The sequence below is a fragment of the Sphingomonas lacunae genome, assembly GCF_012979535.1.
GTDB classification, from domain to species: Bacteria; Pseudomonadota; Alphaproteobacteria; order Sphingomonadales; family Sphingomonadaceae; genus Sphingopyxis; species Sphingopyxis lacunae.
Map to the genome: position 1 here is coordinate 633912 of NZ_CP053015.1, position 113275 is coordinate 747186.

The 113275-nt window shown below is 62.2% G+C and carries 109 protein-coding genes and 3 tRNA genes (2 of these 112 only partly in view); 54 read left to right on the forward strand and 58 right to left on the reverse strand.

Annotation, left to right across the window (positions count from 1 at the left end; genetic code table 11):
- Both nhaA and GV829_RS02890 read left to right on the forward strand, forming a co-directional pair.
- Window positions 1-791, forward strand: partial view of a Na+/H+ antiporter NhaA gene (gene nhaA, locus GV829_RS02885; protein WP_425505458.1) — the 3' portion only. 454 nt of this gene lie to the left of the window's left edge; the window shows 791 of its 1245 coding nt (coding positions 455-1245); the start codon falls outside the window, past its left edge; its stop codon occupies window positions 789-791.
- Window positions 788-2182, forward strand: coding sequence for a hypothetical protein (locus tag GV829_RS02890; RefSeq protein ID WP_169943744.1), 1395 nt, complete (start codon window positions 788-790; stop codon window positions 2180-2182). Before nhaA ends, GV829_RS02890 begins: the two co-directional genes overlap by 4 nt.
- 125 nt (window positions 2183-2307) lie before the next feature.
- Here the strand turns inward: GV829_RS02890 and GV829_RS02895 are convergent, their stop codons facing one another.
- The 4 genes from GV829_RS02895 to GV829_RS02910 form a co-directional block, all read right to left on the reverse strand.
- The gene (locus GV829_RS02895; RefSeq protein ID WP_169943745.1) at window positions 2308-3240 is read right to left on the reverse strand and encodes an electron transfer flavoprotein subunit alpha/FixB family protein; all 933 of its coding nucleotides are present in this window, start codon (window positions 3238-3240) and stop codon (window positions 2308-2310) included.
- A gap of 1 nt (window position 3241) precedes the next feature.
- Window positions 3242-3994, reverse strand: a complete 753-nt coding sequence (locus GV829_RS02900) for an electron transfer flavoprotein subunit beta/FixA family protein (RefSeq protein WP_169943746.1) — start codon at window positions 3992-3994, stop codon at window positions 3242-3244.
- A gap of 100 nt (window positions 3995-4094) precedes the next feature.
- Window positions 4095-5294, reverse strand: a complete 1200-nt coding sequence (sucC, locus tag GV829_RS02905; protein WP_169943747.1) for an ADP-forming succinate--CoA ligase subunit beta — start codon at window positions 5292-5294, stop codon at window positions 4095-4097.
- A 112-nt stretch (window positions 5295-5406) separates the two neighbouring features.
- A complete protein-coding gene (locus GV829_RS02910; protein WP_425505434.1) occupies window positions 5407-5769 on the reverse strand; it encodes a hypothetical protein in 363 nt (120 codons plus the stop codon).
- 64 nt (window positions 5770-5833) lie between these two features.
- Here GV829_RS02910 and GV829_RS02915 point away from each other — a divergent pair, with 64 nt between their 5' ends.
- Entirely contained in the window at window positions 5834-6997 is a 1164-nt protein-coding gene (locus tag GV829_RS02915; RefSeq protein WP_246202990.1) for a sigma-54 interaction domain-containing protein, read from the forward strand.
- Window positions 6998-7156: 159 nt separating this feature from the next.
- On the opposite strand, the gene GV829_RS02920 is transcribed toward GV829_RS02915, so the two are convergent.
- Together GV829_RS02920 and GV829_RS02925 are read right to left on the reverse strand one after the other, a co-directional pair.
- Entirely contained in the window at window positions 7157-10294 is a 3138-nt protein-coding gene (locus tag GV829_RS02920) for a VIT domain-containing protein (RefSeq protein ID WP_169943748.1), read from the reverse strand.
- A gap of 150 nt (window positions 10295-10444) precedes the next feature.
- Complete coding sequence (locus tag GV829_RS02925) at window positions 10445-12100, reverse strand: alkaline phosphatase family protein (protein WP_169947877.1); 1656 nt, start codon at window positions 12098-12100, stop codon at window positions 10445-10447.
- A 137-nt stretch (window positions 12101-12237) separates the two neighbouring features.
- On the opposite strand from GV829_RS02925, the gene GV829_RS02930 reads away from it, so the two are divergent.
- The 6 genes from GV829_RS02930 (at window position 12238) to GV829_RS02955 (ending at window position 17645) form a co-directional block, all read left to right on the forward strand.
- Window positions 12238-14436: a protein-disulfide reductase DsbD family protein gene (locus GV829_RS02930; RefSeq protein WP_343042851.1), complete on the forward strand. Its 2199-nt coding sequence runs from the start codon at window positions 12238-12240 to the stop codon at window positions 14434-14436.
- The gene (locus GV829_RS02935; RefSeq protein ID WP_169943749.1) at window positions 14436-15215 is read left to right on the forward strand and encodes a TlyA family RNA methyltransferase; all 780 of its coding nucleotides are present in this window, start codon (window positions 14436-14438) and stop codon (window positions 15213-15215) included. Before GV829_RS02930 ends, GV829_RS02935 begins: the two co-directional genes overlap by 1 nt.
- Window positions 15212-15781, forward strand: a complete 570-nt coding sequence (locus GV829_RS02940; protein WP_169943750.1) for a TspO/MBR family protein — start codon at window positions 15212-15214, stop codon at window positions 15779-15781. The genes GV829_RS02935 and GV829_RS02940 overlap by 4 nt, the downstream gene beginning before the upstream one ends.
- 132 nt (window positions 15782-15913) lie before the next feature.
- Window positions 15914-16204 (forward strand): accessory factor UbiK family protein, encoded by a 291-nt coding sequence (locus tag GV829_RS02945; protein ID WP_169943751.1) that lies wholly within the window; start codon window positions 15914-15916, stop codon window positions 16202-16204.
- Between the two features lie 86 nt (window positions 16205-16290).
- On the forward strand, window positions 16291-16794 hold the full coding sequence (locus GV829_RS02950) for a type III secretion system chaperone family protein (RefSeq protein WP_169943752.1): 504 nt from the start codon (window positions 16291-16293) through the stop codon (window positions 16792-16794).
- Window positions 16795-16814: 20 nt separating this feature from the next.
- Window positions 16815-17645 (forward strand): pyrroline-5-carboxylate reductase family protein, encoded by an 831-nt coding sequence (locus tag GV829_RS02955; protein ID WP_246202991.1) that lies wholly within the window; start codon window positions 16815-16817, stop codon window positions 17643-17645.
- 35 nt (window positions 17646-17680) lie between these two features.
- Here the strand turns inward: GV829_RS02955 and GV829_RS02960 are convergent, their stop codons facing one another.
- On the reverse strand, window positions 17681-18205 hold the full coding sequence (locus GV829_RS02960; RefSeq protein ID WP_169943753.1) for a MarR family winged helix-turn-helix transcriptional regulator: 525 nt from the start codon (window positions 18203-18205) through the stop codon (window positions 17681-17683).
- 170 nt (window positions 18206-18375) lie between these two features.
- Between GV829_RS02960 and GV829_RS02965 the strand changes: the two genes are divergently transcribed.
- Together GV829_RS02965 and GV829_RS02970 are read left to right on the forward strand one after the other, a co-directional pair.
- Window positions 18376-19476 (forward strand): branched-chain amino acid aminotransferase, encoded by a 1101-nt coding sequence (locus tag GV829_RS02965; RefSeq protein ID WP_169943754.1) that lies wholly within the window; start codon window positions 18376-18378, stop codon window positions 19474-19476.
- 78 nt (window positions 19477-19554) lie between these two features.
- Window positions 19555-19629, forward strand: a tRNA-Gln gene (locus GV829_RS02970).
- A 460-nt stretch (window positions 19630-20089) separates the two neighbouring features.
- Here the strand turns inward: GV829_RS02970 and GV829_RS02975 are convergent.
- Genes GV829_RS02975 through GV829_RS02985 form a run of 3 tightly spaced genes read right to left on the reverse strand, consistent with a single transcriptional unit; the run spans window position 20090 to window position 24298 of the window.
- A complete protein-coding gene (locus GV829_RS02975; RefSeq protein WP_169943755.1) occupies window positions 20090-21655 on the reverse strand; it encodes a DHA2 family efflux MFS transporter permease subunit in 1566 nt (521 codons plus the stop codon).
- Window positions 21656-21666: 11 nt separating this feature from the next.
- Window positions 21667-22812: an HlyD family secretion protein gene (locus GV829_RS02980; RefSeq protein WP_169943756.1), complete on the reverse strand. Its 1146-nt coding sequence runs from the start codon at window positions 22810-22812 to the stop codon at window positions 21667-21669.
- Window positions 22805-24298 carry an efflux transporter outer membrane subunit gene (locus tag GV829_RS02985; RefSeq protein WP_169943757.1) on the reverse strand — a complete coding sequence of 498 codons (1494 nt, stop codon included), beginning with the start codon at window positions 24296-24298 and terminating at the stop codon, window positions 22805-22807. Before GV829_RS02985 ends, GV829_RS02980 begins: the two co-directional genes overlap by 8 nt.
- Before the next feature lie 65 nt (window positions 24299-24363).
- Here GV829_RS02985 and GV829_RS02990 point away from each other — a divergent pair, with 65 nt between their 5' ends.
- Genes GV829_RS02990 through GV829_RS03000 form a run of 3 tightly spaced genes read left to right on the forward strand, consistent with a single transcriptional unit; the run spans window position 24364 to window position 27004 of the window.
- A complete protein-coding gene (locus GV829_RS02990) occupies window positions 24364-24996 on the forward strand; it encodes a TetR/AcrR family transcriptional regulator (protein ID WP_169943758.1) in 633 nt (210 codons plus the stop codon).
- Between the two features lie 50 nt (window positions 24997-25046).
- Window positions 25047-26510: a helicase HerA domain-containing protein gene (locus GV829_RS02995; RefSeq protein ID WP_169943759.1), complete on the forward strand. Its 1464-nt coding sequence runs from the start codon at window positions 25047-25049 to the stop codon at window positions 26508-26510.
- A 14-nt stretch (window positions 26511-26524) separates the two neighbouring features.
- Window positions 26525-27004 (forward strand): PaaI family thioesterase, encoded by a 480-nt coding sequence (locus GV829_RS03000; RefSeq protein WP_169943760.1) that lies wholly within the window; start codon window positions 26525-26527, stop codon window positions 27002-27004.
- Between the two features lie 2 nt (window positions 27005-27006).
- On the opposite strand, the gene GV829_RS03005 is transcribed toward GV829_RS03000, so the two are convergent.
- The 5 genes from GV829_RS03005 to fghA all read right to left on the reverse strand — a co-directional run bounded on the left by GV829_RS03005 (window position 27007) and on the right by fghA (window position 33005).
- Window positions 27007-28305, reverse strand: coding sequence for a sugar MFS transporter (locus GV829_RS03005; RefSeq protein ID WP_425505435.1), 1299 nt, complete (start codon window positions 28303-28305; stop codon window positions 27007-27009).
- 180 nt (window positions 28306-28485) lie between these two features.
- On the reverse strand, window positions 28486-29214 hold the full coding sequence (locus GV829_RS03010; protein WP_169943761.1) for a TorF family putative porin: 729 nt from the start codon (window positions 29212-29214) through the stop codon (window positions 28486-28488).
- 149 nt (window positions 29215-29363) lie between these two features.
- Window positions 29364-30884, reverse strand: coding sequence for an aldehyde dehydrogenase (gene adh / locus GV829_RS03015; RefSeq protein ID WP_169943762.1), 1521 nt, complete (start codon window positions 30882-30884; stop codon window positions 29364-29366).
- A gap of 153 nt (window positions 30885-31037) precedes the next feature.
- A complete protein-coding gene (locus GV829_RS03020) occupies window positions 31038-32003 on the reverse strand; it encodes a GAF domain-containing protein (RefSeq protein WP_169943763.1) in 966 nt (321 codons plus the stop codon).
- 162 nt (window positions 32004-32165) lie between these two features.
- A complete protein-coding gene (fghA, locus tag GV829_RS03025; protein WP_169943764.1) occupies window positions 32166-33005 on the reverse strand; it encodes an S-formylglutathione hydrolase in 840 nt (279 codons plus the stop codon).
- A 131-nt stretch (window positions 33006-33136) separates the two neighbouring features.
- Between fghA and GV829_RS03030 the strand changes: the two genes are divergently transcribed.
- The 4 genes from GV829_RS03030 (at window position 33137) to GV829_RS03045 (ending at window position 36950) form a co-directional block, all read left to right on the forward strand.
- Window positions 33137-34693: an acetyl-CoA acetyltransferase gene (locus GV829_RS03030; protein ID WP_169943765.1), complete on the forward strand. Its 1557-nt coding sequence runs from the start codon at window positions 33137-33139 to the stop codon at window positions 34691-34693.
- A 15-nt stretch (window positions 34694-34708) separates the two neighbouring features.
- Window positions 34709-35878, forward strand: coding sequence for a CaiB/BaiF CoA transferase family protein (locus tag GV829_RS03035; protein WP_169943766.1), 1170 nt, complete (start codon window positions 34709-34711; stop codon window positions 35876-35878).
- A 162-nt stretch (window positions 35879-36040) separates the two neighbouring features.
- The gene (locus GV829_RS03040; protein WP_212612146.1) at window positions 36041-36508 is read left to right on the forward strand and encodes a hypothetical protein; all 468 of its coding nucleotides are present in this window, start codon (window positions 36041-36043) and stop codon (window positions 36506-36508) included.
- A 130-nt stretch (window positions 36509-36638) separates the two neighbouring features.
- The gene (locus tag GV829_RS03045; protein ID WP_169943767.1) at window positions 36639-36950 is read left to right on the forward strand and encodes a hypothetical protein; all 312 of its coding nucleotides are present in this window, start codon (window positions 36639-36641) and stop codon (window positions 36948-36950) included.
- Between the two features lie 13 nt (window positions 36951-36963).
- Here GV829_RS03045 and GV829_RS03050 read toward each other — a convergent pair whose 3' ends face one another.
- Both GV829_RS03050 and GV829_RS03055 read right to left on the reverse strand, forming a co-directional pair.
- On the reverse strand, window positions 36964-38163 hold the full coding sequence (locus GV829_RS03050) for an acyl-CoA dehydrogenase family protein (protein WP_169943768.1): 1200 nt from the start codon (window positions 38161-38163) through the stop codon (window positions 36964-36966).
- Between the two features lie 30 nt (window positions 38164-38193).
- Window positions 38194-39384, reverse strand: coding sequence for an acetyl-CoA C-acetyltransferase (locus tag GV829_RS03055; protein ID WP_169943769.1), 1191 nt, complete (start codon window positions 39382-39384; stop codon window positions 38194-38196).
- 180 nt (window positions 39385-39564) lie between these two features.
- Between GV829_RS03055 and GV829_RS03060 the strand changes: the two genes are divergently transcribed.
- Together GV829_RS03060 and GV829_RS03065 are read left to right on the forward strand one after the other, a co-directional pair.
- Window positions 39565-41034, forward strand: a complete 1470-nt coding sequence (locus GV829_RS03060) for an ABC transporter substrate-binding protein (protein WP_169943770.1) — start codon at window positions 39565-39567, stop codon at window positions 41032-41034.
- A 100-nt stretch (window positions 41035-41134) separates the two neighbouring features.
- Window positions 41135-41557 carry a DUF4112 domain-containing protein gene (locus tag GV829_RS03065; protein WP_169947887.1) on the forward strand — a complete coding sequence of 141 codons (423 nt, stop codon included), beginning with the start codon at window positions 41135-41137 and terminating at the stop codon, window positions 41555-41557.
- A 51-nt stretch (window positions 41558-41608) separates the two neighbouring features.
- Here the strand turns inward: GV829_RS03065 and GV829_RS03070 are convergent.
- A tRNA-Tyr gene (locus tag GV829_RS03070) sits at window positions 41609-41695 on the reverse strand.
- A 126-nt stretch (window positions 41696-41821) separates the two neighbouring features.
- On the opposite strand from GV829_RS03070, the gene GV829_RS03075 reads away from it, so the two are divergent.
- Window positions 41822-42586: a TrmH family RNA methyltransferase gene (locus tag GV829_RS03075; protein WP_169943771.1), complete on the forward strand. Its 765-nt coding sequence runs from the start codon at window positions 41822-41824 to the stop codon at window positions 42584-42586.
- A 6-nt stretch (window positions 42587-42592) separates the two neighbouring features.
- On the opposite strand, the gene GV829_RS03080 is transcribed toward GV829_RS03075, so the two are convergent.
- Entirely contained in the window at window positions 42593-42910 is a 318-nt protein-coding gene (locus GV829_RS03080; protein WP_169943772.1) for a 2Fe-2S iron-sulfur cluster-binding protein, read from the reverse strand.
- Between the two features lie 130 nt (window positions 42911-43040).
- Here GV829_RS03080 and GV829_RS03085 point away from each other — a divergent pair, with 130 nt between their 5' ends.
- Both GV829_RS03085 and GV829_RS03090 read left to right on the forward strand, forming a co-directional pair.
- Entirely contained in the window at window positions 43041-43658 is a 618-nt protein-coding gene (locus GV829_RS03085) for a DNA-3-methyladenine glycosylase family protein (protein WP_169943773.1), read from the forward strand.
- A 92-nt stretch (window positions 43659-43750) separates the two neighbouring features.
- The gene (locus GV829_RS03090) at window positions 43751-44563 is read left to right on the forward strand and encodes an SDR family oxidoreductase (RefSeq protein ID WP_169943774.1); all 813 of its coding nucleotides are present in this window, start codon (window positions 43751-43753) and stop codon (window positions 44561-44563) included.
- A 16-nt stretch (window positions 44564-44579) separates the two neighbouring features.
- On the opposite strand, the gene GV829_RS03095 is transcribed toward GV829_RS03090, so the two are convergent.
- Window positions 44580-44870: a 4a-hydroxytetrahydrobiopterin dehydratase gene (locus tag GV829_RS03095; protein WP_169943775.1), complete on the reverse strand. Its 291-nt coding sequence runs from the start codon at window positions 44868-44870 to the stop codon at window positions 44580-44582.
- A 23-nt stretch (window positions 44871-44893) separates the two neighbouring features.
- Between GV829_RS03095 and ccmA the strand changes: the two genes are divergently transcribed.
- Window positions 44894-45601, forward strand: coding sequence for a heme ABC exporter ATP-binding protein CcmA (ccmA, locus tag GV829_RS03100; RefSeq protein ID WP_246202993.1), 708 nt, complete (start codon window positions 44894-44896; stop codon window positions 45599-45601).
- Window positions 45598-46248, forward strand: a complete 651-nt coding sequence (locus GV829_RS03105; RefSeq protein WP_169943776.1) for a heme exporter protein CcmB — start codon at window positions 45598-45600, stop codon at window positions 46246-46248. The genes ccmA and GV829_RS03105 overlap by 4 nt, the downstream gene beginning before the upstream one ends.
- Here the strand turns inward: GV829_RS03105 and GV829_RS03110 are convergent.
- The 10 genes from GV829_RS03110 to coxB all read right to left on the reverse strand — a co-directional run bounded on the left by GV829_RS03110 (window position 46245) and on the right by coxB (window position 55115).
- Window positions 46245-47120, reverse strand: a complete 876-nt coding sequence (locus tag GV829_RS03110) for a class I SAM-dependent methyltransferase (RefSeq protein WP_246202995.1) — start codon at window positions 47118-47120, stop codon at window positions 46245-46247. The genes GV829_RS03105 and GV829_RS03110 overlap by 4 nt on opposite strands.
- Window positions 47117-48511 (reverse strand): threonine synthase, encoded by a 1395-nt coding sequence (thrC, locus tag GV829_RS03115; RefSeq protein ID WP_169943777.1) that lies wholly within the window; start codon window positions 48509-48511, stop codon window positions 47117-47119. Before thrC ends, GV829_RS03110 begins: the two co-directional genes overlap by 4 nt.
- An 80-nt stretch (window positions 48512-48591) precedes the next feature.
- Window positions 48592-49290: an SURF1 family protein gene (locus GV829_RS03120; protein ID WP_169943778.1), complete on the reverse strand. Its 699-nt coding sequence runs from the start codon at window positions 49288-49290 to the stop codon at window positions 48592-48594.
- Window positions 49291-49299: 9 nt separating this feature from the next.
- Window positions 49300-49716 (reverse strand): DUF983 domain-containing protein, encoded by a 417-nt coding sequence (locus GV829_RS03125; RefSeq protein ID WP_169943779.1) that lies wholly within the window; start codon window positions 49714-49716, stop codon window positions 49300-49302.
- Between the two features lie 8 nt (window positions 49717-49724).
- Entirely contained in the window at window positions 49725-50588 is an 864-nt protein-coding gene (locus tag GV829_RS03130) for a cytochrome c oxidase subunit 3 (protein ID WP_169943780.1), read from the reverse strand.
- A gap of 80 nt (window positions 50589-50668) precedes the next feature.
- Complete coding sequence (locus GV829_RS03135) at window positions 50669-51235, reverse strand: cytochrome c oxidase assembly protein (RefSeq protein ID WP_169943781.1); 567 nt, start codon at window positions 51233-51235, stop codon at window positions 50669-50671.
- Window positions 51235-51378: a hypothetical protein gene (locus GV829_RS03140; protein ID WP_169943782.1), complete on the reverse strand. Its 144-nt coding sequence runs from the start codon at window positions 51376-51378 to the stop codon at window positions 51235-51237. Before GV829_RS03140 ends, GV829_RS03135 begins: the two co-directional genes overlap by 1 nt.
- The gene (locus GV829_RS03145) at window positions 51375-52277 is read right to left on the reverse strand and encodes a heme o synthase (RefSeq protein ID WP_246202998.1); all 903 of its coding nucleotides are present in this window, start codon (window positions 52275-52277) and stop codon (window positions 51375-51377) included. The genes GV829_RS03140 and GV829_RS03145 overlap by 4 nt, the downstream gene beginning before the upstream one ends.
- Before the next feature lie 91 nt (window positions 52278-52368).
- On the reverse strand, window positions 52369-54024 hold the full coding sequence (gene ctaD, locus GV829_RS03150; RefSeq protein WP_169943784.1) for a cytochrome c oxidase subunit I: 1656 nt from the start codon (window positions 54022-54024) through the stop codon (window positions 52369-52371).
- Between the two features lie 17 nt (window positions 54025-54041).
- Window positions 54042-55115 carry a cytochrome c oxidase subunit II gene (gene coxB, locus GV829_RS03155; RefSeq protein WP_169943785.1) on the reverse strand — a complete coding sequence of 358 codons (1074 nt, stop codon included), beginning with the start codon at window positions 55113-55115 and terminating at the stop codon, window positions 54042-54044.
- Between the two features lie 189 nt (window positions 55116-55304).
- On the opposite strand from coxB, the gene pyrE reads away from it, so the two are divergent.
- From pyrE to GV829_RS03180, 5 genes are read left to right on the forward strand one after another with little or no spacing between them, the layout of a single operon-like run.
- Complete coding sequence (pyrE, locus tag GV829_RS03160) at window positions 55305-55889, forward strand: orotate phosphoribosyltransferase (protein WP_169943786.1); 585 nt, start codon at window positions 55305-55307, stop codon at window positions 55887-55889.
- Between the two features lie 8 nt (window positions 55890-55897).
- On the forward strand, window positions 55898-56629 hold the full coding sequence (locus GV829_RS03165; protein ID WP_169947893.1) for a pyridoxine 5'-phosphate synthase: 732 nt from the start codon (window positions 55898-55900) through the stop codon (window positions 56627-56629).
- A gap of 10 nt (window positions 56630-56639) precedes the next feature.
- Window positions 56640-57047: a holo-ACP synthase gene (gene acpS, locus GV829_RS03170; protein WP_169943787.1), complete on the forward strand. Its 408-nt coding sequence runs from the start codon at window positions 56640-56642 to the stop codon at window positions 57045-57047.
- Window positions 57048-57084: 37 nt separating this feature from the next.
- Window positions 57085-57984 carry a signal peptidase I gene (lepB, locus tag GV829_RS03175; protein ID WP_169943788.1) on the forward strand — a complete coding sequence of 300 codons (900 nt, stop codon included), beginning with the start codon at window positions 57085-57087 and terminating at the stop codon, window positions 57982-57984.
- Between the two features lie 26 nt (window positions 57985-58010).
- Entirely contained in the window at window positions 58011-59096 is a 1086-nt protein-coding gene (locus GV829_RS03180) for an AI-2E family transporter (RefSeq protein WP_169943789.1), read from the forward strand.
- A gap of 77 nt (window positions 59097-59173) precedes the next feature.
- Here the strand turns inward: GV829_RS03180 and GV829_RS03185 are convergent, their stop codons facing one another.
- The 5 genes from GV829_RS03185 to GV829_RS03205 form a co-directional block, all read right to left on the reverse strand.
- Window positions 59174-59695 carry an FKBP-type peptidyl-prolyl cis-trans isomerase gene (locus GV829_RS03185; protein ID WP_169943790.1) on the reverse strand — a complete coding sequence of 174 codons (522 nt, stop codon included), beginning with the start codon at window positions 59693-59695 and terminating at the stop codon, window positions 59174-59176.
- A 79-nt stretch (window positions 59696-59774) separates the two neighbouring features.
- On the reverse strand, window positions 59775-60557 hold the full coding sequence (locus GV829_RS03190; protein ID WP_169943791.1) for an FKBP-type peptidyl-prolyl cis-trans isomerase: 783 nt from the start codon (window positions 60555-60557) through the stop codon (window positions 59775-59777).
- Between the two features lie 121 nt (window positions 60558-60678).
- Window positions 60679-60885, reverse strand: coding sequence for a 30S ribosomal protein S21 (gene rpsU, locus GV829_RS03195; protein WP_169943792.1), 207 nt, complete (start codon window positions 60883-60885; stop codon window positions 60679-60681).
- 229 nt (window positions 60886-61114) lie between these two features.
- Window positions 61115-61199: transfer RNA gene (locus GV829_RS03200), tRNA-Leu, on the reverse strand.
- Between the two features lie 48 nt (window positions 61200-61247).
- The gene (locus tag GV829_RS03205; RefSeq protein ID WP_169943793.1) at window positions 61248-62717 is read right to left on the reverse strand and encodes a coniferyl aldehyde dehydrogenase; all 1470 of its coding nucleotides are present in this window, start codon (window positions 62715-62717) and stop codon (window positions 61248-61250) included.
- A 219-nt stretch (window positions 62718-62936) separates the two neighbouring features.
- On the opposite strand from GV829_RS03205, the gene edd reads away from it, so the two are divergent.
- The 4 genes from edd to GV829_RS03225 all read left to right on the forward strand — a co-directional run bounded on the left by edd (window position 62937) and on the right by GV829_RS03225 (window position 67922).
- Window positions 62937-64781: a phosphogluconate dehydratase gene (gene edd, locus GV829_RS03210; protein ID WP_169943794.1), complete on the forward strand. Its 1845-nt coding sequence runs from the start codon at window positions 62937-62939 to the stop codon at window positions 64779-64781.
- Window positions 64782-64830: 49 nt separating this feature from the next.
- On the forward strand, window positions 64831-65181 hold the full coding sequence (locus tag GV829_RS03215) for a hypothetical protein (protein WP_169943795.1): 351 nt from the start codon (window positions 64831-64833) through the stop codon (window positions 65179-65181).
- Window positions 65182-65279: 98 nt separating this feature from the next.
- Complete coding sequence (locus GV829_RS03220; RefSeq protein WP_169943796.1) at window positions 65280-66473, forward strand: thiolase family protein; 1194 nt, start codon at window positions 65280-65282, stop codon at window positions 66471-66473.
- Window positions 66474-66740: 267 nt separating this feature from the next.
- Window positions 66741-67922 carry a mechanosensitive ion channel gene (locus GV829_RS03225; protein WP_169943797.1) on the forward strand — a complete coding sequence of 394 codons (1182 nt, stop codon included), beginning with the start codon at window positions 66741-66743 and terminating at the stop codon, window positions 67920-67922.
- Between the two features lie 229 nt (window positions 67923-68151).
- On the opposite strand, the gene GV829_RS03230 is transcribed toward GV829_RS03225, so the two are convergent.
- Window positions 68152-68673 (reverse strand): SH3 domain-containing protein, encoded by a 522-nt coding sequence (locus GV829_RS03230; RefSeq protein WP_246202999.1) that lies wholly within the window; start codon window positions 68671-68673, stop codon window positions 68152-68154.
- Between the two features lie 125 nt (window positions 68674-68798).
- On the opposite strand from GV829_RS03230, the gene GV829_RS03235 reads away from it, so the two are divergent.
- Both GV829_RS03235 and GV829_RS03240 read left to right on the forward strand, forming a co-directional pair.
- Window positions 68799-69800 carry a 2-hydroxyacid dehydrogenase gene (locus GV829_RS03235; RefSeq protein ID WP_169943798.1) on the forward strand — a complete coding sequence of 334 codons (1002 nt, stop codon included), beginning with the start codon at window positions 68799-68801 and terminating at the stop codon, window positions 69798-69800.
- 135 nt (window positions 69801-69935) lie between these two features.
- Complete coding sequence (locus tag GV829_RS03240) at window positions 69936-71198, forward strand: hypothetical protein (protein ID WP_281356168.1); 1263 nt, start codon at window positions 69936-69938, stop codon at window positions 71196-71198.
- 8 nt (window positions 71199-71206) lie between these two features.
- On the opposite strand, the gene GV829_RS03245 is transcribed toward GV829_RS03240, so the two are convergent.
- The 3 genes from GV829_RS03245 to GV829_RS03255 form a co-directional block, all read right to left on the reverse strand.
- Window positions 71207-72604: an NAD(P)H-dependent flavin oxidoreductase gene (locus GV829_RS03245; RefSeq protein WP_169947897.1), complete on the reverse strand. Its 1398-nt coding sequence runs from the start codon at window positions 72602-72604 to the stop codon at window positions 71207-71209.
- Between the two features lie 77 nt (window positions 72605-72681).
- Window positions 72682-73752: a glycosyltransferase gene (locus tag GV829_RS03250; protein WP_246203139.1), complete on the reverse strand. Its 1071-nt coding sequence runs from the start codon at window positions 73750-73752 to the stop codon at window positions 72682-72684.
- 80 nt (window positions 73753-73832) lie between these two features.
- Entirely contained in the window at window positions 73833-74759 is a 927-nt protein-coding gene (locus GV829_RS03255; protein WP_169943801.1) for an alpha/beta fold hydrolase, read from the reverse strand.
- A 20-nt stretch (window positions 74760-74779) separates the two neighbouring features.
- Between GV829_RS03255 and GV829_RS03260 the strand changes: the two genes are divergently transcribed.
- The 8 genes from GV829_RS03260 to GV829_RS03295 all read left to right on the forward strand — a co-directional run bounded on the left by GV829_RS03260 (window position 74780) and on the right by GV829_RS03295 (window position 82664).
- Window positions 74780-76180 carry a protein adenylyltransferase SelO family protein gene (locus GV829_RS03260; protein ID WP_169943802.1) on the forward strand — a complete coding sequence of 467 codons (1401 nt, stop codon included), beginning with the start codon at window positions 74780-74782 and terminating at the stop codon, window positions 76178-76180.
- Between the two features lie 176 nt (window positions 76181-76356).
- The gene (gene astD, locus GV829_RS03265) at window positions 76357-77772 is read left to right on the forward strand and encodes a succinylglutamate-semialdehyde dehydrogenase (RefSeq protein WP_169943803.1); all 1416 of its coding nucleotides are present in this window, start codon (window positions 76357-76359) and stop codon (window positions 77770-77772) included.
- A 250-nt stretch (window positions 77773-78022) separates the two neighbouring features.
- Window positions 78023-78823 (forward strand): uroporphyrinogen-III C-methyltransferase, encoded by an 801-nt coding sequence (gene cobA, locus GV829_RS03270; RefSeq protein ID WP_425505436.1) that lies wholly within the window; start codon window positions 78023-78025, stop codon window positions 78821-78823.
- A complete protein-coding gene (locus GV829_RS03275) occupies window positions 78820-79116 on the forward strand; it encodes a DUF2849 domain-containing protein (RefSeq protein ID WP_169943805.1) in 297 nt (98 codons plus the stop codon). Before cobA ends, GV829_RS03275 begins: the two co-directional genes overlap by 4 nt.
- Before the next feature lie 2 nt (window positions 79117-79118).
- Window positions 79119-80750 carry a nitrite/sulfite reductase gene (locus GV829_RS03280; RefSeq protein WP_169947899.1) on the forward strand — a complete coding sequence of 544 codons (1632 nt, stop codon included), beginning with the start codon at window positions 79119-79121 and terminating at the stop codon, window positions 80748-80750.
- Window positions 80743-81177, forward strand: a complete 435-nt coding sequence (locus GV829_RS03285) for a DUF934 domain-containing protein (protein ID WP_169943806.1) — start codon at window positions 80743-80745, stop codon at window positions 81175-81177. Before GV829_RS03280 ends, GV829_RS03285 begins: the two co-directional genes overlap by 8 nt.
- The gene (locus GV829_RS03290) at window positions 81170-81982 is read left to right on the forward strand and encodes a phosphoadenylyl-sulfate reductase (protein ID WP_169943807.1); all 813 of its coding nucleotides are present in this window, start codon (window positions 81170-81172) and stop codon (window positions 81980-81982) included. Before GV829_RS03285 ends, GV829_RS03290 begins: the two co-directional genes overlap by 8 nt.
- Window positions 81983-82082: 100 nt before the next feature.
- On the forward strand, window positions 82083-82664 hold the full coding sequence (locus GV829_RS03295) for a peroxiredoxin (RefSeq protein WP_425505437.1): 582 nt from the start codon (window positions 82083-82085) through the stop codon (window positions 82662-82664).
- A 117-nt stretch (window positions 82665-82781) separates the two neighbouring features.
- Here the strand turns inward: GV829_RS03295 and GV829_RS03300 are convergent, their stop codons facing one another.
- From GV829_RS03300 to GV829_RS03355, 12 genes are all read right to left on the reverse strand, one after another.
- On the reverse strand, window positions 82782-83675 hold the full coding sequence (locus GV829_RS03300) for an HNH endonuclease (protein WP_169943808.1): 894 nt from the start codon (window positions 83673-83675) through the stop codon (window positions 82782-82784).
- A 32-nt stretch (window positions 83676-83707) separates the two neighbouring features.
- Window positions 83708-85525 (reverse strand): translation elongation factor 4, encoded by a 1818-nt coding sequence (gene lepA, locus GV829_RS03305; RefSeq protein WP_169943809.1) that lies wholly within the window; start codon window positions 85523-85525, stop codon window positions 83708-83710.
- A 10-nt stretch (window positions 85526-85535) separates the two neighbouring features.
- The gene (locus GV829_RS03310) at window positions 85536-86072 is read right to left on the reverse strand and encodes an AAA family ATPase (RefSeq protein WP_169943810.1); all 537 of its coding nucleotides are present in this window, start codon (window positions 86070-86072) and stop codon (window positions 85536-85538) included.
- Window positions 86069-86710 (reverse strand): nicotinamide riboside transporter PnuC, encoded by a 642-nt coding sequence (gene pnuC, locus GV829_RS03315; protein WP_246203001.1) that lies wholly within the window; start codon window positions 86708-86710, stop codon window positions 86069-86071. Before pnuC ends, GV829_RS03310 begins: the two co-directional genes overlap by 4 nt.
- 90 nt (window positions 86711-86800) lie before the next feature.
- Window positions 86801-87787: a phytoene/squalene synthase family protein gene (locus GV829_RS03320; protein ID WP_169943811.1), complete on the reverse strand. Its 987-nt coding sequence runs from the start codon at window positions 87785-87787 to the stop codon at window positions 86801-86803.
- On the reverse strand, window positions 87784-88365 hold the full coding sequence (locus tag GV829_RS03325; RefSeq protein ID WP_169943812.1) for an LOG family protein: 582 nt from the start codon (window positions 88363-88365) through the stop codon (window positions 87784-87786). The genes GV829_RS03320 and GV829_RS03325 overlap by 4 nt, the downstream gene beginning before the upstream one ends.
- A gap of 103 nt (window positions 88366-88468) precedes the next feature.
- Window positions 88469-89953, reverse strand: a complete 1485-nt coding sequence (locus GV829_RS03330) for a phytoene desaturase (protein WP_169943813.1) — start codon at window positions 89951-89953, stop codon at window positions 88469-88471.
- On the reverse strand, window positions 89950-91137 hold the full coding sequence (gene crtY, locus GV829_RS03335; RefSeq protein ID WP_169943814.1) for a lycopene beta-cyclase CrtY: 1188 nt from the start codon (window positions 91135-91137) through the stop codon (window positions 89950-89952). The genes GV829_RS03330 and crtY overlap by 4 nt, the downstream gene beginning before the upstream one ends.
- 25 nt (window positions 91138-91162) lie before the next feature.
- The gene (locus GV829_RS03340) at window positions 91163-95293 is read right to left on the reverse strand and encodes a translocation/assembly module TamB domain-containing protein (RefSeq protein ID WP_169943815.1); all 4131 of its coding nucleotides are present in this window, start codon (window positions 95291-95293) and stop codon (window positions 91163-91165) included.
- Between the two features lie 20 nt (window positions 95294-95313).
- A complete protein-coding gene (locus tag GV829_RS03345; RefSeq protein WP_169943816.1) occupies window positions 95314-97497 on the reverse strand; it encodes an autotransporter assembly complex protein TamA in 2184 nt (727 codons plus the stop codon).
- Window positions 97498-97691: 194 nt separating this feature from the next.
- Entirely contained in the window at window positions 97692-98222 is a 531-nt protein-coding gene (locus tag GV829_RS03350) for a DUF1465 family protein (RefSeq protein ID WP_169943817.1), read from the reverse strand.
- A 183-nt stretch (window positions 98223-98405) separates the two neighbouring features.
- The gene (locus GV829_RS03355; protein WP_169947905.1) at window positions 98406-98603 is read right to left on the reverse strand and encodes a YdcH family protein; all 198 of its coding nucleotides are present in this window, start codon (window positions 98601-98603) and stop codon (window positions 98406-98408) included.
- Window positions 98604-98865: 262 nt separating this feature from the next.
- Here GV829_RS03355 and GV829_RS03360 point away from each other — a divergent pair, with 262 nt between their 5' ends.
- Window positions 98866-99039 (forward strand): YdcH family protein, encoded by a 174-nt coding sequence (locus tag GV829_RS03360; RefSeq protein WP_169943818.1) that lies wholly within the window; start codon window positions 98866-98868, stop codon window positions 99037-99039.
- Entirely contained in the window at window positions 99026-99172 is a 147-nt protein-coding gene (locus tag GV829_RS03365) for a hypothetical protein (protein ID WP_169943819.1), read from the forward strand. Before GV829_RS03360 ends, GV829_RS03365 begins: the two co-directional genes overlap by 14 nt.
- Before the next feature lie 20 nt (window positions 99173-99192).
- Here the strand turns inward: GV829_RS03365 and GV829_RS03370 are convergent, their stop codons facing one another.
- The 3 genes from GV829_RS03370 to GV829_RS14250 form a co-directional block, all read right to left on the reverse strand.
- The gene (locus GV829_RS03370; RefSeq protein ID WP_169943820.1) at window positions 99193-99591 is read right to left on the reverse strand and encodes a PilZ domain-containing protein; all 399 of its coding nucleotides are present in this window, start codon (window positions 99589-99591) and stop codon (window positions 99193-99195) included.
- A 166-nt stretch (window positions 99592-99757) separates the two neighbouring features.
- On the reverse strand, window positions 99758-100123 hold the full coding sequence (gene dksA, locus GV829_RS03375) for an RNA polymerase-binding protein DksA (RefSeq protein WP_246203140.1): 366 nt from the start codon (window positions 100121-100123) through the stop codon (window positions 99758-99760).
- An 867-nt stretch (window positions 100124-100990) separates the two neighbouring features.
- Window positions 100991-102139 (reverse strand): hypothetical protein, encoded by a 1149-nt coding sequence (locus tag GV829_RS14250; RefSeq protein WP_212612147.1) that lies wholly within the window; start codon window positions 102137-102139, stop codon window positions 100991-100993.
- 171 nt (window positions 102140-102310) lie between these two features.
- On the opposite strand from GV829_RS14250, the gene serS reads away from it, so the two are divergent.
- The 6 genes from serS to GV829_RS03410 are packed head-to-tail and all read left to right on the forward strand — an operon-like array spanning window position 102311 to window position 108441.
- Window positions 102311-103585 (forward strand): serine--tRNA ligase, encoded by a 1275-nt coding sequence (serS, locus tag GV829_RS03385; RefSeq protein ID WP_169943822.1) that lies wholly within the window; start codon window positions 102311-102313, stop codon window positions 103583-103585.
- A 16-nt stretch (window positions 103586-103601) separates the two neighbouring features.
- A complete protein-coding gene (gene surE / locus GV829_RS03390) occupies window positions 103602-104375 on the forward strand; it encodes a 5'/3'-nucleotidase SurE (protein ID WP_169943823.1) in 774 nt (257 codons plus the stop codon).
- 60 nt (window positions 104376-104435) lie between these two features.
- Window positions 104436-105599 carry a M23 family metallopeptidase gene (locus GV829_RS03395; RefSeq protein WP_169943824.1) on the forward strand — a complete coding sequence of 388 codons (1164 nt, stop codon included), beginning with the start codon at window positions 104436-104438 and terminating at the stop codon, window positions 105597-105599.
- A 44-nt stretch (window positions 105600-105643) separates the two neighbouring features.
- Window positions 105644-106684, forward strand: coding sequence for a potassium channel family protein (locus GV829_RS03400; RefSeq protein ID WP_169943825.1), 1041 nt, complete (start codon window positions 105644-105646; stop codon window positions 106682-106684).
- 36 nt (window positions 106685-106720) lie between these two features.
- Window positions 106721-108115, forward strand: a complete 1395-nt coding sequence (rimO, locus tag GV829_RS03405; RefSeq protein WP_169943826.1) for a 30S ribosomal protein S12 methylthiotransferase RimO — start codon at window positions 106721-106723, stop codon at window positions 108113-108115.
- A 56-nt stretch (window positions 108116-108171) separates the two neighbouring features.
- Window positions 108172-108441, forward strand: a complete 270-nt coding sequence (locus tag GV829_RS03410; RefSeq protein WP_169943827.1) for a hypothetical protein — start codon at window positions 108172-108174, stop codon at window positions 108439-108441.
- Window positions 108442-108469: 28 nt separating this feature from the next.
- Here GV829_RS03410 and GV829_RS03415 read toward each other — a convergent pair whose 3' ends face one another.
- A complete protein-coding gene (locus GV829_RS03415) occupies window positions 108470-109363 on the reverse strand; it encodes a LysR family transcriptional regulator (RefSeq protein ID WP_169943828.1) in 894 nt (297 codons plus the stop codon).
- 99 nt (window positions 109364-109462) lie between these two features.
- Between GV829_RS03415 and GV829_RS03420 the strand changes: the two genes are divergently transcribed.
- Window positions 109463-110422 (forward strand): sterol desaturase family protein, encoded by a 960-nt coding sequence (locus GV829_RS03420; RefSeq protein WP_169943829.1) that lies wholly within the window; start codon window positions 109463-109465, stop codon window positions 110420-110422.
- Window positions 110423-110601: 179 nt separating this feature from the next.
- Window positions 110602-111021 carry a hypothetical protein gene (locus GV829_RS03425; RefSeq protein ID WP_169943830.1) on the forward strand — a complete coding sequence of 140 codons (420 nt, stop codon included), beginning with the start codon at window positions 110602-110604 and terminating at the stop codon, window positions 111019-111021.
- Window positions 111022-111063: 42 nt separating this feature from the next.
- Here the strand turns inward: GV829_RS03425 and GV829_RS03430 are convergent, their stop codons facing one another.
- The 3 genes in view from GV829_RS03430 to GV829_RS03440 are tightly spaced (at most 42 nt apart) and all read right to left on the reverse strand, a layout consistent with a single transcriptional unit that may run on beyond the window.
- Window positions 111064-111729: a glutathione S-transferase family protein gene (locus GV829_RS03430; RefSeq protein WP_169943831.1), complete on the reverse strand. Its 666-nt coding sequence runs from the start codon at window positions 111727-111729 to the stop codon at window positions 111064-111066.
- 12 nt (window positions 111730-111741) lie between these two features.
- Window positions 111742-112503 carry a sulfite exporter TauE/SafE family protein gene (locus GV829_RS03435; protein ID WP_169943832.1) on the reverse strand — a complete coding sequence of 254 codons (762 nt, stop codon included), beginning with the start codon at window positions 112501-112503 and terminating at the stop codon, window positions 111742-111744.
- A 42-nt stretch (window positions 112504-112545) separates the two neighbouring features.
- A protein-coding gene (locus GV829_RS03440; protein ID WP_169943833.1) for a S1C family serine protease crosses the window boundary here: on the reverse strand, window positions 112546-113275 show its 3' portion. It continues 347 nt past the right edge of the window; 730 of the gene's 1077 nt are visible here — the last part of the coding sequence; its start codon lies beyond the right edge, outside the window; it ends in the stop codon at window positions 112546-112548.

Here is a 113275-nt window from a genome sequence, read left to right on the forward strand (position 1 = left end):
TGGTCACGGTTGCGATCGTTGACGATATGGGCGCCGTTGCGATCATCGCGCTTTTCTATACCAAGGGCCTGAACCTCGCGGCACTGGCGGCGGCGGCACTGGTGCTGGCGGTCATGTTCGGGCTTAATCGGGCAGGGGTGCGGCAGTTGTGGCCCTATCTGATCGCAGCCGTCCTGCTATGGTATGCGGTCCTGCTTTCCGGGGTCCATGCAACCATCGCAGGGGTACTGGCAGCGTTTACGATACCGATCATCGTGACGCCGGGAGCACCGGATTCCGCAGACAGTCCGCTGCACCGGCTGGAGCACGCGCTTGCCGGACCGGTCGCATTTTTCATCGTACCGCTGTTCGGATTTGCCAACGCCGGCGTCAACCTATCGGGTATCAGCCTGTCGGACATGCTGGCGCCGATGCCGCTGGGGATCGCCATGGGCCTGTTCCTTGGCAAACAGTTAGGCATTTCGGCGGCGGTTTGGGTCGCGGTAAAGAGCGGCTTTGCCGCCAAGCCGCGCGGTGCAACCTGGTTGCAAATATACGGTGTCGCCCTGCTCTGTGGCATCGGCTTTACCATGAGCCTGTTCATTGGCGGTCTGGCCTTTTCCGACCCGCACCTGGTTGATGAGGCCAAGTTGGGCACCTTGTCCGGTTCGGTGCTGGCTGCTGTCTGTGGTTATCTGGTTCTGAAATTCGCTCCTCTGCATCCCGATCATCAGCGCGAGGAGCAAGAGGTGTCAGAGGAAATCGCGCGAGACGGCGACGTCTCCGACTGGTCAGACGAGGCCGGGCGATGATCCGCCGGCTTGTCTCGACAGCTGCCGCGGCATTGTTGCTGGGCGGTTGCACTCAGTCAGCCGCGCCTGTTGTTACACCAGCATCATTTGACACGCCTTCGCAGTGGCCGACCACAGAACAAGCGATTGCCAGCCTGACCAACGCCTATCTGCGCCTGACACTGGAAGCCGGGACGCATGAGGCGGAGTATGTGGATGCCTATTATGGGCCGCCGGAGCTTCGCGAAAGGGCAGTTGCTCGGCCCCGCAGCCGAGCCGCCCTGGAGGGTGAGGCACGGGCGATGGTTTTGGTGATCGACAATCTCTTGCAGCAACCAGACCTTGCAGCCCGTTCCCCGGAGCCAGACTATAGTGATCGCCGGCGATTGCTGGCACTGCGCGGGATGCTGGTGGCCGCCGAAACCCGGCTGAAGATGATTGGCGGCGAACGCTTCCGCTTTGCGGATGAGGCGCGGGGTCAATTTGGCGTCGAGGTAACCACCCGGCCGCTGTCCGACTTTGACGCGATATTGGCACGGCTGGACACGTTAATCCCCGGCGACGGACCGCTTGCGGCGCGCGTTGATGCATTCAACGAACGCTATGTCATCCCGGCTGACCGGCTGCGTCCGGTATTTGATGCGGCGATTGCAGAATGCCGACGCCGGACGATGGCGCATATGACGCTGCCCGAGGGGGAGAGCTTCACCATGGCCTTTGTCACCGACAAGCCATGGTCGGGCTATAACTATTATCTCGGCAATTATCAGAGCCGCATCGAGATCAACACCGACCTGCCGATCCGCATCAGCCGCGCTGTCGATCTGGGCTGTCACGAAGGCTATCCCGGCCACCATGTGCTCAACCTCATGGTCGAAAGCCGGATGGCGCGGGGCGGGGCGACGGCCAATGGCCGACCCGGTGCGCCTTGGATCGAGTATACGGTCAATCCGCTCTACAGCCCGACCAGCGTGCTGTCGGAAGGCAGCGCCAACTATGGCATCGACCTCGCCTTTCCGGGGCCGGAGCGATTGGCGTTTGAGCGCGATGTCCTCTACCCGCTGGCTGGCCTCGACCCGTCAACCGCCGAGGCTTTCTGGCGGGTGCAGCAGGCGACCGAGGCTCTGGGCGGGGCGCGGCTGACTATTGCCCGCATGTATCTGGATGGCGAGATAGACCGCGCACGGGCGGTCGAACTGACCCAGCGCTACCTGTTGCTGTCCCCGGCGCGGGCCGAACAATCTGTCGGTTTTACAGATCATTACCGCAGCTATGTGCTCAACTACGGCTGGGGCAAGGATCTGGTCCGGCAGTATATTGAGCGCGGCCAGCCCGACGATGCGACCCGTTGGCGGCGGATGGAGCATATTCTCTCCGAACCGACACTACCGACTGACTTGATGGCTCCCTGAGGCCATGTGACACGGTCGGAGCCGAATGCAGACCCATCATTCGGCCACTATCCCGCAACGAAAAGGCCGGACGTTCCATGGGGAACGCCCGGCCTTTTTGCGAGCCTGCCTGACGGCGCGAAGCGTCAGAGCTTGCCGGTCAGTTCGGGGACAAGGTTGAAGAGATCACCGACCAGACCAAGGTCTGCCACCTGGAAGATGGGGGCGTCTTCATCCTTGTTGATCGCAATGATCGTCTTGGAATCCTTCATGCCGGCAAGGTGCTGGATCGCGCCCGAGATGCCGACGGCGATATAGACTTCCGGCGCGACGATCTTGCCGGTCTGGCCGACCTGATAGTCGTTGGGGACATAGCCGGCATCGACCGCGGCGCGGCTGGCGCCGACGCCTGCGCCGAGCTTGTCGGCCAGCGGCACGATGACTTCCTCGAACTTTTCAGCCGAGCCCAGCGCACGACCGCCCGAGACGATGATCTTGGCCGAGGTGAGTTCCGGACGTTCGGACTTGGCGATCTCCTCGCCAACGAACTGGGTCACGCCGGTGTCGCCGGTGGAGGCGACGGCTTCCACCGTGCCGCTGCCACCTTCGCGCGCCGCCTTGTCAAAGGCCGTACCGCGCACGGTGACAACCAGCTTGGCGTCAGAGCTTTCGACAGTGGCGATGGCGTTGCCTGCGTAAATCGGGCGGGTGAAGGTCTTCGGGCCTTCAACCGAGAGGATTTCGCTGACCTGCATGACATCGAGCAGAGCGGCGACACGTGGCGCAATGTTCTTGCCAGATGTGGTGGCAGGCGCGACGAACGCATCATGGCTGTCCATCAGACCCGCAACCAACGGCGCAACATTTTCCGCCAAGCCGTTGGCGTAGGCAGCATCATCGGCAACATGCACCTTGCCGACGCCAGCGATCTTGGCCGCGGCATCAGCGACAGCACCCACACCCTGGCCAGCAACCAGCAGGTGGACTTCGCCCAACTTTGAGGCGGCAGTGATGGCGGAAAGGGTGGCGTCCTTGACGGCGGCGCCGTCATGTTCGACCCAAACGAGAGTCTTGGTCATGTCAGGCAACTCCCATCGCTTTGAGCTTTTCAACCAGCGTATCAACATCGGGCACCTTGATGCCGGCGCTGCGCTGAGCGGGCTCGGTAACCTTCAGGGTCTTGAGCCGCGGCGCCACATCCACGCCGAAATCAGCAGGCGATTTGGTCGCCAGCGGCTTTGACTTGGCCTTCATGATATTGGGCAGCGACGGATAGCGCGGCTCGTTGAGACGCAGATCGGTGGTGATGATGGCGGGCAGGCTGACGTTGACAGTCTGGAGACCGCCGTCGATTTCGCGCTTCACGGTCGCCTTGCCACCATCGACCGAAACCTCGTTGGCAAAGGTCGCCTGACCCCAGCCGGTGAGGGCACCGAGCATCTGGCCAGTCTGGTTGCTGTCATCGTCGATCGCCTGCTTGCCAAGGATGACAAGCTGCGGCGCTTCTTCGTCGGCAATCGCCTTCAAAAGCTTGGCAACCGCCAGCGGCTCAACTTCTACGCCATCGTCAACCTGGACGAGAATGGCGCGGTCAGCACCCATGGCGAGTGCAGTGCGGAGCGTTTCCTGCGCCTTGGCCGGGCCGATGCTGGCGACGACGATCTCTGTCGCAACGCCCTTTTCCTTGAGACGGATCGCTTCTTCGACAGCGATTTCATCAAAGGGGTTCATCGACATTTTGACATTGGCGAGATCAACGCCCGTGCCGTCCGACTTGACGCGGGGTTTGACGTTGTAATCGAGCACCCGCTTGACGGGGACGAGGATCTTCATGGGTACACTCCCTGATGATTCAATGGACCGCAACTAGTTGACGTTCACGTTAACGTCAAGTGCCACCCCTCCCCTGACAGTCAGGAGAAGGGCGGAAACATCAAGCAACCTTGCGGACTTCAGCCACGATCTTCTTCGCCGCGTCGCCAAGATCATTGGCCGGCACGATGGCGAGACCGCTCTCGGACAGGATCTTCTTGCCCTGCTCGACATTGGTTCCTTCGAGGCGGACGACCAGTGGCACCGACAGGTTCACTTCCTTGGCTGCGGCGACAATGCCGTCGGCAATGATGTCGCACTTCATGATCCCGCCAAAGATGTTGACGAGAATGCCCTTGACCGCCGGATCCTTGAGGATGATCTTGAACGCGGCCGTCACCTTTTCCTTCGAGGCGCCGCCACCGACGTCGAGGAAGTTGGCGGGGAATTCGCCGTTGAGCTTGATGATGTCCATCGTCGCCATGGCAAGACCGGCGCCATTGACCATGCAGCCGATGTTGCCATCAAGCTTGATGTAGGCGAGGTCATATTCGCTTGCCTCAACCTCCGCAGGGTCTTCTTCGGTCACATCGCGCAGCTCGGCGATATCCTTGTGGCGGAACATGGCGTTGCCGTCGAACGCCACCTTGGCGTCGAGGACGAGGATCTTGCCGTCCTTGGTCTGCACCAGCGGGTTGATTTCGCACATTTCCATGTCGGTCGCGATGAAGGCTTCATAGAGCTTCTTCACCGTGTCCTCGGCCTGGGCAGCGAGGTCACCCTCGAGCTTGAGCGCGGCCGATGCCTTCTTCGCATCAGCGTCGGTCAGGCCGGTGGCCGGATCGATGGTCAGCGTGGTGATCTTTTCCGGCGTGTCATGAGCGACAGTTTCAATGTCCATCCCGCCTTCGGTCGAAACGATCATCGCGACGCGGCTCGACTTGCGGTCAACCAGCAGCGACAGGTAAAATTCTTTTTCGATGTCGGCACCGTCGGTGATGTACAAGCGGTTGACCTGCTTGCCAGCTTCGCCAGTCTGGATCGTGACCAAAGTGTTGCCGAGCATGTCAGTGGCGTGGGCGCGCACTTCATCGAGACTGAAGGCCAGACGGACGCCGCCCTTGGCATCGGCAGGCAGTTCCTTGAACTTGCCCTTGCCGCGGCCACCGGCGTGGATCTGCGATTTCACGACATAGAGCGGCCCAGGCAGGCGCTTGGCGGCTTCCACCGCTTCCTCGACCGACAGGGCGGCATAGCCCGCAGGGATGGCGACGCCAAATTTCGCCAGCAGTTCCTTGGCCTGATATTCATGAATGTTCATCGTGCGCCTTCCCGGTCGAATGCAAAAGACATGAGTCGGCTGGCCCTAAAGCACATGCGGGGCCCATTGCAAAGACAGCGAATGTTTCAGTCGGCCAATGGACCCTGATGGTTCAGCCGCGCCGGTCGATCGCACAGATAGCGGCCGAGGAGGACATGACCGCCCAGATTTCCGGGTCACCCAGCGCATGGGCACGGTGGAGGAACTGGTCAACGGTCATCTGGCGCGGGTCTTCATCACGCAAATCCCCCAATCGTCCGATCCGGCGCAATTGGAGAAGCGATAGCCGATCAACCATGCGGGCGGCCATGCAACTGGCCATCGGGCGCGACAGACCTGCATTGAGGAGGCCATCGCGAACGCGCGTTTCCGGCGTCGCGCAGGCGGAAAGAGTGACCAGAAGGCCTGTAGTGCCCGCCAGTCCTATCCAGCGGGCGCAAGCGCGTTGCATCATCATCAATCCCGATATCCGCATCAGATCACACCATTATGAAGCGAGCGGCAAGCAACCGGCAACCATGATTCCCGAAAGTCAGGACATGACGACTGCTCCCGCCCCTGCCCTGTCACAGCCTGCCTATATGGCCGATGAACCGGACGATGCCGTGCGCCAGATGCTGGCTGGCAACAGCCCTGCCATCCGGCATGTCCGGGCGATGATCCGCATGGTGGCTCCATCGGATGCCAGTGTGCTCATCAGCGGCCCCACCGGCAGTGGCAAGGAAGTGGTGGCAAGGGCTATCCATGCAGGGAGCAACCGCGCCCATCGGCCCTTTATTGCAGTCAATTGTGGCGCCATTCCTTCCGAACTGATCGAGAGCGAGTTGTTTGGCCATGAGCGCGGCGCCTTCACCGGTGCGCATGACCGCCGGATTGGCCGGTTCGAGCAGGCGGCAGGCGGAACCTTATTGCTGGATGAAATTGGTGACATGCCGGTGGCTGCCCAAGTCAGGCTGTTACGCGTGCTCGAACACAAATGCTTCAGCCGCATCGGGGGGAGACAAGAGGTTCCATTCACCGGCCGGATCATTGCCGCAAGCCATTGCGACCTGCCCCGGCGCATCGAGGAAGGCAGTTTCCGCAGCGACCTGTGGTACCGGTTGGCGGTAGCAATCATCACCTTGCCATCACTTGATCAGCGGCGGGAAGACATTCCCGACCTGGTCGAGCAACTTTCCCGAGGCATTGATCGGCCCGCCCGGCTGAGTGATACCGCCCTGTCCATGCTGGCCCGACACGATTGGCCCGGCAATGTCCGCGAACTGCGCAGCGTTCTGGTCCGCGCCGCGCTGTTCCATCCACCGGGACTCGGCCCGGTGGATGTTCGCCACCTGCCTTCGTTGATCAGCCCGGCGGGCAGTGCGCCCGCTGCCGGGCCCCTGCTCAAGCCAGTCGAAGATGACGGCCTGTCAGGACTCATCGCCGCGCTGGAACGCAGGCAAATGTGCGATGCGCTCCGCCGCGCCAATGGCATTGTCGCTAACGCTGCCCGGATGACCGGCATCAACCGGACAACATTTATCGAAAAGATGCGGAGGCACGGACTGACCCGCGCAGAAGCAATCGAACCTGCCACCCACAATCGCCGTGACGAAGACAAGGAGAATACGCCCAACCAGATCAGCCCGAAAAGTCCTGAAATACTTCCTCTTTTGGCTGAACGCCGAGCGCGCGAAGCCCGTGTTCCGCCCGATCCCCATTGATGGCTGACACGGACGATGTTGGCACCGAGGGCGACCAATCTGGTCCCTGGTCGTCTGAAGCCGGCATCGTCAACAGGGCACACCCCCGGTCCATCATCCCCTTTTGATGTCACCGGGGGTGTTGCCATTCAACGCAAACCGGCAATCGACAGGGGAACCCTATCGGCGCCTCGCCGGCGACCGGCCTGGCACGGTAATGGTACCCACCAGTTGCCGCGATCCGCTGTCCTCGGTCCGCATTTCGAGATCCATCTGTTCTTCAGTCTGGTTGGGCCTACCAAAGTTGCGAACAATGCGGACGCTGAGGCCCGATGGCCCATTGGGGTTTGACCGGTCCGCCGCATAGGTATTGGCACGAATGGTATAGGTGCCAGGCGCGGCCTGGCGCAGCAGGAACTCCTCTGGCCCATAGCCATTGGTAACATCGGCGGTCAGCCGCCCGCCAGTGGCCGACAGCGCATGGTAATAGCCGACCTCCTCTCCGTTGGGCTGTGTCACCCAGAGATCAAGGTCAGTACGCGGCGTGTTCCATTCCATCACGATTCGGATATCGGTATCGAGCAGGGCCACAAGCCGCTGCGGGAGCGCATGCTCAGTGCCACCAAGCGCGCGATAACGGGCGACCGCTGCATTGGCGTCCATGAGCGCAGTCTGCACAAAACCGTGCGGTTGTTCGCGCCGAACGGTCAACACGGCATCGGCCAGCAGGGCGATGGCGCGGTGCAGATCGGCCTTGGCAGCATCGGTGCGACCGGCGGCCCGATGCGCTTCGGCGCGCTGCATCAGCAACACCGCCATGGTGCGCAGCGGCTGGGGACGCTCATTTTCCCGGTCGACCAGCTGTTCAAGCAGGGCCAGCGCGCGGTCCAAGTCGCCATAACGTTGAAGGCGTGCCGCAACAATCGAGAGCGTCTGATTGTCCCGCGTGGGCAGATCAAGCGCGGCTTCGGCCGCACGGCGCGCTTCGACCGCGCGCCCCTTGCGCCAATGCCATTCGGCCAGATCGAACCAGAAGATCGGCAGCACACCATTGGCGATCCGCTGCCTGTCCACTTCCGCCGCCCAGTCGGTACCGGCCGCATCGAAGGCAGCGATCCACGGCCGGCCGGGGTTCCAATCGGCGGTTTCAATCGCGGCGTCCTCACGAATGCCGGTGTTGGCGCCGGGGGTGGCCGAACCAGCCGCGCTGTCGGCGTCAGCAGACACTCCGGCCGCATCAACGGTCGTAATCGCCACAGGCGTATCTTGCGCCCGTCCCTCAACCCGGTGGCCCGTCACAACGATGTTTTCTGGGGTCGCCTCGTCGGGCATCGCCATGACTGGCGGTGGCGGAGCCATCGGCGGCGGCGGTGGCGGCGGCGGCGGTGGTGGAGGAGGCGGTGATGGCGGCGGGGGCGGTGCCGGGACCGATGACGGCACCGGCCCTGCATTCCGCCGTGGACGGCCACCGGCAGGTCGGCTGTCCTGTTCCTCTTCGGCCGTTCCTTCGGAGTTGCCCGTCAGCGGTTCGAACTTGGTCGCCCACCAGTCACGCACCTGCTGCCATTCGTTGGCAACCACTGTAATCCGATTCTGTTGCGCGGTTTCGCGGGCCTGATCCGCACTGGCGCGCAAGGCAAGGTACCGGTCGCGCAACGTTTTGGGGTAACTGTCAGGCGGCGGAATATTAGCCTCGACATAATCCGCCGGTGCCTCCAGCACGATGAAGGAGGCTAGCGGACTGGCCACCGAATAGCGCCGCGACAGGGCAACGAGGTCTGCTGTGCGCATGTCATTGCTTTGCGCGGCTATCCGGCGCGACGCCCAGAGTGCACCTGGGCCCGAGAAGGCTGGTGCACTGACGGAGGGCTGACTGTAACTGCGCACCACAGCTGTGCCACGCATCAGCCGCACATCTCCCGACCGGGGCATGGGACCAACCAGCCGGAATCGGCCTTCGCCAGCAGCGATCCGGACAGCCTCTATGGTCCGGCCTTCGCTATCCACCAGCCGGCCAATATCGCTGCCGCGCCGAGCCATAGCCGCCAGCGCCTGTTCCCGACTGCTGCTGCCCAGTTCGATGAGTGATCCCCCCGAACGGTCCGCCACTGACGCCAGCCAGCCCCGATCAACTTCGCGACCCGAAGCCAGAGCGATGGTGCGGCAAGGCAAGGCGAAATCAGCGCGGCCATCAATCGTCGCGCGGCCATCACTAACCAGAATGCAAAGGGCGCCCGGTTCAATAGTCAGGCCGCTCAACACCGAAAAGCTGGTCCCTCCACCATAGTGGATGCTGTCGAGCGCGGTGCCAAGTGCCCCCGCATCGCCGGGGCGCAATGTTTCTGCTCCACCGCTATCAAACAGGGTCAGGCCGGCGATGCGTGCGCCGGTTGCTTCGATGTGGGCCAGAAGCAGGGCCTTTTCACCGGACAGGTCATCGTCGACGCGACTGACCGAACGGTCCCAGATGATATGAACGGGTGGGGTGCCGCCCTGCCCCGGTCCGTCTGCAGGCAGATGATCCTCAAGGTCAAAGAACCGGTCACCGTTGGCGTGCGCCGAAACCAGTATCAACTCGCGCCGCGCTGGCAGGGGCAAGCGGAATTCGCCGCCGAGTCGAACATTCCAGGCCTCGACACTGAGCTGCCCGTCCTGCCACTGCCCTGAAACGCCTGACGGCAGCGAAGCCGCCGGTGGCGTGCCATCATCACTGGTGATGCGCATGGTGAGCCGCCCGACCGGTCCCGATGGCCGCATCGGCAGCACATACCCTGCCTGCGGATCAATCGGCGACGTCATGGTCAGTCGGATGGTCCGGCTGCCCCGCGCTGGAATCGGAAAAATGCGTGTTGAAAAGCGATCCGACCAACTGACTTCGGCCAGACCGGGGTCAATCTGCTGCACAACGCGGCGGGCATAGGCTTCGCGCGCCTGATCGCGTCCGGCAAGAACCCCGTCGACAAGATCCGGACCGACGTCGAGGGCGTAACCGGTGACAACCGAACCGGCGGGCATATCGAACAGGAAATCGCCCTCCAGCACGTCATGGCCGGCATTGCGAAACGTCGCGGTAATCCGCGTCTCCGCGATGCTGCCGCGCAACCTGACCTGAAGGTCGAGCACCTCGATCGCAAGATTCTGGCTGGCAGACGCGTCCGATCGCACCCCGCGGACATGGGCAGACAAGCGCAGAGTGGCTTGAGGATCTGCCTGTTGTTGCGGTGGCGGCGCGGGTCGGCGCTGAGCAAGTGCCGGCGAAGCGAGGAGGGGAACAAGCGCCGCCAATCCAGTCGTGAGCCATAGGTGACGATTGCGCATCCTTAATCTCCCCAGCCAGCTTCGCCCAGCCGCCTCATCCCGACAGTGCCAGAATTTCACTTTGCGCCTGTAGGAAAGATGAACGGCGAGCAGGCCGGAAAGTCGACCCCGCTGCCTCGGCACCATTCAACATGTTCGGGCAATGACCTATCAAGGCGCGGGACAATTGCTGCCTGCACCGGCGATAAGATCGAGACACCGACCGTCAATCTGGTCAGCAGGCAAACTGACCCCGACAAGACTGGCCATCGTCGGCAAGATATCGACCGTCATGACCGGATTAGGCTGCTCAAACGGGCGCAAGCCTGCTCGCCAGAAGAGCATTGGCACCCGCCGATCATAATCCCAGACCGAGCCATGCGTTGCCACATAGCCAAGGCCGGATTCAGGAATCGGGGTGACGCGTGCCTTGAGCACAACAACAAAATCGCCGGACCTTTCCGGGTCGTAGGATGCACGAAGCCTTTCTTCGACACTCCAAAGTTCAGGCGAACGGCGCGGCATGGGCATCCCGGCAAGCGTCCTTCCGTCAACAACTCGGTCTATCTGTGGATGGGCGCTGATGATTCGGATAGCCGCGTCGATAACCCGCTGACGCTGGGCCTGCGGCACGGACCTGCTGACATAGAAATCGCCAAAGGGCGCATCGGCGGCGAACAGGGGGCCGGCCATTGTCAGGCCCAGTTCCCGCTTCACCCGTTCACTGATCGCATCTGGCGCAAGATCCATCGACACACGAACCGCTTCAGGGGCCGCGTTGGTCTGATTGCGTTCAGGCAGGTCATGGCCGCCATGATCGGCGGTCAACACCACGGCATAGTCGATGCCCGTCGCATCCATGCGCGTGAAGAAATCACCAAGTTCCCGGTCAAGTGCCAGCATTTGCAGGCACATCTCGCTACCCTCGGTGCCGAAACTGTGCCCGACATAATCGGTCGCTGACAGGCCGACAATGAGCAGATCGGTTTGCGGACCTTCGCCTAGACGCCGCTGTTCGCGCAGCCGCGCCGCCGCCGCCAGCACAGCACCATCGGATTCAGGTGATGCCAAGAATCCACGGAAATTTCCCGCGACACGTTCAAACCGTCCAGTGCCAACCGTGCCGGTGGCTATAGGCACCGCCAGACTGCGGGAACCACAGGCGGCTGGCAGGTCGAGTGGTGCGCGGGCAGTCCCTATGGCGTTGACAATGGCCTGGCTGATTGCACTCACGGTCTCGGACGGCTGGGTGCCACGATAGCTGGCGAGGCCTTGCGGAGAGAGCCACCAGGTTTCATCCGCCTCACGCCCGCCCATCATGATGGCTGCCCGGTCCTTGCCGGCCACTGACACTACCTGAGTGCGCGGATCGGCGCGAGTCATCCAGTCACCGAGGGTCGGTACACGCAAATAGTGCAGCGAAGGCGCATAGCGGCCCGACGACGAGGATGTTCCGGCGACGGTCGGATCTTCGGAGCAATAGACACGCTTGTCATCGCGAGTCAGCGAAAGGTCAAACCAGTTGTTTGCTATGACACCTGTCCGTCCGGGGTGGCTGCCGGTAAGGATGGTTGAATGGCCCGGGCAGGTTTCAGTAGCAGCATGCGCCTGATAGCCCTGCGGAAAGACGATGCCATTGGCAAGGCGGGCAAGGCCGGCCGTGAACAGCGGTCGATACTGTGTGAACAGATCGGCGCTGAACTGATCAACCGAAATGGCAATGATCAATTTCGGGGGTGCCTGGCGCTCTGCGGTGCCGGGAGCGGTTACAGCGGCTGCCACGGGGACAGGGCCGGAGACTGGCGCCTGTTGCGCCAGAGCCGGCATGGCCAAAGCGGTCGAAGCAAAGAGGGCTGAGGCTGTAAGGAATGCGCGCACGATTGTCCTTCCGAATAAGAGGCTGCACCTGTTCATGCGCCATTGAAGCGCTATATCGCAAGCCAGCTTGTGAGACAGGAGCGTCTGTGCAGTTTTTTGGTGACAAGTCGATGATGCCATGGCGCTCTCTGGCCCAACTGATGCTCGCGCTGCTGCTCATGCCGACAGTAGCAGCGGCGCAGCCGTTGGCCCAGGGAATGGCCGGAGCCTCTGCGCCGCACATCCGCGCTGAATTCATTGCCGAAAGCGATCGTCCTGCACCCGGGCGGACAATTGATGTCGCCATCAGCATGATACCAGAACCAACCTGGCACGGCTATTGGCTGAACGGAGGTGATGCCGGCTTTGGTATGCAGGTCACATGGTCTCTGCCGCCAGGCGTTGCCATCGGGAAACTCGCCTATCCGACGCCCGAGACGCTGGTCATCGCCGGGCTGATGAACCATGTTTACGAGCGACCCTATGCGCTGATCGCGCCTTTGACGGTCGACCCCAATGTTGCCCCTGGCACGCGCCTGCCGATCCGCGGGGAGGCGAATTGGCTGGCCTGTACCGATCAGGTGTGCGTTCCCGAACGGGGCGCATTCACCCTGACACTGATAGCGGGTGATGGAGCGGTCTCGGCTGAACGTCAGGCCCAGTTCGACCTTTGGCGCGCTACCATACCCCAGCCCCTGAACGGGCCTGCGCGCTATGAGGTGGTCGATGGAAAGCTCCGGCTTTCGGTCCCGCTGCCCGGCAGCCTGCAGATCAGTGCCCCGCACCTGTTCATCGAGGAACCGCGCATCAACAAGCCCGGCGCGGCACAGGCGTTCAGCCGCAATGGCGACCATGTCATCATCGTCACCGAGGCTGGTCCTGACCTTGCGCCCGGCAGCGATTTCCACGGGCTGATCCGCATCGCTGACGGGCGCGGCCTGGCGTTCGTCGCCAAGGCAGGTGAGGTCGGCCCGGCAGGCGAACCGCTGGGTTCAGTCCCGGCAGCAGGCACGGGTCTGTGGCCACAATCGGCAGGAGATCGCGGGGCTTCCATTGATGCGGCGGCGACCGGCTTTTCGTTGACGCTGTTCGTCACCGCGCTGATCGGCTCGATTGTCGGCGGTCTCATCCTCAACATCATGCCCTGCGTCTTTCCGATCCTCAGCCTCAAGGCGCTGGCGCTCGCGCGCGCCGGCGGCGAGGAACGGCACGTCCGCCGAGAGGGATTTGCCTATACCGCAGGCGCGGTGCTGACCTGCATCATCCTTGGGACTATCCTGCTGCTACTGCGCGCCGGCGGAGAAGCGGCGGGCTGGGCATTCCAGTTGCAACGGCCCGAATCGGTCGTCCTGCTGACCGTGCTGATGGCCGCGATCACTGCCAATCTCGCCGGTCTGTTCAGCTTTGGCAGCTTGTCCTTCAACCTTGGTCGTGCCAGCCGGACCGATCATGTAGCCGAGGAAAATCCGACCAAGAATGCCTTTCTCACCGGAGCATTGGCTGCTTTTGTAGCCACGCCATGCAGCGGCCCCCTGCTCGGCGCAGCGCTTGGTGCCACGCTGGTCCTGCCAGGCTGGGCCTCGCTGCTGATCTTTGGCGGACTTGGCCTGGGTCTCGCCTTGCCTTTCCTCCTCTTGGCGCTGGTTCCCGGCTTGCGCACCCGCTTGCCCAAGCCGGGCCCATGGATGGAGACAATGCGCCGTTGGCTGGCGGTACCAATGGCATTGACCGCGCTGGCATTGGTCTGGCTGCTTGGACGCCAGGTTGGCCAAACCGGCTGGCTAGTCGGCGGGCTGGCCATCGGACTGACGCTGGCATCTGGCTGGTGGGCCGGGCGGATGCAGGCCAAAGGCACCATGGCCAGCCCCGCCTTTCTCGCCATGGCGGCCAGCATCGTGCCGCTCAGCCTGTTGCTGCCCTTGCCACCAACCACCGCTTCGGATGAGACCGCAACCGGAGTAATCGGTGGACAGTCGTGGAGTGAATCGCGACTTCAGCAGGCATTGGCCAGCAACAAACCGGTCTTCGTCTATTTCACTGCCGACTGGTGCGTCAGCTGCAAAGTCAATGAGGCCAGTTCGATCGAACGGGAAGAAACGACCGAAGCCTTCCGTGCAGCGGGCGTAACGGTGCTGAAAGCGGATTGGACCAATGCCGACCAGAGCATCACGCGCGAGTTGGCAAAACATGGCCGCAACAGTGTGCCACTTTACCTGTGGTACAGGCCTGGCCAGCCAAGCCCGGAAATCCTGCCGCAAATCCTTACGCCCGCAATGCTGGTCGATCGGGCAAGGGCTGTGAATTGATGCCCAAAATTCGTGCCGATCAGCTGATTGTCGAACGCGGTATCGCGGAGAGTCGGGCGCGGGCACAGGCGCTGATCATGGCAGGGCTGGCTTTTGTCGGTGACCGCAAAATCGACAAGGCGGGCCAGATGCTCGCTGATGATGCCGAGATCATCATGAAGGGTCGTGACCATCCCTGGGTCTCACGCGGCGGCATCAAGTTGGACCATGCGCTTGCCGAGCTGGGGTGGGACGTTACCGGTACAGTGGCGATGGATGTCGGCAGCTCAACTGGCGGCTTTACCGATGTATTGCTGACGCGTGGCGCCGCGCGGGTTTATGCCATCGACAGTGGCAGCAATCAGCTGGCGTGGAAGTTGCGGCAAGACGGCCGGGTCATCGTACATGAACAAACCAGCGCCCGGATCCTGACCGGCCAGCATGTGCCCGAACCAATCGACCTGATCGTTTGCGACGCCAGCTTCATCGCCTTGTCCAAAGTGCTGCCGGTGCCGTTGTCTTTTGCACGGCCAGGTGCCCGTCTGGTCGCGCTGGTCAAGCCGCAGTTTGAGGCGGAGCGCGGCGAGGTGGGCAAGAAAGGTGTCGTGCGCGACCCTGTTGTGCATCGACGGATCTGTGATGCGGCGCGTGACTGGATCATTTCGATGGGGTGGCACGTTGAGGCGATGCTGACCAGTCCGATCACCGGACCGGAAGGCAATGTGGAGTTTCTTCTTGCCGCAACACGGACAGGCGGTGATGAAGCGCCGATAGGGATCATTACGGAGTCGCGTGAATGAACGAGATAGCCTCGGCAGGCCAATTGCGCATGTCTTTGTTTCGCTGGATTTTGGTTTGCGTGCCATTGCTGGTCGTACTTGGAAGCCTGTCAGGCATCATTTCCAACAGTGGCTACAGCAATGCCTGGTTCACATCACTCGACCGCCCGGACATCGTTCCACCGGGCTGGGTGTTTGGTGCCGTTTGGACCACATTGTACATCATGATGGGCCTAGCGCTGGCAATGATCATCAACGCCCGGGGCGCGGCAGGCCGTGGGCGGGCATTGGCCCTGTTTGCGGCCCAGTTTCTTCTCAATCTCGCCTGGTCGCCACTGTTTTTCGGTGCCCATCAGGTGAGCCTCGCCTTTTGGCTGATCCTGGCCATCCTGGGCCTTACCATCGCCACTAGCTTTGCTTTTGCCGCTATTCGCAAGACAGCGGCGTGGCTGCTGGTGCCCTATATGGTGTGGCTCAGCTTCGCCTCGATCCTCAATTACAAGATTGATCAGCTCAATCCGGATGCGGAGAACAAGGTTCCGCCAGCAGCAAGTGCGACGATCAGTATCGAGCAAAGCGGCCGCTAAAGAGAGGGCTTGATCGAGAAGCCCTTGTGCCACCGGCCACGAGCGCCAATATCCGCTCCGGGCAGGACAATCGTTGGGTCTGGTGCCGGATCAAGGTCACCGGCATGCAGGCCGTCCGACGGAGTATGAAGTATGCAATCGCAGAACAAATTTTTCGACGATTTGTCGAAGGCGCTCAATGGGGCGGCGGGCACGCTGGCTGGGATGGCCAAGGAAGCCGGTGAGGCCGCGCGCGAGCGGGCAAGGGAATTCGTCGGGGAAATGGACTTTGTCAGCCGCGAGGAATTCGAAACACTGAAGGATATGCTGACCGAATCGCGCAATGAAGTGGCGTCACTCAAAGCTCGCATAGAGGCTCTTGAGGGCGGCTCGACCAAATCCACAACAAGCAAGGCACGGAAAAAGCCAGCCACAAAGGACTGATCGGCCAAGCCATTGCTGAACAGGCGGGCGGAACGGCAAGGGTATCCACGCTTGCGCTTTTGTCCGCCTGTCGCCATGGCTGATGCATGAGTTCTGATCATTTCGGAGACGAGGACGACGGCAGCGAGCCGATCGACACACTCGCCCGCTATTGCGAAGCCCATGGCTGGCCTCATGAACCTGTTGGCGAAGATGAAATCGTTACCCAGGTGCAGGGAAGCTGGACCAATTACGAATTGCGCGGCGTTTGGCGCGCAGAGGACCGGGTTTTGCAGTTGTTGCTGTTTCCCGAGATAAAGATTGTCGAAGATCGTCGGGGAGCGATGTTCGAGGCGCTGTCCCTGATCAATGAGCAATTGTGGATGGGGCATTTCGAGCATTGGTCAGCAAGCGGCATGATCCTTTATCGGCACGCCACATTGTTGAGCCAAGACGGTGGATTGCCTCTGGAAATGGCTGATACTCTGGTGCAGAGCGCCATTGACGAATGCGAACGGTTTTATCCGGTATTCCAGTTTGTTATGTGGGGCGGAAAGAGCCCGTCAGAGGCTATTGCAGCGGCTTTGATAGAGACGCGCGGCGAAGCCTGAGAGATTTTGACAGGAAAAGAATGATGACAGGCAAGGCTCTCGCCCGGTTGGATGGCGACATGCTGATCTATGGCTGTGGGACGATGGCTGGTGCCATGCTTTCGCGCTGGCTGGAGTGTGGTCTCAAACCTGATTTGGTGACAGCGATCCGCAAGAGCGGAGCTCCAGCAGCAGGCAATGTGACAACACTGTCCGACAGCAAAGGTCTGACCGCGCCTTCTCTCCTGATTCTCGGCGTCAAGCCACAGGGCTTTCCCGACGTCGCAGCAGATGTTTCACGCCTTGCCGGACCACACACGCTGGTCATTTCGATCATGGCAGGCGTCTCTTTAGAGGATTTGCGCCTGGCCCTGCCCGATGCAGGCCAGATCGTCCGGGCTATGCCAAATATGCCCGTGGCCAATGGTCGTGGTATCGTGGCGCTGATCAGCGAGCGTGATCAGGCCACGTTGAGCAAACAACTCAACAAGCTGATGGCCCCGCTCGGCCTGGTTGAGTGGATATCCACCGAGGCCAGCTTCAATCTCGTAACGGCACTGACCGGCTGTGGACCAGCATTTATCTACCGGATTGTTGGTGCGATGGCGGGCGCCGCTGTCCGTCTCGGCCTAGATCCCGATGCGGCAGACCGGATGGCGCGGGCGATGGTCGCCGGCGCGGCACTGACAATGCTGGACTCCGACGAAACACCAGCGGCCATGGCTGCTGCGGTGGCTAGTCCGGGAGGCATGACACAGGCGGGCCTGGATGTGCTGGACAGCGATGGCAGACTGGCTGCGCTGATGGCAGACACCCTCCGGGCCGCGCGAGAAAGAGGCAGGGAACTGGCCGCAAGTGCTCGGATGGACTGACTTGGATAGTCAGGGGCTGAGCCCCACGTCGATCATCATTTCTTACCGAGGCGCGTCATTTGCATACGGGCCTGGACCGGCACAAGGCCTTCCAGCACATGCCAGAATCCGGTCACGGCATCTTGGCCGGCGCCTGAGTAGGCACGACCCATCGCTTCACCGAGCGCCTGGTCTATACGTCCCGACAGGGCCTGCCCAGACGCCGTTGGACGCACTTCCCGGCGACGCTTGTCAACAGCCCCGGCGGTGACATCGACCAGTCCGCGCGCCACCAGATCACGCGCAACCCGGCTGAGGGCCTGCTTGCTGGTTCCGGTCAGATCAATGAGATCGCTCATTGTCAGGCCCGGCCAACGCACCACATGCCCCAACATCCGGCTATGGGCCCGACCGATACCCGCAGCGCGCAGCTCCGGGTCAATGGCGCGCAACAAGTGGGATTGGCCAAGCAGCAGAAGCGCCACACCTCGCTGAACCTCCGCGTGGCGCAGATAGAGAGGAGAGGCGGCTACCTTCAGGCGACTGATCGCATAATCGTCCTGAGGACCGGATTTAGTCATTGGTGCCATAGCTGTTGCACAACCATGAAGCGGCCAACCATGCAACCCTTGACGACTCAGCATGGCTGGCACCTCACGCTGTTGCGGAGGGGATTATGTTCAGCGTTGGTTGACCGCCTGCCAGCGGACCGGTAACCGGCTGCCACTTCCCGCGATGAGAGGTTCGCACGATGTCCGCTTTGTCCCCCAGCGCCCCGTTCACGTTCGAACCGAATGCGAACCCGGTGCCCGAGGCCGAACGGATGGCGCGTCTCAAAGACCCTGGTTTTGGCAAAACCTTTACCGACCATATGGTCATTGTCCGCTATAGCGAGGGCAAGGGCTGGCACGATGCCAAAGTAACAGCTCGCGGGCCGATCAGCCTCGACCCTGCCGCTGCGGTTCTCCATTATGCTCAGGAAATTTTTGAGGGGTTGAAGGCCTATCGCCTCTCGGACGGTGCGATGGCACTGTTCCGCCCACAAGCCAACGCCCGCAGATTCAATGCATCAGCCAACCGCATGGCCATGCCCGAGCTGCCCGAAGACATGTTCATCGAAAGCTGTCGCGCCTTGGTCAAGGCCGACGCGGACTGGTTCCCGGATATTGACGGCGGGTCGATCTATCTGCGGCCTTTCATGATCGCCAACGAAACATTCCTCGGCGTGAAGCCGAGCGGCGACTATCTCTACATCGTGATAGCAGCCGCGACCGGCAATTATTTCAAGAGCGGTGCGCCTGCCGTCAAGTTGCTGGTAGCCGAAGATGATACGCGCGCTGCGCCCGGAGGCACTGGCGCCGCCAAATGTGGCGGCAACTATGCCGCCAGTCTGCGTGCCCAATCACAGGCAATCGCCCGCGGATTTGACCAGGTAGTGTTCCTCGACGCGGCAGAGCGCCGTTACGTCGAGGAACTCGGGGGCATGAATCTGTTCTTTGTGTTTGACGACGGCAGTTTGCAGACGCCACCACTGGATGGCACCATTTTGCCCGGCATAACGCGCGACAGCCTGTTGACCCTCGCTCGCGAAGAAGGGTTGGCAGTTAGGGAGGAACGCTATGCCATCGATCAATGGCGCGCAGACGCGCAAAGCGGTCGACTTGTAGAAACCTTCGCCTGTGGCACCGCCGCCGTGGTGACTCCGGTCGCCAGCGTGACTGGCAAGGACTTCAGCTTCACCATCGGTTCGGGCGGGCCCGGACAAGCGACACAACGCCTGAAACAGCGGCTCGTCGATATCCAACGCGGCACGGCCGCAGATATTCACGGATGGGTGATGCGCCTCGATTGACTTTAGTGGGATCGCGGGCTGGAAAACCCCTTCCCATCCCGAAATGCGCGGCTATAAGGCCGCCTCTATCGCCCATGCTGGGGCGTCGCCAAGTGGTAAGGCACCGGTTTTTGGTACCGGCATTCGCAGGTTCGAATCCTGCCGCCCCAGCCATCGCTGTCTGCTGACAGCGTCACAGGGCCGCCAATGGCCGCATTTCCATTCATGAGCGTTGATCCGGAGCGCTTGCCAAGGCTCGTCAGATGCAACGCCAAGATCATCGCTGAACGGTGCAAACGATTACTCGCGAGATCCTTGTCTATGCTTAAAAATCTTAACTAAGTCGTTTTAATCCAATGGTTTTTATCTGTCATTCTGTTGCCTGACATGATAAAAAGAGGCGATGCGGTTCCTATCCAATCTGTGGCGATGGCTGTCCCGGCGCGAGACGCGCGATGACCGGGTGCGCCGGATATTGCAGGATACGCGTTCGCGCACAGAACAGGAGCAGCAGGACCTGAACCAGAAGTCAGCGAGGCGCGGGCCGATCAGGCGCATCTTCAAATAGAGGCCGCTGCAGCGGGTTCGCCTGCTGTATCCAGGGCCAGTCCTTGGGTGCTATCGGCCTGTCAGTTCAGTGACCCATGCCACCGCCGGGTGACAAGGCGCCAGTGGGCCGGGGAATGAGCCAGACAATGGCGGCGGCCAGCATGAACATGGCGGTCGTCACCATGAAGATATCTAGCATGGCAATCGTTGATGCTTGCGCCTCTGCGAGATTGCTCAGGGCGGTTCGTGCCTGTTCCGACGTCATGCCGCCAGCCTGCATCCCGGCTAGGGTCGCTTCCCCATCGCCTACCAGCGGCGCGAGACCGGTGCGCGAAGTGCTGGCAAAGTTGGCCCACAATGTCGTGGCCACCGCCGTTGCAATGGCACCGCTGACCGTGCGCATGAACGACATGATGCCTGCCGCGGCAGCAGTGCGTTCTGGCGTAACGTTGATGATGCCAAGTGTGGTCAGCCCGACGAAAAAGAAGGGCATGCCCAATCCCTGCAGCAACATTGGCCATACAAGGTCCCACATGGTGGAACCCGTATTCCAGTCGAGTCTGACAAGGGTCATCAACCCCATCCACACCATGCCGAGACAGATGGTCAACCGGGCATCCACACGATTAAGCAAGGCGGCGGCCACCGGCGCAACCATCACTGCCAGCACACCAAGCGCCGCAGTCGCCCAGCCGGCTTGGCTGGCGGTATAGCCAAGCACCGCCTGCAACCACAGGGGCACCAGAACGACCGACCCGAAAAAGGAGCCATAGCCAATCGATATGGCGATGATGGACACCGCCAGCGTCCTGTCCCTGAGCAACTGGAGATCCACGACAGGATCTTCGTCGAACCATTCCCAGATGATGAACGCAATGAAGGCGATTGCAGCGACAATGGCGAGGCTGACAATCATCGGCGAGCCGAACCAGTCATGTTCGCGGCCAGTATCCAGCATCAACTGGAATGCACCAACCCACAGTATGAGGAGAACAAGGCCCACCCGGTCGATGCGGCGCTGTTCGATGACGCTTTCAAAGGGCGACAGGTAGCGGAAGAAGACGACCAAGCAGCCGATCACCACGGGCACGTTGATAAAGAAGATCCATGGCCAGCTGAGCGTATCACTGATCGTGCCGCCGAGGATCGGCCCGACAATCGGCGCGAGGATTGTCGTCACTGCCCACAGACCCATCGCCATCGGGATCTTGTCCGGCGGAAAGATGCGGGTCAGCATCGCCTGGGTCAGCGGCATCAGCGGCCCACCGCTGAGCCCCTGGAGAATGCGGAACAGGATAAGCAGCTCGATCGTCCCGGCGATCCCGCACAGCAAGGAAAAAAGGCCGAAACCGGCAATCGAGATGATCAGCCAGCGCACCGTGCCAAACCGTGCCGCCAGCCAGCCGGACAAGGGCACTGTGATCGCCTCTGCCACCGCATAGCTGGTGATGACCCACGTCCCCTGTGTCGGGGAGACGGCTAGACCGCCGGCGATGTGCGGCACTGAGACATTCGCAATGGTGATATCGAGCACCACAACGAAATTGGTCAGAGCCAGCGCAAAGGCAGCAAGTGCCAGCCGCCAACCGGTCAGCACGGGAATCGGCGGTTCGGCATGGGCAGTTACGCGAGAGGCAGGCGTGGCGGCCATGACAGCGTTTGTCAGTCGCGGGTATCGATGGATACTTCCATCGACAGGCCGACGCGCAGCGGATGGGCCGCCAAATCCTGTGGATTGATGGCGATACGGACAGGTACCCGCTGCACCACCTTGACCCAGTTCCCGGTGGCATTCTGTGCCGGGATGATGGCAAAGGCCGCGCCGGTACCACCGCCAATGCCGACCACCTGTCCGCGATAGACAACATCTCCACCGTACAGATCAGAGACCAGTTCCACTGGCTGACCAATGCGGACGCTTCGCAACTGCACTTCCTTGAGATTGGCGTCGACATAAACATTGCCGACAGGAACGATGGTCATGATCGGCGTGCCGGGCGCCAGACGTTGCCCGATTTGCACCCGCCGCTGGGTGACAACACCGGTCACCGGTGCGCGGATGACAGTGCGTTCAAGCGCCAGTCGCGCCGCGTCTACACGGGCGCGGGCTGCAGCGACCGTCGGGTCGGTATCCATGTCTCCCTGACCGGTGATGACACGATTGACCGCCAATTGTCCCTGTGACGAAGCAGTTGTGGCTCTGGCCGCAGCGACAGTTGCGCGAGCACGATCCAGACTGGCGTCGGCGGCTGCCAGTCCTGAGCGGGCCTGAACCAGTTCCTCAGCCGAGACAGCACCACTGGCGGCAAGTGCCTGCCGGCGCTGAAGCGCATCAGCTGCTGCAGCGCGATACGCCATGGCGGCTGCAAGAGCAGCCTCTGCCTGTTGCACGGAGGCGTTCGATGCACCCACCTGCGCGCTCAGGGACGTGCCACTGGCAAGCGCCTGACGATATTGCTGACGGGCCTGGGCCAAGGCAGCTTCGGCAGCGGCCAGTTCGACACGAGCGTCAGCATCGTCCAAAATGACCAGCACGTCGCCGGCTTTGACCGACTGTGTATCGACCACTTTCACTTCCTTGACTGCCCCCGCAACGAGCGGCGTCACCTGCGCAAGATCGGCCGCGACATAGGCATTGCCGCTGTTAACGATGCCGCGTTGGGTTACGAACCACCAGCCTACGGTAACCGTCGCCACAGCCACCACAATGATCGCAAAGCGCCAGAGCAATTGGCGACGGCGGGCATGATTGGAGGAGGCCTTGTTTGCCACGTCGAGGGCTGCAGGAGACGGAGCTGTATCAGTCACGGGGAGGTTCCGTTTCGGGGGAGCTGTCAGCGGCAAAGCCGCCACCAAGCGCACGGATGAGGGCAATGTCGGCAGAAACCGACTGGCTTTCGAGAAGGGCAAGACTGCGGCTGGCGCTGATCAGTCCCTGATCGGCGACAAGCAATGGCAACTGGCCGGTTACGCCTTCGCGATAGCGCAGTTCGGCAATGCGGCGCGCTTCGCCAGCCGATGCGAGACCGGATCGGGCAGCAGCCAGCTGTTCGCCGATGGCGCGCTTGGTTACCAGCGCGTCCGCCACATCGCGCAACGCGTCGAGCAAGGCCTGGTCATAGTTGGCGACCGCTTGATCATAGCCGGCGCGGGCAGCGCGATAACGCCCCTCAGTTCCGTTCCGTGCGAAGATCGGGAGACGCAGGGCGGGACCGATGTTGCTGAAGAAAGAGGAACCGCGCAACAAATCGGACAGACCAATGGATTGCAGGCCGGCCACCGCTGTCAGGTTGATGCTGGGATAAAAATCCGCCCGGGCAACACCGATGCGATCGGCGGCCGCCTGTGCCCGCAGGCGCGCCGAGACGAGATCGGGTCGGCGGCCGACCAGATCGAGCGGCAGGTTGGCGGGGGCCGTGGCGGCGGTCTGGGCGTTCAGGCGGGGTGCCGTAATGGCGAGGCCGCGGTCCGGACCTGCGCCGAGCAGAGCGGCCAAGGCATGACGCAGCAACAGTTCATCCTGGCGCGCCGCCGCTAGCAAGGCTTCTGCCTCTGCCACGCGGCTATTGGCCATCGCGCTTGCACCGCGGTTATCGAGGCCGGCGGATACCCGGTCGGCTGTCAGGCGGGCAGTGGCCCGGGCGGTATCAAGCGACTGGCGCGAGGCATCGACCAGCGCCATCTGTCCGGCAAGGCGGGCGTAGGTGGCCGCAATAGACGTCGACAGGGCGAGACGCGCCTGCGCGGTATCGACACGGGCGGCGTCAGCCTCCCCACGCGCGGCGCGCAGGGCGGCGCGATTACGCCCCCATAGGTCGAGGTCATAGCCGAAACTGCCGGCTATCCGCCCGGTACTGCGCAGATTGCCGGGGATGAGGCCGGGCGGAAAGCCCTGATTCTGGCTCATCGACTGGCCACCGACGCTGGCATCCAGCACCAGGCCTGGGCCAGTGGCGGCTCCCGCTTGCATCGCCTGGGCATCGGCAGCGGCGAGGCGGGCGGCAGCAAGGTCAACCGTGGGACTGTTGGCGAGACCTTCGGCGATCAGCGCGTCGAGTTGCGAATCGCCCAAATGGGTCCACCACTCATCCGCGGGAAAAGTGCCGGGATCGGCCGCAAGGCTGACCGACGCAGCTGGTGTTGTAGCGTCGAGCGGCGCAAGCGGTGGTGCCATGTCGGGCATCGTCGCGCAGCCAGCGAGAAGGGGGGTGAGCGCAACCAGGCAGGCCAGCCTTTGGCGGGTCCTAGCCCGGTCACGCCGCACCACGGGGAGAAGCGTACTGGATAGTATCATTGGCGCGGGGATGCTCCTCCACACCGCCCTTGTCAAGAAAAATGATACCACCTAGTATCATCGCCATGAACAGTGCGACCGCCCGAGCTTCCAGTTCCAGACAAAGTGACGAACGCCGCCAACGCATTGTCACGGTGGCAACGCAGATGTTTATCGACCATGGCTTCGCCCGCACGTCCATGTCGCAGGTGGCGGCGATGGTCGGTGGATCCAAAACGACCCTGTGGTCCTATTTCCCGGACAAAAACGCTCTGTTCATGGCGGTCGCCGATGATCTCATCGAACGCTATTTCGGCCCTGTGGAGCGCTATCTGGCATTGGCCAGCGACCTAAGGAGCGACCTGCTGCATGTCGCCCGGTCCCTGCTGGGCGCCGCCATGTCGCCCGAGATTAGCGGGCTGATGCGTATCGCCACCGCTGAAGCAAGGCACTTTGAGGCCCTCGCCGACATGTTTGACACACGCGGCCTTGGCTATGGCTGGCAAGTTATCAGCAACTATCTGGAGCGAGCCAGGGCGGCGGGACAGATTGTCACCAGTTGTGATACGCAGATAGCCGCACGACAATTTGTCGGCCTGTGCCAGTCCAACTGGGTGCAAAGGGTGATGCTGACCGGCGCGCCACCGCCCCGGCCTGAGCTGCTGGAGGAAGATGCGCGATCGGCGGTTGACACCTTCCTTCTCGCCTTTGCCCGCTAAAGGCGCAAGGCCGGTTGCAAATCGCCGCCAGTGCCGCCAGAGCCGCCGTCGTGAGCGCGACCATCGAAATAGGCAGAGACGGCACTGGCGAGCCGGTGCTGGTCGACATGGAGGAATTGTTGGCGACCCGGTTGCTCGTGCAGGGCAATTCCGGTTCCGGCAAGTCGCACCTGCTGCGCCGCCTGTTGGAAGAAAGCGCGGCGCTGGTACAGCAGGTGGTGATCGACCCTGAGGGGGACTTTGCTTCACTCGCCGATGAGTTCGGCCATGTGGTGATCGAGGCAGGCGATTATGACGAGCGCGAAATCGGCCGGATCGGCAGCCGCATCCGACAGCATCGCGCTTCTGTGGTGCTCAATCTCGAATCGCTTGAGCTCGAGGCGCAGATGGGCTGTGCCGCAACCTTCCTCAACGCCCTGTTCGATGCGCCACGTGACCATTGGTATCCGGCGCTGGTGGTGGTCGATGAGGCGCAGATGTTTGCCCCCGCCGCCGCTGGCGACGTGGCCGATGCGGCGCGGCGGGTCAGTCTGGCGGCGATGACCAACCTGATGTGCCGGGGGCGCAAACGCGGGCTCGCCGGGATCATCGCGACCCAGCGATTGGCAAAGCTCGCGAAGAATGTCGCGGCGGAAGCGTCCAACTTCCTGATGGGGCGGACCTTCCTCGACATTGACATGGCGCGGGCCGCCGACCTGCTCGGCATGGAGCGGCGGCAGGCGGAGAGCATCCGCGATCTGGCGCGGGGACATTTCCTCGGGCTGGGACCGGCAATCTCCCGGCGGCCGGTCGCGGTCAAGATCGGACCGGTGCGGACCAGCACACGCGGCGGCACACATAGTCTGCTGCCCATGCCCGAGGTCGAGGCGGCCAATGTGCGAACCATGCTGTTCGCGGAACTGGAAGCTGAAGCGCCGCCGCTCCGCGCCGAGCCACGGCCGAGGGTGGTGCCGGCGGATGAGTTGATCCGCACGATCAGCGAACCTGTCGCTGCGTTGGCCAGTGCGCCCGATGCACCGCCACAGCCCGACGCGCGGGAGAGCGAGGCGATTATCCGGGCTGTGCTGGCCGACATGCTGGCCGACGACGATGTGATGGCCCAGCCGACAGCGGCGCAATATCAGGACTTCAGCGTGCGCTGCCGGATGCGGCGGATGACGCGGGCGCCGCTCGACCTTGCCGCTTTCCGTCGCCGCTTTGCCCTGGCGCAGGCGGGGGTCGAGGACCCAGAGGATGCGCAATGGGCGCCATTGCTGGCGATAGCCGCGCGGCTGCCCGAGGACATGCTTGCGCCGTTCATGCTGATCGGCAGGGCGGCGATGGATGGCCTGCCCTGCCCCGATGATGACGCGATCGGCCGCGCCTATGGGACCAGCTCAACCGGGCGGGTGCGGCGGCTGCTCGACTATATGGAAAAGCAGGGCGTGATAGTCGTGCGCACTGATTTTGGCGGGCGGCGTTCAGTCGTTGTACCCGATTTGGGCGTCATGGCAGGGCTCAGCGGCGAAGGATGAGGATGGAAGAGACAATGGCAGACCGCAATCCCCCCCTGGCAGGGTCGAATGAAGACGTCACCAGCGGCGGCTGGCTTGGCGAAGTGACCGAGGGTGAGTGGAAAGGCTGGTTGAAGTGGATGCCCGGCGACCCGTTTGAGGACCATGTCGGCCCCTTTTACGCGCGGCGCGACGAGCAAGGCATTGTGTGCGCATTCCGTCCGCAAGCGCATAATTGCAACGGTGGCGGCATGATACATGGCGGCACGCTGATGACCTTTGCTGACTATGCGCTGTTCATGATCCCGGCTCAGTCGGGTGAGATGGTCCATGGCGTTACGGTGACGATGAACAGCGAGTTTGTTGGCCCCGCCCGCGCCGGGGAGATGTTGACGGCGCGGGGGGACGTTGTGCGGGCAGGTAAAAGCCTGGTTTTCGTGCGCGGAACGATCAGCGGCGAAGAGGGCCCGGTGCTCGCCTTTTCAGGGACGATAAAGCGCATCAATCGCCGCTAGGATCAGTCCTGCGCCGGACGTCGAGCGTACCAGCCAAATGCCGCAATGAGCACATAGCAGAGCGCCGGCAGGGCCATGGCAATCGCGAGGCTACCGGAGACATCGGCGATAACGCCCGTGACCAGCGGCACCACCGCTCCACCAAAAATGGCGACGTTGATGATGCCAGATCCGTCAGCAGCACGCGGCCCCAGTTTTTCACAGGCAAGACTGAAGATCGTCGGGAACATGATGGCGTTCATAAGGCCAATTGCGAGCAGACTGTAACCCGATACGAAGCCCGTCGTGGTGGTCGACACAAGCAACAGGGTGGTCGCTCCAACAGCGACACAGGCGAGCAGCTTGCCGGGGCTGACCAGGCGCAGCAACAGAGAGCCGATGAATCGGCCGACCATGGCGCCTCCCCAATAGAGTCCGATCAGCTTGCCTGCCGCCTGTTCCGGCAAGGCCAGCACGTGCGGCTGCATGAGATAATTGACGATCAGCGAGCCGATGGCGACCTCTGCCCCAACGTAGAGGAAGATACACAGCGCGCCAAAGCTGAAGCGCGGGCGTTCGCGGAGCAAGGCAAAGCCGCCGGTCAGCGAACTTTGCTCGTGCTGCTCACCCGTGAGGCGATTGCGGAACAACCAGACGGCTGTCGCAACAACGGCCAGCGCAAAGGCGATACCAAGATAGCCCGATACAATCGCCTGGCTTTCCGCCGTCCGATAAGCGTCAAGTTCCGCACCGGACAACTGGTCAGCGGACATTGTGGCGAGACTGCCGAGGATGAGGATAGAGCCGACGATGGGAAATATGGTGGTGCCGAGCGAGTTGAAGGCCTGGGCAAAGGTCAGGCGGCTGTGCGCTGTCTGCGGCTTGCCAAGCAGCGAAATCAGCGGATTGGCAACAACCTGAACCAGCACGACGCCGCTCGCCAGAACGAAAAGGGCAAAGAGGAAGAGCGGATAGGTTGCCATTTGCGAGGCGGGAATGAACAGGAGGCAGCCAACCAGCATGGTCAGCAAGCCCGCCACCGCACCGCGCATGTAACCGATCCGCTTGACCAGCTGCGCGCCGGGAATGCCCATGACGAGATAGGCAGTGAAGAAGCAGAACTGCACCAGCATCGCCTGGGTATAGTTGAGCGTGAACAGTTCTTTGAGCTTGGGGATGATCACATCGTTGAGCGAGGTAATCCCGCCAAAGATGAAAAAGAGGGCAAAGACGAAAAGCTGAAGGCCAAGGACATTGCCCTGCTCCCCGGCCGGAAGATTGCCCGCCCCCCTACCGCCCGCGCCCATTGGTGCCATTGCCATCCTGCCTGTCCCCCGGCTTGCCTGCGGCTGGGCCGCATTTGTGTGTTGGACACAAGGCATGCCGCATAGATGCGCTACTGGCAAACCGACAACTTGCATTATACGTATGTGGATAGGGAACGGCCCCGCTCCGCAACAGCGGAACGGGGCCAGGCGACCCGGGGCTGTGGCCCGGCGGGATCAGAAGGCGATGCTGAAGGAGCCGACGAGGCGGGCGTCGCCCAGCGAGCCGAAGGCGTTTGTGCCTGTGTCGTGGTAGCGGACATCAACCTTGGCACCGGGCATGACCTCATAGGCGACTCCCAGATTCCAGGTGTCATAGTCGGCAAGACGGTCGATCTGCTGGCGGCCAAAGGCACCCGAGAGGGTCAGTTTCTCGGCCAGCGGTGCAGAGGCGGCGAGCTCGGCATAGGTCGCGGGATTTGACGAACCGAAATAATCGGGCGTGTGATAGACGGCGAGCGTCAGGCCGACCGGGCCGGCATTGGTCGACAACGCAGCCTTGGCCTCGATCGTGTCGATGTTCACCGGCGCATCGATATAGCCGTAACGAACAAATCCAATGTCGAGTTTGGCACCGCCGAGATCGGCCACATAGCCTCCCCAGATGTCATATTCCTGATCGATACCCAGGAAATCGACATTTTCGGTTCCGGCGCCAAGGTAGAAGCCGCCTGACGCTATGCTGACAGTGGCGAACACCGCCGGGTCGCTGTCTGTCTGGCTGACACCGCGCCACACATAGTCGGTGGCGGCAGACAGTCCAAAGCTGACGGTCGGGCCGGAACTGACACTGGTCTGCGCTTCTGCGGCCGGAGCCTGATTGTCATAGGAACTGGCTTCCTGTGCCAGTGCGACGGCGGGCAACAGGGCGGCGGCAAGTGCGACGGTGAAGGTGATGGCTTTCATGGCAAAGTCCCCCTTGCTCCAGCAAGGCCCCTGCCCTGCCGGTCAATGATTTCTGGAATTGGGAAGGTTGGTGGACGGCCCGGAGGCAGGACCGGGATGGGAGAGAGTTTGCCCCGCCCGCCGGGCCGTCCGCTGTGGTCAGCGGTGCGTCAGAAGAAGCCGAGCTTCTGTGGAGCGTAGCTGACCAGCATGTTTTTGGTCTGCTGATAATGGTCGAGCATCATCTTGTGGGTTTCACGCCCGATGCCCGACTGCTTGTACCCGCCGAATGCGGCGTGGGCCGGATAGGCATGGTAGCAGTTGGTCCACACACGGCCCGCCTGAATGGCGCGGCCAAAGCGGTAGCAGGTATTGGCATCGCGGCTCCAAAGCCCTGCGCCAAGACCGTAGGCGCTGTCATTGGCGATGGCGAGCGCTTCCTCCGGTGTCGAGAATGTGGTGGTCGAGACGACCGGGCCGAAGATTTCCTCCTGGAAGATGCGCATCTTGTTGTGGCCGCGAAAGACGGTCGGCTTGATGTAAAAGCCACCGGCTAGATCACCACCGAGGTCAGCAGCGCTGCCACCGGTCAGCACTTCGGCGCCTTCGTCACGACCGATCTGCAGGTAGCGCAGGATCTTTTGCTGTTGTTCCTCGCTGGCCTGCGCCCCGATCATCGTCGCGGGATCAAGCGGATTGCCCTGGACGATGGCTTCGACACGCTTGAGCGCGCGTTCCATGAAGCGGTCATAGATGCTTTCGTGGATCAAAGCGCGCGACGGGCAGGTGCAAACCTCACCCTGATTGAGGGCAAACATGACAAAGCCTTCGATCGCCTTGTCAAAGAAATCGTCATCCTGCGCGGCAACATCGGCGAAGAAGATGTTGGGGCTCTTGCCGCCAAGTTCGAGCGTCACCGGGATGAGGTTTTCGCTGGCATATTGCATGATCAACCGACCGGTCGAGGTTTCGCCGGTAAAGGCGATCTTGGCGATGCGCTTTGAGCTGGCGAGCGGCTTGCCGCATTCGAGGCCAAAGCCGTTGACGACATTGAGCACGCCCGGCGGGAGCAGATCGGCGATCAATTCCATCAGCACCATGATCGAGGCTGGCGTCTGCTCGGCGGGCTTCAGCACGATGCAGTTGCCGGCGGCGAGCGCGGGTGCGACTTTCCAAACCGCCATCAGGATGGGGAAGTTCCACGGGATGATCTGTCCAACAACGCCGAGCGGTTCGTGGAAGTGATAGGCCATGGTGTCATGGTCAATCTCTGCGATCGACCCTTCCTGGGCGCGGATGCAGCCAGCGAAATAGCGGAAATGATCGATGGCGAGCGGCATGTCGGCGGCCATCGTCTCGCGGATCGGCTTGCCATTGTCCCATGTCTCAGCGGTCGCGAGCAGGGCGAGGTTTTCCTCCATCACATCGGCGATGCGGTTGAGGATGACGGCGCGTTCGGCTGCGCTGGTGCGGCCCCAGGCATCCTTGGCGGCGTGAGCGGCATCGAGCGCCAGTTCGATGTCGGCTTCGTCCGAACGGGCGACGCGGCAGATAACCTGTCCATTGATCGGCGAGATATTGTCGAAATAGCGTCCGGCCCGCGGGGCAACCCATTTGCCGCCAATGAAATTGTCATAGCTCGCGGCAAAGGGCGAAACCATGCGGGTCGCTTCGGAAACTTGCATGTCCATGGCTCAATCCTCTCTCTAGTCCCGGAGCGGGCTGTGGCGCCCGTCCTTGCAGCCTGCCTGACATGGGTGCGGCAGGGCTAACAGGGGGGTGCCGAGGAAGGATGGGGAGAGGTGTATCGGTGGTGAGACAGGTTGGCGCTGGGCGCGTCGCAATCAGTTCATACCGCCCATGCCGGCGCGTTCCATGCGGCGATACATGGTTGCCCGGCCAATGCCCAGCAGGCGTGCGGCAGCGGCGACATTGCCGCCGGACCGGGCGAGGGCTTGCCGCAGGATGGCGCGCTCACCATCATTGAAGCCATTATTGCCATCAGTCCCCATGACGTCAGCAAGCGGACGCGGAGCGAAGTGCGAATCGGCGCCAAGCCGGAACTGGCGGCGAGCAGCGCGCGATGCACCGATCACCAGATCATCACGATCCACTGCGAGCAAGGCGGCGCCTGCACTCGGTTGGTTGCCGCCGGCATAAACAATGCGGGCATCGGCAAAGCGGCGGCAGAAGAAGTCCCGTTCGATGCTGCGCGCTGCATCCTGCACCAAAGTGGCGATCATCGTCGCCATCGCCTCGCCATGATCGGAGCGGGCGGTCGACACATCAAGCGCGGCAACGAGCCGTCCCTCGGGGTCAAAAATTGGCGCGTCCATACAGCTCACGCCGACATTGCGGCTGGCGAAATGATCGCCACGGAAAATGGTGACCGGTCGTGCCTCGACCAGACAGGTGCCAATACCATTTGTCCCTTCGTCGGATTCGCTCCACGACGCGCCAGGGGCGAGACCGATGGCGTCGAACATCTCCTTGTCGGCATCGAGCGCACGCGTTTCGAGAACGATGCCGCTGACATCCGAGATGATGACGCAGCAACCGGCTCCGCCGACGCTGCCAAACAGCCGGTCAAGCGAGGGGGTGGCGGCGGCGAGCAGTTCGCCATTGGCCTCCCGCAGGCGCGAGACAGCGCGATCATCCATTCGGTCGTTGCGGCTGGCAGCAGCAGGATCCAGCCCGTGATGCAGCGCGGAGCGGCACCAGCTCGCCGCAACGGCCGAGGTTGCCGCCGCCTGTGGCGACTGGACGGTGCTGAGCACCAGATCATTATGGTTATGCGCCTTGCCTACCATTGCGCCACTCTCCCGGTCCCGCTGCAGCGAGTATAGCTGTCCTTTGTGGCAACCATTACCCCCCGGCAGACGGAGCATCCTTGACCTTGCTCAACGAATTGCAAGCGCGGTGCGGCGGGCGGAGTGGTGCACCTGTCTCAAAAGTGAGACAGGTATGGGGCTTTACAATCGCTCGGCGTGCCAGCGGACGTGCTCGGCCATGAAGGTCGAGATGAAATAATAGCTATGGTCATAGCCGGGTTGCAGGCGGATGGTGGCGGGCTGGTTGGCCACTGTGCAGGCGTCCCGCAGCAGGTGGGTTTTGAGCTGGGCTTCGAGGAAACTGTCAGCCTCTCCCTGGTCGACCAGCAGATCGGGCAATCGGGCACCGTTGGCGATGAGGGCGCAGGCGTCATAGCTGGCCCATGCAGTTCGATCAGCGCCGAGGTAGCCGGTCAGCGCCTTTTCCCCCCAGGGGCAGTTGAACGGCGAGACAATCGGGGCAAAGGCGCTGACACTGCGGAACCGTTCCGGGTTGCGCAGCGCTATGGTCAGCGCGCCATGGCCGCCCATACTGTGGCCGGTGATGCCCTGACGCGCCATGTCGACCGGGAAATGCGCAGCGATCAGCGCGGGCAGTTCCAGCTCAATATAGGATCGCATGCGGTAGTGAGTGCTGAACGGTGCCTCGGTCGCGTCGACATAGAAGCCGGCACCGAGGCCGAAATCCCACGCCCCCTCCGCATCGTCGGGGACGGTTTCGCCGCGCGGGCTGGTGTCGGGCGCAATCAAGATGATGCCGTGTTCGGCGCAGGCGGAGCGATATTCGCCCTTTTCCATGACATTGGCATGGGTGCAGGTGAGGCCCGAGAGATACCACAAAACCGGGAGCTTCGCGCCCGGCGCATGATCAGGCACGAAGACAGCGAAAGTCATCTCTGTTCCCGTCGCGCTGCTGGCGTGGCGATAGACGCCCTGAGTGCCGCCGTGGCTGCGGTTGGTCGAGACGGTGTCTAGGCTCATCGGGCGGGTCCTGTCTGGCAAGGCTGGCGATGCGCGCCGCTATAGCAGCGATGCCCGACCTGTCACGATTCCCCATTGCCGCGAACCGCCCGCCTCCGCCAGATAGGGGGCAACGGAGGGAGAGAATGGGCATGAGCATGGATCCGCGAACACCGGTGATTGTCGGCGTGGGGCAGAAGACGGTGCATTGGAACCCGGCGACGGGTGATGCGGCACCGAGCCCGCAGTCGCTGCGCGCCGAGGCGGCGCAGCTGGCGCTGGCCGACAGTGGCGCGGGCGCGGCGCTGGGCGGCATCATCGACCGGGTGGTCGCGGTACGGACGATGCTCGACAGCGTGCCGGGTGCGCCGCAACCCTTTGGTCGCTGTGCCAACCCGCCGGGGACGGTGGTGGCCGACCTAGGCCTCGCCCCACGCGATTGCATCCACAGCAATGTAGGCGGTGACCAGCCGCAGGCGCTGGTCAATGAAAGCGCGGAGGCGATCCATGCCGGCGAAGTGCGCGCCGTGCTGCTGACCGGATCGGAAGCGACGGCGGCGATGAAGGCGGCATTGAAGGCCGGGCAGGCGCTCGATTGGAGCCACAGCGCAGGGGACGTGCAGGATGATCGGGGGCTGGGTGCTTCGCTGCTGTCACCCTATGATGTCGCCAACGGGCTCGGCGCGCCGACGCAGACCTATCCGGCGTTCGAGCAGGCGCTTAGGGTGCGGTGGGGCAACAGCCCGGCGCAACACCGAGCGCTCATGTCGCAGCTGTGGTCAGGCTTTTCGAGCGTGGCGGCGGCGAACCCGCATGCGCAATTCCCGGTCGAGCGGGATGTAGAATTTCTGTCGACCCCATCGAGGGAAAATTATCCGGTCGCCGATCCCTATCTCAAATGGGATGTGGCGCAGGATGCGGTCAACCAGGGCGCGGCAGTGGTGCTGACCAGCGTCGGCGAGGCGGACCGGCTGGGGATTTCGCCGGACAAGCGGGTGTTCCTGCACGGCCATGGCCATGTGAAGGACAAGGTGCCGAGCGAGCGGCCCGACCTCTCGCGGAGCCTCGCCACCGAACTGGTGCTGAGGCAGGCACTGGCGACGAGCGGTATGGCGGATGCGTCGCGGATAGGCCTCTATGACTTGTACAGCTGTTTCCCGGTCGCGGTGCTGCTGGCGGCGGAAGCGCTGGGACTCGACTGGCAGCGGGGCAGCAACCTGCCCGGCAGGGCGGCGGCACTGACGCTGACCGGCGGCCTCCCCTTCTTTGGCGGGGCGGGCAATAATTATTCGATGCACGGCATCGCCGAGATGGTCAGCCGGTTGCGCGGCGCGCCAGGAACGTACGGACTGGTCCTTGCCAATGGCGGATTCCTGTCGAAGGAAGCTGCGGGCGTTTATTCGACCGAGGCACCCGCGCAATGGCAGCCAGTCAGCAATGGGGCGATTCAGGCCGAGTGCGACGCGCAACAGGGGCCGCGCCTGCTGAGCGAAAGCGCCACCGCCACCATCGAAAGCTGGAGCGTGACCTGGGCCAAGGGCGAGCCGCAGCGCGGCTATGTCTTTGCCCGGACCGACGATGGCGCGCGCATCCTCGCCCGCACACGCAAGGATGAGGCAGGCAAGCTGCACGCGCTCGCCGACCCGGAGGCGGTCGGCAAGCGGGTGTCGATTGTCCATGAGGATGGCGTCAACCTGATCGCCTTTTGAGCGGAGACTGATGCGATGATCGAAGCGGGGGATGGCCAGCCGTTGTTGAGCGGGGTCAAGGTGATTGACCTGACCAGCGTCGTGTTCGGCCCCTATGCGACGCAGATATTGGCGGATATGGGCGCCGACGTGATCAAGGTCGAGCCACCGGCGGGAGACCAGTTCCGTCCAGGGACACGACCGGCGGTGACACCGGGGATGGGGTCAGGTTGGATGGCTGTCAATCGGGGCAAACGCTCCGTCGCGCTGGACCTGAAGTCCGCCGATGACCTGGCGGTGATGCAGCAACTGCTCGCCGAGGCAGACGTCTTTGTCGTCAATGTCCGCGGCAAGGCGATGGAGCGGCTGGGGCTCGATTATGCGGCGGTCAGCGCAATCAACCCGGCGATCATCTATGCCCATTGCGTCGGCTTTGGGCAGGACGGTCCCTATGCCGATTTACAGGCCTATGATGATGTCATTCAGGCGGCGAGCGGCACCACAACCCTGTTGCCGCGTGTCGATGGCGTGGCGAAGCCGCGTTACCTGCCCTCGCTGATCGCCGACAAGGTATCGGGCCTGCATGCCGCCTATGCGATACAGGCGGCGCTGATCCACAAGCTGAGGACCGGGCGTGGCCAGCATGTCGAAATCCCGATGTTCGAGGCGTTCACAAGCTTCATGATGCTGGAGCATCTCGGCGACCAGACCTTTGTCCCGCCGATTGGCCCGGCGGGCTATCCACGCCAGCTCGACCCGGACCGGCAGCCCTTTCGGGCGAGCGACGGCTGGTTGAGCATCGTGGCCTATACCAATGGTGCGTGGGACCGTATTTTTGCGGTGCTGGGGGAACCAGAATTCCTGAACGACGAGCGCTTTGCCGATGCCAAATTGCGGTTCTTTAACAGTGCTGCCCTCTATCAGCGCATGGCTGAACTGACGCCGCGCTACACCGTCGATGATCTGTTGGCACGATTGCAGGCTGTCGACATTCCGGCGCAAAAGGTCCGCGACCTCGATGAGGTGATTGCCGACGAGCATCTCAATGCCACAGGCTTTTTCCGCCAGCGCAGCCACCCCAGCGAAGGCGACTATATCGAAATGCGATCACCGGTGCGGTTCAGCGATGCCAACTTGCCAGCGGTCGCAATGCCGCCGCAGCTCGACCAGCACGGCGCAGACCTCCGCCAATGTGGCGGGAAATAGGCCGCGAGCACTGAACCGCTGATGAAGCAAAAGTTATATTCCGTTCAGGCGGAAATGATTGACGAAAAAGATAAAACAATTGACACACAGAGTCCCAATTACGGGAAAGGGGGGTGATGCCGGACAGCTCTGGCATGGGCCCGTTTAGTAAGGACAGTGACTGTGACCAGACTTTCCACCACCGCGGCGATGGCAGCCGCTGCATTTGCCTTCATCGCAGTGGCCAGCCCTGCTGCCGCTCAAAACGCCGGCCTGACGGCCAATTCGGGTGAAATCACACTTAATGCCGGCTTTACGCCCGACCCCTATCGCGTCAGTCTGGTGTCCGGTGGCAGCATCGACGGCGGTGCTTTGCCCGGCGCCTGTGTTGGCATGATCAGCGACGCCCCTGATTTCGAAGTGACCTATTCGGGCGGTTCATTGCCGTTGACCTTCCGCACACAGTCGAGCGGCGATACGACGCTCATCATCAATGGCCCGGACGGCAACTGGTATTGCGATGATGATAGCGGTGGCGGCGTCAATGCCCGCGTCACGTTCCGCAACGCCCGGGCTGGCACCTATGACATTTGGGTTGGTGCGATCGGTGGCAGTGCAGCCACGACGCTGTTGATCAGCGAGTTGCCGTAAATCCGAGGCTAAGCTGCCTGGAGCAGACCATTTATGGGCCGGGTGATCGACATGATTGCCCGGCCCTGTTCGTCGGTCTATAGCAGCTCTGTCACTCTTTGAAGCGTGACCGGACGGGCGGTCGAGACTCATGTGGTTCACTATCAAGCGTTTCATCAACAATAACGCTGAGTATCTTGCCGAAACCCTTCTTTTTCTGATTGCGGCCTATATCGCCACATTGCTTGTCCACAGGCTGTTTGTTGGCCCCTTTGGCAATGAGACAGAACGTCGCCATGGCGAGTTGACCGCCCATTATGAACTCCGTCTCGCCCGGCTGCTCGACGACCCCGCCTATCCCCGACGTCGCTTCTGGCGCAAAGTCAGAGCAGCATTCGTCTGGCTTATCTTTCTAGCAGGAGTCGTGCCGTGGATCGTCACTCGCCAACAGCTGATCTACTGACCAAAGGCTCTGTTCAGGCGGATTGTGCCGCCTTCCAATCGCGCCGGATTTTCTTGGCGAGGCTCCATTTGTGGACTTCGGTTGGACCATCATAGATGCGGAAAGCGCGCACTTCCCGGAAAACCTGCTCGACGATCGTAGTATCGGTAACGCCGGTTCCACCCATTACCTGAACGCAGCGGTCGGCAATCCGCATCAGCGCTTCCGAAACAGCCACCTTCGTAATCGAGCTTTCAACTGTCCCGAGCGATCCGGAGTCGAGCACCGAGGCACACCATTGGATCATCAGTTCAGCCTGCTTCAGGTCGATGAGGTTCTCCGCAAGCATGAAGCCGACCCCCTCATGGTCAATCAGATGCTTGCCGAATGCCATGCGGCGGTTGGCATAATCCGCAGCAATCTCGTGCGCTCGCTGGCAGCTGCCGTGCCAGCGCATGCAGTGGGACAGACGCGCCGGTGACAGCCGCACCTGCGCATATTTGAAGCCTTCGCCTGCCTCTCCCAGCATCTGGTCCGCGGGGACCCGCAGATTCTCGATCGTAACCGTTGCATGGCCGCCAGGCATCGAACTGTCGATGGTGTTGGGAACATGGTCAATCCGGATGGCTGGATCCGGCAGGTCGACGAGGAACATGCAGGCACCACCCGCCGCCGGGCCATCGGCAGCTTTTGCCATGACAATGCCGACCCTTGCCCCTTCGGCGCCTGTAATAAAGGCCTTGCGGCCATTGATGACCCAGTGGTTGCCGTCCAGCCGGCAAGTCGTCTGCATCATTGAGGGATCGCTGCCGGCGCCTCCTTCCAGCGCTGGCTCGGTCATGAAAAAGGCGGAGCGGACTCGTCCTTCGACCATCGGTGTCAGGAAACGCTGCTTAAGCTCGGGGCTGCCGACCTTGCCAAGCAGATACATATTGCCTTCATCAGGCGCCATGGTGTTGACCGCCAGCGGTCCAAGCGGTGACAGACCCGACTTTTGCAGGACAATAGCGGTTTCCTGCTGGGTCAAGTGGCCGCCATCGGGCAGAATATGCGGGGTGAGCACACCGGCTGCTCGCGCCTTATCGCGCATCTCCATGACCAGTTCGTCGAGCGGTGCGCCGTGATGGTCACGACGCGGATCGTTTTCGTAAGGTATCACCACCTTCCGGACAAAAGCCTCCACTGCAGCGGCGATCTGTTCGGTACGTTCAGGTCCGGCTCCATGCAGGCTCATTGTCGGCCTCCTTCCAGTTCAATCAACGGTTCAGACGCGTTCAAAAATCGCAGCGATGCCTTGGCCGCTGCCGACGCACATTGTTTCCAGGCCATAGCGACCATTGCGACGGACCAGTTCGCGGGTCAGAGTCGCCAGAATTCTGCCGCCGGTGGCACCGATCGGATGGCCGAGCGATATGCCGGAACCATTGACGTTGAGGCGGGAACGATCATCCCAGCCCCAACCTTTGAGTACTGCAAGCACTTGGGGAGCAAAGGCTTCGTTGAGCTCAACCAGATCAATATCGTCCCAACCAAGGCCGGTGCGGGCAAACAATCGCTCAACCGCCGGGACGGGGCCGATACCCATGCGCGATGGTTCGCAACCTGCGGCAGCCCAGCTGTGAAACCAGGCGATCGGCTCAAGGCCGAGTTCTGACAGCCTATCCTCTGCGACAACGAAACAGGCGGCGGCGGCGTCATTCTGTTGGCTGGCATTGCCGGCAGTCACCACCCCGCCTTCCAGTGGCTTGAGCGATCCGAGCGATTCCATGCTGGCATCGGCACGATAGCCTTCGTCATGGTCGACGACTACGTTCCCCTTCTTGCCCTTGATCGTGACCGGCACCAGTTCGTCGGCGAACTTGCCCTCGGCCCAGGCAGCGGCGGCTCGCTGGTGACTCATGACAGCATAGCCATCACTCTCTTCGCGCGTGATGCCATACTCCTTGGCCAGATTTTCCGCTGTCTCAATCATCCCGCTGATTCGGCCGAATCTCCATTCGGGTTGGGACATGAGCCGGCCACGCTGGAGTCTGTCGTGGAGCGTCACTGATCCGGCACGGGCCCCCTTGCGCACGTCGGTGCTGTAATATTCAACATTGGACATGCTCTCGACCCCGCCGGCGATGACGACATCAGCCACCCCGGTCTGGACCATCATCGCGGCATCAACAATCGCCTGAAGGCCAGAGCCACAGCGCCTATCAAGCGAATAACCGGGCACGCTGACCGGCAGACCCGCCTGCATCCCTACCCAGCGCCCCATGCACGGCGCCTCGCCATTGGCATAGCTTTGAGCAAAGACCACATCATCAATCCTTTCCGGGTCCAATCCGGTGCGTTCAAGCAATGCCCTTACCACTGTAGCGCCCAGTTCAGGTGCTGCGACTCCCGACAAGGCACCGAGAAACTTCCCGACCGGGGTTCGCAAGGGCGATACGATGGCTGCACGACGCATGGCGATCAATCCTCCAAAGGCTGCACTGGGCTTTGCAGTGTCACCGCGGGCTGCTGCTGACAAGCGTGGAGCGATCCGACTGGCAATTATGCCAAGGCAGACTTGCAAATCAGGCGCAGTGCGACGATTCAGATTGGCATGCCTGCGTTGCCGACATCATGGACCCGCCACTTGTTGCTGATGACTATGCCAGTGGCAGCAATCAGTCTGGTTGGTGGTTGCAGCCTCTTTGGTGAAAGCGGGCCGGTGCGCGTGGCGGCGATCGGGGCTCTCCACCGCAATCCAGAGCAAGCAGCGCCGCCTTTATCCCTTCCGGATCGCTTGTTGATGGAAGCAACCGCGCAAGGGCTGGTGAGCTTTGCCGCCGATGGTCAGATTGAGGCAGGGCTTGCCGAGCGCTGGACCGTGATCGATGATGGCCGTTCTTACATCTTTCGCCTTCGTGAAGCCCATTGGACCAACGGGCGACCCGTCAAAGCGGCTGATGTTGCCGCAATCCTCCGTCAAAAAATGGCTTCGCCTCGCCTTCGTTCACCGTTGCGCGGTGAATTTGCCGGGGTCCGGGCGATATTGGCGCGGACGACAAAGGTCATCGAAATCCAGCTCGATCGACCTCAACCCGCCTTGCTTGACTTGTTGGCGCAGCCAGACATGGCGCTGATGCGCAGCGGACGGGGCTGGGGGCCGTGGCGAGCGGAGTGGCAAGGCGGCACGGCAACACTGACGCCGGTGCCGCTGATGGCCATGGTGGATGGACAACAAACCGCTGAGCCAGATGAGGAGGCACGCCGTGAGATCCAGCTCTGGGGCAGCAACACAGTGCGAGCGGTCACGCAATTTGAAGCGGGCGATGTCGATACTGTACTCGGCGGTCGATTCGACGGTTGGCCAATGGTCAAAGCAGCCGGCGTGCAACGCGAAAGGGCGATGATCGACCCGGTCGATGGCCTGTTTGGCCTAGCAGTGGTCACGGATCGCGGGCTGCTAGCCGACAGGCTGGCGCGGGATGCCGTCGGCATGGCCATAGACAGGCAAAGGTTGATAGAGGCGCTCGACATCCCGGGCTGGCAACCGCGCATCACGCTGCGTCCCCAACGCTCGGGCAATTCGGCCATTGAGCCTATTTATCCTGCCTGGGTCGATTTGCCACGAGCAGAACGCCTGAACCGTGCAGGCACACTGATTGCGGATTGGCGTAGCCGGAACGGCAATCAGCCCGCACTTCTGAGGATCGCGCTGCCCGACGGCCCCGGGGCGCGCATCATGTTCTCATGGCTCAGAACTGACCTGGCAATGGTTGGGATAGAAACACGGCGCGTACCAATGGCAGCGGATGCCGATCTGCGGCTGATCGATGATCTCGCACCTAGCAGCGACGATGGATGGTATCTGCGCCGGGTGGGCTGCGGGCGCGGCTTGAGCTGTAGTGTGGACGCCCAGCGCCTGATCGACGCGATCGGCGAAGCCGAGGACCCGGCCGGGCGAGTGCAGGCGATACAGGCCGCCGAAGAGGCCGTCATGCGGCATGCTGGCTTCATTCCGCTGGCTGGCCCGGTTCGCTGGTCACTGCTTTCGGACCGGGCGCCCGGGTTGCGGGCAAATAATCGTGGACGCCACAGCTTGATTCGCCTCCGGCCATACCCAAATTGATCGGGCAAGGGTTGCACATGGTCCGTTCCTGTCCGCTTTGGTCAGCGGCACAGCCGGGCTTGATGGAGTGACTTGATTGAAGACAACTGCCCAGAACCAGATGGACCGGCTCGCCGCACATCTGAACATCGACACAAAGAACCCGGCTGCCATTCGTCAGCGTGTCGAGATGCTCGAAATGCTGCTCGAGCGTAGCCTTACCATTCCTGGCACGCGCTTCCCCATCGGCCTTGACGCTGTCGCCGGACTGATTCCGGTGGTGGGCGACTTCATCACCGCCGCGCTGGGTGGCTATCTGGTATGGGAAGGGCGCAATCTGGGCATGTCCCGTTGGCAATTGCTGCGTATGGCCAGCAATGTGGGGGTGGACGCGCTCATTGGCGCCATTCCTCTGGTTGGCGACGCAGCGGACTTTGTGTTTCGGTCAAACAGCCGCAATCTCAGGATCATCAAACGGCATCTCGACAAGCATCACCCGGCCACGCGGATCATCGACGCAACGGCCACCCATCGATCGCATTGAGCGAAACACCCGGAAGACATCCCAGGCCGATAGAAACCATTTGCGGAATAGTGGTGGACAGGGCTGGATTCGAACCAGCGTACGACAACGTCGGGCAGATTTACAGTCTGCTGCCTTTAACCACTCGGCCACCTGTCCCCATTGCTGCTCACCGGTCGAGCCGGGCGAGCGGGCAGCGCGGTTGAACTGCTACCCTCGGGAGGCGCGTCAATGGCGAAACGGCGCTTGCCTGTCAATCAGCCACGTGGAAAAAGCACCGCCATCATGCGTAGAACAGACAAATCAGGCCGCTCCGGCCCCAAGTCCGGCAACAAATATGTCCGGCTGTGGGGCCGTCACCCGATCATTGCAGCCCTCAACAACCCGGAACGGACGTTTCGCCACATCTGGGGGACTCGCGAGGCATTGGCGACAGTGGACCTGCCGCCAAGGGTAACTGTGACATCCGCAGGGACGTCCGACCTCGCCGGGATGGTGCCTCACGGCGCACCACATCAGGGGCTGGTTGCCGAAGTCGACCCACTGCCCGACCGCTTTCTTGACGAATTCCTGACGCCAGAATCCGATGACCGGCGCCCTATCCTTGTGCTTGATCAGGTCACGGACCCGCAGAACATAGGCGCGATACTTAGGTCTGCGGCCGCCTTCGATGCAGTAGCAATCGTCACACAAGATCGGCACAGCCCTCCCGAATCAGGCACCATCGCCCGCGCTGCATCCGGCGCGCTCGAAATCATGCCGTGGGTCAGGGTGGTCAATCTGGCTCGCGCGCTCGATGAACTGGCAAATGCCGGCTATTGGCGCATCGGATTGGCCGGCGAAGCAAGCGACACATTGGGACAGGCGTTGGGCAAAATCCGCCCAGCGCTGGTGCTTGGGGCCGAAGGGCCCGGGATGCGGCAGAATACCGGCATGCATTGCGACCAGCTGGCGCGACTGCCAATCAGTCCGCTGATGGAGAGCCTCAACGTCTCCAACGCCGCCGCCATCGCCCTTTATGCGGCGGCGGAGGCGCGGGCCAAGAGCTGAGACCGATCAGTCTTCCGGCGCGATGGTGATGCGCAGACCGTCGAGCGAATCGTTGAACGGCAGCTGGCACGACAGGCGCGAATTGGCTTCGCGGAACGACGAACTGTCGAGCAGATCATTCTCGTCTTCGCTGATCGCCGGCAGCTTGTCGGCAAAGGCGGGGTCGACGATGACATGGCAGGTGGCGCAGGAACAGCAACCGCCGCACAGGGCCAGCAGCTCGTCAAAGCCCGCGTCACGGATATTTTCCATGACCGACAGGTTGGTGTCGCCTTCGATCGCTTTTTCAGTGCCATCGCGAGTGACGACGATCAACTTGGCCATATTCTGTTTCCCTCCGCCAGATTTGCGCGCAAATAACGGGATGCCCCATGACTGCTCGTCTCGCCTATGCTGTGCCAGAGCAGACGAATCAAGCGCCAGCTTGCGCAAAGGTGACGAAGGATCAATTGGGATGGGCCTGACTGCGGAGCAGTTGCAAGCGTCGCTGGACGCCATTGCGGTACGAGACAGCGATATGGCGAGGGCACTGGCTGCGGCTGGATATCCGGAGCCACGCATTCGCGAGCGGGGCTATGCCACAATGCTGCGGACGATTGTCGGCCAACAGGTCAGCGCAAAGGCAGCAGCAGCCGTTTACGCACGGGTCGAAGCGCTGCTGGGGCCAGGATGCCCACCAGATGCGCTTGTGGCTGCCAACGAACAAGAACTGCGCACCTGCGGCCTATCACGGCAGAAGCAGGGATATGCGCGCAGTCTCGCCGAACTGACCTTAAGCGGCGAACTGGAGCTCGACTCCCTTCCCGAAGATGACGAAGAGGCCATTGCCTTACTCACCCGGATCAAGGGTATCGGACGTTGGTCTGCGGAAATTTACCTGCTGTTCGCCGAAGGCCGTCTCGACATATGGCCGGCCGGCGATCTGGCGGTGCAGATTGCCGTAGGCAAGATCAAGAAGATCGATGGCCGGCCAACCGAAAAGCTGGTCCGGGCGATAGCCGAACCGTGGCGGCCACATCGCGGTGCCGCTGCGATTTTCGCTTGGCATGCCTATCAGAGCGAGGTGATCTGAGACGCCCTTACCGACATGAGTGAAAGTAAGGCTTGATTCCAAAGGCACATTGCGTCGACATGTCGCGAACATCAGTTCAGGAAAAGATAATCATGAGCGAAAGCGCCTCCCATCAGCGCAAGGCCATCTTCATCAGCGGCGGCGGTTCCGGCATTGGCCGCGCAACGGCCCGCCTATTTGCCGGGCGCGGTTGGTTTGTCGGCATTGGAGACATTAATCAGGCAGGGATGGAGGAGACGGCCGCCCTGCTGCCGGCAGGCATGTGCTCGATCCACCGGCTTGACGTCCGCGAGCGAGAGCAATGGCAGCGCGCCCTCGGCGAATTCGCTGAAAAGAGCGGCGGGCGCATCGATGTACTGTTCAATAATGCGGGCGTGGGTCTGGGTGGCGTCTTCGATGCACTTTCTCCCGAAGACGCCGATTTTGTGATCGACGTGAATTTCCGTGGGGTCATGAACGGTATCTACGCCGGCTTGCCCTTGTTGCGAGCGACACCGGGCAGTTGTATTCTGAACACAGGGTCAGCGTCCGGATTCTATGGGACACCTGGCCTCAGTATTTATTCGGCAACCAAATTTGCTGTCCGGGCCATGACAGAGGCGCTTGAGGTTGAGTTTGCCGACGAAGGCATCAAGGTTCGCAGTCTGATGCCCGGATTTATCGACACACCATTGCTGCAGCGCGCAGTCCCCGGCTCCAACGAAACCAGTCGCGACCGGGTTGTTCAGGCCGGACTGGAATTCACGCCGGTTGAACAAGTAGCACAGGCAGCGTGGGATGCCGTACATGGTGACACCGTGCATACGCCGGTTGGCAAGACTGCCAAACGACTTGCCTTCGCGAGCCGGTGGATACCAGGGCGCCTTCGCAAGCAGTTGAAATCGCAGCGAACTCTGGGGGAATAGTCAATGACGGAAACCCTTATCCGACCATTGCATCAATCTGCGCTGCCAGAGCGGCATCGCGCGCCGACAAGCCATCGGCATCATGCGTCGTCAATGTGATGGTCACGCGGTTGTAGACGTTAAACCATTCCGGGTGATGATCGGCCTTTTCCGCCAAAATAGCCACACGGGACATGAAACCGAACGCTTCGGCAAAGTCGCCAAACACAAACTTCCGTGTAATGGCGGCACCGTCACGATCAAGTGACCAAAGCGGATGCGCGTCCAGAAGCGCCCGCTGCTCGGCTTCACCCAAACGTTCTACCATCTCGCTTCTCCCCTTTTGCGCCATTGCACCTGCCCACCGGACCGGTAGAAGCAGCCTATGCCGCAATGCGCCCGATCCTGCCACTCCCGGCCTGTTTCAGCGAACCATTTGCCATGACGCGCGAACTGATCCGTTTTGATGCCCTCGCCTGTCGCCGGAGCACGCGCTTGTTATGGCGGGGTGTCGGTGGCCAACTTGCTGCCGGCGAGGCGCTGCACGTCACCGGTGCCAATGGAATCGGCAAATCGAGCCTGATCCGTATATTGGCCGATCTTTTGCCGGCAGCCCATGGCACTGTCCGACGCGACGGGCGCATAGCCATGATTGACGAAGCCCACGCCCTCGACCGAGACATGACAGTTGGCCACGCTCTTGCCTTTTGGGCAAAGGTTGATGGCATGGGCCGGGACAAGGTCGCTGGTGCCCTTGCCAGCCTGCACATTGGCCATTTGGCCGACGTGCCGGTGCGGTTTCTTTCGACCGGACAGCGCAAACGCGCCGGTCTGGCCCGTCTGCTCGTCAGCAGTGCATCACTTTGGCTGCTTGATGAACCCGGCAACGGCCTCGATCGGGACGGGTTGGCTTTACTTGAACAATTGATGGCAAACCATCGGGCAAGCGGTGGCGCGGTCCTGCTTGCATCGCATCTTCCTCTGGCCGTCGATGGCGCCAAGACTCTTGATCTGTCGGCGCATCAACCTGTCGGCGAAGATATTTGGGGACCGGCATGACGCTTTTCCTGTCACTGATCGGGCGGGATCTGGCCAGGGAATGGCGCAGCGGCAATTGGTGGCTGCCTGTTTCCTTTTTTCTCTTGGTAGCGACGCTCTATCCCTTTGCCGTCGGTCCTGACGCGACATTGCTGCGGCGGACCGGAGGCGGCATATTGTGGGTGGCAGCATTGCTCGCTGCGCTGCTACCGGTCGAGCGCCTATTCGCGCCCGATCGTGACGCTGGCGTGCTTGACCAATTGGCTTTGCGCGGCGTCGCTGACGAAATGGTGGCGGCGGCAAAGCTGATTGCCCACAGCATCGGGTTTGGCATTCCCCTGCTGCTGGCTACGGTTCCGGGCGCTGTTTTGCTCGATATGGATGGTGCAACATGGGGAAGGCTATCGCTGGGCCTTGCCATCGGCACACCAGCGCTCGCCGGTTTGGGTGTGATGATCGCAGCCATCACGCTTGGTCAGAGAGGATCATCGGCACTGGGCGGGTTGCTGTTGTTGCCGCTGGCCATTCCCGTGCTCATTTTCGGGGCCGGTATGCTTGACCCGCTCGGGAACAGTGCCACCCTTTTCCTTGCCGCGGCGTCACTGTTGCTGGTGGCGATGACGCCCTTTGCCGCCGGTGCCGCGCTGAGAGGTGCACGCGAAGCCTAACGCGACCATCGTGCCCATATGGCGGTCGGCAATTCAAGGCCCCGGCTTTCCTCCCGAATAGCCAGCTCACCGGCTTCTATCGTGCCGCCGAGGTGACCAAGCGACTGGCTCAGCAGTTCACGGAGCGCCAGGGCAGACATGCGGACAGCATAGACAGTCAGAAACAGGCAACGGGAATCGGCATCGAGCAGTTGAGCGCAATTGGCGATCAAACCCGGAAGGTCCTCTTCGAGACGCCATGTCTCACCATCCGGGCCCCGCCCGAACTTCGGCGGATCAAGAAGGATAGCGTCATAGCGACGGCCGCGCCGGACTTCGCGGGCCACGAATTTGCTGCAATCGTCAACGAGCCAACGAATGGGTGCGTCCGCAAGGCGGGATAGCGCCGCATTTTCCCTAGCCTGGGCAACAGACTTCTTGGAGGCATCAACATGAACGACGTTTGCACCGGTTGCAGCCATAGCCAGACTTCCCACCCCGGTGTAACCGAACAGGTTCAGAAACTGCGGCTGCTCAAGCCCGTGCACCCGTTGACGAATCCAGCCCCATACGGGTGCCATATCCGGGAAAAAGCCGAGATGGCGAAAAGGCGTACATTGTGCGTTGAAGCGGATACCTTCCCAATCAAGTTCCCAACCTTCACGAGGCACGGGACGGGCAAAGACCCACCTGCCACCCCCGTCCTCATCGGAGGCTGGAACAAATTCGCCATCAGCATCCCAATCATCAAGCGCTGAATCCCACATTGCCTGCGGTTCGGGCCGGATGAAACGCCAAGGGCCGTAGCGTTCAAACTTGCGGCCGTGGCCACTGTCAATCAGGCCAAAGCTGCGCCACGGTTCGCCGGTCAGGGTAACGAGCGGCTTGCTCACCGGCACGAATTCGCCAGCACGAAGTCCCGGACCGCCGCATAATCACCGGGCAAGCTGGTGTACCGCTCTTCGCGTTCAAACAAGCTGCCGACGCGCGCCGGCAATGCCGGTCTGCGACCGGTGGAGCGCTCCACAGCGTCCTGAAACTTGGCGGGATGGGCAGTCGCAAGCGTGACCATCGGAATGGCTGGATCCAGATCATCGGATCGAGCAGCCGCGAGGCCGACAGCTGTGTGCGGGTCAATCAGTTCGCCAGCCGCATCCCATGCCCAGCGAATGGATTGTGCCATCATGTCCTGATCAATCCGCGCACTGGTGAACAGGTTTGCTGCTCCCTGCCGCTGCGCATTGGTCAACTGCATGGCTTTGCTGGCTTCAAAGCCTGCCATCTGGGCAGCGATAGCTGACCCGTTGCGTCCGCCAAGATCAAAGAGCAGACGTTCGAAATTGGAACTGACCTGGATGTCCATGCTGGGTGTAGCGGTCGGCACCACTGTGCCTGCACTGTAATCTCCCGTGGACAGGGCTCGATGAAGAATATCGTTGATGTTGGTGGCGACGATCAGGCGGGCGATCGGTAGACCCATGCGCTGCGCGACATAGCCTGCAAAAACGTCGCCGAAATTGCCTGTCGGCACCGAATAGGCCACGGGACGGTGCGGTGCGCCTAGCCGGACCGCGGTATAGAAATAATAGACAACCTGCGCCGCCAGCCGGGCCCAGTTGATCGAGTTGACCGCCGACAGGGTGATTGACGAGGTGACCTGTTGATCGGCAAACATCCGCTTCACCATCGCCTGGGCATCATCAAAGCTGCCATCGATAGCGATGTTATGGACATTATCGGCAATGACAGTTGTCATTTGGCGCCGCTGGACGTCGCTGACGCGTCCTTGCGGATGAAGCATGAAGATCGAGACCTGCTGGCGCCCGGCAACCGCGTCAATGGCGGCTGAACCCGTGTCGCCAGAGGTGGCGCCAACGATGGTCAGATTGGTTTCGGTGCCCCTGAGGAAGCGTTCAAACAGCAGACCCAACAATTGCAGGGCGATATCCTTGAACGCCAGCGTCGGACCATGGAACAACTCCATGAGCCAGTGGCGACCATCCAGTTGGACCATCGGGACGACGGCTTCATGCGAGAATCGGCCATAGGCAGTCCGGGTCAGCGCCCTCAATTCCTCCATGGACAGGCTGTCGCCTACAAAGGGAGCGAGCACACGCGCAGCGGTTTCTGCATAGTCACATCCGGCGAGAGCGGCGATCTGGTCAGCTGTGAATTCGGGCCAGCTTTGCGGCAGGTACAGCCCTCCGTCGGGCGCTAGGCCCGCCATGGTGACCGAACGGAAGTCGAGCGGCGCAGCGGCGCCCCGTGTGGATTGATACAGCATCGCCTGCGTCGCCTAGCCGTCCGGGGCGCCAGCGGCAAGCACAGGCTTCGTTGGGACGCCGGAAGTCTGCCTTGCCAAGTTCAGCCCCGGCCGTTGCGCCTCCGTTGCAGGACGGCGAGGATAAATATGGCTGCCGCCATTGCGGCAAACAGGAACCATTGGCCAGCATAGGACCGGTGATTTGACGGAACCGATGAAGGGTCTGGCGGTGCAGAGGCAACCAAACCCGGGGCCGGGGTTTCAGCCACGATCATGAGACGCAACGGTGCTGGATCACTCAACATGCGCGAAAAGGCGCTCTGCTGGTCCGGTTCAAGCGTGACCCGGCCACGCACAAAGCCACCGACCCAGGCCAGATCAGGACCGGGTCCTTCGCTGACCCCCATGTCGACGAGAATGCCAGGGCCTTCTGCCCCTGTGGCACATGTTGCAATGTGTCGCCATCCGCTTCGCCCATCGACAGTACGGCCAGCCAATTCACGCCATTCGGTAACGCGCAGGCAGTTTGCCGATACTGTCCTGTAGAGATAGTCCTGATCGGCTGGGTTGATGCTTGGAAAGGCGGTCGGCGGCAGGCTCATATTCGTTTGGTACCTGGCGATCAGCGCATCCTTTTCAGACGCGCGACCCAATTGCCAAATGCCAAGGCCGATCATGATCGCAATGGCCAGGGCAACCACTATGCTCGCACCAATTGGCCAATCCGCCAGCTTTGATTCACCGTTCGGCGGAACAGGAGGAGTGGAAGGTTCGCGGCTGGGCGTGGATGATTCAGTCATGAGACCCGTTTAGCTTGCCTGTCCACCCGAGTCGCCCTCTTCATCAATCAACTTGCCCTCCCGGCCTTCCCTTTGGTGTTCTGCTGCAATCAGTCCCCCCTTGGCGACGCGCAGCCCCCCAAGCGTCAGGGCCAGAACAACCAGTGGCCAGACAATGAGATGAACCAACAGAGGTGGGTGAACGCTGAAATGCAGCCAGAGCGCGAGGGGCACCACGATGGCGCCTATCAGCATGATGAGTAAGGCGGCAGGACCATCACCTACGTTGAACCGCGCGAAATCGAGGTGGCAACGGTGACAATGGTCGGCGAAACGGATCGGCCCTGCGAACAGGCCGGGCGCACCACATTCGGGGCAGAGTCCAAAAAGGGCGGCCCGCGCAATGGCGGGCCGCCCTTCTGATCCCTCGGTGGGATGGTCTGTCATTCGCCGCCTCAGTGGTGGACCGGAGCGCCCCAGCCACCCCAAACATAGACGACGATGAACAGGAAGAGCCACACAACGTCCACGAAGTGCCAGTACCAGGCGGCCGCTTCGAAACCGAAATGCTGCTTGGGCGTGAAGTGGCCCTTGTAGGCGCGAACGAGGCAAACGATCAGGAAGATCGTGCCGACGAACACGTGGAAGCCGTGGAAGCCTGTCGCCATGTAGAAGGCCGAGCTGTAGTTCAGGCCTGCGAACGGGAAGGGTGCTACGGCATATTCATAAACCTGGATCGACGAGAAAAGCAGACCAAGACCGATGGTGACCCACAGGCCCTTGATCAGACCGGCGCGATCATCATTCAGCAAGGCGTGGTGTGCCCAGGTAACGGTCGTGCCCGAGCAGAGCAGGATCAGCGTGTTGAGGAGCGGCAGGTCAAACGCGTTGATGACCTCAATTCCCTTGGGCGGGAAGCTCATCAGGGCGGCGGCGCCGTCCTGGCCGATGAGGTTGCTGACGACGCCGTCCACTACTTCCAGCGGCTGCGGGAAGAGGGCGAAATCGAACCAGGCCCAGAACCAGCCGACGAAGAACATCACTTCCGAAGCAATGAACAGGATCATGCCGTATCGCAGGTGAAGCTGCACCACCGGGGTATGGTCGCCCGCATGTGCTTCGCGGACGACATCCGCCCACCAGAAATAGAAGGTTGCGATGACAGCCGCGAGGCCAAGGCCCAGCACCCATTTGCCGACTTCATTGTCGTGCATGAACATCACCAGACCGCCGAACATGATCATGGCGGCGAACGAGCCGACCAGCGGCCAGATGCTCGGTTCTACGAGATGGTAATCATGGTGTTTGGCACCGGCCATGACGGCTCCCCTATGTGCTTCGTTGGCGCATCCTTGGCGGGTCCCCCCTGCGGCGGGATGCGTGAATATGACGATTGCCCTTAACGGCCTGAACCTGCTTCGTCCACAGGATAGAATGTATAGGACAGGGTGATTTCCTTAACGTCGCGGGCATCCACGTCGTCAAGCAATTTCGGATCAACATAGTAGATCACTGGCATTCGGACTTCCTGCCCTGGTTCAAGGCGCTGTTCCGTAAAGCAGAAGCATTGCACCTTGCTGAAATATGGGCCGGCTTGCGTTGGAGTGACATTAAAGGTCGCGGTGCCAGTAATGGGACGATCGGAGTCGTTCCTGGCAACGAACACCATCATGTCACGGGCGCCGATGCTGATCGTGTCGCGTTGCCGCTCGGGTCGGAACGACCAGGGCAAATTGCCGGAAACGTTGGAGTCAAAGCGTACCGAGATTGTCTTGCCATCGGCGACGACGAACTTGCTGGCCTCCTCTTCCGTAACCCGCATTGTCGTGCCGCCGAAACCGGTGACTTGGCAAAAAATGCGATAGAGCGGCACGGCGGCAAAGCCGAGCGCGGTCATCGCTACTGCAATCATTCCGACCCAAAGGCCGGTCCGGATGTTGCGGTCGAGTTGATTGATCCACTGCATCAGTTTGCTAGCCCCATTTTGGCTATGGTGATGAAGAAGAAGAGGGCAGCCAAGGCAAGAAGCCCCAAGCCCATGATGCGCGCTCGGCCCTTTTGGCGGCGACGCAGTTCCTCGAGATCGAACGGTTCGGGCGCGTCAGTCATACAAGGCCAATCCAGCGATCTGCCACCAGTGCGGCGAACAGGATGAAAAGATAAAGGATCGAGAACCAGAACAGGCGGCGTTCGGGTTTCATGCCATCATCGGTCTCGGTCGAACGAAAGCCTACATGCGTGGCCAAAAGGAGAAAGAGGAGGCTGAGGCTGGTGGCGATGACACCATAGACCAGACCGGCATAGCCGATAAGCCAGATGGCAACCGCACAGGCCACCATTGGCAGCGTGTAGAGGAAAATCTGGCGCCGGGTTGCGCTTTCGCCGGCCACAACCGGAAGCATCGGGATTCCTGCATTGGCATAATCCGTCCGGACAAACAGCGACAACGCCCAGAAATGCGGCGGCGTCCACAGGAAGATCAGGAGGAACATCATCCAGGGCATGGAAAGCAAAGGCACGGCGGTGGAGACGTCGCCGGTGGCTGCGGCCCAGCCGATCACCGGCGGGAACGCTCCAGCGGCACCGCCGATCACAATATTCTGCGGTGTCCGGGGCTTTAGCCAGATGGTGTATACAAGGAGATAGAACAGGATCGAGACGGCCAGCATCGCCGCAGCCGTCCAGTTGGTCGCAAAACCAAGCAACAGAACCGAAAAAACACCAAGGCCGACACCAAAATGGAGCGCCGAGACCTTGTCCATGCGGCCCGATGGGAGCGGCCGTCCAGCCGTCCGTTTCATCGCCCGGTCGACATCCACCTCATACCATTGATTGAGCGCGCCGCTCGCCCCTGCCCCAAGTGCTATTGCAAGGATGGCGGTGAAGCCAAGAACGGGGTGAATAATCTCCCCAGGAGCCACCAACATGCCACACAGGGCAGTGAAGATGGCGAGGCTCATGACGCGCGGCTTGGTCAGGGCGAGGAAGTCGCGCCAGTCGGCGGGCATCGTCAGGGGGAGAGATGGGGCATCGGCCATAGTGTTTGCTACCGAGGAAGGCCGGCCGTCACATCCCCCTGTGACCGCCGGCCTCATATTCTCAGTCGATCTTCGGCAACTGGTTGAACTGGTGGAACGGCGGCGGGCTGGACAGCGTCCATTCCAGCGTCGTTGCACCCTCACCCCACGGATTCGCTTCAGCGCGACGTCCGGCGAGGAACGTGTAGAGGACGTTCACGAAGAAGATCAGCACGCCGACGGCCATGATGGCATAGCCCCACGAGGAGATGTTGTGCCAATATTCATAGGCGACGGCATAGTCGGGATAGCGGCGCGGCATACCCTGCTGGCCCAGGAAGTGCATCGGGAAGAACATGACGTTCACGCCGATGAAAAACACCCAAAAGTGCAGCTGGCCGAGGAATTCGCTGTACATGCGGCCCGACATCTTCGGCAGCCAGTAATAGAAACCCGCGAAGAGGGCGAAGACGGCGCCGAGCGAGAGCACATAGTGGAAGTGGGCCACGACATAATAAGTGTCGTGCAGGTTCTGGTCGACGCCACCGTTGGCGAGGACAACACCAGTCACGCCACCAACAGTGAACATGAAGATGAAGCCCAGCGACCAGACCATCGGAGTCTTGAAGCTGATGGAGCCGCCCCACATCGTCGCCAGCCAGGAGAAGATCTTGATGCCGGTCGGGACGGCGATGACCATCGTAGCGGCAGTGAAGTACATCTTCAGGTTAACGCTCATGCCGACGGTGAACATGTGGTGGGCCCAAACGATGAACCCGACGACACCGATGGCAACCATGGCATAGGCCATGCCGAGATAGCCGAACACAGGCTTGCGGCTGAAGGTCGAGACAATCTGGCTGATGATACCAAAGCCCGGCAGGATCATGATATACACTTCCGGGTGACCAAAGAACCAGAAGAGATGCTGGTACAGGACCGGATCGCCACCACCATTGGGATCATAGAAGGTGGTGCCGAAGTTGCGATCGGTCAGCAGCATGGTGATCGCGGCTGCGAGAACCGGCAGCGCCAGCAGAAGCAGGAAGGCGGTAACGAGCACCGACCAGACAAAAAGCGGCATCTTGTGCAGGGTCATGCCCGGCGCGCGCATGTTGAAGATGGTCGTGATGAAGTTCACCGCACCGAGGATCGACGCCGCGCCGGCGAGGTGAAGCGAGAAGATCGCCATGTCGACGGCCGGGCCGACCGAACCACTGGTCGATAGCGGCGCATAGACAGTCCAGCCCGTCCCCGCCCCATTGCCGGCTCCACCCGGCACGAATGCCGAACCGACCAGCATGATGAATGCGACGAACGTCAGCCAGAAGCTGACATTGTTCATGCGCGGAAACGCCATGTCCGGCGCACCGATCATGATGGGCACGAACCAGTTGCCGAAACCGCCGATGATGGCCGGCATAACCATGAAGAAGACCATGATCAAACCGTGCGCCGTGATCAGGACGTTCCAAAGATGATTGCCGGCAGCAGCATCGCTGCCACCGCCGAGCATCGCAGCCCAGCCAGGCAGATATTGGACACCATGCTCAGCCAGTTCGAGACGCATCATCCCCGAGATCGCGCCGCCGATAACGCCGGCAAAGATCGCGAAGATCAGATAAAGGGTGCCGATGTCCTTGTGGTTGGTGGACATGAACCAGCGAACGAAGAAGCCGGGCTTGTGATCGGCGTGATCGTCGTGGTGGGCGTGGCCATGGGCAGCAATGTCAGTCATCAGTCCTGATCCTCGGTTCAGCGAGCAGCGGCGGCAGGCGCCGCAGCAGGAGTGGCAGTCGGGGCTGCCGGCGCAGCGGCAGCAGAAGCGGCATCCGGGGTAGCAGCGGCAGGAACTGCCGTGGCTTCGGCCGCTCCAGGGTCAGCAGTGCCTGGCATTGCACCACCCTTAGAAGCAACCCAGTCGGCAAAGGCCTGCTCACTGACAACTTCGACAGCGATAGGCATATAGCCATGGTTTACGCCGCAGAGCTCCGAGCATTGGCCATAATAAACGCCCTCACGCGTTGCCCGGAAAGTCACCTCGTTGAGACGGCCAGGAACAGCATCCATCTTCGTCCACAAGGCCGGAACGGCGAAGCTGTGAATCACGTCAGCGCCGCGAACGATCAACTTCACCGTCTTGTTCACCGGGACCACCATGCGATTGTCGACGGCCAGCAGATAGGGTTCGCCAGACGCTTCGGCAGCCTTTTCATCCAACATGTTGGAGACATATTCACCGATACCATGGTCGGGATATTCATATCCCCAATACCATTGATAACCATTGACCTTGACGGTCACGGCGTCAGCAGGCGGCGGCGCATATTGTTTGGCCAGCAGGTCGATCGACGGGACCGATATGCCGACCAGAATAAATACCGGCACAAGCGTCCAGATAACTTCGATCAAGGTGTTGTGAGAGGTTTTGGAAGGCACCGGGTTGGCTGCCGCGCGATAGCGGGCGACGATCCAGAGCATCAAGCCCAGCACAAACAGCGAAATGATGGTGATCAACGGAAGCAGGATCACATTATTCAGCCAAAGCGCATATTGGCCATTCTCGGTAACCTGCGGCTGAAAATCGAGGCCGCCCGGTATCGGCTGCCCCTGACCCTCAACAGGCTGAGCACGGGCATAGGCGCCGGAACCGACCTCAGTGGCGACACCAGGCGCAGCCGATTCAGTCGCCGCAGTCGACGAAGCTTCCGCAGTAACCGCCGCGGTTGCCGCCGCGGCTGCGGGAGCCGCGGCAGGAGCCGCAGCATGGATGGCCACCGGCGTTGCGGCGATCATCGTGGCGAGAAACAGGCGCTTCAACATTTGCATGGCTTTGCAGTCCACCCCGGTCGAATCAAACTCAAACTTGCCCTGCCCTAGCGTCAGACAGGGCCGTTCCGCCAGAGGGGCGGCCCGTATTTTGGGGGCGCTATAGACTGGCTTGCCGCAGGTCACAAGCGCCTCTAAGGGTTCTTTTCACGGTTTATTCCTCCCCCCGCACTGGCAGGCAATCTCCCCATGACCGAAGACGAAGTTCTCGCTGAATTCCGCGCCGCCGACGCCCTGCTCTCCGGACACTTCCTTTTGTCGTCCGGAAGACATAGCGCGCACTACCTGCAATGTGCCCGGGTTTTGATGGATGCGGATCGCGCGAGCCGACTGGCGGTGGCGCTCGCACAGAAGCTGTCACGCGACCTCAGGGCAAGCATTGACCTTGTTGTATCGCCGGCAATGGGCGGGGTGATCATCGGTCATGAAATGGGCCGGGCGCTGGGAAAGCCTGCAATTTTTGTCGAACGCCCGACAGGCACGTTCGAACTGCGTCGCGGGTTCGCGATTGAGGCAGGGGCCAAGGTTCTCTTGGTGGAAGATGTCGTGACAACCGGCCTTTCTTCACGCGAGGCGATCAAAACCATCAACGAAGCGGGCGGCGAAGTGATCGCCGCCTGCAGCCTGGTCGACAGGTCCGGGGGGGGCGTCGATCTTGGTGTACCATTCACCGGGCTGATCGCCCTCAATTTCCCGACTTATGCGCCTGATGAGGTTCCGGTTGAGCTGGCGGCGACCCCGGCGATCAAGCCAGGGAGCCGTGCCAAGCCGTGACCGATCGGATGGGTCAACATCTGCGGCTGGGCGTCAACATCGACCATGTCGCCACGATCCGGAACGCGCGGGGTGGGACACACCCTGACCCGGTACGGGCGGCCGAACTCTTGGCAGGCTGCGGCGCCGACGGTATCACTGCGCATTTGCGCGAAGACCGACGGCACATCCGGGACGAAGATATTGCCCGAATCATGGCGGCGACAGATCTGCCCCTCAATCTGGAAATGGCCGCAACAGAGGAAATGCTGGCGATTGCCCTGAAACACAAACCGCATGCAGCCTGCATTGTCCCTGAACGTCGCGAGGAACGGACCACCGAAGGCGGGCTCGACGCCGCTGGCGGCCACAATCATCTTTATCCAATCGTCAGCAGGCTGAACGATGCAGGGATCAGGGTGAGCCTGTTCATTGAACCTGACCCACGCCAGATTGATGCCGCGATTCGTCTCGGCGCACCGGTCATCGAACTGCACACCGGACGGTATGCCCACCTTGGCGACGGCGTCGAAAAGGAGGTCGAGTTGAAGCGCTTGGCCGACGCGGCGGCGCTCGCCTGGAAAAATGGTGTCGAACCACATGCCGGCCACGGCCTTACCTTTGACAATGTCGTCCCCATCGCCGCCATACCGCAGTTGGCTGAGCTCAACATCGGCCATTTCCTGATCGGTGAAGCGATTTTCACCGGATTGGAGTCAGCCGTGCTGCGGATGCGCGGACTGATGGACGCTGCACGATAGGCGGGTTCCGATGATCATCGGCCTCGGCTCTGACCTGTGCAATATCGAGCGCATACAGGCTTCGCTCGACCGTTTTGGCGAGCGGTTCGAGCGGCGGGTATTCACTGATGTCGAGCGCGCCAAGGCCAATCGCCGCCCCTTCACCAAGGCGGGGACGCTGGCAAAGCGATTTGCCGCGAAGGAGGCCTTTTCCAAGGCGGTCGGGACCGGGTTCAAACGCGGCGTGTTCATGAAGGACATCGGCGTGGTCAACGCGCCATCGGGTGCACCGACATTGGCGCTGACTGGCGGCGCAGCGGAACGGCTTGCGGCAATGACGCCGCCGGGGCATGTCATCCATGTCCATCTGACGCTGACCGACGACCATCCTTGGGCGCAAGCCTTTGTCATTCTCGAAGCACGTGCTATAGTAGCATAAGACACCCGCCTGACCTTTCGCAACCGGAGCCAGACGCTTGACCGATCAGACCACGACCCCCGCCGCCAAGCCCGAAGAGGAAACCAGCTGGCTTGGCGAACTGCGTAACCTTGGTGTCCTGCTGTTCATCGTCTTTTGCATTCATAGTTTCATCGGCAAGCCCTTCTATATCCCGTCAGCATCCATGATGCCCGGATTGCTTGAGGGCGACAGGCTGATCGTCTCCAAATATCCTTATGGCTGGTCATTTGCTTCGGTCAGTTTCCACTTGGCCCCCGAATTTACAGGCCGGATGTTCGGCAATCTGCCCAAGCGCGGCGACATTGCCATTGTCGAGCCAATTGGAGTCCGGACGGACTATATCAAGCGGGTCATCGGTCTGCCTGGCGACAGGATCGAAGTCCGCGAAGGCCGGCTTATCCTGAACGGCCGGCCCGTTAAAAGCGAGATATTGCCCGAGCGGCAGTTGCCTTATGATGCCAATGAAGATTGCACCGGTGGCACGGTGCGGATGGGGAACGACGGCAATCCAGCATGCTTTGTCCAGGTTGTCCGCGAAACTTTGCCGGACGGCACTTGGTTCGACACCATGGATTCGGGGATCAGCATGGCCGACAACTTCGGCCCGATCACGGTACCAGAAAACCATGTGTTCCTGATGGGTGACAACCGCGACAACAGCTCGGACAGCCGATTTCCGTCAGGTGCGCCGGAGAATGGCCTTGGCGGTCCGGTGCCCTTTGAGAAGATAGGCGGGCGCGCAGAATTCATCACCTTCAGCCTTGACGGAACTTCCACCTGGTACAACCCGATCAGTTGGTTCACCGCGATGCGGCCGGGGCGGGCAGGGATGAGCCTGCGCCCGGCGAAAGGACCCGCACCGGGCGAGGACACCACGATGTCGCCGACGACACCCGATGCGGCGCCTGCACGTTGATTCAGACTGACGAACAGGGGGCGGTAATGACCGAGAAACTTGGCCCCAACGAACGGCATAATCTGCTGGTCAGGACCGAATTTCAGCGCGCTCTGGTCTGGGTTGCCGTCGTTGGCGGTGCGGCACTTGTCTGGTTGCTAGCCCAACCATTGCTGCTAATTCTGGCGGGCGCGGTTCTGGCGACCATGCTTGATGGCGGAACCCGGCTCCTCGGAAGGGTCCTGCCAATTGGCAGGGGCTGGCGCTTGTCCATCATCTTGATCGCTGCAGTCGGTTTCATGGCCTGGGTTGTGATGTTTGCCGGATCACAGCTGGCCGGCCAGGCAGCCGAACTGCAACGCGTGTTATTGGTGCAGATTGAGCGGGGACTTGCCTGGGCGCGCGACCATGGCTTCGCCGAATTGAACTTCGACCCGCAACAGGCGTTGGATTATGTGGCCGGATCGGTAGGCCAGGTGACGGCTGCGGTCGGCAGCGTCCTCGGCGGACTGACCTCACTGCTCATGATTTTCGTGCTTGGTATTTTCCTCGCGATGGAACCACGCCTTTACGAGCGCGGCTTTGCTTGGCTTTTGCCAGTACGCGAACGCTCCCATTTCTATGTCGTAACCGATGCCATGGGCTACACGCTGCGTAGACTTATGGCGGGGCGGCTGCTCGGGATGCTGGTCGAAGGCGTGGCGACATGGATCCTCCTTGGCATCTATGGCATCCCCATGGCGGCCCTGCTCGGCATAATCACCGGCCTGCTTGTCTTCATTCCGAACGTCGGTGCGATCATTTCCGGTGTTTTAATGGTGCTCGTCGGTTTTTCCGTCGGTGTCGAAGGCGGACTCTATGCGCTGGCTGTCTATTTTGTCGTACAGACGATCGACGGCTACGTCATCGTCCCAATGGTCGCCAAACGGACCGTCGACCTGGCACCGGCGCTCGTGCTTGGGGCCCAGCTGTTGTTCGGGGCGCTGTTCGGCATCATGGGACTTGCGCTGGCCGATCCGATAGTCGCAATGATTAAGGTAGCGCTTGAAAAGAATGCGGAACGCACCGCCCGACGCATCGACGCGGAAACCATCAATAGCGAAGAAGCAAAGGCCAGCGCGATCGAAGTATGACATCAGTCCGCCAACAAGCAAGAGGGGCCCGGTCAGCGGATGACCGAGCCCCCTTGTTTGTTGAAATCCTCACGGAATCAGGGCTGGGGTGATCCGCCTGCCTCACCCTGCATCTGTTGCTGCATTTGCTGCTGCATCATTTGTTGCATCATCATCATCTGTTGCATTTCTGCTTCGGACTTAACATCGAGCAACTCGACGTCGAAACTCAGGTCCGAGTTGGCAGGAATCGGTCCTTGCGCAGTGTTGCCATAAGCCAGCTCAGCAGGAATGAAGAGGCGATATTTGCCGCCAACATGCATGCGCTTGAGGCCCTGCGAGAAGCCCGGGATCATGCGGCCAACCGGAAGCGGAACCTGATCCCCCGAATCGAATACCGTGCCGTCGGCCAGCTTGCCTTCATATTTGATGATCGCAACGTCTGTGTCAGTGGGCGTTGCGCCGGTCCCGGCCCTTACAGTTTCAAGCTTGATTTGCGGGGCATTGGACAGGAACAATGCCCAGACTGCAGCGGCTGCCACCAAAAGGCCCAAGCCGATCCACAGCAGGGCGAGACCGCCCTTGTTCACGGGTCGCAACGGAACAGCTGTCGTCGACATGCAAAGCCTCCACCTGAAGTAGTATGAGCCGCGCTATAGCCGCTTCAATGGGCAGCGCAAGGCGGCGTGTCAGGCTGGTTCAGCGTGGCGGACCGACCGGAGTCATCATCCGGGCAATTTCTTCCATGGAGCGGACTGCGATCAGTTCCACGTCAAAGCGCAGATCAGTGTTCGGAGGGATAGGTCCTCCGCCACGTTCACCGTAGGCCAGGCTCGCGGGAATCATCAGCCGATAGCGGCCGCCTGGCTGCATCTGCTTCAACCCATCGAGAAAGCCGGGAATCATGCCCGCCACTGTCAAGGCGACGCCACGATTGGCATCAAAGACAGTGCCATCGGGCAACTGCCCCTCATAGTTGATGAGGACAATGTCTCCATCAGCTGGATTGCGACCACTGCCGGCGGTGAGGGTTTCTAGCGTGATGGTGGGCAAGCCTAACATCTGGCGGACCGTGGATACGGGCCCGAAATCAATCAACTCGACTGTGAAGACTAGGTCACTGTTGGCTGGAATGGGACCTTGCGCGGTGCTGCCATAGCCGAGCGCCGCAGGGATGGTCAGCCGATACTGACCGCCCTTCTGCATCCGCTTCAACCCCTCGGTGAAACCGGGAATCAGACCATTGACCGGCAAAGGGGCACGCGGATTGGAATCAAAGACCGTCCCGTCGAGCAAGCGGCCTTCATAATTGACAATGACCACATCAGTATCTGCTGGCGATCCGCCCGCCCCGGCACGCAATGTTTCCAGACGGATTTGGGCGGGCGCCCCTTCCACCGAAGCGGTCTGGGCGATGGCAGGGACAGTTGCCAGTGCTGCCAAGGCGACGGCCAGTATGACGCGAAGAAATCGGAGGATCATGCTGCTCTCATCCCCATGGTTGCGGCGAAAAAGCCGGGATCAGACTGTAAATGAAAAGGGCGGCCGTCGCCGACCGCCCCTGCTCAATTCGGTAAAGGCGCCCGCAAGGGCACCACTTCCGTTACCGGACGCCGTCACGCTCCATACGCTTGCGCTCCATCTTGCGGGCGCGGCGAACGGCGGCTGCGCGCTCACGGGCGCGCTTTTCGCTCGGCTTTTCGTAATGGCGACGCAGCTTCATTTCGCGATAGACACCTTCGCGCTGCAGCTTCTTCTTCAGAGCGCGCAGCGCCTGGTCGACATTGTTTTCGCGAACGACAATCTGCATAAAACCGCCACTTTTCCTTTCAGATGAATGGCCCGATGACCATTCGCCGACCGGCCATGCCGGGGCAAAAATCCATGGTTCGCCGCGAATCCCTTCGCGTCGTTGGACAGGCCCCTAACAAAGCAGGCGCGCTTGATCAACCGATTATCGGCGGAAAACGGCATTGCGTGGCGTCGTTGCCACAGCTGGCGCCAGCAACAGTGCAAGAAGGGGCTGGTTCAGCAATGGATGGTGCCCCTGGCCGGACTCGAACCAGCACGCCTTGCGGCACTCGATTTTGAGTCGAGCGCGTCTACCAATTTCACCACAGGGGCACACCTGTGCGGAAAAGGCGCTTAGCCTCTCCCGCACGGGAAAGGCAATTACTTCTTCAGGTCTCGTGCAATGGTTTTTGCGGTAGCAGCACCGAACGGCGGCTTGAGGCCTGCCAATTTCGCCACATCCACCTTGGCCTGCCGATACACGGATTTGGCATGGCTGAACGTCTTGAACCCGTCAAAGCCATGATAATTGCCCATGCCTGACGGGCCAACGCCACCAAATGGCAAGTCTTCCTGCGCAACGTGGAAGATTACGTCATTGACCGTGACACCACCCGAAATGGTCCGGTCGAGCACCATCTTCTCCTCGGCTCCATCCTTGCCGAAATAATAGAGGCCGAGCGGACGGTCGCGTCCGTTGACGAAATCAATCGCGCCATCCACGCCGTCGACCCGGCGGATCGGCAGCAGCGGACCAAAGATCTCCTCCTGCATCACCGTCATCTCATCGGTCGCGCCACTGATGATATGCAGTGGCATCTTGCGGCCGTTGGCAGCGCTGAAATCCTCATTGGCTGGATTGACCACGATGATGTCCGCGCCCTTGGCACGCGCATCCTCCACATGGGCGGTCAATCGGGCATGATGCCGGTCATTGACCACCGACGTATAGTCATTGTTGTCGAGGATAGTCGGGTACATGGCACTGGCCGATGCAACCAGTTCGTCAACAAGCTTCTGCTCGCGGGCCTGATCAATCAGGACATAATCCGGAGCCAGACAGATCTGCCCCGCATTCATTAGTTTGCCCTGTGCCACCTTGCCGGCAACCTCCGACAAATCCGCGCTCTGACCGACGAGGACTGGTGACTTGCCACCCAGTTCAAGCGTCACCGGCACAAGATTGTCCGCAGCAGCGCGCATGATATGTTTGCCGATGCCCGTCGCGCCGGTGAAGATGACATGGTCGAACGGCAGTTGGCTGAATGCCTGGCCCACATCTGCCCCACCGGTGACAATGGCAAACTCTTCCGGTGCAAAATATTGCGGCACCAGCTTTGCAAACAGGTCGGCAACGGCAGGGGTGAATTCCGACGGTTTGGCAATGGCACGATTACCCGCAGCAAATACCCCGGCGAGCGGGGCCATCACCATGCCGATCGGGAAATTCCATGGTGCGATAATACCCACCACACCCTTGGGCTGATATTCGACCCGGGCGCTGGCGCCGAGGAGGCTGAGGGGGAACATCGCCTTTCGCCGTTCACCCTTCATCCAAGCCGAGAGGTGCTTTTTCGCATGCTTCAGCGCCCCGGAAGATGCCAGCACGTCGCTGATCATCGTGAGCTCATGCGGGCGATGGCCAAAGTCTGCCGAACAGGCTTCGCACCATTCCGTAGCATGGTCGATAAGCATCGCGATCGCCCGGTCAATGCGGTCACGACGCACCTCGAGGGAAACCGGCAGGGTCCGGGTAAAGTCGGCGCGTTGCGTTTCCAGCAATGCTCGCATGCTGGCAGCATCATGATGAGCGGGTGTGGCCGACGCGGTCGTCTGGGCGGCAGAAGCCATGGCTGCAATCTCCTCAATGGCTGCGACCTCTCAAATGGGCCGCTGTTCGTTGCACAGCCAATCACGCTGCTGACACAGTTGCAAGCAAAAACCTTTTCGCAGTCCATGCGTTGAACCAGTTACGCATAGCTATTCGCATTGCACCCCGCCCGCCGCTGGGGCAGGACGAACGCCTGACCGGCCCCACGCCAGAGCCGGCACCCGCATAGGATTGCGAGAATGACTGTCATCCCCGCCGTTGCCGCCGTCACCCAACGCATCATCGATCGCAGCAAGGCCAGCCGATCCGCCTATCTGGAGATGATCGCCCGTGCTCGCGACGCTGGCACCAATCGCTCTTCCCTTTCATGCGGCAACCTGGCGCATGGCTTTGCCGCCAGCGGCGAAGACAAGCCGGTGATCCGCAGCGGTCAGGCGATGAACATCGGCATAGTGACCAGCTTCAACGACATGCTTTCAGCACATCAGCCTTATGGCCGCTATCCTGACCTCATCAAGCTGGCGGCACGCGAAGCCGGGGCAACGGCTCAGGTGGCGGGCGGCGTCCCTGCGATGTGCGATGGCGTGACGCAGGGACAGGCGGGGATGGAACTCTCGCTACTCAGCCGCGACAATATTGCCATGGGCACGGCGATCGCCTTGTCGCACGCCATGTTTGAAGGCGCACTGATGCTCGGCATCTGTGACAAGATTGTCCCCGGCTTGTTGATCGGCGCGCTCCGCTTTGGCCATCTGCCGACCATCTTCATTCCCGCTGGCCCAATGCCAAGCGGCCTCGCCAACAAGGAAAAGCAGCGCGTCCGGCAACTATACGCAGAAGGCAAGGCGACCCGCGACGACCTGCTCGAAGCCGAGGCGGCGAGCTATCATGGTGCAGGCACCTGCACATTTTATGGTACCGCCAATTCGAACCAGATGATGATGGAGATGATGGGCCTGCACATGCCTGGCAGCGCCTTTATCGCCCCGGGAACCAAGTTGCGTGAGGAATTGACCCGCGCTGCTACCCGGCGCGTCACCCAATTGGGATGGGATGGCGCAGATTATCGCCCGATCGGCCATTGCATTGATGAAAAGGCGATCGTCAACGCGATCATTGGTTTGCTCGCAACCGGCGGGTCGACCAACCATGCTATTCACTTGCCCGCCATTGCGCGCGCCGCCGGCATTGTCATCGACTGGGAGGACTTTGACCGTTTGTCGGCTGCCATCCCCCTCATCGCCCGCGTTTATCCTAATGGCTCGGCCGACGTGAATGACTTCCACGCCGCCGGGGGCATGGCCTTTGTCACCCGTGAGCTGCTCACTGCCGGCATGCTTCACGGCGATGTGCTGACTGTCGGCGGAACCATGGCCGATTATGGCCGCGCACCGATGCTCGACGAAGGCAAGCTCGTGTGGCGGGATGTTCCAGCAGCGTCGGGCGATGCAGAGATAGTGCGCAGCCCAGCCGATCCATTCTCTGCCGATGGCGGCATGCGCCTGCTCAAGGGCAATCTTGGCCGCTGTATCATAAAGGTAAGCGCGGTGGCGGAGAATCGCCGGACCATTGAGGCACCTGTGCGCATCTTTGACGATCAGGACGATGTGCTGAGCGCCTTTAAGTCTGGTGAGCTGGAACGCGATGTCATCGTCGTGGTCCGTTTTCAGGGCCCCCGAGCCAACGGCATGCCTGAGTTGCACAAGTTGACCCCAACGCTGGGCGTGCTTCAGGATCGCGGTTTCCGTGTCGCCCTGTTGACCGATGGCCGGATGTCTGGCGCCAGCGGCAAGGTACCCGCGGCTATCCACCTCTCTCCCGAGGCATTGCCCGGACCGGACGGCATTGGCGGACCTCTTGGCCGTCTGCGTGATGGTGACGTGGTACGCGTCTGCGCTATGACAGGCGAAGTGACAGCACTGGTCGACGAGGCGGAGTTTGCCGCACGCGCGCCCGCCAACCCGCCCCGCCCGCGCATTGGCGTGGGCCGTGAACTGTTCGCATTGATGCGGCAGCATGCCGACGATGCAGAGAAAGGGGGAAGCGCAATGCTGGCGGTGATGGACGCGCAACAGGGATATTGACCGCCAAAGCCCCTAGCCCCTTCGCTGACTCCTCGCTAGTGCAACCCGTATGGCAAGAGCAGACAGGCTGGAGCGCCTTGAGAGGCAACGGATTGATGCGGAGGCGGACTATCGGGCGTTGCTGCTGGCGGCACTGAACCGCTGTGCCGGCGGGGTATGGGGCCTGTTCGAACATAATTGGAAGGACCGCGCGCAACGCGCCAACTTTGCCGAAGATGTCGCAACGCTGTCCGAGTTGGCCGAAGCAATCAACAAGATGCGCGCAACGCTGTTCATCGAACCATTTACGCTGCACGACGAGTTCATGGCGGCACGGGGCCCGGTGAGCAGCTCAGCCGTGGGCGAACCCAAACAGGCAAGGGCCTGGCTCGCAAAGCTGAAGGCGCAAGGTATCGGATGAAGCCGACGCCGTAGTTTTGCCGCATTGCAGCAAAGGTCCCACAGGAGTAAGGCCGCGACCATCGCGAGTCTTTTGCCCTGCTTGAGGAGCATGTTGCCATGTCTGCTGCTGCGTCTGATCCTGTTGTCATTCTGTCCTATGCCCGCACGCCGATGGGCGCGATGCAGGGTGTTCTTGCCGACGTCTCAGCCACGGACCTCGGCGCCACTGCGGTGCGTGCAGCCGTCGAACGCGCTGGTATCGAAGGCGCCGATGTCGAGCGCATCTACATGGGTTGCGTGCTGCCCGGCGGGCTCGGGCAGGCGCCGGCGCGTCAGGCCGGAATCAAGGGAGGCTTGCCGAAATCGGTTCAGGCAACCACCGTGAACAAGGTTTGCGGTTCGGGCATGATGACCGTCATCATGGGCGCCGAGGCGATTGCCGCTGGCAGCGCCGACATCATCGTCGCGGGCGGCATGGAGAGCATGACCAACGCGCCTTATCTGCTCAAGAAGCACCGGTCTGGCGCACGCATCGGCCATGACACCGCCTATGACCACATGTTCCTGGATGGGCTCGAGGACGCGTATGAGCCGGGCCGTGCCATGGGCACCTTCGCCCAAGAGACAGCCAATGCCTATCAGCTCAGCCGTGAGGAACAGGACGCCTATTCGATCGAATCGCTGCGTCGGGCACAGGCAGCGATCGCCGAGGGTGCCTTCACTGCTGAGATCGTCCCGGTCACTGTTGCGACGCGCAAGGGAGAAGTAACTGTCGATACCGACGAGGCGCCAGGCAAGGGCATGCCAGACAAGATCCCGACGCTGAAACCAGCCTTTGCCAAGGATGGCACGATTACCGCCGCGACCAGCTCGTCAATTTCGGATGGCGCTGCAGCGGTTGTGTTGACCCGCGCGAGCGTGGCTGCAGCCAAGGGTGCCCAGCCAGTGGCCACTATCGTGGCCCATGCCGCCCACGCCAGAGAGCCTTCGGAATTCACCATTGCCCCGGCCGGAGCTATAGAAAAGGCACTCAAAAAGGCGGGCTGGACTGTTGATGACGTTGACCTTTTCGAGGTCAACGAGGCGTTTGCCTGTGTTGCCATGTTCGCAATGAAGGACCTCGGCATTCCGCACGAGAAGATTAACGTTCATGGCGGAGCCACTGCACTTGGTCATCCGATTGGCGCATCGGGCACACGAATCATCACTACCTTGATTGCCGCTCTGCAACGGCATGGCAAAAAGCGTGGCGTCGCCAGCCTGTGCATCGGCGGTGGTGAAGCTACGGCTGTGGCCGTCGAACTGGCCTAAACCAAATCCCGAGTCCCGCGCCAAGCGAAACGGGCGGCCTGTTACTTGCAGGTCGCCCTTTTCTTTGAAATCAAGCGATAATTGCGGAGTTGAAATAAAATAACGAGTTCTGTTAACCTTGATGTAGGCCCCGGATAAATTCGGGTCGGTCGCGCAATGCCCCGGATATGCAAATATCATTGCCAGGCATTGCCAATCAGGGGAAAAGGAATGCCTGGAAACTTGACGATCGGAGGCTACGCCTTTGATTCAACATTATTTGTCGAAATGGCAACACGTGCCGGTTCTGTTGCATTGATCCTGCTTGTGACTTGGGCTTTGGCCAAAATCGCGAAATGGACATTTGCCAAACTGGTAGACCGAATCAGCTTCTTTCGCCGAAGCATGTCAAGCGGAGAGAGTGTCGGGCTCACGCTCGGTCGGGTTGTATCCTTGTTCGTTTGGCTTTTTGGTCTGATCGCCATTCTGAACTATCTCCACTTTGACAGCGCGACACGCCCGATCGAAGCGATGCTGACAGATGTCATGGGCTTTCTTCCCAATCTCATTGGCGCTGGCATCATCTTCTTTGTCGGCCTGATGATCGCGCGGATCGTCAAGGAACTGGTGGAAACGGCCATGTCGGCGGTCAACCTTGACCGCTGGGCACAAAAAGGCGGCGTCGAGCAGGTCACCGGAAATGCGGCGATCAGCAAGACCATTGGCACCATCGTCTTTGTCCTGATCATCATTCCGGTGGCAGTGGCCGCACTTCAGGCTCTGAAGGTTTCGTCAATCAGCGATCCGCTGGTCGCCATGCTGACCACCATTCTCAACGCGGTGCCCAATATCATCGGCGCCGGCGTCATCCTCGGTCTGGCATATGTGCTCGCCCGCTTTACCGCTGGCTTGATCGAAGACCTTTTGGCTGGCCTCGGCATTGACCGAGCAGTGACGGCACTGGAAGTGCTACCGGAAAGCGCCAAGGCTTCGACAATTGCCGCGCGCATTGCAAGCGTCGCAATCATGCTGGTGGCGGCCATCGCTGCCACACGACTGTTGGGCTTTCCGGAACTCACTGTGCTGGTGGATGAGTTGCTGCAACTCGGCAGCAAGGTCATTTTTGGTGGTGTCATCATCGTCGTCGGCGTGCTGCTCGCCAACATGCTGGCAGGGCTTGTGCGCAGCGCATCGGGTGAGGGTTTTGGCGTACAAGTGGTACGTGGAGCGACGATCATCCTGTTCGCCGCAATGGGCCTCAAATATATGGGACTGGCCGACTCCATCATCGAAATGGCGTTCGGTGCGCTGGTGATTGGCGGTGCCGCGGCTGGTGCATTGGCTTTTGGTCTCGGTGGACGCGATGCAGCGGCACGACTGATCGAAGACATGCGTGCCAAGGCGGATTCCGGGACTTCTGCAAAGCCAGCGGCGCGCAAAGCTCCTGCCAAAGCCAAGGGCGACACCTGATCAAGCAATGAACATGAGCCTCCACTTTGGAAGGCTAGGGGGAGGGGGTCCGGCGCAAGCAGGGACCCCTTCTTGCGTCAGGAGCAGGCGGAAACCCGACACCAAAGGAGGTCTCGATCGTCCCGCTGACACCATTGGGCACCACAACTGTCAGATGCTGCGGTCAGGACACAGAAGAAAGCTGCGATCAAGGCATGTGGCACTGGGCACAAGCCAATTGACCGGTAACTTAATCCCCCCAGATGGAATCCACACTTATCCAGCCGCTCCGCCCTTCGACATCCAACATGCACCAGCCGTTGGCGCAGTCACTCAAACGGCCGACGACCCCCGGTTCCGCCCGCCATGCCACTGGCGCATCTGCCGCAGGGGCACTTCTGAGCGCTTGGGCTCCGGTGCCGATGACAATGGCGGTCCTGCGGCCCGTAAGCAGTCGCTTGTGCATCCAGCCAACAACACCGTCCGGATCCTCGACCCGCCGCCAGTCATCACGCACCGCCAGAACGCGAAGCGGCAAGCCCATGCGACGATATTCCCACAAAGCCCGCATTTCGGAAGCCGGGCCGGCGCGCATTATGGCCCGAGGGCGATTGATCGACACCCAATAAGGTGGCCGCTGGTCCGCAGCATGCGCAGCAGGAGCCGTCGCCAACGTCAGCAAAAGGCCGGTCGAAGGCACCATAGCCAGGGCTGCTCCAGCGAAAGCAAGGCGCAACAGCCCGCAGGGTTGCCGGGCGACCGGATCGGACATGGTTCAACTCTCCCGATAGACAGGCATTGCTTGCCAAAGCGGGACGGCGCGATCAAGTGCGCAGTCCGAACATCGCCGTGTCACGATCGCTTGACCTAACGGCACGCTCGCGCTCTATCCGGTCTATGCCCGATTCCATTACCCGCCCTCGCCGCCCGCGCGTTTTGGTGACGCGTCGCCTGATGCCTGCCGTTGAGGCGCGTATGGCCGAACTATTTGAAGTCACCCTATCATCCGACGATATGCCGATGAGCAGGGAACATCTCGTGGCTGCCGCACAGAATTGCGATGTGCTGGTGCCGACATTGACCGATCGGATTGACGCAGCGTTGATCGACGCAGCTGGACCCGATCTCAAACTGATCGCCAATTATGGCAATGGCATAGACCATATTGACCTGAAGGCCGCCCGCGCCCGCAATATAGTCGTGACCAACACGCCAGGTGTCTTCACCGAGGACACTGCCGACATGACCATGGCGTTGATGCTCTCGATTCCGCGACGACTGGTTGAGGGCAACAAGTTGGTCCGTTCAGGCCAATGGTCAGGTTGGAGCCCCACACATATGCTTGGTCACCGCGTTGGTGGAAAGCTGTTGGGCATCATCGGGCTGGGTCGTATCGGTCAGGCGGTTGCCCGCCGTGCGCGCGCATTCGGCCTTTCCATCCATTATCACAACCGTCACAGGTTGCCGCAAGGGTTGGAGGAGCAGTTTGGGGCAACATGGCATGCAACGCCGGACACGCTTTTGCGGATCGCGGACATCGTTTCAATTCACTGCCCGCATACGGCAGAGACACATGAGATGCTCAACGAACGGCGCCTCAATTCGATGAAGCCTACCGCGTATCTGATCAACACGGCACGCGGGGAAATCTGCGACGAAGAAGCCCTGATCAACGCCTTGCAGCATCGACGTATCGCAGGGGCGGGATTGGACGTCTTTAGTCATGAGCCAGCCATTGACCCACGCTTTATCGACCTCGACAATGTCGTGTTGCTGCCCCACGTGGGATCCGCGACCTATGAAGGCCGGGAGGAATCGGGAGCCCGTGTCGTAGCCAACATCAGGGCCTGGGTTGATGGCCACCGGCCGCCCGACCAGATCCTGGAAGGTTGGCGTTAATCGGGGCGCGCATGTCCGAATAGGTCCGCCATAGTGCGAACCGCCGTTGCCGCGTGGAAAGTTTAGGGCAATATTCACCATAACCGGCGATAAGCATGGCTTGGTTTGCCAAAATGATGGGGAACAAAGAACCTGATGCGCCCGACCCTGCACAGCGCCATAGGCGCCATCACACTCGCCACAACCTTAGGCCTTGCAACTCCAGCCAGCGCTGCGCTTCCACAAGAAGCATTGACGGTGTTGGCTGACAGCGGGGACACTGCGTGGCTTCTGGGGGGTACGCTGATTGCAATGGCGGCTGGCATCCCCGGCCTGCTTTTGTTTTTTGTTGGTCATTCCGGAATCGCCAGCGCCCATCGGGTTTTGACCGCAACAACCGCTGCAATGATGTTGGCGACCTTATTGTTCTTTGCGGTGGGTTACAGCCTGATGTTTGACCTGCTGACGGCCAATGCGTTGAGCAGCTGGCTGGGTGGTGGTGCGAATGTCATGCTCAATGCAATGGGCACGGTCCGTGACGGCACCACAATTCCGGAAACCGGATTCGTCCTGCTCAGACTCTGCTTCATTCTTCTGTCAGTGGCCATGCTAGCTGCGGTGCTCGCACCCCGTGCGCACGCCGGCTGGTTACTCGGCTTCTCCATCCTTTGGATGCTGCTCGTGCTTGTGCCGGTGAATCGCTGGCTTTCCGATTCGGGCTGGCTAGCGGCTTCAGGAACCCTCGACTATGTCGGTGGGCTGAGCATCTTCTACTGCACAGCCGCCTCCGCTCTGGTGGCGTCGGTCCTGATTGGCGGCAAACCGGTCGACGACATACGGCCGATGCCGGTAATGCAATTGGCGGGTGCCCTGCTTATGCTGGTGGGGCTTGCCGGACTGGCAGCAGCATCGACCGGTGGCGCAAGCGACGATGCCGCCGTCGCCATTATCAACCTGCTTACCGCTGGTGCAACTGCTGCCCTCATGCTTTCAGCCATGCGCCGCAGCCTGACGGCTGAGACATTGGCGCTTGGACTGGTCGCGGGGACCGTTGGCATGGCTGCCGGCGGAGACGGCGTCTCGGTCGGCGGTGCCTGGCTGATTGGGATTGGTGCAGCAGTGGCTGCGCAGTTCGGTCCTCGATTGATGCCCAAACGCTTTGTCTGGCAGCAAGGCAGTGCGACGATGATCAGCGTCGCCGGAGCAGCCAAAACCGGTGCGCTCCTGTTTGCCATCTTTCTGGCCTTCCAGCCATTTGGCGGCAGCGGCTATCCCGAAGGCATGACCATGTCAGGCCAGATCATTGCCCAACTGATTGCCATTCTGGCTATCGCTGGCTGGTCCATGTTCGGGACGCTCATCGCAGCGCTGTCTGTCGGCCTGCTGATGCCAATGCGAAGTGCTGCCCCGGCTGACTGACCCAAAGGTCAGTCGCCGGTCAGTATCCGGTCAATCAACTGCTGAACCGTCGGGGTAAAGTTGTTCGAGTAGAAGGGATCCTGCTTGAACCGGTAAGCCGAGTGGCCAGCGAACATCAGATTATCGTCCACCGGTCCGCCATGGGCGATGTCCTGCAAGGTTTTCTGGATACAGAAACTGCGCGGATCAGCCAATCGCCCCGTGGTGTAATCATCATGGTCCTTCCATGACGAAAAGCCGCAATGGGAAAGGCAGCCCATGCATTCCGTCTGATCGGTGTGGATCTGTTCCTTTTCCGCCGGGTCAACAAAGACCAGCGTGTCGTCAGGTGTCTTCAGTGCCGAAGTGTAGCCCTGAGCGATCCAGCGCTGCGCTGCATCCTGACTCTCTTGGCTGACCCAATATTTCTTCCGGTCAGCTTCCAGCCTTACAGGCGTCTCCGGCGACTCCGCCTTGCCAAACGGAATCTGCCTCTCACTGCGAGCCTGCAGACGGAGAAGGAATGGGGTCTTCACCGCCGATGAATAGAATCCGGTTGGAGAGAATTTGTGCAGCAACACATCGCCGGGTTCAATTGTTCGCAAAGCATCTTTCCATCCTTGCGGAATCGGGCTTTCCTGGGTCAGCAACGGACGGGTACCAAATTGGAAGGCAATCTGGCCCAATTCCGGATTGTCGATCCAGTCATTCCATTCGCGCAGGCACCAGACTCCACCAGCCATGACAATCGGCACGCTATCGGAAACCCCTTCGGCGCGCATGACATCGCGCAGCGCCTTGACGCGGGGATAGGGGTCCTCCGGCTTCAGCGGGTCTTCGGCGTTGGACAGGCCATTGTGACCGCCAGCGAGCCACGGGTCCTCATAGACTACCGCGCCCAGCCATTCCGGAACCTTGGAATAGGCTCGCTTCCACAGCGCCCTAAACGCTCGGGCTGATGACACGATCGGCAGATAATGGACGCCATATTTGGCAGCAATTTCGCTGAGCTTGTAAGGCATCCCTGCGCCGCAGGTAACGCCAGTGACCTTGTCACCCACCTGCTCAAGGATACCATGCAGGATAGGCTGGGACCCGCCCATTTCCCACAAGACGTTGATATTGATAGCGCCTTTGCCATTCGCAATCTCATGAGCGCGCTCAATCTGAGCTACCGCTCCGCGTATGCCATAAGCGATCAGTTCATCGTGCCGCTCGCGTCGGGTCATGCCGGCAAACACCTGAGGGATGATCTTGCCAGTCGGATCATAGCTGTCCGCGTTGACCGCGCTGATCGTGCCGATGCCGCCTGCGGCCGCCCATGCGCCCGAACTCATATGATTGGTTGCTGCGACACCCTTGCCGCCTTCAATCAATGGCCACACCTCGCGCCCGCCATAGACGATAGGCCTCAACCCCTTGAACAACGAATCCACTCCCACTTATGCCCCCCACACTTCCCTGTCCGCCTATAATCGGCGCACCGGAAAATGCGCGCCCTTTTTTACAGTCCTGCAAACAGGCCGGGATGGGCCATCACATGTCCATAAAGGCGCGCATAGCGGGACACCATCCCGCCCTCATCAAACTCGGCTAGGGCCTTGCGGCGATTGTCCAAACCGATCGACCGGCGCAGCGAAGCATCATTGGCCAAGCGCATGATGGCACCGGCAAGATCCTTCGCTGTCCGTTCCACAATGAATGGCAGATTGGACGGCGCGACCATCAGGCGCGCATCGCCCACCGGCGGAGCCACCACGGCCAGCCCTGCTGCCATGGCCTCCATCACGGCAATGGGCTGTTGTTCGGACAATGACGACAAGGCCATCATATCGAACAGGCCAACAAAGGACGCAGGCTGGCTCATGAAACCAGGCATGAACAGGCGATCTGCGACACCAAGCGCATCGGCACGGGCCTTGATCGCCGAGCGTTCGGGGCCATCACCGGCGATCACCAGCCGGATATGGGGTGGGGTCAAGGCTAGTGCTTCAACAAGCAACGGCAGATCCTTGACTGCACGCAAACCCGCAATGGTGCCAACCACCACATCCCCCGAGACACGGGCAAAGCCGGGAATGACGTCCGGCAATGGCTTGACGGCATAGTCGTCCACACGAATGCCATTGGAAATGCGGGTAACCGGCAGATGGCTTCCCCATTCACGCCTGACGATCGCCTCCAGCAATTGGCTGGGCACAACCACACTCCGCGCGGTTGGCAGGGCGACCCGACGGAAAAGGCTTCGCTTCCAGTTGAAGCGCTCACTCTCATCCGCGTTGAAACCATCTTCATGGTGGATCAGGGGTGGCAGCTTCATGACGGGAGCCAACAGCCGATGCGCCATCACTGCATCCATGGCTCCCCAATTGTAGGTGAGGATCAGGTCGAAATTCTGGAAATAGCGGCCAAGAGCCAGATATCGCGCCGGGTCAGGTTTTCCATACAGGGCGGGCGCCCGGACCTCGTCGGGAAAGTCGACCGAAACATGAGGTTCTATCGCCTTTCTGGCACCCATTTGATCAGGCATCGCCGACAAGATGGTATGGCGCACGCGGTCGCCAAATATGTTCATCAAGCGCACGGCTCTCGCTTCCTTGCCACCCAACGAAAAAGTCGAATGGCAATGAAGAATGGCCGGCCGCGGCTGGCTTGTCATTCGGCGATACCGCCAACAAAGGCGTCAATCGCCACGACCGCCTCGACTTCATCCAACGTTGGCGCATGACCAACACCCGGTATGGTAACCAGCTTGCCCTGTGTAAGGCGAGCCGCCATCTTGACAGCGGAATCCGCCCCCAGAATGTCCGACAATGCCCCCCGAACAATCAGCGTTGGCGTATGCGAAAGACCTTCAAAAGCTGGCCATAGATCAACACCGGCCTCACCCCCCGGCAGTTTGAATGGCTGCGCGATGTTCGCATCATAGTCAGCGACGATCACGCCCTCCGGAGTGATCTTGTGGGATCGCTTCACAGCCACGATCCATTGTTGCAACGTCCAGTCAGGATAGACAGCAGCATTGGTGGCGGCGATGGCACGGGCGCAATGCACCCAAGTCGGATAGCTGCTGGCTTGCCCAACATAACCGCGAATTCGATCCAGCCCGGCAGGCTCAATTTCGGGACCGATATCATTCAAGACAGCGCCTGCAATCAGACCTGGGCGCATGGCACTCAACAACATTGTCACAAGACCGCCCAGCGAGGTCCCCACCAGCATGGCCCGATGCGCCCCAATATCGTCGAGCAACGCCAGAACGTCCTGCACATAGGTCAGCGGCGTGTACGTCATTGCGTCCTTGGCATAGCCGCTATCTCCCCGTCCCCGCAGGTTAATGGCATAGACTGGGCGGGTGGCGGCGAGATGTGGAGCGAGTTGCTCAAAATCCCTGGCATTCCGGGTCAGACCGGGAATGCAAAGCAGCGGCATGGCGGCCTGGTCCCGATCGGTGCGATGGTCATAGAGCCGCGCGTGGAGGCGAATGCCGTCGGACGACCACCAATAATGATCGGTCCAGTCGACGCCCTTGCGCGGATGTCGGGTGTATGTTTCAGTCGCTGCGCTTGCACCTTGTACCATAGCCTCTAGCATATCGCGCCATGACCCCTTTGACGCAAGCTTTTGCCTATCACCCCGATCCCGCCATCAACGACATCGCTGATTTCATTGGCGACCCGGTCGTTGCGGCGGCATTTCCTGCCCACCAACTGCGCTGGCGGAACGACCGTGCAGCCGCGCAAGTCGGCCTTGACGCGATGGACGATATGGCATGGGTCCAGCATTTCGGGCTGTTCGTGCCCTTGGGTGACAATCTGCCGCAACCGCTGGCGCTACGTTATCATGGGCACCAGTTCGGCACCTACAATCCTGATCTCGGCGACGGACGGGGGTTTCTGTTCGCACAGATGCGCGATGACCGCGGGCGCCTGATTGATCTGGGCACCAAAGGGTCGGGGCAGACGCCTTACAGCCGCTTTGGTGACGGGCGGCTGACGCTCAAGGGCGCGGTGCGCGAGCTGCTGGCGACCGAAATGCTCGAAGCGCTGGGTGTCGAGACCAGCCGGACATTCTCGATCATCGAGACCGGGGAGCAGTTGCACCGGGGCGACGAGCCGTCGCCGACCCGCTCGGCGGTGCTGGTGCGGATGAGCCACGGGCATATCCGCGTCGGCAGTTTCCAGAGGCTCGCGGCGCTTGACCGGCCGCAGGAGATGGAACGGCTGTTGCGCTACGCCCTCACCCATTATGTCGGGATCGAGGCGGATGAGGCAGCGGCGCTGCCGGTCGATGAGGCTGCGATGCGGCTGGTGCGCTTTTCGGCCGAACGTTGTGCGCGGATGGCGGCGAGCTACATGGTCGCCGGTTTTGTCCATGGCGTGCTCAACACCGACAATATCAACATCAGCGGCGAAAGTTTCGACTATGGGCCCTGGCGCTTCACGCAGCAGTGGGACCCGGCCTTTGTCGCCGCCTATTTTGACCAGCAGGGGCTTTATGCCTTTGGGCGGCAGGCACAGGTGATCCATTGGGATGTCGGGCAGCTGGTGGTTTCGCTGCGTCTGATCGCCAATGTAGAGGCCCAGGTAGAGGCACTTTCAGCCTATGCCCCGGCCTATGAAAGGTCCATTTCGGACCTATTTTGCTGGCGGCTGGGGGTGTCCTCCACCGGGGCGGAGGCCGACCGGGACCTGGTACTGGCGGCAGAACGGCTGATGCGGGCCGAGGGCGGGCGGATCGACAATTTCCATGTCGACTGGGGCGGCGGCCGCATCCCCGATGGCCCCGACACGCCCGAACGCGCGGCGATGATCGCGGCGCTGGCGGGACGCAGCGCGACCCGGGGTGCCTGGTGGGAGACGGTCCCGCCGCAGTCGATGAGCATTGAGGAGGTAGAGGCGCTGTGGGCGCCGATTGCCGAAGCCGATGACTGGGCCCCGCTCTACGCCAAGGTTGACGCGGTCCGGGCGATGGGCGCGGCCCTGCGCGGGGAGGCGCGCTGACGCTCGCGGCGCGGGCTTTCCTGGCCGGCCCACCCCATCCGGTTACCCGCGCAACAAAAATTCACCGGTGGTTTTGCCAATTTTACCTTCTCCGCTTAAGGAAGGTCGGCAAAGACGATGTTGCCAGCCACGGACCATGCCCGCATGACCGCTGACTGAGCGCTTCCGGAGTGGGCATGAGCAGCGAACTGATTTCGGTCGAACCGGCAACCGGCGCGGAATTGTGGCGCGGGACACACGGCGACGTCGATGCCGAAGTGGCCGCCGCGCGCGAGGCATGGCCGGAATGGGCGGCGCTCGCCTTTGCCAAGCGCGTTGACCTGCTGAAACGCTTTGCCGAGCGGCTCAAGGCCAATGGCGAGCCGCTGGCCGAACTGATCGCCCGCGAAACCGGCAAGCCACTGTGGGAGGCCCGGACCGAGGTCGAAAGTGTCGCCAACAAGGTCGACATTTCGATGAAATCCTATGCCGAGCGGACCGCCCAGCGGCGCAGCGAGGGCGCGATGGGCAGCCGCACCGCCGTCCGCCACAAGCCGCACGGCGTGCTGGCGGTGCTCGGCCCCTATAATTTCCCGGCGCACCTGCCCAACGGTCACATGATCCCGGCGCTGCTCGCCGGCAATGCGGTGGTGTTCAAGCCGTCGGAAAAGACCCCGGCAGTCGGCGAAATGCTGATCAACCTCTATCGCGAGGCCGGCATCCCCGAGGGTGTCGTCCGGATCGTGCAGGGCGGTCCGGAAGAGGGCAAGGCGCTGGTCGTCCACCGCGATATTGACGGGGTGCTGTTCACCGGCTCCGCCCGCGCCGGCATCGCCATCAACCGCGCGCTCGCCGCCCGGCCCGACCGCATCGTCGCGCTGGAAATGGGCGGCAACAATCCGATTGTCGCCTGGGACACGGCGGACATGACCAATGCCGCCACGCTGATCGTCCAGTCGGCCTTTCTCTCCGCCGGGCAGCGCTGTTCCAACGCCCGCCGCCTGATCGTCAAGGAAGAGCTGGCACAGCCGTTGCTCGAAGCGGTCAGGAAGCTGACCGACCGGCTGATCGTCGGTGCGCCGCATGACGAGCCACAGCCCTATATGGGCCCGGTGATCGACAATGACACCGCCGACGGGCTGATGGAGAGTTTCCTTTATCTCATCTCCAACGGCGGCACGGCAATCCGCTTCATGACCCGGCCCGACGAGCGCCTGCCGTTCCTGACGCCGGGCATCGTTGACATCACCAACATTGCCGAACGGCCCGATGTCGAACTGTTCGGTCCCCTGTTGCAAGTCGTCCGCGTCCCCGATTTCGATGCCGCCATCGCCGAGGCCAACGCCACCGCCTATGGCCTCTCCGCCTCGCTGATCGGCGGCAATGCAAAGGACTATGACACCTTCTGGGCCAATGTTCGCGCCGGGGTGATCAACTGGAACAAGCCGACCAATGGCGCCGCCTCCAACCAACCATTTGGCGGCGTCGGCCTGTCGGGCAACCACCGGCCCAGCGCCTATTATGCAGCGGATTATTGCGCCTATCCAGTGTCATCGAGCGAAGCCGACGCCCCGAGAGCGACAATCGGGATCGGGTTGGCCAACGAGTATTGAGGTATTCTCCTGCGTAGGCATGGGTCCATCACCTGATCCTGTGTTCACCGCAGCGGGCGGGGCCATGCGACAGCCTCTTGCCAGACATCAACGCAGCGCAAACCGAAAGCGCGGGAGATGGACCCCCTGTCTGCGCAGGGGGGACAGGACTTGGACGCCCTACCGACACTTCCCCTGCCAATAGTCCCGCTATCACGCCCCCAAGGACTCCTGATTTGGCTTCCCCTGCCTGCCGCGCCACATGGCCAGCATGGCAGACCTTTCTCCTCTTGAATCAGGCGCGCCGCGCATCGGCAAGGTGTGGCTGGTCGGCGCTGGTCCCGGTGCGGCGGACCTGATGACTGTGCGGGCGGCGCGGCTCGTCGCGGCGGCGGAAGTCATCGTGCATGACGGGCTGGTTGATGGCGAAGTGCTTGCCATGGCGCGGCCTGATGCGCGGCTGATCTCGGTCGCCAAGCAGCGCAGCCGCCATTCGATGGCGCAGGAGGATATCAACGCCCTGTTGGTCAGCGAGGCGCTGGCCGGGCGTGATGTCGTGCGGCTGAAGGGCGGCGATCCCTTCATTTTCGGCCGCGGCGGCGAAGAGGCGGAAGCCTGTGACGCCGCCGGTGTGCCGGTCGAGGTCGTCCCCGGGATCAGCGCCGCCATGGCCTGTGCCGCACAGGCGCAAATGCCGCTGACCCATCGTGAGAGCGCCAGCGCGGTGACCTTTGTCGCCGGCCAGTGCAAGGGTTTGACCGATCAGGACTGGTCGGGCCTTGCCGGACATGGCCGGACGCTGGTGATTTACATGGGCGTCGCCACCGCGAACGACATTGCCGACAAGCTGATCGCCGATGGCGTTGACCCTGCCCTGCCGGTGGCGGTGCTGCAATCGGGCGGGCGCTCTTCTTTCAAGGCGTATCGCAGCCTGCTCGCCGACCTTGGTGGGATGGTGGCGCGGGAACGGGTCAAGAGCCCGGCGCTGCTGGTCATCGGCGATGTCGCGCGGCGCGGCAACAGCATCGATTCCCTCAAACTCCTCAAGCAACAGGCAGATGCTCTGCAATGAAAATCATAACCGGAAATGATCTGGCCGATGGCCGGGTGACGTGGTGGACCGGCACGGGCTGGTCGTACAGCATCGCCGATGCGGTCGATGTGGGTGACGGCGCGGACGCGATCATCGCCGCCGAGGATGCCGCGCGCCGGGTCAATGCCGCCTATGTCGTCGATGCCGAGGCGACGCCCGAAGGGCCGCGCCCGCTGCACATCAAGGACCGGGTCCGCGCCGTTGGCCCGACCGTTCGCCTCGACCTGTCGCTGCGCGCCGGAGACGCCGCCGCCCAACAGTGGATCGCCTGACCATGTACCAATATGACAAATTCGACCAATCGATCGTCGATGCCCGCGTCGAGGAATTCCGCGACCAGGTGCAGCGCCGCATGGCCGGTGAGATGACCGAGGACCAGTTCAAGCCGCTGCGGCTGATGAACGGCCTCTACCTCCAGCTGCACGCCTATATGCTGCGCGTTGCCATTCCCTATGGCACGCTGAACAGCCGGCAGATGCGGATGCTGGCGCATATCGCGCGCAAATATGACAAGGATTACGGGCACTTCACCACCCGCCAGAATATCCAGTACAACTGGATCAAGCTGGAGGACGCGCCCGACATCCTCGCTGACCTGGCCAGTGTCGAGATGCATGCCATCCAGACCAGCGGCAATTGCATCCGCAACATCAGTTCCGACCAGTTCGCCGGAGCCGCCAAGGATGAGCTGACCGATCCGCGCCCCTGGGCCGAATTGCTGCGCCAATGGTCAAGCTTCCACCCCGAGTTCAGCTATCTGCCGCGCAAGTTCAAGATTGCGGTGATCGCGGCGGAGGAAGACCGGGCGGCGATGCGGCTGCACGACATCGGCATCCGCATTGTCGAACGCGACGGGGTGCACGGCGCAGAGGTTTATGTGGGTGGCGGCATGGGCCGCACGCCGATGATCGCCCCGCTGATTGGCGAGTTTGTCCCGCTCGAGGACCTGCTGAGCTATGTCGAGGCGTGCCTGCGCGTCTACAACCGCTATGGCCGCCGCGACAATGCGTACAAGGCGCGTATCAAGATCCTGATCCACGAGCTGGGCGCGGACACGTACAAGGCCGAAGTGGCGGAGGAATTCGCCCATGTGAAGACGCTGGGCATCGACCCGCCGCGTGCGGAGTTTGATCGCATCGCCGCCTTCTTCGCCGGGCCCGATCTGACGCCCGAGCCCGACATCCACATCGACAACAGCGACCCGGCGTTCCTCGCCTGGCTGCAGCAGAACACCGTCGATCACAAGGTGATGGGCTATTCGGTGGTCACCGTCAGCCTGAAAGCTGTCGGCGAGATTCCGGGCGATGCGTCATCGGCGCAAATCGACGTGCTGGCCGACCTCGCCGAGCAATACAGCCAGGACGAGCTGCGCGTGACCCACGCCCAGAACATTGTCCTGCCGCATGTCTTCATCGGTGATCTGCGCAAGGTTTATGACGCGCTGGTCGCGGCGGGCCTGGCCTCGGCCAATGTCGATCTGGTCAGCGATATCATCGCCTGCCCCGGCCTCGATTATTGCAGCCTCGCCAACGCCCGCTCGATCCCGGTCGCGCAGAAGATCGCGCAGCGCTTTGCCGATGCCGAGCGCCAGCGCGACATTGGCGAGCTGAAGCTCAAGATTTCGGGCTGCATCAACGCCTGTGGCCACCACCACGCGGGCCACATCGGCATCCTTGGCGTCGACCGCAAGGGCACCGAAAATTACCAGCTGCTGCTCGGCGGATCGGGCGCGGAGGATGTGTCGATCGGCAAGATCATGGGGCCGGGCTTTGACGAGGATGGCGTTGTCGATGCCGTCGAAAAGGTCGTCGAACGCTATCGCGACATCCGCAACGAGGGCGAACGCTTCCTCGACACCTATCGCCGCGTCGGCATGGAACCTTTCAAGGAGGCGGTCTATGGTTGACCTCGTCACCACATTGTTTTTCCGTGACGAAGCGCCGGTGAGCGCGCCGGTCGTGGCGCTGGCCGATTTCCTCGGCACCACCAATGCCACCGCCGTCCGGATCGAGCCCGCCGATGATGCGCGCGCGCTGTTGCCGCATCTGGACCGGATCGCGCTGGTCGAGGTCGCCTTTCCGGCATTCCGCGACGGGCGCGGCTATTCGTCGGCCCGCATACTGCGCGAGGCGGGTTACAAGGGTGAGCTGCGCGCCGAGGGCGATGTGCTGACCGATCAGGTGCCGCTGATGGTGCGCTGTGGCTTTGACAGCTTTGCCCCGCGTGCGCCGATCGATGCCGAGGCGGTCAGCCGTGCGCTCAACCGTTTCCCGCATGTCTATCAGGCAGCGGCCGACGCCAATGCGCCGGTGTGGAAGCATCGTCATGGCTGACCCGGCGCTGACGACGGACGCCAAGGCGGCGGTGCGTGCGGTCGACCGGATCGACCTGCCGCCGCGCGCCACCGCGCACGACGTCATCCGCCTCAACAACATGCATCGCGGCAGCGCGCCGCAGGATGTGCTCAGGGCAGTGCTGGTTGACCGGCTGGCTGGTGAAATCGCCCTCGTCTCCAGCTTTGGCGCCGAAAGCGCGATCCTGCTCGACCTTGTCGCGCGGATCGACCCGTCAACGCCGGTGCTGTTCCTCGACACCGGCAAGCATTTCCCCGAAACGCTGGCCTATCGCGACACGCTGGTGGCGCATATCGGCCTCACCAACTTCATCACCATCCACCCCGACGCGGCGGAGCTGGCGACACAGGACGACAAGGGTCTGCGCTGGTCCTATGACCCCGACGGCTGTTGCGAGATCCGCAAGGTGCGGCCGCTCGAAAGGGCGCTGGCCGGCTATGACGCGACGATCAGCGGGCGCAAGGCATTCCAGTCGGCGACCCGGGCCAACCTGCCGCACTTCGAGATTGATGGCGACACGGCGCGGCTCAAGGTCAATCCGCTGGCGAGCTGGACCAAGGCCGAGCTTGACGCCTATGTCGCCGAGCGCGGGCTGCCGCCGCATCCGCTGGTGGCACAGGGTTACCCCTCGATCGGCTGCGCGCCCTGCACGTCCAAAGTGCAACCGGGCGAGGACCCGCGCGCCGGGCGCTGGCGCGGCTGGGACAAGACCGAATGCGGCCTGCACGGCGAAGTCACCCCCCTGCCCCCCGCGCCCGACGGCAGCGAAGACCCGGTGTTCTGACGGAGCCTTCGCGGACAGGCTGTCACGGCTGAGGGCAGACAGCCAGGGTGCGACGCGCTAAGGCCATCGCAAACGCCCATTTTGCGAGGAGCCCCCGTCCATGCGCCTTTCCACCCTGATCCGCCGCCCGATGGCCCTGTCGCTCGCCGCCGCGCTGGCGATGACCGGCGCCGCTCTCGCCTCAGCCTCCCCCGCATCAGCAACGCTGGCGCAAGGACAGCGCGCGCCCGATTTTTCCGCCCCCGGCGCACAGGGCGGCCGCCGCATGACGGTCAGCCTGCGCAATGCGCTGCGCCGCGGGCCGGTGGTGCTCTATTTCTTCCCGCGCGCCTTCACTTCGGGCTGCACCATCGAAAGCCGCGCCTTTGCCGAGGCGATGCCGCAATTCCGCGCCGCCGGCGCGACGGTGATCGGCATGTCGGGCGATGATGTCGACACGCTCGCCCGTTTCTCGACCGAGGAATGCCGCAGCGCCTTTCCCATGGCGTCGGCCAGCGCCGAGATCATCAGCGGCTATGACGTGTCGCTGCGCCCCGGCATGACGACGCGCACCAGCTATGTCATCGCGCGCGATGGCACCATCGCCATGGTCCATAATGACATGAACCCCAACGACCATGTCCGCGAAACGCTCGCCGCCGTGCAGCGGCTGCAGGCAGCGGCACGCCCGCGCCGCCGCTGATCGGGCGACCGGCATGCCCGGCAGTAATGAAAGCGGCGATAATGCCGGAGATGGCGGCATAGCATTCGAGCGGTCCATTCATGCGCGGGGTAACGTATGAGGGGGGAGCGGGATGCCTCACCCCTTGAAGCAATTCTCACGATGCCATTGCAGGAAGCGGGGATGCGGACGCATGTAGGCTTCAATCGGCACCTTAGCCCTGCCTGACTGGTTGATAAGTTGCCGGATGCCGTCCTTATCGTTGACGCCGCGAGACACGAGGATCTCAAGGTCATCAGTCAATGACAGCAAACCCCGGTCGAACATCCAATGCACAGTTCCAGACAAAGCGATGCCATTGTTCACAATGTCCGGACCGTTGTGCTCGACAGGCCTGATGTGGGCCGCCTCAGCTTCAGCGCGACCACCGCCATTGATGAATTTCAGGCCAGTGAATGCGCAGGTGCTGTCGTAAGCTTGGAGCACCTTGCTGCGGAACACGCGGTCGCGAACGACACGGTTGGTCAGCAGCGGCACCCGGTCTCGTTCCTGTTCGAATAGAAAAGGTGCCGCCTCTTCTCTCACTTGGTGAGCAGCGTAGCTGCCCGTACGTGGCAACAGCTCGTCTTGATCGAGCAGGCCCCTGGAGACAATTCGGTTGAAGTCAGCGTCTGAAATGGGGCGCATCGCGGACTGTGCTCGGCCGGAAATTCTGCCTTCGCCATTTAGGACGCCTCGTTCAGGGTAACCGTCAACGTCGCGAAAAGGCACCTCGCGATCAAAGTCCAGATAAGTACCCGGCTCGATCATGGCTATGAACATATCGTCCAGCGTTGGGTCGGGAATGATCTGCTGGACCCGCGCAACCGCATGATAACCCCGCTTGCCAGCCTTTGTCGGCTCCAGATAGATGATCCAGTCGCCAACACATTGACTTGCACGCGACAGATAAGACGATGGAAACTGATAGTGGCTGTCAGGCTGGTCCTGATAAATCGAATCGCTTCGATGCAGAAATACGCCTTTGGTCATTTCCCAATGTTATCGGCAATGACGGTTGGACGCTACTCCTCCCCCATCCGCAACGCCGCGATAAAGGCCTCTTGCGGGATGTTGACGTTGCCATATTCCCGCATCTTCTTTTTGCCTTCTTTCTGCTTTTCCAGCAGCTTCTTTTTGCGGGTGATGTCGCCGCCATAGCATTTGGCGGTGACGTCCTTGCGCATGGCGGCAATGGTTTCGCGGGCGATCACCTTGCCGCCGATCGCGGCCTGGATCGGGATTTTGAACAGGTGGCGGGGGATCAGGTCCTTGAGCCGTTCGCACATGCCGCGGCCGCGGCTTTCGGCGCTGCCGCGGTGGACGATCATCGACAGGGCGTCGACCGGATCGCCATTGACCATGATGCTCATCTTGACGAGGTCACCGGGGCGGTGGCCGATTTGGTGATAGTCAAAGCTGGCGTAACCGCGGCTGATGCTTTTCAGCCGGTCATAGAAATCGAACACCACTTCGTTGAGCGGCAGTTCATAGACGACCTGTGCACGGCCACCGACATAGGTCAGCTGTTTCTGGATGCCGCGCCGGTCCTGACACAGTTTCAGTATGGAGCCGAGATATTCGTCGGGGCAATAGATGGTCGCCTCGATCCACGGCTCCTCAATCTCCTCGATCCGGTTCGGGTCGGGCATGTCGGCCGGATTGTGGAGCTCAATCTCCTTGGCATCCTCATTCTTGGATTTGCCGAGTTTCAGCTTGTACACCACTGACGGCGCAGTGGTGATGAGGTCGAGGTCATATTCGCGGGTGAGCCGCTCCTGGATGATCTCAAGGTGCAACAGGCCGAGGAAGCCACAGCGGAAGCCAAAGCCGAGCGCAGCGGAGCTTTCCATCTCGAACGAGAAGCTGGCATCGTTGAGGCGCAGCTTGCTGATGCTTTCGCGCAATTTCTCGAAATCGGCGGCGTCGGTCGGGAACAGGCCGCAGAAGACGACCGGCTGCACTTCCTTGAAGCCGGGCAGCGGCGCGTCGGCGGGGCGCTTGGCATCGGTGATGGTGTCACCGACGCGGGCCTGTGCGACGTCCTTGATCTGGGCGGTGATGAAGCCGATTTCGCCCGGTCCCAGTTCAGGGAGATGCTCGATCTTGGGCGTCATGCAGCCAACCCGGTCAATGAGGTGGGTGGTGCCCGCCTGCATGAACTTGATCTGCTGGCCCTTTTTGATGACGCCATTCATCACCCGGACGAGGATGACGACGCCGAGATAGGGGTCGTACCAGCTGTCGACCAGCATGGCGGTCAGCGGCGCCTCACGGTCGCCCTTGGGCGGCGGGATGCGGGTAACAATGGCTTCGAGCGTCTCGGCAATGCCGATGCCTGACTTGGCGCTGGCCAGCACGGCATCGTCGGCGGGCAGGCCGATGATATCCTCTATTTCCGCCTTGACCTTGTCGACGTCCGCCGCCGGCAGGTCGATCTTGTTGATTACCGGCACAATTTCATGGTCATGCTCGATCGACTGATACACGTTGGCGAGCGTCTGTGCCTCTACCCCCTGCGCCGCATCGACGACGAGCAGCGCGCCTTCGCAGGCGGCGAGGCTGCGCGACACTTCATAAGCGAAATCGACGTGGCCCGGCGTGTCCATCAGGTTGAGCTGATAGGTCTGCCCGTCCTTGGCGGTGTAGGACAGGCGCACGGTCTGCGCCTTGATGGTGATGCCGCGTTCCTTCTCGATATCCATGTTATCGAGGACCTGGCTCGTCATTTCGCGTTCGGTCAGGCCACCAGTTTGCTGGATGAGCCGGTCAGCCAGCGTCGACTTGCCATGGTCGATGTGCGCGATGATCGAGAAATTGCGGATGAGTGAAAGGTCAGTCATGACGGCGCCGTTAGCAGGGCGGCGGGCGACTGTCATCCACCGTGGTGGCGAGGGCCGCAAGGGCACTGTGCAAGCGCGCCTTCCCCTCACCGGCGACAGGGAGCCAGCGAAGCCCGCGCCGGTCAAGTTCGGCGATCATGGCTGCCCGGAATGCGTCCCGCGCCGCCGGGTCGCGCTGCACGCGCACCCCGTCATCCTCCCACGGCAGATCATTGGCGAGGACGAGGTAGAGATCGGCCGCCACCGGGCCATCGGCATACCAGCCATCGACCGCTTCACCCGACAGGCCGGCCCAGACGGCGGTAACCACCGCATCGGTATCAGCAATCACCAATGGCGCGCCAAGCAGCGCATCGCGGATCAACCGGTCCTGTTCGCGGGCGACGTGGAGCAATTGTGCAGCGGACAGGTCATTGCCATGACGGGCGCAATAGTCGCGGGCATATTCATCGACCCATGGCACAGCGAAATGCGCTGCCAGCGCGGCGGCCAACGCGCTTTTGCCAGTGCTTTCCGCCCCGGCGATGACAATCAGCCCCCTGTTCATGCGAGCGGGTCAGCAGGGCGCGAACGCGCCTCCTCCTCCGCCCGCAGCCACTGGACGAGGCCGATGATGCTGAGAATCAGGAACAGGACATAAAGGCCCGCCGTCAGGCCAAGCCCGCGATTGGCATAGAGGCTGATGGCAAAGGCATCGACGATGATCCAGCCGACCCAATTTTCGATGGCTCGGCGGGTGAGCAGAATTTGCGAGGCGATGCTGCCCATCGCGACCGCAGCGTCCCACCAGGGTGCGGCGGCGTCAGTAAAGCGGTGCATCCCCCAGCCCCAGACGAGTGTGGCCACTATGGTGCCGCCTACCCAGGCCGCGCGTTCGGCATTGGAGAGGCGCTGCACCTCGATCGGGCCGTCCATGCCGCCAGCGCGATGCCAGACAATCCACCCCCACGCCTGCACGGCGAGGAAAAAGATTTGCAAGAGCATGTCCGAATAGAGGCGGGCCTCCCGGAAAATCTCGAAATAGAGCAGCACCATGACCATCCCGACCGGGAAGTTCCAGATGCTGCGGCGGACGAGCAGGATGATGTTGGCGACACCCAGACAAACGGCAGTCACTTCCATCCAGTTCGCGAGAAGTGTCGCAGGCAGCGTGCCGAACCAGGCCGTCAGCGTGTCGATATCCATGCTGTTCCCCGCTCCCTGTCCGTCAGCTTATGCGCTGTTGCCCCTGCGATAGACTGGCCGCGATGGCAGGTCGATAGCCAAAGCCTCGCCTCAATCGCGCGGCCGGGTCCACAGGCCGGTGCGGCTCAGCGCTTCGGGCGACGGGGGTGGGGGCCGCAAAGCGTGCCAGGCGGCACGGGCGATATGCGCCAGCTTCTCGCCCTTGCTGGTGCTGATGCGATGGTCCCAGGCATGGTCCCCCGCCGCATGCACCTTGCGGGCGATGTCGCCATAGATGCCGGCGGCCGACAGAATGGCCCAGCGCGAGCGCAGCGGCAGGCGGGCCGCACCGATCCGCGCGCTCGCCTCATACATGTCGACAAATTCGGCCAGCCATTTGGCGATGATGGCAATGCGGTGCCGCCATGCCGGGTGCATGTGCGCGCCGGGCGGAATGTCCATTTCAACCAGCCACTCCTCCGGCAGGTAACAACGGTCCGCCGCCGCATCCTCCGCCACGTCGCGGGCAATATTGGCCAGCTGGAAGGCAAGGCCAAGGTCGCAAGCGCGGTCCAGCGTGTCCTCGTCCGCCGGATCGACGCCCATGACAACCGCCATCATGCAGCCAACCGAGCCGGCGACGTTCCAGCAATAGCTGAACAGGTCGGCCTCCGAGCGGGGATACCAGCCGGCGGCATCACGATCAAAACCCTGCAACAGCGCGTCGGCAAAGCGGCGCGGAACAGGGCATTCCAGCAGGAGCACACCTAGACAGTCGAAGGCCGGGTTGCCGGTCGGCTCCCCGGCGTAGGCGAGATCGGTCAGTCGGTGGATTTCGCCGACCCGCTCAAGCGCTTCGGTGTCGGTGGGCAGATCATCAATCGCCATGCCGCCGCTGACGCGCATCTCCCCGCCATGATCCTGCCCATCGGCAATATCGTCACAGGCGCGGCACCAGGCATAGAGCAATTGCGCGCGATCACGGGTACGCGAGTCGAACAACTGGCTGGCCGCGCCAAAACTTTTGGAACCGCGCGCAATGCTCTCCCGGGCAAAGGCGACGAGGGCCGCCCGGTCATAGGCGGCAGGCGCACTCACAGATCGTCGGCCTTCATCGCAAAGATAGTCCGGTGCGGCACATATCGGCTCATTGCGTCGAGCAGTGCTTCCAGCTCCCGCTCGACAATCATGATGCCGCTGTGCGCCGGGCGGACAAAGCCGACATTCGCCATATGGTGATAAAATGTGACGAGATGATCGTAGAAACCGCCGCTGTTGAGCAAGCCGACAGGTTTCTGGTGATAGCCCAACTGTGCCCAGCTGATCGCTTCCCACAGTTCATCCATCGTGCCGACGCCGCCGGGCAAGGTGACGAACCCGTCGCTAAGGTCTGTGAACGCCTTTTTGCGTTCATGCATGCCGGGGACAACATGCAGTTCGGTGCAGCCGCGATGGGCGACTTCGGCGCCGACCAGTGCTTCGGGGATAACGCCGATCACTTCACCGCCCGCTTCGAGCGCGGCATCCGCCACCGCGCCCATCAGCCCCAGCCGCCCGCCGCCATAGACAACGCCAATCCCCCGCTCGGCGAGCGTGCGGCCAACCAGCGCGGCGGTTTCGACATAAGCGGGGTCAGCGGGCGTGGCAGAGCCACAATAGACGGCAAGGCGTTTCAAGGGAAAGCTTTCGGATTGCTTGATCTCAAGCGCTCTTACCGGTGACGGCCGTTTTGCGAAAGGGGACATCAACGTCCCCTCTCAGCCAGCAGCGAAAGATAGCCTAGGCCAGATCCGCAATCATCAGCCCCGCCGTCGCCTTGGCGCTCCCCACCACGCCGGGGATGCCGGCACCGGGGTGTGTGCCCGCACCGACAAAATAGAGGTTCGACAGCACATCATCACGGTTGTGCGTGCGGAACCAGGCGCTTTGCGTCAGCAGCGGTTCAAGGCTGAAGGCGCTGCCGAGATGCGCTTTCAGATCAACACCGAAATCGGCCGGGGTGTAGTGGAACTGGGTCACCACCTTGTCGTGGATATCAGCTATGCCCATGCGCGCGCCCACCTCATCAATGATGCTGCGGGCAAAGGCTGCACCCTGCGTCTCCCAGTCGATCTTGAGCTTGCCCATATGGCCGACCGGCGCGAGTGCATAGAAGGTCGAATGGCCTTCGGGCGCCATGCCCTTGTCGGTCGCGGTCGGGTGGTGGAGGTAGAGCGAGAAGTCGGGGGGCAGCACGCCATTGTCGTATATATCGTCGAGCAGGCCCTTGTAGCGCGGGCCAAAGATGATGCTGTGGTGGGCAATGTCGGGATAGTCGCCCTTAAGTCCGAAGTGGACGACGAACAGCGAAGGAGAGAAACGCTTGCGTGCCAGTGCCTTGGCTGCCTTCCTGCCGCGCTCCGATGTGCCGAGCAGGTCACGATAGCTGTGCATGATGTCGGCATTGGTGGCGACTGCATCCGCTGTCGCACTCCAGCCGCTTTGCGTCACCACGCCGGTCACGCGGTCGCCCGAGGTGGTGATTTCACGCACCGGATCGGCGAGGCGCAACACGCCGCCAAGCCTCTCGAAATGGCGCACCATGCCGGCGATAAGCGCATTGGTGCCGCCACGCGCGAACCAGACGCCGCCATCCTTTTCGAGCTTGTGGATCAGGGCATAAATGGCGCTGGTCTTCATCGGATTGCCACCGACCAGCAGCGTGTGGAAGCTGAACGCCTGCCGCAGCCGCTCATCCTTCACATAGGAAGAGACGATCGAATAGACGCTGCGCCAGGCCTGATATTTGGCAAGCGCCGGCGCGGCGCGGATCATGCTGGCAAAGTCGAGGAACGGCACCGCGCCGAGCTTCACATAGCCTTCCTCATGAACACCTGCGCTATAGTCGAGGAACTTGTCATACCCCGCGACATCATCCGGGTTCAGCCGGGCGATGCCGGCGCGCAAGGCGGCATCATCATTAGAATAGTCGAGTGACGAACCATCGGGCCAGTTGAGATGGTAGAATGGCATGACCGGCATCAGCTCGACGTCCTGTGCCATGTCGGCCCCCGACAGTGCCCAAAGCTCGCTGAGGCAGGGCGGATCGGTGATCACTGTCGGTCCGGCGTCAAAGGTGAAGCCATCCTGTTTCCAGTGATAGGCCCGGCCACCCGGCTTGTCGCGGGCCTCGACGACGGTGGTGGCAATGCCTGCCGATTGCAGGCGGATGGCGAGTGCCAGCCCGCCAAAGCCCGATCCGATAACGATCGCTGTCTTGTTCATAAATTGTCCGATGACCCGCCGCGCAGGATAGCGCGTACCGCAGCCGTTATGGGGACGGGCGGGCGGCCCGACAAGAGGCGGATGCGGTCGCGCCAGCCGGTTTTTCCGGCATAGAAACGTTCGATCAGGCCAGGCGAGAGGCGATAGAAGCGTTCCAGCACACGATAGCGCTGATCCGGCTCCGCCGCGTCGAACAGCATCGTGTCGAGCAACCGGTAAAATCCGCCGCGCCGCCAATTGTCCGCTGCCATGGCCCTCAGGCGGCTGGCCAGCGTTTCGGGTGTCGGATCGCGGGCAATTGCCAGCGCGACCGCGACCGCCTGTGGCAGCGAATAGCCGGTGGTCGCGTGGAACAGGGTGGCCCGCACCCCGGCGCGCGCAACAGCATCCTGCAAAGGCCATGCCCGGTCAAAGTCGCCGCCCGAGACGACCGGCAGCACGCCGCTCTCCTCGCGTTCGACCGCCGCAATCTGCCAGCCCTTTGCGGCGGCATAGTCGGCGATCCGGGCAGCGAGCGCGCCGTGGTCCAGGTCGGACGTGTCGCTGTAATAGGTGTCCTCGACAAACAGCCGATCTGGCCCGAACGGCAGGACATAGACAAAACGATAGCCATCAATCTGTTCGACCGTCGCATCCATGACGATTGGGCGGGTCAGGCCATGTGGCGCCGAGAGGTGCAGCATCTGGCCGACAAATTTCTGCCAGCCGCCGCGATAGGCAGCAACCTCTGGCCCGGCACCGCGCGCGTCGATCACCGCGGCCGCCTCGATCTGCTGCCCATCGGCGAGGGTGACGCTGGTCGGCGTCAGACCTGTGACCGCGACACCGGTGCGCCCGCGCGCGCCAAGCACGTGGCGCAATTCGGCATCCAGCCTCTCCCCCGTCAGGCTGGCATAGCCGGTCGCGAGCGTGCGGCTGTGCGCCGGAAAGGCGACATCATAACCATCCCATCGCGCCGCGATCAGCGGTTCGAGCAGCGCCGCACCATCGCCCGACACATCGCTGGCGAAAAAGGACCAGACATGATTGCCGCCAAAATGTTCACCGCCATCGACCAGCTCGACATGCAGCTGTGGCTGCCAGCGGGCGAGGGCCAGCGCAATCAATCCGCCCGCAAGCCCACCGCCGACAATGACAATGTCTGCGCGGTTGGGCCGCATCGGTGGGGAATCACTGGCGCTCATCGGCGGTGCCATAGCAGCGGGCTGATCAATAGTCGCGCTTCACCCTCAGATTGACGCTTTCCTGACCGATGGTCGACACGCTGCCCAGCAAGGCAAGCCAGCGGGTGATCTGATATTCTATGCGCGTCGCGCTATAGCCCTGCCCGTCGGTTATGATCTCGACGAACACCCGGCGCGTCACATATTTGCCCGCCGCGACACTGGTGCCACTGCCCAGTTCGGTGTTTGCAGGCAGGATGCGCAACCGGTCCAGCCCGGTCGCCCGACGGATAGCGTTGATCGGATCGAGCCCGTCGCCGCCGCTGCGCAGCGAAGCCAGCGCGACGCCCAGCTGGGCCGCTTCGGTGACCGAAATGTCGGTGATGGACGCGCCGAACAGGATACGGGACAGCAGTTCATCCTCGGGCAGTTGCGGATTGGACGCAAAGGTGATTTCAGGTCTCAGGCCCGTGCCGCGTACCCGGATGCTCGCATCAATGCCGGCAATGTCGTCGACCGCAACAATATCCAGAACCGGGTCAACGGGGGTCGAGCCGGTAAAACGGATGGTGCCGCTTTCCAGCTCGAACCGGCGACCGGCAAAATTATAGTCACCCCGCACCAGATTGGCGACGCCGGTAATGGCGAAATTCTCCACATTGCCGCGTACTGCTATATCGGTGGACCATTCGCTTTCTAGACCCAAGCCGGTGACGATAAAGCCGTTGCGGCCGCGCACCTGCAAATCGAGCCGCCAGGGCGCCATCGCCACCCGTGGCACCGGCCGATCCGCCGGCGCGTTGATTTCGACCACATTGATCACCGGCAGGGCCTCTGCTTCGGTCGCCCGGCCGAGCCGGAAGCTGCCGCGATTGAGGGTCAAGCGACCCGAAACAAGGCCGCCCGTGCCATCGCTGGCGATGCGCACCGGTCCGGTAACACGCGCGACCAGATCGTCACGTTGAACCAGCAAGGCATTGTTGGCATCCAGCCGGAGGTCGATGGCAAAGCCGCGTGCGGCGGCCAGATCAAAGTCGCCGCCACCGGTTATGGTGCCGCCGCCGGGTGTCTGGCCGCTGATGTTGCGCAGTTGCAGGCGCGAACCATCAAAGCGGCCAACCGCACTGATGCCGGTGACGATGGTGCCGGTCTGATAGCTTTCAAAGCGGGCGTTCCGGGCGCGCACCACCCCACGGATGCTTGGGTCAGCCAGCGTTCCGCCGATGTCGGCCGCCAGTTCGAGCGGTCCCGAAAGGGCGAGCGTTTCGATGCCGGTCAGTCGCCACAGGGTCCCGGCCTCGCCCGTATAGCGCGCCTGCGCAAACAGCGGTGCCCGGGCGATTCGATCAATCAGATTCCCGCCGTCGGCGAGGGGAGAGACGCGCCCTTGCACCCGGCCCAATACCGTGCCGCCCCGCCGCACCACGGCTCGCGCGGCAAAGCTGCTCTCAGAGAGGGCGGCATTGAGCGCGACATCCACCGGTGCCGAGCTTTCCGTCAGGCCCGATCGCGAAAGGCCGATCAGTCGTAACTGCGCTTCCCCGGTCGGCGCCGCGCCATCTGCCTGGTAGATCAGACGGCCACTCGCACGCCCACCCAGACCGAGATCGGGCCAGGCGACATTGAGCAGCGACAACGGCAGGTTGTCGAGCGAAGCCTCCCCGTCGACAGCGCCATCCTCGAACCTGCCGGAGAGCCGCACCCGACCACCACCATAGCTCAGTTCGCTCGATTCCAGTCGCCAGCCAGCGCCGTCGCGATGAATGATCACCGGCCGGGCAAGTCGGATAGCCTGCCGGTCCAGCGTGCCCTGGCCACGCACTATTGTCCGGTTGCGGCCAACCTGTGCAGTAAGCTGCAGGCTGAAATCGCGCCCCCGCGCGCCCGCCAGACTGGCCCGCACCATGCCCGCGCCATCGACCAGCCGGGCATTGCCGGCAATGCGGGCAATCGACAGCGCACCACGTTGCAGGCCGCTGCCCTGAAAGGTTGCGTCAATATCCGTCCCGCGCGGATCAAGGAGGATGACGGCATTGACTTGTCCCCGCCGGATCAGAATCGGCGGAGGTCCCGCGAAGCGGGCGTCGCGGGCGGTCAGATTGGCCACCATGCGCTGGATACCGTCGGGCACCGAGAGGATGATGCTGCCGTCCAGCCCGCCGCCGGCCACCAGCAATTGACCGGCGAGGCCACCATTGGCCACCGCCAGTCGTCCGCGTGCCGTGGTGCCGCCGACGGCCAGTCCCTGCATGTCGATGACGGCACCCAGATTGGCCGGAAGCAAAATCTGGCCCCGCGCCTCAAACGGTCCGAGCAGGGAACCGCCATCAGCGACAAAGTCGAAACCGGTCGCTGCCGGCACCAGGTTGAGCGTGACATCCGACAATTGCGCCGCCGGCAAGGGTCTGGGCAAGCGGACGGTGAGGCGCGGCCGGTCAATCGCTCCATCAAGCGAGATGGTTGCCGGGCCGTAACTGCGGTGCGCACCCGCGCCACTCAGCTGGAATGTGCCATCGGCACGGCGCAGCCCCGATCCGGTGAGCGTCAGCAGGGGCGATGTGATGCGCACATTGTCGAACCGCAGGATGCCATCAGGACCCAGCCGGATGCCACTCGACGCTGTCGGCAAGCCACCGGTCAGACCACGCAGAAAGCCATTGTCGAGACGCCGCAGGGCCGCCCTGGCGGATCCGGTGAGGGTAAAGCCGCCACCCTGGGCGCGACGCGCATCCAACCGGGAGGCAAGATCAACCCTGCCCAAACCGCGCACTTCCAGCCCGGGCAGCGTGCCATCAAAGCCGAGCGCATAGTCCCCACGGCGCAGATTGGCGAGCAGGGTGAAGCGCCCGTCCAGCCCATCGGACCGTACCCGCAGCAGATCGGACGTCACAATCCCGTCGCGCACCGCCAAAACACCATCAGCCTCGAGATTGCGCACAATGCCTTCGGCCAGAGGACCAAGGCCCGTGGCGGAAGCCATGCTGAGGTTGACTGGAACCTGCATGACCGTTCGATTTCCGGCGCCTTCCCCCCTGGCTTCCAGGCCGGACAGCCGGACGCGTCCAAAGGAAAGCCACGGCGCAGTCAGCCGATACCGGAAACGCGGGGCCTGAAAGCCACCGTCGAGCAACAGGGCGAGCTGCATATTCTGTCCGGCCATCCCCTCCAGCACCGCCGATGGCTGGCGCAACCAGCCATCAATCCGCATCGCCGCGAACCGATTCCTGCCAAGGTCAAGCTGACCTTCGCTGTCCAAACGCAACCCCTCTGCCACCAGCGCCAATCGGCCGTCCCAGCGGCGATCGGCAAAGGTGCCGGCCGCATCCAGTGCGACGCCCCCGGCAGTCAGCCGCTGAACCACACCGCCCGCGATCAGGTCGGGGCGCAACCGGCCGGTGGCCGTGTAGCGACCATTGGTTGCGCCCAATACCAGCCGTGCCACTGCAGCATCGCCGCTGTCCGCCAACAAGGCACCGCGCCAGTTCCGCCAGTCGCCCTTGCCGCGGATCACGCCGGTCAGGTCCCGGTCGAGCCCTGCCATCGTTGCCAGAACTCCACCGCGTGGCGCGACAATGTCCGCATCCACATCAAAGTCGCCCCGGTCCGGAGCTGCGATCAACGCCAGCCGCAAACGGTCGCCGCCATCGATCAGTCGGGAGTCCAGCAGAACATCGGCATTGCCTGACCTTATGTCGGCCCGGCCATCCATGGTGGCGACGCGCCGCGCCCCGGCAACACCCGCGGCGATGGTCAGACGGTCAACCTTCGCCTGACCGATCACGATATCAAAATCCGGCAGGATCGGTTGGTCGGGCGGCCCGGGCCGCAGCTTTGGCAAGCGGCTGAGCTCAGCATCAGGAATGTGCAGCCGGTCAATCGTCAACCGGCCGCGCCAGAGATAGTCCAGCGGATGCCAGTCTATCCGCGCTTCACGGACGGTCAGAAACTGGCCGCCGGGGTCCGAAAATCGCAGGTCGCGTACCACCGGTTGCCGCCAGAGCGAACCTTCGATCCGCCCGACGCGGATCTTGAGACCGCTTTCAGGGGACAGGTTCTCGATGCGATCGGCGATGAAGCGATGCCCCGCCGAACTGTTCAGTATGACAAGTCCTGCCAAGAGGAAGATCGTCAATCCGGCCAGCGCAAACGCCAGCCATCTGGCGATGCGAACAGTCAAGGATCGCCGTGCCGCCCCCATCAGAAAGCCTGCCCCAGTGACACATAGACGCCTATGCGGCTATCACCCTGTTGCGGATTGACAGGGGTGCCGATGTCGACGCGGATCGGCCCGAAATTGCTGTGGTAGCGTACACCAATACCGGCACCGACGCGCAGATTGCCGATGCCTGGCAGGCTGCTGTCGGAAATGTTGCCGGCATCGATGAACGGCACCACGGCAAAGGGACCGATGCGGATGCGGGCTTCGGTTGCCACTTCCAACAGGCTTTTGCCGCCAATCGGGTCGCCATTGATGTCGCGCGGCCCGACCTGTTGATAGCCATAGCCGCGCACCGAACTGCCACCACCTGCATAATAGCGGCGTGACGGAGCGATGGCGCTGGCCGGCGCCCCCCAGATGGTGCCGAGCCTGATTCGCCCGGCAAGCACCACATTTTGACCTGCGGGATGGTAATAGCTGCCATCCAACTGCCCGCGGACATAGCCAAATGCCTGCCCGCGGAACGACAGTTCGGGCGCCACCCGTGCGCTCAGGCGAAAGCCGCGGGTCGGATCGAGCAGATCATTCGACCGGTCATAGGTGACCACACCGTTGAGCCCGCCGATGAAATAGTCCCGCTCGACATCGGCATTGCGCAAAACGTCAAAGCCCCGTTCACGTGTCGCGATCAATTCGGTGCCCAGCGACCAGGTCCAGCGCTTCTGGAATATCAGGGTTGAGGTCCGTTCCCAACGCGCGGAAACTTGCGCGGTCTGTGCGTCAAAGGCGACGCGGGTCAGGTTGCTCGCCAATGCCTGCAAAGTCAGCACCCGGTCGCGGCGGCGGAAATTGTTGCGGCGAAACGTCACTGCGCCAAGCTGTTCCTGCGTGCCGAGAACGCCGCGCAGGATCAACGCGCCTTCGGGCGGGAACAGGTTGCGATGTTCCCAGCTGGCTTCCGTCCGCAACCCCTCACCGGTGCTGTAACCGATTCCGCCAGCGACTGTCCGCAACGGCCCCGGCGTCAGTTGCACCCGGGTATCGACCCGCTCCCCGTCCCCGCTGTCCACAGCGGCAATGTTGACCGACGCAACCAAACCGGTGGCGATCAGGGCACGGCGCAAATCTTCCAGATCGGAAGCGCGATACCATTGGCCAGGGTCGAACCGGGCAATCTGCTGGATGTGCCGGGCACCCAACAGGCCGCCGTCCTCGGCAATCACCCTGCCAAACCGCAGTCGCGGCCCCGGTGCCACAGGCTGATCGAGAACGCCGCTGCGCCGATCATGATCTATGGTCACCAACTCTTCGCCTACCCGACCAAAAGGGTAGCCATTTTCGGCCATTTCAGATGCGAGCGTCGCCTGCGCCTTGATGATCGCATCGGCAATGATCGCCTCTCCGGGATCAATACCGTAGGTGGGCGCCATTCGCGCGGCTTCTTGTGGCCCGGCATCTTCAAGCCCGGTCAGATTGACCGCCGAATAAACATAGCGCGGACCCGGCTGGAGCGAGAAAAGGATAAGGACGCGCTCTCCGTCGCGCCGCATTTCGGACACCAGGTTGGCGTCGTAAAAGCCCTCGTTGCGCACCATCTGGTCGAGCAAGGCGGTATCTTCCTCAATCCGCCGGTTGATCTGGGCACCATTGGCGGGCTGACCTTCGCCCTGCCTCAGGACCGAAAGGCCGTCAAAACGGGCAACAATCCGGCGGGAGGGAATGACTTCAAAGCCTTCGAGACGGACAGAATAGCGCACCGCTTCAGTGCTGGTGATGTCCATCAGCGCATCTGGCTCGCCCGCCGCAAACGCACCGAGGCCGGCTGGCCCTTGGGCCACCATTTCGCGATCGGCACCGTCAGTCGGTGACAGGACAGGGTCAGCGTCCCCCGCGGCAAGGCCGGTGGGGACCTCAACCGGGCCGCCCGCCGGATCCATGCCCGCAGCACTATCATCCTCCGCCTCGCCGGATGAGAGCAGTTCGAGCGGCGGCAGGGCGGGCAGCGGTGGCATTGGCGAATCAAGGTCAGGCCAGTCAACGCCAATATCCGGCATCGGTGCGAGGGGCGCATCCGGATCAAGCGCCGAAAAATCGCCATCATCGGCAATGGGAGGCAAGGGCGGCAGCACCTCCCCCTCCCCTTCACCAGGCTGTTCCTGGGCCTGCAGCACTGCCGCCTGCGACGCGAGCAGACAGGCCGACAGCGGAAGCAAAAGGCGCAAGACGGGGGGCACGTGACGGGGGCTGGGCACTGAACAGGCTGACCGCAATTGAAACCCGCCGGAAAGAGCCGACGCGGCAGGGCCTGTCTCGGCCAAAGCGGCGTTCAATTCAAGCCTTGGCCTGAAAACGGGATCAACGGTGCGACCGGCGGCCCTGACCAAGCGGTCAAAGACGAGCGCTCAAAGACGAGCGCTCAAAGACGATTGGCCAATTGGTCGAGCATGATGTGAACCGGCGTCGGTACCGGCGCCACCGGCGTCAGTTGCGCCTCCTCGATCTGGCGCACCCGTTCATGCAACCGCAGGCTGGCTTCGATCAGATCCTGCGCCGCTGTCGGCAACTGGGCCAGCAAGGCCAGGTCGCAGTCAGGCGATTCACCAAGGCGATTAGTGGCCGATCCGGCTGATCCCGCCGGCAATTCACCTGCATGGATCGCACGCTGGGTCAAAAGCCAGGCAATGATGTGCATCAACCGCGTCGACAGGCGCAGTGATTCACAGGACAGGGCAATGCGCAGCGAAGGATCATGCCGGCCAGCCCAGTGAAACAGGCTGTCAGGATCGCGCTCCACACCGGCAGGCAGATCGTCAAAGGCGCTGGCCGATGCCTCATGACGGGTCCGGTCGAACCAGCCGCGCGCCTCATCCGCAAGGACAAGGGCTTCGGCATAGAGGGAATCGACCAGGGATTCGTGCAGGGTCAGGCTGGGGGCTGAAACAGCCATCGATTCTTCCTCGGTTGTTCCGGGCGTCACACCCTGCCTCCATGGCCGGGAAAAACGTCCGCTCGGACCCATGCGGATCGCATGCGGTCCCATGGGCGGCAATCGAAGCACTCGCCGCACCTGTCCCAACATGGGACTCGTGCTAACCCACTTTGCAAACCATAGGGATTTGGCGATGCCTGGTCAGGCGATGATGTCCGGCACCAGATTATCCTCGATCCAGCTGATCTCGTCCCGCAACCTGAGCTTGCGCTTCTTAAGGCGGGCAATGGCCAATTGATCCGGCATGGGCGTTTCATTGAGCGCCACGATCGCGCTGTCGAGGTCACGATGTTCGACACGCAGCAATTCCAGCCGTCGGGCGAGTTCCTCACGCGTCATCAACACACCTTTCCTGCGGCGGGGCCGCTTGCGCTTGACCCGCACGCCTGTCGCTGTCCCCGGCTGTATCGCATCCGGCATGGTCACGCCAAGAGGGCCCGCGCAACACGGCTCGTCGCAGGCCACCATGCTTTCCTCCGAATTGACCAACTTTCAACGAGACAAGCGGGCCCGGCTGTGGTCCACTGCTGACACGGCCAGTCATGTGCGGCCTGAGTCGGACCGCATCCATTCCTGGCCGAACAGGAAAGGGAATGCGCTTATGAGCAAGTCCGTATCAGCCAACACCGCTCACCTTCAGGCTTTGGCCGCGCGCCATGCCGATCTGGAAGCACGGCTGGAAATGGAAACCCACCGTCCCCTGCCCGACAGCGCGGCTATCGCGCAACTCAAGAAGGCCAAGTTGCGCATCAAGGATGCGCTTGGCCAAAACTGAAGCGGGCCCTGCGTCGCCGGCCGCGGTCGGCGGCGCGCACGCCATCTCCGAACAGCGCGATATCATCCGGTCCGGCAAGACGCACTGGCATCACGGCATCATATTGGTGCAAGTGCGCATGAGCGACCGCTAGGCCGCCCGGCCATGTGGCGGTCAGAGGCGAATGATCGGCTTGCCATGCAACCGGGAGACAAATCGCCGGGGCGTTGACCCCGCAGCGGGAGCAGGGCGGACCTTGACCGGCTTGCGTACCTGGTGTGGATCGATCGAGACATCAAAGGCCACGCCAAAGCGGCCATTCTGGGCCCAGACCACTCGTCCGGGCACCTGGCCGATATTGTCGAGGGTGACTTTGACATTGTCACCGTTGACGAGTTCCAGCTTGCTGTCGACCAGCATGCCGCCCGACGACACATTGCGGACCACAACTTCGAAACCGTGGTTGATGCGCTCGCAAAACACCTGGGCTTTCATGAACATGCTGTCGCGGCGGGTTCCACGCAAAGCTACGTCGTCAGCCGTCAGCCCGGGGGGTGGCAAATCCATCTTCATGGGGTGCAAATCCTCACTGTCAGGCGGGACAGGCCCTGACCCGTTCGGCAGGCGGGGGGGGGGGCGCATCACCGTCGTCCTGTTCTTACGCGAACAGTTTTAGGAGGAGGTTAAAATCGCGCCCACCAAAGTGGCAACGCAACGACAACAGGATCAATCGTCAGGATCAATCGTCGCGCGACACGCGTTCATTGCGCTCATGGCGCTCCTGCGCCTCCAGCGTCATGGTGGCAATGGGCCGCGCGATCAGCCGGCCGATGGAAATAGGCTCGCCGGTGACTTCGCAATAGCCATATTCCCCTTCGTCAATCCGGCGCAGCGCCGCATCAATCTTGGCGATCAACTTGCGCTGACGATCACGGGTGCGCAACTCGATCGCCCAGTCAGTCTCGCTGGAAGCGCGATCGGTCAGATCCGGCTCACGCAAGGGGCCGTCCTGGAGGCTGGCGAGCGTCAACTCCGATTCTGCGACAATGCTCTTCTTCCAGTCGGTCAACAATCTGCGGAAAAACGCCAGCTGCTGCGGATTCATGAACTCTTCGTCGTCGCTCGGGACATAGCCCGCGCGATCAACAAGGGGGCCGTCCAGCGCGGCCAGTATCGGCGATTTTCCGGTCTCAGTGCCGGACTCGGTGGAGGATGGCATTCGCGATTCGCTCCTGATACACATTGTTCACAAAGGGAAATTCCTTCCCCTTGCCTCGCCGGCGGCACCGCAGGGCGTCGCAACCGGGACCTGGCGCGCCTATAGCAGACCGCTTGCCCGCCGCAAGCACGGCAAACAAAGCCAGGATGATGCTGCCATTTTGGCAGGAATCGTATTGTAATGGGACAGTCTGTCCCGAATCCGGCCAGAACCCGGGTCATGCGAGGCTTTTGGTAACGCTGCCATGGTTAAAGCCGTTGCATCCATCGCATGCTTCTGCCCATGACTGGACAGTGCCGACAAATTGTCTGTGGTGACCCATGAAAAGGGCGACCGGTCAACTAGGCGGCGGACGCGGTGACTGTTTCATGATTGCGGGCCGGGATGGACCCGCGAACATAGGATGAATGATATGTCTGTTCGGATGGCCTTGGCTAAATTGTGCGCCTGCACTTGCGGTGGCGCACTGATTGGTGCCGGCGGCATGCAGATCACGCAGGCGACAACCTCCAGCCGGCCCCAGGCCCAGGCGGTCCGCACCGTACCCAAGATGCGGCAACGTGTTGTCCACCGCGCCACACCGGCCCGCCGCGTCGTGGCCCGCGCCCGGACTGTCCAGCGGGTCCGCCGGGTGGTCACACGCCGGACAATCATTCCTGCCCAGGCGCAATATGCCGCCGTACCGATGGCCGCGCCGCAATATGTGCGCCCCACCTCGATCCCGACCGGTGACATGGGCGGGAGCAGTGGCGGCTATCCGGTGATCATCGGCGGCAGCGGCGGCTTCGGCGGCGGCTTCGGCGGCGGCTTCTTTGGTGGCTTCTTCGGCGGCGGTGGCAGCAGCGGCGGTGGCAGCATCGTCATATCATCGACCACCAGCGGCGGTTCGACCTCAACGAGTGGCGGCTCCACATCCTCTGGCGGCAGCTCGACCTCGACTGGCGGCTTCTCCTCGACCGGTGGCAGTTCCTCGACCTCCACGGGCGGCTTCTCGTCAACAGGCGGCAGCTCCTCGACCTCAACCGGCGGGGTCAGCTCGACCTCCGGCGGCGTCAGCTCGACCAGCTCGTCGACCTCAGGCGGCGTCTCGACCTCGACCGGCGGCGTGTCCTCGACCAGCTCGACCGGCGGGGTCTCCACCTCGACCGGCGGCATCAGTTCGACCAGCTCGACTGGCGGGGTCTCAACATCCACGGGCGGTGTCAGCAGCTCAACCGGTGGTGTCAGCAGCTCTACGGGCGGTGTCTCGACATCCACCGGTGGCGTGTCCTCGACCAGCGGCGGCGTCTCGACCTCGACCGGCGGGGTCAGCAGCTCGACCGGTGGCGTCAGCACATCTTCGGGTGTTTCGACTTCGACCGGTGGCGTCTCAACCTCGTCAGGTGTCAGCACCTCGACCGGTGGTGTTTCGACCTCATCGGGCGTCTCGACATCCACCGGTGGCGTCTCTACCTCGTCGGGAGTCAGCACCTCGACCGGTGGTGTTTCGACCTCGTCGGGCGTCGCATCGTCGAGCAGCAGCTCCTCCTCATCGTCGTCATCCTCTTCCTCGTCGAGCAGTTCCTCCTCGTCGGGTGGCTCCTCCAGCTTTGGCGGGTCGTCCAGCTTTGGCGGTTCGACAGGGTCATCGAGCAGCAGTTCGTCGTCCTCCTCGTCAAGCAGCAGCTCGTCCTCAGGCGGCTCCTCCAGCTTTGGCACCTCGACCAGCGGCGGTTCGAGCTCCTCTTCGAGCAGCAGCTCCTCCTCGTCCTCGTCGAGCAGCAGCTCGTCCTCGGGCGGTTCGAGCGGTGGTTCGAGCGGCGGCCCGATCGATGTCCCGGCCCCGCCGATGGTGCTGCTGTTCGGCGCAGCCGCTGCGGCGCTGGTCGGTCGCCGTCGCCTCGCCAAGCGCAAGGCGGCCAAGACAGAGGCGGCCTGATATCCATCGCACCCTTCGGGGCGGCGGTCCGGCCAATATGGTCAGGTTCTGGGGTGATCGTCGGGGGGCGGTCACCCCTTTCGCTTGGCGAAGGCACGGGCCGGCGACGCTACAAGCAGCTTGCGCCGAACGGCCTCACCCGATAGCGCGCCTCCATGCACGACATACGTTTCATCCGGGACAATCCCGCTGCCTTTGACGCAGGCCTCGCCAAGCGCGGGCTCGCCCCCCTGGCTGCCACTCTGATCGATCAGGATGCCGCCTATCGCGCGCTGCTGACCGATGCGCAAAATGGCCAGGCCCGCCGCAACGAGGCCTCCAAGGCCATTGGCGCTGCCAAGGCCGCCAAGGACGAGGTCACCGCCGCCGCGCTGATGGCCGAGGTTGCCGAATTGAAGACCCGCCTGCCAACGCTCGAAGCCGAAGCCGAAACTTTGGGTGCTGCGCTGCGTGACCAGCTGGCCGCCATCCCCAACCTCCCCGCCGATGATGTGCCCGAAGGCGAGGATGAAGCCGGCAATGCAGAGGTCAGCCGCTGGGGCACGCCGCGCACATTTGAGTTCACACCCCGCGAACACGCAGATTTCGCCCCGGCACTCGGCCTCGACTTCGAAACAGCCGCTAAAATGTCCGGTGCCCGCTTTGCTTTCCTGCGGGGGCAGATGGCGCGGCTGGAACGGGCGCTCGGCCAGTTCATGCTCGATAACGCCACCGCTGCCGGTTACACCGAATGCGCCACCCCCTTGATGGTGCGCGACGATGCCGCCTTTGGCACCACCCAGCTGCCCAAATTCCGCGAAGACCTGTTCCAGACGACCGATGGCCGCTGGCTGATCTCGACCAGCGAGATGAGCCTGACCAACGCGGTGCGCGACCAGATCATCCCTGAATCCGACTTCCCGATCCGCATGACCGCGCTGACCCCCTGCTTCCGTTCCGAAGCCGGGTCCGCCGGACGCGACACGCGCGGCTATATCCGCCAGCACCAGTTCTGGAAGGTTGAACTTGTCTCGATCGTCCGCCCTGAGGACAGCGACGCCGAACTGGAACGCAAGACCCGCACGGCGGAGTCGGTGCTGGAGGCGCTGGGCCTGCCCTATCGCAAGATGCTGCTGTGCTCGGGAGACATGGGCTTTGCCGCGCGCAAGACCTATGATCTCGAAGTCTGGCTGCCCGGCCAGGGCGCCTATCGCGAAATCAGCTCCTGCTCCAACTGCGGGGAGTTCCAGGCACGGCGCATGAACAGCCGTTACCGGCCAGAGGGCAGCAAGGGCACCGAATTTGTCCACACGCTCAACGGCTCCGGCCTCGCCGTCGGCCGCACGCTGGTGGCAGTACTCGAAAATTACCAGCAGGCCGACGGCAGTGTCATCATTCCTGACGCCCTGCGCCCCTATATGGGCGGGATCGACCGCCTGACCCCTGCCTGAAAGACCAATCAGCCAAATGCGCATCCTGCTGACCAATGATGATGGCTATCACGCCCCCGGCCTATCCGTACTGGAAGCGATTGCCGCGACCCTGTCTGATGACATCTGGGTTTGCGCCCCGGCGGAGGAACAGTCAGGCGCCGGCCATTCACTGACCCTGTCGCGGCCGGTCCGTGTCCGCCAGCATGGGCCGAAGCGCTTCTCGGTCGCCGGCACACCCACCGACAGTGTGATGATGGCCATCGGCGAGCTGATGGATTCGCCCCCCGACCTCATCCTCTCGGGCGTCAATCGCGGTGCCAATCTCGGCGATGACGTGACCTACTCAGGCACTGTCTCCGCTGCCATCGAAGGGACGCTCGCCGGCATCCGCTCGATTGCACTGAGCCAGGTCTATGCCAGCGAGGGACTGGCCGACAACGTACCGTTCGCGGCCGCCGAGGCATGGGGCGCCAAGGTTCTCGCTCCGCTCATCGACATGGATTTTGCCAAGCGGACCCTCGTCAACATCAACTTCCCGGCCATCGACCCCACAGACATCAAGGGCGTGCGGGTCGTCCGTCAGGGCTTCCATGATTATGCCCGCGGCAGCATCGTCAAGGGCATCGATCCGCGCGGCTACCCCTATTACTGGTTTGGCCTGCATGGCGTGGAGCATACACCGGGGCATGACACCGATCTGGAAGCGATCAGCGACGGCTATATCGCCGTGACCCCTTTGCAGGTGGATCTGACCCACAGCCATTCGCTTGACCGGCTGGCTGACCGGCTCAAGGGGCTGATGGGCTAAACCCGGTCCCATCAACATCCCGGCTGGCATTGTCTGTCGCTTTGCGGCATGATTCGTCGCATGGGGAGCAAAGGGCGCTTCATGACATGGGGTCGATACGGGCTGCTGGTCGCCACCGGCTTGCTGCTGAGCGCCTGTGCCTCGCGGCCAGCCAACACCGATTTGTTCGGTCGTCCCCTGACCCCCGGGGACAGTGCCCGGCCCGCTCCGATACCACCTGGACAAGCCGCGACCGACCGGCCCCCGGCTGCCCCCGGCATCGACAGCGACCTGCCACCCGTCGGCAGCGGCGGCATCCGCCCGGTCGACATACCCCGCTCGACGCCCGGCGCACCTACCGCTGCGGCGCCCTGGACCCCGGCCCCGGTCACCCCCAGCGCGCGGGAAGTTGCCGCCTCCAACTATGTCGTTGCACCGGGCGATACGCTGCGCGGGATAGGCAATCGCACCGGCGCCGGTTCGGAAGCCATTGCTGCCGCCAATGCGTTGGAGCCGCCCTATGTCGTCCGGGTCGGCCAGCGGCTGACCATTCCCGCCGGTCGCTATCATGAAGTGATGCCAGGACAGAGCGGCATCGCCATTGCCCGTGCCTATGGTGTCAGCTGGGCCGCGCTGATCGAGGAAAACGGGCTTGTAGAACCCTATGTGCTGCGCGTTGGCCAGCGCTTGCGGCTGCCGGATAGCGGCGCGCCCGCCCGCCCGCGCACAATCGAGGAACAGGCGCAGGCCTTTCACCTCGATATTGAAGGGATCATGGCCGGCAACCAGCCCGCCACACCGGCAGTGGGCACCGCTGGCCGACCCTCAACACCCGCAACCCCCGGCAGTCCGCCGGCCACCGGTCCGGGCCGCTTCGCTTGGCCGCTGACGGGAACACTGCTGCAACGCTTTGGTCCGGCGGGCAATGGCCGGGTGAATGACGGCATCAATATCGCTGCGGCCCCCGGCACGCCGGTCCGGGCAACAGCGGCAGGCATTGTCACCTATGCCGGCAACGAAATTGCGCTGTTCGGCGGACTGATCCTCATCGACCATGGCGGCGGCTGGACCAGCGCCTATGCCCACCTCGATCAGCTCGGCGTCACCGTCGGTCAATCGGTGCGCGCCGGACAGGTCATCGCCACCTCGGGTGAGAGTGGACAGGTCCCGCAACCCCAGCTCCATTTCGAAATCCGCCGCGACCGCCGCCCGGTCGATCCGCTCAGGCAATTGCCACCGCGATAGCTGAAGGTTGACACCTGCCGCCCGGCCCACGACATTCCTTCTCAATGACCAGTCCCCGCATCCCGCGCCCGCACAATGTCCTGCGCCGCCAGTCCCAGACGCCGGTTTGGAAGCAGATCCTGTGGCGCGTGTTGGCGGTGGTTGGCCTCATCGCGCTGGCAATTGCCGTCCACTGGTATGATCGCGACGGGCTCAAGGACAATCATGATGGTGTCGTCAGTTTTCTCGACATCATCTATTTCACCTCCATCTCCATCTCGACCACCGGCTATGGCGACATTGTCCCCGTCACCACCGAAGCGCGGATGTTTGATGCGCTGATCGTCACGCCGATCCGCATTTTCGTCGTCCTCATCTTCCTCGGCACCGCCTATAATTTCGTCCTCAAACGCACATGGGAGCGCTGGCAGATGCGCCGCATCCAGCAAAGACTGACCGGCCACATGATCGTCTGTGGCTATGGCATTTCGAACCGCCAGGCGGTGCAGGAACTCATCCTGCGCGGCACGTCCCCCGATTCCATCGTCGTCATCGAACGGGACGAAGACGCCCTCGCCGAGGCTGAGGAAACCGGCTGCAACGTGATGCTGGGGGATGCCACGCGTGATCAGGTGCTGCTCGACGCCCGCATTGATACCGCCAGTGCCGTGATCATCTCCGCCGGGCGCGACGACACGTCGATCCTCATGGTCCTCACCGCCCGCGCCCTGCGCAAGGATGTGCCGGTCAGCGTCGTCATCCGCGCCCAGGACAATGAATCGATCGCCCATGCCGCCGGGGCCAGCACCGTCATCAACCCGGTCAGCTTCACCGGCCTGCTGCTCGCCGGATCGACGCATGGGGAGCATGTCGCCGATTATCTTGCCGATCTCGCCTCGGTCGATGGTGAGGTCAGCCTGCGCGAGCGCGCCGCCACCGCCGCCGACATTGGCAAACCGCTGTCCGCGCTCAGCACCGGTATCGGCGTGCGCATCTATCGCGATGGCACCGCCCTGCCGATCAGCGCGGCGGCCCGGACAACCATCCAGCCGGGCGACATGCTGGTCGAAATTGTCCAGATCGCCCCGCCGCTCACCCCCGCGTGACTCGCACCGCGCAATCGGCTATGCGCCCGCGCTCACATGACTGACATCACCACCCTCCCCGAAGCCCGCAAGGTCGGCATGGTCAGCCTCGGCTGCCCCAAGGCGCTCGTTGACAGCGAACGCATCCTCACCCGGCTGCGCGCCGATGGCTATGCGATGAGCGCCGATTATGCCGGGGCCGATGTCGTCCTCGTCAACACCTGCGGCTTCCTTGACAGCGCCAAGGAGGAGAGCCTTGAGGCGATCGGTGAGGCGATTGCCGAAAATGGCCGGGTCATCGTCACCGGCTGCATGGGCAATGAGGCGGATGCCATCCGCGCCCGCTTCCCCGAGGTCCTCGCCATCACCGGCGCGCACCAGTACGAAGACGTGGTCAGCGCCGTTCATCAGGCCGCGCCGCCCTCACAAGGGCCCTACCTCGATCTCATCCCGCAGGCGCAATATGATGACGCCGGGCTGAAACTCACCCCGCGCCACTACAGCTATCTCAAGATCAGCGAGGGCTGCAACCACGCCTGCGCCTTTTGCATCATCCCCTCCCTGCGCGGCAAACTCGCCAGCCGCCGCATCGACGCCGTCCTGCGCGAAGCGGAAAAGCTTGTCGCCGCTGGCACACAGGAACTGCTCGTCATCAGTCAGGACACATCGGCCTATGGCGTCGATGTCCGGCATGAGACGCGCCAGTGGAAGGGCCGCGACGTCCGCACCCACATGACCGATCTTGCCCGTGAGCTGGGTCAGTTGCGCACCGCCAGCGGCCACGCGCCGTGGGTCCGCCTCCACTATGTCTATCCCTATCCGCACGTCAGCGAAGTCATCCCGCTGATGGCCGAGGGGCTGGTCACCCCCTATCTCGACATCCCCTTCCAGCACGCCGCCCCGTCGGTCCTCAAATCGATGAAGCGTCCGGCCAATGAGGCCAAGGTGCTTGAGCGGCTGCGCGAATGGCGCGCCATCTGCCCTGATATCGCCATCCGCTCCTCCTTCGTCGTCGGCTTCCCCGGCGAAACCGAAGCGGATTTCCAGTATCTGCTCGACTGGCTCGACGAGGCGCAACTCGACCGGGTCGGCGCCTTCCGTTTCGAGCCTGTCGCCGGTGCCGCCGCCAACGCCCTGCCCGACCCGGTGCCCGAAGAGGTCAAGGAAGAGCGTTTCCAGCGCATCATGGCCAAGACCGCGGCGATCAGCGCGGCCAAACTCGCCGCCAAGGTCGGCCGCACCCTGCCCGTCATCATCGACGAGGTGGGCGAGCCTGACGAGGAGGATGGCAGCGTCGGCGCCACCGGCCGCTCACAGGCCGACGCCCCGGAAATCGACGGCCATGTCTATCTGCGCGACGTGCCCGCTGATCTCGCGCCCGGCACCATCGTTGCCGTCACCGTGGAGGATGCCGACGAGCATGACCTCTATGGCGTCATCCACCCGGCCTGAGTCCCACGCCTCACCGCCCCACCTTCATCGCAGCAACCGACCCAGCGGAGCCAGCCATGCCCAAAGTTCCCTATGAGAGCCCCGACGCCAAATTTTCGGTCGATGTCTGGGCCAGTGAAGACGCCAACGCCATCGCCATGGGCTACACCACCTATGAGGATGCCAAGGCCGATTTCGACAAGATGGTCGCCTCCGGCGCCGCCTTTGCCGTCGAGCTCAACCAATGGACCGGCGACGCCGCGACCGATGGCTGGAAACTGATGCACGAATGGCCCGACGATGGCGACGACGACCTGATCGACGTTGACGGCGATTGGGACGACTGACCGCCTGATTCTATCGAGTCAGCTACAATCAGCCAGCAAATGTCGCCCGCACGGCGGCGATGAAATCCATGACTGTCAGCGATGGTACCTCCCCCATTGGGGTAACTGCACTGATGGCAAAACGGGCGTCGCCGGGGAATGGCAGGCTGCGCAAGCGCCCAATAGCCGCCAACGATGCAGCCACGGTGGTGGGTAACAGCGTCAGCACGTCGGATCGCACGGCCAGTTCGATGCAGGACGACTGGTTGAGAACGCGGTAGCGCGGAAAGCCGTGGTGGCTGAACAGGTCACGCAATGGCTTGGGCAGACTGGCCTGATAGGCCTTGTCAAACCCGGCAACCGCCCAATCAAATGCCAGTATCTGGTCGAGCGTCAGGTCGCCCTGCTCAACCACATGGCCGGGGCGAAAGGCCATGACATAGGGTTCGGAAACCACGCGTTCGACCCGGAGCGCATTGCGCGGCTGCAGCGCCTTTACCGTGCTGCTGTGAAACAGCAGCAAATGCGCCTGTCTGCGGACCAACCGGTCGCAGGCAATATCTGGTGGCATGGTTTCGATGGTAACACTGACCAGCGGGTGCCGCGAGCGAAAGGCGGCGAGCGCGCCATGGATGAGCGTGTCGATCACAGCCGCACCGCAGATGATAGACAATTGCCTGTCGCCCGCCACGACATCGGCCTTAACCGCATCAAATTGCGCGATCAGGTCGACTGCCGCCAGCGCCAACCGCCGCCCGGCTTCGGTGGGCATGACTGACCGCGTCGTCCGTTCGAACAGGCGGACATCCCACTGCTCCTCCAGCGTCCTGATGCTTTTGGTCAGGGCCGAGTGGGTGATCGACAGTTCTTCGGCGGCGCGGGAAAAACTGGCGAGGCGGTGGACGGCTTCGAACCGGCGGATCAGAACAAGGTCGGCAGACATGTTCCAATAACTACACAATATGCCGCTATTATTCAATTGTCGGTGCAGGTCCGACGGCATAGCTGTTGCCACCACGGACTGCACACCGGGGGGTGGGACATGAGCGTCAGCGAACTGATCCGAAGCAATATCGGCCTCTATTCGGCCATTTTCTTCTTCACGCTGCTCGCCATAGAGATTGTCGCAATCAAGTTGTTCCGCGCACGGGGGCGCATTCCGGCCAAGGATGCGTCGCTCGGCGTGCTAACCGGCGTGCTCAGTGATCCGGTCAACGCCCTGTCGGCCTTCATTACGCTTGGCATTCTGTCGATGGTCGAGCCTTACCAAATGGCCTCGCTGCCGGTGACGCTGACCACCTTTGTCCTGTGTTTCATCCTCGATGACCTGCGCTTCTATTGCCATCACCGCGTCGCGCACCGCTGTCGCTGGGTCTGGGCGATGCATGTCGTCCACCATTCGAGCCAGGAATATAATCTCGCCGTGGCCCTGCGACAGGGTTGGACCAAGCATTTCACCGGCACCATGTTGTTCAAGGTGCCGCTGGTCCTCGTCGGCTTTGACCCGGTCATGGTCACCTTTTGCGGCGTGCTCAACGCCAGCTACCAGTTCCTGCTGCATACCGAGACCGTCGACAAAATGCCGCGCTGGTATGAGTTCATCTTCAACACGCCATCGCACCACCGCGTCCACCATGCCAATAATCCGCGCTATCTCGACACGAATTACGCCGGGACACTGATCATCTGGGACCGCATGTTTGGCAGCTTTGCCGCCGAAGACCGCGCCGATCCACCGGTATATGGCCTGGTCAAGGACCTCAACACCTTCAACCTCTTCACCATCCTGACACATGAATATTTCGGCATAGCGAGGGACGTGGTCCGCCGCGGGCTGACGATGACCCAACGCTTTTGCTATATCTTCGCACCGCCGGGGTGGAGCCATGACGGATCACGCCTGTCGACCGAGGCGATCAAGCGCGCCGCCGGTATCGGTGCTGACCCACAGTCCACCCCGCCACCACCATCGCCTGCTGTCCGAACCGCACAGCCCGAATGATCCGCTAGGTCCCCGTTATACCTCTTCCGCTCCACTATGCCGCCACCGACGCGCTGGTTGCCCTTTCCGGAGCATGGGGGGTCTGGCGCCTTGGCCGCGCGGGCCAATGGGCTGGTGCGGCGGGCCTTGCCCTGTTCGGTCTGGCGGGCGCCATCGGCACCGTCCGCATCGCCGCAGGGTTGGATGATCAGCTCGCGGCGATCCACCGGTTCGCCTCACAGACCGGCGGACTGGCGGGCCTTGTCCTCATCCTCTTCCAGCTCAGGGCCGGTCACGGCACCCTGCAAGCCCAGCGGCACATCGCCCTCATAGTCATGACCGCAGTCGCCCTCTCGCTCTTCCTGCCCGCCGCTGGCGCCATCCTGTTCGTCACCGGCCTCATCGCCGGCGCGGCGCTACTCTGGCGGGGCACAGGGCCGGATAAACGCCACCTCGCCGCGGCACTGGGCTTTGCCCTCATGCTACCGAATATATTGTTGGTGCGCGCCTCGCCACATCTCTCGCCCGACGTGGCCTGGCACGCCTATCATCTGCTTGTCGCGATCTGGCTGTGGATCATCGTGCGGATCCTGCATACCGGCCGGGCACGCACGGCCTGACAAGCCGCACGTGATTGGTCAGCGCGACTGACGGCGGCTCCCTCACCCCAGCCGGTTCGCCACGCCCTGCGCCTCTCCGGTCGCCTTTTCCCAGGCCAGTGCGCGCTGGAAGCCGGGGCGGGCGGTCAGGCGGGCGAGATAGTCCCTCAGCGTCGGCGTCAGATGGTGGTCGAGCCGGGTCATGCGGGACAGGTAGAGGGCATAGCCGACCGCGATGTCCGCCACGGTGAAGCGGTCCCCGGCCAGCCATTCATGCTGTTGCAGCCGGGCGTCGGCCTTGGCGAGGCGCTTGCCGAACCAGTCGCCATAGGCCTCGCCCGCCGCCTCAAGCCCGCGGTCCTTCTCGAACTGGCAAAAGCGCAGGGCCACCGTCTGGGGAAAGGTCAGCGTCGCGTCGGCGTGGTGCAGCCAATCGAGGAAGCGGCCATAGTCGGCCTCGTCAGGGGAGAGCGCGATCGGGCCCTGTGCGGGGGCGGGAAAACGGCTCGTCAGATAGTGGCAAATGGCCGAACTTTCGGTCATCGTGATGTCACCGTCCACAAGCGCGGGAACTGTGCCCAAGCCATTGATCTGAAAGTATGATTTGTCAAATGCTCGGGGCGGGAAGGGGAGCAATACTAGCTCTATCTCGCCCTCTACCCCCAGCTCGCAAATGGTCCAGCTGCACCTCAGCCCCCGCGACCCCGCACATGTGTATAACCGCATCATTCCGCCCTCTCGCTACGCCAGCACATCCCATAACAGCTTGCCGCCCAGCAGGACCATCAGCACATATATCAGCGTGTAAAACCGCGCCGCGCTGATCCGCCGGACCAGCCACACCCCGGCCATTGTGGACGCGATCGCCAGCGGCACCAGCGCCGCCGCGATGGTCAGCACCTCGCGATCAAATCCGCCCAGCGCGATGAACGTCGGCACCTTGATCCAGTTGAGGATGGCGAACAGCAACACCTGCGTCCCGATATAGGTGAGGTGTGGCAGCCGGCGCGGTGTCACCCACATCTGGAACGGCGGCCCGCCAAGGTGGGCGATCTGGCTGGTGAACCCGGTCGCCACGCCGAACAGCGTGCCCACCCATCCGGGCGAGGTCGACGCCGCCAGCTGCTCCTGCCGCCGCCGCGCGAGATGCTCGACGGTCAGCCGGTACAGCCCGAACACCAGCGTGATCGCGCCCAGCGCCGCCATCACCGCCCCGGCTGACAGTTCTGCCGCGAACCAGTATCCGATCAGCACACCACCCATCGCCCCCGGCAGCATCCAGCCCAGGATCCAGCGGTCCCAATTGCCACGGAAACTCCACAGGCTCACGGCATCCTGCACGATCAGGATCGGTAACAGGATTGCCGCTGCCTTGGTCGGCGCGATGGTCAGCGCGAGAACCGGCGTCGCAAGTGCGCCCAGCCCCGCAAAGCCGCCCTTGGCCAGCCCCACGAGAATGACCGCGACCACGGCAGCGATGATGAAATATGGATCGCTGGACATGGGCCCCATGAAACGCCGGGATGGCGCATCATGGTCCCTGCCTCATTCTGCCGAGATACGAAAGACGCTTGGCTCGGCAACCCGGGCCGTGTCCTCGAAATTGTTGACCGCGGGCCGGTTAATGTTCGTTGGCCGCGCTTCCTGAGGCAACATCGGCAAGGCATAGTCAATCTTGAGCGCATAGTTGACATTTTGCGCAATCGTGGCCGCCCGGCTGATCACTGTCCGCTGGTTGATGGTCGCGGTCACGATACCAATCACCTGCCCCTGCTGGTTCAGTAACGGCCCGCCTGAATTGCCGGGCTGGGTGGGCACGTCCATTTGCATGAAACGAATGTCATCTTCCAGACCCGACAGGGCATTGACGCGGCCAAATCCGGCCTTCTGGCTCTCACCCTGCATGTCGACCAGAGGATAACCCAGCGACATCACTTCTTGACCTCGGCTGACCGTTGCCGCGCTGGCCAAGGGCAAAGGCGTACCCGTTATGTCAGCCTGCAACAGCGCCACATCATTGGCGGGATCACGAAGCAGCACCCTTGCCGGCACCGCGCGGTCGGCCATGTGAATGGTGACATTGGTCCTGCCCTGCACCACATGGTTGGCCGTTAACAGATGACCGGCAGCACTGATCAGGAAGGCTGTGCCGGAGCGAAGCTGCGGTTGCCGTTTCAGGACCCGGATACCGCCGTAACAGGGACGAGCCCGACAAACGACCACCCATGGATGCACGCGGAATCGGCCAGACTCTGAGGGTGTCACATCAACATAG

Bases quoted from the DNA above. Each gene is read 5' to 3' on its own strand.
- GV829_RS02895 (WP_169943745.1), bottom strand. From the start codon at position 3,240: ATGACCAAGACTCTCGTTTGGGTCGAACATGACGGCGCCGCCGTCAAG.
- GV829_RS03350 (WP_169943817.1), bottom strand. From the start codon at position 98,222: ATGGCTGTTTCAGCCCCCAGCCTGACCCTGCACGAATCCCTGGTCGAT.
- GV829_RS02925 (WP_169947877.1), bottom strand. From the start codon at position 12,100: ATGCCGGCTCTGGCGCAACAGGCGCCAGTCTCCGGCCCTGTCCCCGTG.
- GV829_RS03120 (WP_169943778.1), bottom strand. From the start codon at position 49,290: ATGACTGAATCATCCACGCCCAGCCGCGAACCTTCCACTCCTCCTGTT.
- acpS (WP_169943787.1), top strand. From the start codon at position 56,640: ATGATCATCGGCCTCGGCTCTGACCTGTGCAATATCGAGCGCATACAG.
- GV829_RS03230 (WP_246202999.1), bottom strand. From the start codon at position 68,673: ATGTCCGATCCGGTCGCCCGGCAACCCTGCGGGCTGTTGCGCCTTGCT.
- GV829_RS03275 (WP_169943805.1), top strand. From the start codon at position 78,820: ATGAAAATCATAACCGGAAATGATCTGGCCGATGGCCGGGTGACGTGG.
- GV829_RS03135 (WP_169943781.1), bottom strand. From the start codon at position 51,235: ATGCAGTGGATCAATCAACTCGACCGCAACATCCGGACCGGCCTTTGG.
- GV829_RS02975 (WP_169943755.1), bottom strand. From the start codon at position 21,655: ATGGCCGCCACGCCTGCCTCTCGCGTAACTGCCCATGCCGAACCGCCG.
- GV829_RS03075 (WP_169943771.1), top strand. From the start codon at position 41,822: ATGCGTAGAACAGACAAATCAGGCCGCTCCGGCCCCAAGTCCGGCAAC.
- GV829_RS03045 (WP_169943767.1), top strand. From the start codon at position 36,639: ATGTGGTTCACTATCAAGCGTTTCATCAACAATAACGCTGAGTATCTT.
- GV829_RS03035 (WP_169943766.1), top strand. From the start codon at position 34,709: ATGATCGAAGCGGGGGATGGCCAGCCGTTGTTGAGCGGGGTCAAGGTG.
- GV829_RS03360 (WP_169943818.1), top strand. From the start codon at position 98,866: ATGAGCAAGTCCGTATCAGCCAACACCGCTCACCTTCAGGCTTTGGCC.
- GV829_RS02915 (WP_246202990.1), top strand. From the start codon at position 5,834: ATGACGACTGCTCCCGCCCCTGCCCTGTCACAGCCTGCCTATATGGCC.
- GV829_RS03010 (WP_169943761.1), bottom strand. From the start codon at position 29,214: ATGAAAGCCATCACCTTCACCGTCGCACTTGCCGCCGCCCTGTTGCCC.
- GV829_RS03310 (WP_169943810.1), bottom strand. From the start codon at position 86,072: ATGAACAGGGGGCTGATTGTCATCGCCGGGGCGGAAAGCACTGGCAAA.
- GV829_RS02945 (WP_169943751.1), top strand. From the start codon at position 15,914: ATGCAATCGCAGAACAAATTTTTCGACGATTTGTCGAAGGCGCTCAAT.
- GV829_RS03145 (WP_246202998.1), bottom strand. From the start codon at position 52,277: ATGCCCGCCGACTGGCGCGACTTCCTCGCCCTGACCAAGCCGCGCGTC.
- GV829_RS03060 (WP_169943770.1), top strand. From the start codon at position 39,565: ATGACTATGCCAGTGGCAGCAATCAGTCTGGTTGGTGGTTGCAGCCTC.
- GV829_RS02965 (WP_169943754.1), top strand. From the start codon at position 18,376: ATGTCCGCTTTGTCCCCCAGCGCCCCGTTCACGTTCGAACCGAATGCG.
- GV829_RS03180 (WP_169943789.1), top strand. From the start codon at position 58,011: ATGACCGAGAAACTTGGCCCCAACGAACGGCATAATCTGCTGGTCAGG.
- GV829_RS03330 (WP_169943813.1), bottom strand. From the start codon at position 89,953: ATGAACAAGACAGCGATCGTTATCGGATCGGGCTTTGGCGGGCTGGCA.
- GV829_RS03435 (WP_169943832.1), bottom strand. From the start codon at position 112,503: ATGTCCAGCGATCCATATTTCATCATCGCTGCCGTGGTCGCGGTCATT.
- GV829_RS03205 (WP_169943793.1), bottom strand. From the start codon at position 62,717: ATGGCTTCTGCCGCCCAGACGACCGCGTCGGCCACACCCGCTCATCAT.
- cobA (WP_425505436.1), top strand. From the start codon at position 78,023: ATGGCAGACCTTTCTCCTCTTGAATCAGGCGCGCCGCGCATCGGCAAG.
- GV829_RS03185 (WP_169943790.1), bottom strand. From the start codon at position 59,695: ATGTCGACGACAGCTGTTCCGTTGCGACCCGTGAACAAGGGCGGTCTC.
- GV829_RS03295 (WP_425505437.1), top strand. From the start codon at position 82,083: ATGCGCCTTTCCACCCTGATCCGCCGCCCGATGGCCCTGTCGCTCGCC.
- sucC (WP_169943747.1), bottom strand. From the start codon at position 5,294: ATGAACATTCATGAATATCAGGCCAAGGAACTGCTGGCGAAATTTGGC.
- GV829_RS03250 (WP_246203139.1), bottom strand. From the start codon at position 73,752: ATGAACATATTTGGCGACCGCGTGCGCCATACCATCTTGTCGGCGATG.
- GV829_RS03080 (WP_169943772.1), bottom strand. From the start codon at position 42,910: ATGGCCAAGTTGATCGTCGTCACTCGCGATGGCACTGAAAAAGCGATC.
- GV829_RS03285 (WP_169943806.1), top strand. From the start codon at position 80,743: ATGGTTGACCTCGTCACCACATTGTTTTTCCGTGACGAAGCGCCGGTG.
- GV829_RS03355 (WP_169947905.1), bottom strand. From the start codon at position 98,603: ATGACGCGTGAGGAACTCGCCCGACGGCTGGAATTGCTGCGTGTCGAA.
- GV829_RS02900 (WP_169943746.1), bottom strand. From the start codon at position 3,994: ATGAAGATCCTCGTCCCCGTCAAGCGGGTGCTCGATTACAACGTCAAA.
- GV829_RS03055 (WP_169943769.1), bottom strand. From the start codon at position 39,384: ATGCGTCGTGCAGCCATCGTATCGCCCTTGCGAACCCCGGTCGGGAAG.
- GV829_RS02950 (WP_169943752.1), top strand. From the start codon at position 16,291: ATGAGTTCTGATCATTTCGGAGACGAGGACGACGGCAGCGAGCCGATC.
- adh (WP_169943762.1), bottom strand. From the start codon at position 30,884: ATGGACATGCAAGTTTCCGAAGCGACCCGCATGGTTTCGCCCTTTGCC.
- GV829_RS02985 (WP_169943757.1), bottom strand. From the start codon at position 24,298: ATGATACTATCCAGTACGCTTCTCCCCGTGGTGCGGCGTGACCGGGCT.
- GV829_RS03050 (WP_169943768.1), bottom strand. From the start codon at position 38,163: ATGAGCCTGCATGGAGCCGGACCTGAACGTACCGAACAGATCGCCGCT.
- surE (WP_169943823.1), top strand. From the start codon at position 103,602: ATGCGCATCCTGCTGACCAATGATGATGGCTATCACGCCCCCGGCCTA.
- GV829_RS03005 (WP_425505435.1), bottom strand. From the start codon at position 28,305: ATGGCAATGGCACCAATGGGCGCGGGCGGTAGGGGGGCGGGCAATCTT.
- GV829_RS02960 (WP_169943753.1), bottom strand. From the start codon at position 18,205: ATGACTAAATCCGGTCCTCAGGACGATTATGCGATCAGTCGCCTGAAG.
- GV829_RS03410 (WP_169943827.1), top strand. From the start codon at position 108,172: ATGCCCAAAGTTCCCTATGAGAGCCCCGACGCCAAATTTTCGGTCGAT.
- GV829_RS03130 (WP_169943780.1), bottom strand. From the start codon at position 50,588: ATGGCCGGTGCCAAACACCATGATTACCATCTCGTAGAACCGAGCATC.
- pnuC (WP_246203001.1), bottom strand. From the start codon at position 86,710: ATGGATATCGACACGCTGACGGCCTGGTTCGGCACGCTGCCTGCGACA.
- GV829_RS02940 (WP_169943750.1), top strand. From the start codon at position 15,212: ATGAACGAGATAGCCTCGGCAGGCCAATTGCGCATGTCTTTGTTTCGC.
- GV829_RS03125 (WP_169943779.1), bottom strand. From the start codon at position 49,716: ATGACAGACCATCCCACCGAGGGATCAGAAGGGCGGCCCGCCATTGCG.
- rimO (WP_169943826.1), top strand. From the start codon at position 106,721: ATGACTGACATCACCACCCTCCCCGAAGCCCGCAAGGTCGGCATGGTC.
- GV829_RS03215 (WP_169943795.1), top strand. From the start codon at position 64,831: ATGGCAAGAGCAGACAGGCTGGAGCGCCTTGAGAGGCAACGGATTGAT.
- GV829_RS03240 (WP_281356168.1), top strand. From the start codon at position 69,936: ATGCGCCCGACCCTGCACAGCGCCATAGGCGCCATCACACTCGCCACA.
- edd (WP_169943794.1), top strand. From the start codon at position 62,937: ATGACTGTCATCCCCGCCGTTGCCGCCGTCACCCAACGCATCATCGAT.
- GV829_RS03280 (WP_169947899.1), top strand. From the start codon at position 79,119: ATGTACCAATATGACAAATTCGACCAATCGATCGTCGATGCCCGCGTC.
- GV829_RS03300 (WP_169943808.1), bottom strand. From the start codon at position 83,675: ATGACCAAAGGCGTATTTCTGCATCGAAGCGATTCGATTTATCAGGAC.
- GV829_RS03165 (WP_169947893.1), top strand. From the start codon at position 55,898: ATGGGTCAACATCTGCGGCTGGGCGTCAACATCGACCATGTCGCCACG.
- GV829_RS03190 (WP_169943791.1), bottom strand. From the start codon at position 60,557: ATGATCCTCCGATTTCTTCGCGTCATACTGGCCGTCGCCTTGGCAGCA.
- thrC (WP_169943777.1), bottom strand. From the start codon at position 48,511: ATGCTGTATCAATCCACACGGGGCGCCGCTGCGCCGCTCGACTTCCGT.
- GV829_RS03065 (WP_169947887.1), top strand. From the start codon at position 41,135: ATGGACCGGCTCGCCGCACATCTGAACATCGACACAAAGAACCCGGCT.
- GV829_RS03140 (WP_169943782.1), bottom strand. From the start codon at position 51,378: ATGACTGACGCGCCCGAACCGTTCGATCTCGAGGAACTGCGTCGCCGC.
- crtY (WP_169943814.1), bottom strand. From the start codon at position 91,137: ATGAGCGCCAGTGATTCCCCACCGATGCGGCCCAACCGCGCAGACATT.
- GV829_RS03235 (WP_169943798.1), top strand. From the start codon at position 68,799: ATGCCCGATTCCATTACCCGCCCTCGCCGCCCGCGCGTTTTGGTGACG.
- GV829_RS03220 (WP_169943796.1), top strand. From the start codon at position 65,280: ATGTCTGCTGCTGCGTCTGATCCTGTTGTCATTCTGTCCTATGCCCGC.
- dksA (WP_246203140.1), bottom strand. From the start codon at position 100,123: ATGAATCCGCAGCAGCTGGCGTTTTTCCGCAGATTGTTGACCGACTGG.
- GV829_RS03090 (WP_169943774.1), top strand. From the start codon at position 43,751: ATGAGCGAAAGCGCCTCCCATCAGCGCAAGGCCATCTTCATCAGCGGC.
- GV829_RS02910 (WP_425505434.1), bottom strand. From the start codon at position 5,769: ATGCGGATATCGGGATTGATGATGATGCAACGCGCTTGCGCCCGCTGG.
- GV829_RS03260 (WP_169943802.1), top strand. From the start codon at position 74,780: ATGACCCCTTTGACGCAAGCTTTTGCCTATCACCCCGATCCCGCCATC.
- GV829_RS02920 (WP_169943748.1), bottom strand. From the start codon at position 10,294: ATGCGCAATCGTCACCTATGGCTCACGACTGGATTGGCGGCGCTTGTT.
- GV829_RS02990 (WP_169943758.1), top strand. From the start codon at position 24,364: ATGAACAGTGCGACCGCCCGAGCTTCCAGTTCCAGACAAAGTGACGAA.
- GV829_RS03395 (WP_169943824.1), top strand. From the start codon at position 104,436: ATGGGGAGCAAAGGGCGCTTCATGACATGGGGTCGATACGGGCTGCTG.
- GV829_RS03000 (WP_169943760.1), top strand. From the start codon at position 26,525: ATGGCAGACCGCAATCCCCCCCTGGCAGGGTCGAATGAAGACGTCACC.
- GV829_RS03400 (WP_169943825.1), top strand. From the start codon at position 105,644: ATGACCAGTCCCCGCATCCCGCGCCCGCACAATGTCCTGCGCCGCCAG.
- GV829_RS03085 (WP_169943773.1), top strand. From the start codon at position 43,041: ATGGGCCTGACTGCGGAGCAGTTGCAAGCGTCGCTGGACGCCATTGCG.
- rpsU (WP_169943792.1), bottom strand. From the start codon at position 60,885: ATGCAGATTGTCGTTCGCGAAAACAATGTCGACCAGGCGCTGCGCGCT.
- GV829_RS03030 (WP_169943765.1), top strand. From the start codon at position 33,137: ATGAGCATGGATCCGCGAACACCGGTGATTGTCGGCGTGGGGCAGAAG.
- GV829_RS02890 (WP_169943744.1), top strand. From the start codon at position 788: ATGATCCGCCGGCTTGTCTCGACAGCTGCCGCGGCATTGTTGCTGGGC.
- GV829_RS03430 (WP_169943831.1), bottom strand. From the start codon at position 111,729: ATGATGCGGTTATACACATGTGCGGGGTCGCGGGGGCTGAGGTGCAGC.
- GV829_RS03420 (WP_169943829.1), top strand. From the start codon at position 109,463: ATGAGCGTCAGCGAACTGATCCGAAGCAATATCGGCCTCTATTCGGCC.
- ctaD (WP_169943784.1), bottom strand. From the start codon at position 54,024: ATGACTGACATTGCTGCCCATGGCCACGCCCACCACGACGATCACGCC.
- astD (WP_169943803.1), top strand. From the start codon at position 76,357: ATGAGCAGCGAACTGATTTCGGTCGAACCGGCAACCGGCGCGGAATTG.
- GV829_RS03225 (WP_169943797.1), top strand. From the start codon at position 66,741: ATGGCAACACGTGCCGGTTCTGTTGCATTGATCCTGCTTGTGACTTGG.
- GV829_RS03255 (WP_169943801.1), bottom strand. From the start codon at position 74,759: ATGGTACAAGGTGCAAGCGCAGCGACTGAAACATACACCCGACATCCG.
- pyrE (WP_169943786.1), top strand. From the start codon at position 55,305: ATGACCGAAGACGAAGTTCTCGCTGAATTCCGCGCCGCCGACGCCCTG.
- GV829_RS03415 (WP_169943828.1), bottom strand. From the start codon at position 109,363: ATGTCTGCCGACCTTGTTCTGATCCGCCGGTTCGAAGCCGTCCACCGC.
- GV829_RS02955 (WP_246202991.1), top strand. From the start codon at position 16,815: ATGATGACAGGCAAGGCTCTCGCCCGGTTGGATGGCGACATGCTGATC.
- GV829_RS03095 (WP_169943775.1), bottom strand. From the start codon at position 44,870: ATGGTAGAACGTTTGGGTGAAGCCGAGCAGCGGGCGCTTCTGGACGCG.
- serS (WP_169943822.1), top strand. From the start codon at position 102,311: ATGCACGACATACGTTTCATCCGGGACAATCCCGCTGCCTTTGACGCA.
- GV829_RS03020 (WP_169943763.1), bottom strand. From the start codon at position 32,003: ATGGTAGGCAAGGCGCATAACCATAATGATCTGGTGCTCAGCACCGTC.
- GV829_RS02935 (WP_169943749.1), top strand. From the start codon at position 14,436: ATGCCCAAAATTCGTGCCGATCAGCTGATTGTCGAACGCGGTATCGCG.
- GV829_RS03290 (WP_169943807.1), top strand. From the start codon at position 81,170: ATGGCTGACCCGGCGCTGACGACGGACGCCAAGGCGGCGGTGCGTGCG.
- coxB (WP_169943785.1), bottom strand. From the start codon at position 55,115: ATGCAAATGTTGAAGCGCCTGTTTCTCGCCACGATGATCGCCGCAACG.
- fghA (WP_169943764.1), bottom strand. From the start codon at position 33,005: ATGAGCCTAGACACCGTCTCGACCAACCGCAGCCACGGCGGCACTCAG.
- GV829_RS03370 (WP_169943820.1), bottom strand. From the start codon at position 99,591: ATGAAGATGGATTTGCCACCCCCCGGGCTGACGGCTGACGACGTAGCT.
- lepA (WP_169943809.1), bottom strand. From the start codon at position 85,525: ATGACTGACCTTTCACTCATCCGCAATTTCTCGATCATCGCGCACATC.
- GV829_RS03105 (WP_169943776.1), top strand. From the start codon at position 45,598: ATGACGCTTTTCCTGTCACTGATCGGGCGGGATCTGGCCAGGGAATGG.